The organism is Mesorhizobium denitrificans (genome assembly GCF_003403035.1).
GTDB classification, from domain to species: Bacteria; Pseudomonadota; Alphaproteobacteria; order Rhizobiales; family Rhizobiaceae; genus Mesorhizobium_G; species Mesorhizobium_G denitrificans.
The window spans coordinates 343348-457301 of the sequence record NZ_QURN01000001.1 but is presented as its reverse complement, the minus strand read 5'-3'; the positions used below and the strand labels follow the sequence as shown (position 1 = coordinate 457301).

The 113954-nt window shown below is 59.0% G+C and carries 110 protein-coding genes, 1 tRNA gene and 1 pseudogene (2 of these 112 only partly in view); 44 read left to right on the top strand and 68 right to left on the bottom strand.

Annotated elements, in window-relative coordinates; all coding sequences use genetic code 11:
* Window positions 1-1798: the 3' portion of an ATP-binding cassette domain-containing protein gene (locus DY251_RS02135; protein WP_116622167.1), read on the top strand. Its footprint begins 1082 nt before the window's first position; the window shows 1798 of its 2880 coding nt (coding positions 1083-2880); its start codon lies beyond the left edge, outside the window; the stop codon is at window positions 1796-1798.
* The gene (locus DY251_RS02130; protein ID WP_116622166.1) at window positions 1795-2547 is read left to right on the top strand and encodes a CPBP family intramembrane glutamic endopeptidase; all 753 of its coding nucleotides are present in this window, start codon (window positions 1795-1797) and stop codon (window positions 2545-2547) included. Before DY251_RS02135 ends, DY251_RS02130 begins: the two co-directional genes overlap by 4 nt.
* Here DY251_RS02130 and DY251_RS02125 read toward each other — a convergent pair.
* Window positions 2531-3013 (bottom strand): Lrp/AsnC family transcriptional regulator, encoded by a 483-nt coding sequence (locus tag DY251_RS02125; protein ID WP_116622165.1) that lies wholly within the window; start codon window positions 3011-3013, stop codon window positions 2531-2533. The genes DY251_RS02130 and DY251_RS02125 overlap by 17 nt on opposite strands.
* Before the next feature lie 120 nt (window positions 3014-3133).
* Between DY251_RS02125 and DY251_RS02120 the strand changes: the two genes are divergently transcribed.
* From DY251_RS02120 to lpdA, 6 genes are all read left to right on the top strand, one after another.
* Entirely contained in the window at window positions 3134-4645 is a 1512-nt protein-coding gene (locus DY251_RS02120) for an aminotransferase class V-fold PLP-dependent enzyme (protein ID WP_116622164.1), read from the top strand.
* A 93-nt stretch (window positions 4646-4738) separates the two neighbouring features.
* Entirely contained in the window at window positions 4739-6541 is a 1803-nt protein-coding gene (locus DY251_RS02115; protein WP_116622163.1) for an NAD(P)/FAD-dependent oxidoreductase, read from the top strand.
* A 177-nt stretch (window positions 6542-6718) separates the two neighbouring features.
* Window positions 6719-7951: a 3-methyl-2-oxobutanoate dehydrogenase (2-methylpropanoyl-transferring) subunit alpha gene (locus DY251_RS02110; RefSeq protein WP_116622305.1), complete on the top strand. Its 1233-nt coding sequence runs from the start codon at window positions 6719-6721 to the stop codon at window positions 7949-7951.
* Window positions 7952-7954: 3 nt separating this feature from the next.
* The gene (locus DY251_RS02105; protein ID WP_116622162.1) at window positions 7955-8968 is read left to right on the top strand and encodes an alpha-ketoacid dehydrogenase subunit beta; all 1014 of its coding nucleotides are present in this window, start codon (window positions 7955-7957) and stop codon (window positions 8966-8968) included.
* A gap of 3 nt (window positions 8969-8971) precedes the next feature.
* Window positions 8972-10264, top strand: a complete 1293-nt coding sequence (locus tag DY251_RS02100; protein ID WP_116622161.1) for a dihydrolipoamide acetyltransferase family protein — start codon at window positions 8972-8974, stop codon at window positions 10262-10264.
* A gap of 10 nt (window positions 10265-10274) precedes the next feature.
* A complete protein-coding gene (gene lpdA, locus DY251_RS02095; protein ID WP_116622160.1) occupies window positions 10275-11672 on the top strand; it encodes a dihydrolipoyl dehydrogenase in 1398 nt (465 codons plus the stop codon).
* Between the two features lie 278 nt (window positions 11673-11950).
* On the opposite strand, the gene DY251_RS02090 is transcribed toward lpdA, so the two are convergent.
* The 5 genes from DY251_RS02090 to dut all read right to left on the bottom strand — a co-directional run bounded on the left by DY251_RS02090 (window position 11951) and on the right by dut (window position 15748).
* Window positions 11951-12943, bottom strand: coding sequence for an adenosine kinase (locus tag DY251_RS02090; protein WP_116622159.1), 993 nt, complete (start codon window positions 12941-12943; stop codon window positions 11951-11953).
* 65 nt (window positions 12944-13008) lie between these two features.
* On the bottom strand, window positions 13009-13392 hold the full coding sequence (locus DY251_RS02085) for a hypothetical protein (RefSeq protein WP_116622158.1): 384 nt from the start codon (window positions 13390-13392) through the stop codon (window positions 13009-13011).
* Entirely contained in the window at window positions 13389-14387 is a 999-nt protein-coding gene (locus DY251_RS02080; RefSeq protein ID WP_116622157.1) for a proline racemase family protein, read from the bottom strand. Before DY251_RS02080 ends, DY251_RS02085 begins: the two co-directional genes overlap by 4 nt.
* Window positions 14384-15190: an isocitrate lyase/PEP mutase family protein gene (locus tag DY251_RS02075; RefSeq protein WP_116622156.1), complete on the bottom strand. Its 807-nt coding sequence runs from the start codon at window positions 15188-15190 to the stop codon at window positions 14384-14386. Before DY251_RS02075 ends, DY251_RS02080 begins: the two co-directional genes overlap by 4 nt.
* 84 nt (window positions 15191-15274) lie before the next feature.
* Entirely contained in the window at window positions 15275-15748 is a 474-nt protein-coding gene (gene dut / locus DY251_RS02070) for a dUTP diphosphatase (RefSeq protein ID WP_116622155.1), read from the bottom strand.
* Window positions 15749-15885: 137 nt separating this feature from the next.
* Here dut and DY251_RS02065 point away from each other — a divergent pair, with 137 nt between their 5' ends.
* The 6 genes from DY251_RS02065 (at window position 15886) to DY251_RS02040 (ending at window position 24828) form a co-directional block, all read left to right on the top strand.
* Entirely contained in the window at window positions 15886-17478 is a 1593-nt protein-coding gene (locus tag DY251_RS02065) for a peptide chain release factor 3 (RefSeq protein WP_116622154.1), read from the top strand.
* A gap of 222 nt (window positions 17479-17700) precedes the next feature.
* Complete coding sequence (locus tag DY251_RS02060) at window positions 17701-20496, top strand: [protein-PII] uridylyltransferase (RefSeq protein WP_116622153.1); 2796 nt, start codon at window positions 17701-17703, stop codon at window positions 20494-20496.
* A 189-nt stretch (window positions 20497-20685) separates the two neighbouring features.
* Entirely contained in the window at window positions 20686-22284 is a 1599-nt protein-coding gene (murJ, locus tag DY251_RS02055) for a murein biosynthesis integral membrane protein MurJ (RefSeq protein ID WP_116622152.1), read from the top strand.
* A gap of 79 nt (window positions 22285-22363) precedes the next feature.
* Window positions 22364-23434 (top strand): tryptophan--tRNA ligase, encoded by a 1071-nt coding sequence (gene trpS / locus DY251_RS02050; RefSeq protein ID WP_116622151.1) that lies wholly within the window; start codon window positions 22364-22366, stop codon window positions 23432-23434.
* An 80-nt stretch (window positions 23435-23514) separates the two neighbouring features.
* The gene (locus DY251_RS02045) at window positions 23515-24006 is read left to right on the top strand and encodes a universal stress protein (protein WP_116622150.1); all 492 of its coding nucleotides are present in this window, start codon (window positions 23515-23517) and stop codon (window positions 24004-24006) included.
* 246 nt (window positions 24007-24252) lie between these two features.
* Window positions 24253-24828, top strand: coding sequence for a NifU family protein (locus tag DY251_RS02040; RefSeq protein ID WP_116622149.1), 576 nt, complete (start codon window positions 24253-24255; stop codon window positions 24826-24828).
* Window positions 24829-24912: 84 nt separating this feature from the next.
* On the opposite strand, the gene DY251_RS02035 is transcribed toward DY251_RS02040, so the two are convergent.
* A complete protein-coding gene (locus tag DY251_RS02035) occupies window positions 24913-25527 on the bottom strand; it encodes a L,D-transpeptidase (RefSeq protein ID WP_116622148.1) in 615 nt (204 codons plus the stop codon).
* A 226-nt stretch (window positions 25528-25753) separates the two neighbouring features.
* Here DY251_RS02035 and cueR point away from each other — a divergent pair, with 226 nt between their 5' ends.
* Together cueR and DY251_RS02025 are read left to right on the top strand one after the other, a co-directional pair.
* On the top strand, window positions 25754-26161 hold the full coding sequence (gene cueR / locus DY251_RS02030; RefSeq protein WP_116622147.1) for a Cu(I)-responsive transcriptional regulator: 408 nt from the start codon (window positions 25754-25756) through the stop codon (window positions 26159-26161).
* A gap of 22 nt (window positions 26162-26183) precedes the next feature.
* Window positions 26184-26684 carry an MmcB family DNA repair protein gene (locus DY251_RS02025; RefSeq protein ID WP_116622146.1) on the top strand — a complete coding sequence of 167 codons (501 nt, stop codon included), beginning with the start codon at window positions 26184-26186 and terminating at the stop codon, window positions 26682-26684.
* Between the two features lie 3 nt (window positions 26685-26687).
* On the opposite strand, the gene DY251_RS02020 is transcribed toward DY251_RS02025, so the two are convergent.
* From DY251_RS02020 to hrpB, 3 genes are all read right to left on the bottom strand, one after another.
* The gene (locus DY251_RS02020) at window positions 26688-27248 is read right to left on the bottom strand and encodes an ActR/PrrA/RegA family redox response regulator transcription factor (protein WP_116622145.1); all 561 of its coding nucleotides are present in this window, start codon (window positions 27246-27248) and stop codon (window positions 26688-26690) included.
* Between the two features lie 76 nt (window positions 27249-27324).
* Window positions 27325-28653 (bottom strand): ActS/PrrB/RegB family redox-sensitive histidine kinase, encoded by a 1329-nt coding sequence (locus DY251_RS02015; RefSeq protein WP_116622144.1) that lies wholly within the window; start codon window positions 28651-28653, stop codon window positions 27325-27327.
* A 36-nt stretch (window positions 28654-28689) separates the two neighbouring features.
* Window positions 28690-31167 carry an ATP-dependent helicase HrpB gene (gene hrpB, locus DY251_RS02010; RefSeq protein WP_116622143.1) on the bottom strand — a complete coding sequence of 826 codons (2478 nt, stop codon included), beginning with the start codon at window positions 31165-31167 and terminating at the stop codon, window positions 28690-28692.
* A gap of 80 nt (window positions 31168-31247) precedes the next feature.
* On the opposite strand from hrpB, the gene DY251_RS02005 reads away from it, so the two are divergent.
* The gene (locus tag DY251_RS02005) at window positions 31248-31604 is read left to right on the top strand and encodes a GFA family protein (protein WP_116622142.1); all 357 of its coding nucleotides are present in this window, start codon (window positions 31248-31250) and stop codon (window positions 31602-31604) included.
* Here the strand turns inward: DY251_RS02005 and DY251_RS02000 are convergent.
* Genes DY251_RS02000 through DY251_RS01975 form a run of 6 tightly spaced genes read right to left on the bottom strand, consistent with a single transcriptional unit; the run spans window position 31601 to window position 37548 of the window.
* Entirely contained in the window at window positions 31601-32677 is a 1077-nt protein-coding gene (locus DY251_RS02000) for a DUF1513 domain-containing protein (RefSeq protein ID WP_425373268.1), read from the bottom strand. The genes DY251_RS02005 and DY251_RS02000 overlap by 4 nt on opposite strands.
* A gap of 35 nt (window positions 32678-32712) precedes the next feature.
* Window positions 32713-33801, bottom strand: coding sequence for an imelysin family protein (locus tag DY251_RS01995; protein WP_245415817.1), 1089 nt, complete (start codon window positions 33799-33801; stop codon window positions 32713-32715).
* A complete protein-coding gene (locus DY251_RS01990) occupies window positions 33801-35405 on the bottom strand; it encodes a di-heme oxidoreductase family protein (RefSeq protein WP_116622141.1) in 1605 nt (534 codons plus the stop codon). The genes DY251_RS01995 and DY251_RS01990 overlap by 1 nt, the downstream gene beginning before the upstream one ends.
* Before the next feature lie 9 nt (window positions 35406-35414).
* Complete coding sequence (gene bfr, locus DY251_RS01985; protein ID WP_116622140.1) at window positions 35415-35909, bottom strand: bacterioferritin; 495 nt, start codon at window positions 35907-35909, stop codon at window positions 35415-35417.
* On the bottom strand, window positions 35875-36186 hold the full coding sequence (locus DY251_RS01980) for a (2Fe-2S)-binding protein (RefSeq protein WP_116622139.1): 312 nt from the start codon (window positions 36184-36186) through the stop codon (window positions 35875-35877). Before DY251_RS01980 ends, bfr begins: the two co-directional genes overlap by 35 nt.
* Before the next feature lie 57 nt (window positions 36187-36243).
* Window positions 36244-37548, bottom strand: coding sequence for an imelysin family protein (locus DY251_RS01975; RefSeq protein ID WP_116622302.1), 1305 nt, complete (start codon window positions 37546-37548; stop codon window positions 36244-36246).
* Window positions 37549-38287: 739 nt separating this feature from the next.
* Here DY251_RS01975 and DY251_RS01970 point away from each other — a divergent pair.
* Complete coding sequence (locus tag DY251_RS01970) at window positions 38288-38653, top strand: septal ring lytic transglycosylase RlpA family protein (protein WP_116622138.1); 366 nt, start codon at window positions 38288-38290, stop codon at window positions 38651-38653.
* Window position 38654: 1 nt separating this feature from the next.
* Here the strand turns inward: DY251_RS01970 and DY251_RS01965 are convergent, their stop codons facing one another.
* Genes DY251_RS01965 through DY251_RS01945 form a run of 5 tightly spaced genes read right to left on the bottom strand, consistent with a single transcriptional unit; the run spans window position 38655 to window position 42913 of the window.
* Complete coding sequence (locus tag DY251_RS01965) at window positions 38655-39707, bottom strand: D-alanine--D-alanine ligase family protein (RefSeq protein WP_116622137.1); 1053 nt, start codon at window positions 39705-39707, stop codon at window positions 38655-38657.
* Window positions 39708-39709: 2 nt separating this feature from the next.
* Complete coding sequence (locus DY251_RS01960) at window positions 39710-40579, bottom strand: SMP-30/gluconolactonase/LRE family protein (protein WP_116622136.1); 870 nt, start codon at window positions 40577-40579, stop codon at window positions 39710-39712.
* A 2-nt stretch (window positions 40580-40581) separates the two neighbouring features.
* Window positions 40582-41214: a 2-dehydro-3-deoxy-6-phosphogalactonate aldolase gene (locus DY251_RS01955; protein ID WP_116622135.1), complete on the bottom strand. Its 633-nt coding sequence runs from the start codon at window positions 41212-41214 to the stop codon at window positions 40582-40584.
* A gap of 5 nt (window positions 41215-41219) precedes the next feature.
* The gene (locus DY251_RS01950; RefSeq protein WP_281004430.1) at window positions 41220-42149 is read right to left on the bottom strand and encodes a 2-dehydro-3-deoxygalactonokinase; all 930 of its coding nucleotides are present in this window, start codon (window positions 42147-42149) and stop codon (window positions 41220-41222) included.
* Entirely contained in the window at window positions 42146-42913 is a 768-nt protein-coding gene (locus tag DY251_RS01945; RefSeq protein ID WP_116622134.1) for an SDR family NAD(P)-dependent oxidoreductase, read from the bottom strand. Before DY251_RS01945 ends, DY251_RS01950 begins: the two co-directional genes overlap by 4 nt.
* A 159-nt stretch (window positions 42914-43072) precedes the next feature.
* On the opposite strand from DY251_RS01945, the gene gshB reads away from it, so the two are divergent.
* A complete protein-coding gene (gshB, locus tag DY251_RS01940) occupies window positions 43073-44011 on the top strand; it encodes a glutathione synthase (protein WP_116622133.1) in 939 nt (312 codons plus the stop codon).
* Window positions 44012-44052: 41 nt separating this feature from the next.
* Here the strand turns inward: gshB and DY251_RS01935 are convergent, their stop codons facing one another.
* From DY251_RS01935 to DY251_RS01915, 5 genes are read right to left on the bottom strand one after another with little or no spacing between them, the layout of a single operon-like run.
* Window positions 44053-44865 carry an energy transducer TonB family protein gene (locus DY251_RS01935; RefSeq protein WP_116622132.1) on the bottom strand — a complete coding sequence of 271 codons (813 nt, stop codon included), beginning with the start codon at window positions 44863-44865 and terminating at the stop codon, window positions 44053-44055.
* Window positions 44862-45302: a TonB system transport protein ExbD gene (gene exbD, locus DY251_RS01930; RefSeq protein WP_116622131.1), complete on the bottom strand. Its 441-nt coding sequence runs from the start codon at window positions 45300-45302 to the stop codon at window positions 44862-44864. Before exbD ends, DY251_RS01935 begins: the two co-directional genes overlap by 4 nt.
* 3 nt (window positions 45303-45305) lie before the next feature.
* Complete coding sequence (gene exbB, locus DY251_RS01925; protein ID WP_245415816.1) at window positions 45306-46139, bottom strand: tonB-system energizer ExbB; 834 nt, start codon at window positions 46137-46139, stop codon at window positions 45306-45308.
* A gap of 36 nt (window positions 46140-46175) precedes the next feature.
* The gene (locus DY251_RS01920) at window positions 46176-46619 is read right to left on the bottom strand and encodes a hypothetical protein (protein ID WP_116622130.1); all 444 of its coding nucleotides are present in this window, start codon (window positions 46617-46619) and stop codon (window positions 46176-46178) included.
* A complete protein-coding gene (locus tag DY251_RS01915) occupies window positions 46619-48910 on the bottom strand; it encodes a TonB-dependent hemoglobin/transferrin/lactoferrin family receptor (RefSeq protein WP_116622129.1) in 2292 nt (763 codons plus the stop codon). The genes DY251_RS01920 and DY251_RS01915 overlap by 1 nt, the downstream gene beginning before the upstream one ends.
* A 195-nt stretch (window positions 48911-49105) precedes the next feature.
* Between DY251_RS01915 and DY251_RS01910 the strand changes: the two genes are divergently transcribed.
* Genes DY251_RS01910 through DY251_RS01890 form a run of 5 tightly spaced genes read left to right on the top strand, consistent with a single transcriptional unit; the run spans window position 49106 to window position 54018 of the window.
* Window positions 49106-50158: a hemin-degrading factor gene (locus DY251_RS01910; RefSeq protein ID WP_116622128.1), complete on the top strand. Its 1053-nt coding sequence runs from the start codon at window positions 49106-49108 to the stop codon at window positions 50156-50158.
* Between the two features lie 10 nt (window positions 50159-50168).
* A complete protein-coding gene (locus DY251_RS01905; protein WP_116622127.1) occupies window positions 50169-51041 on the top strand; it encodes a heme/hemin ABC transporter substrate-binding protein in 873 nt (290 codons plus the stop codon).
* 16 nt (window positions 51042-51057) lie between these two features.
* Window positions 51058-52146 (top strand): FecCD family ABC transporter permease, encoded by a 1089-nt coding sequence (locus DY251_RS01900; RefSeq protein ID WP_245415827.1) that lies wholly within the window; start codon window positions 51058-51060, stop codon window positions 52144-52146.
* A 2-nt stretch (window positions 52147-52148) separates the two neighbouring features.
* A complete protein-coding gene (locus tag DY251_RS01895) occupies window positions 52149-52934 on the top strand; it encodes a heme ABC transporter ATP-binding protein (RefSeq protein WP_116622126.1) in 786 nt (261 codons plus the stop codon).
* Between the two features lie 31 nt (window positions 52935-52965).
* Window positions 52966-54018: a succinylglutamate desuccinylase/aspartoacylase domain-containing protein gene (locus tag DY251_RS01890; RefSeq protein WP_116622125.1), complete on the top strand. Its 1053-nt coding sequence runs from the start codon at window positions 52966-52968 to the stop codon at window positions 54016-54018.
* Window positions 54019-54112: 94 nt separating this feature from the next.
* Here DY251_RS01890 and DY251_RS01885 read toward each other — a convergent pair whose 3' ends face one another.
* The 9 genes from DY251_RS01885 to DY251_RS01845 all read right to left on the bottom strand — a co-directional run bounded on the left by DY251_RS01885 (window position 54113) and on the right by DY251_RS01845 (window position 62610).
* Window positions 54113-54841: an SDR family oxidoreductase gene (locus DY251_RS01885; protein WP_116622124.1), complete on the bottom strand. Its 729-nt coding sequence runs from the start codon at window positions 54839-54841 to the stop codon at window positions 54113-54115.
* Between the two features lie 11 nt (window positions 54842-54852).
* A complete protein-coding gene (locus DY251_RS01880) occupies window positions 54853-55890 on the bottom strand; it encodes an NAD(P)-dependent alcohol dehydrogenase (RefSeq protein ID WP_116622123.1) in 1038 nt (345 codons plus the stop codon).
* A 14-nt stretch (window positions 55891-55904) separates the two neighbouring features.
* Window positions 55905-56984 (bottom strand): ABC transporter ATP-binding protein, encoded by a 1080-nt coding sequence (locus DY251_RS01875; RefSeq protein ID WP_116622122.1) that lies wholly within the window; start codon window positions 56982-56984, stop codon window positions 55905-55907.
* Complete coding sequence (locus tag DY251_RS01870; protein ID WP_116622121.1) at window positions 56981-57976, bottom strand: sugar-binding transcriptional regulator; 996 nt, start codon at window positions 57974-57976, stop codon at window positions 56981-56983. Before DY251_RS01870 ends, DY251_RS01875 begins: the two co-directional genes overlap by 4 nt.
* A 3-nt stretch (window positions 57977-57979) precedes the next feature.
* Complete coding sequence (locus DY251_RS01865; protein WP_116622120.1) at window positions 57980-58888, bottom strand: sugar phosphate isomerase/epimerase family protein; 909 nt, start codon at window positions 58886-58888, stop codon at window positions 57980-57982.
* Window positions 58885-59700, bottom strand: a complete 816-nt coding sequence (locus DY251_RS01860; RefSeq protein WP_116622119.1) for a carbohydrate ABC transporter permease — start codon at window positions 59698-59700, stop codon at window positions 58885-58887. The genes DY251_RS01865 and DY251_RS01860 overlap by 4 nt, the downstream gene beginning before the upstream one ends.
* Window positions 59701-60603 (bottom strand): carbohydrate ABC transporter permease, encoded by a 903-nt coding sequence (locus tag DY251_RS01855; RefSeq protein ID WP_116622118.1) that lies wholly within the window; start codon window positions 60601-60603, stop codon window positions 59701-59703. It abuts the gene before it with no gap.
* Window positions 60604-60607: 4 nt separating this feature from the next.
* Window positions 60608-61159, bottom strand: a complete 552-nt coding sequence (locus tag DY251_RS01850; protein WP_116622117.1) for an SIS domain-containing protein — start codon at window positions 61157-61159, stop codon at window positions 60608-60610.
* Between the two features lie 101 nt (window positions 61160-61260).
* Window positions 61261-62610 (bottom strand): ABC transporter substrate-binding protein, encoded by a 1350-nt coding sequence (locus DY251_RS01845; RefSeq protein WP_116622116.1) that lies wholly within the window; start codon window positions 62608-62610, stop codon window positions 61261-61263.
* Between the two features lie 485 nt (window positions 62611-63095).
* On the opposite strand from DY251_RS01845, the gene DY251_RS01840 reads away from it, so the two are divergent.
* Both DY251_RS01840 and DY251_RS01835 read left to right on the top strand, forming a co-directional pair.
* Entirely contained in the window at window positions 63096-65285 is a 2190-nt protein-coding gene (locus DY251_RS01840) for an anthranilate synthase (protein WP_116622115.1), read from the top strand.
* Between the two features lie 45 nt (window positions 65286-65330).
* The gene (locus tag DY251_RS01835) at window positions 65331-66239 is read left to right on the top strand and encodes a cation diffusion facilitator family transporter (RefSeq protein ID WP_170971391.1); all 909 of its coding nucleotides are present in this window, start codon (window positions 65331-65333) and stop codon (window positions 66237-66239) included.
* Window positions 66240-66280: 41 nt separating this feature from the next.
* On the opposite strand, the gene DY251_RS01830 is transcribed toward DY251_RS01835, so the two are convergent.
* Together DY251_RS01830 and DY251_RS01825 are read right to left on the bottom strand one after the other, a co-directional pair.
* Complete coding sequence (locus DY251_RS01830) at window positions 66281-67057, bottom strand: esterase family protein (RefSeq protein ID WP_116622113.1); 777 nt, start codon at window positions 67055-67057, stop codon at window positions 66281-66283.
* Window position 67058: 1 nt separating this feature from the next.
* Entirely contained in the window at window positions 67059-68222 is a 1164-nt protein-coding gene (locus DY251_RS01825; protein ID WP_116622112.1) for an ATP-grasp domain-containing protein, read from the bottom strand.
* 393 nt (window positions 68223-68615) lie between these two features.
* Between DY251_RS01825 and leuA the strand changes: the two genes are divergently transcribed.
* The 3 genes from leuA (at window position 68616) to DY251_RS01810 (ending at window position 71802) form a co-directional block, all read left to right on the top strand.
* Window positions 68616-70286: a 2-isopropylmalate synthase gene (leuA, locus tag DY251_RS01820; protein ID WP_170971394.1), complete on the top strand. Its 1671-nt coding sequence runs from the start codon at window positions 68616-68618 to the stop codon at window positions 70284-70286.
* On the top strand, window positions 70283-71038 hold the full coding sequence (locus DY251_RS01815) for an alpha/beta fold hydrolase (protein WP_116622110.1): 756 nt from the start codon (window positions 70283-70285) through the stop codon (window positions 71036-71038). Before leuA ends, DY251_RS01815 begins: the two co-directional genes overlap by 4 nt.
* 92 nt (window positions 71039-71130) lie before the next feature.
* Entirely contained in the window at window positions 71131-71802 is a 672-nt protein-coding gene (locus DY251_RS01810; protein WP_116622109.1) for a hypothetical protein, read from the top strand.
* 3 nt (window positions 71803-71805) lie between these two features.
* Here the strand turns inward: DY251_RS01810 and DY251_RS01805 are convergent, their stop codons facing one another.
* Window positions 71806-72747: a metallophosphoesterase family protein gene (locus tag DY251_RS01805; protein WP_116622298.1), complete on the bottom strand. Its 942-nt coding sequence runs from the start codon at window positions 72745-72747 to the stop codon at window positions 71806-71808.
* A gap of 53 nt (window positions 72748-72800) precedes the next feature.
* Between DY251_RS01805 and DY251_RS01800 the strand changes: the two genes are divergently transcribed.
* The 6 genes from DY251_RS01800 (at window position 72801) to DY251_RS01775 (ending at window position 76939) form a co-directional block, all read left to right on the top strand.
* On the top strand, window positions 72801-73295 hold the full coding sequence (locus DY251_RS01800) for an NUDIX domain-containing protein (RefSeq protein WP_116622297.1): 495 nt from the start codon (window positions 72801-72803) through the stop codon (window positions 73293-73295).
* 167 nt (window positions 73296-73462) lie between these two features.
* Window positions 73463-73978, top strand: a complete 516-nt coding sequence (locus DY251_RS01795) for a GNAT family N-acetyltransferase (protein ID WP_116622108.1) — start codon at window positions 73463-73465, stop codon at window positions 73976-73978.
* Window positions 73979-74047: 69 nt separating this feature from the next.
* On the top strand, window positions 74048-74809 hold the full coding sequence (locus DY251_RS01790; RefSeq protein WP_116622107.1) for a 3-hydroxyacyl-CoA dehydrogenase: 762 nt from the start codon (window positions 74048-74050) through the stop codon (window positions 74807-74809).
* A gap of 59 nt (window positions 74810-74868) precedes the next feature.
* Window positions 74869-75630 carry a HugZ family pyridoxamine 5'-phosphate oxidase gene (locus DY251_RS01785; protein WP_116622106.1) on the top strand — a complete coding sequence of 254 codons (762 nt, stop codon included), beginning with the start codon at window positions 74869-74871 and terminating at the stop codon, window positions 75628-75630.
* Between the two features lie 160 nt (window positions 75631-75790).
* On the top strand, window positions 75791-76087 hold the full coding sequence (locus tag DY251_RS01780) for an ArsR/SmtB family transcription factor (RefSeq protein ID WP_116622105.1): 297 nt from the start codon (window positions 75791-75793) through the stop codon (window positions 76085-76087).
* A 57-nt stretch (window positions 76088-76144) separates the two neighbouring features.
* Entirely contained in the window at window positions 76145-76939 is a 795-nt protein-coding gene (locus tag DY251_RS01775; RefSeq protein WP_116622104.1) for a TrmH family RNA methyltransferase, read from the top strand.
* On the opposite strand, the gene DY251_RS01770 is transcribed toward DY251_RS01775, so the two are convergent.
* Together DY251_RS01770 and DY251_RS01765 are read right to left on the bottom strand one after the other, a co-directional pair.
* Window positions 76934-77992 carry a coiled-coil domain-containing protein gene (locus DY251_RS01770; protein WP_116622103.1) on the bottom strand — a complete coding sequence of 353 codons (1059 nt, stop codon included), beginning with the start codon at window positions 77990-77992 and terminating at the stop codon, window positions 76934-76936. The two genes, DY251_RS01775 and DY251_RS01770, sit on opposite strands and share 6 nt — an antisense overlap.
* Before the next feature lie 82 nt (window positions 77993-78074).
* A complete protein-coding gene (locus tag DY251_RS01765; protein WP_245415814.1) occupies window positions 78075-78644 on the bottom strand; it encodes a DUF1134 domain-containing protein in 570 nt (189 codons plus the stop codon).
* Between the two features lie 280 nt (window positions 78645-78924).
* Here DY251_RS01765 and chpT point away from each other — a divergent pair, with 280 nt between their 5' ends.
* On the top strand, window positions 78925-79554 hold the full coding sequence (gene chpT, locus DY251_RS01760) for a histidine phosphotransferase ChpT (protein WP_116622101.1): 630 nt from the start codon (window positions 78925-78927) through the stop codon (window positions 79552-79554).
* Window positions 79555-79630: 76 nt separating this feature from the next.
* Here the strand turns inward: chpT and ctrA are convergent, their stop codons facing one another.
* Entirely contained in the window at window positions 79631-80326 is a 696-nt protein-coding gene (gene ctrA / locus DY251_RS01755) for a response regulator transcription factor CtrA (RefSeq protein ID WP_116622100.1), read from the bottom strand.
* A 422-nt stretch (window positions 80327-80748) separates the two neighbouring features.
* Here ctrA and DY251_RS01750 point away from each other — a divergent pair, with 422 nt between their 5' ends.
* Complete coding sequence (locus tag DY251_RS01750; protein ID WP_116622099.1) at window positions 80749-81120, top strand: flagellar export protein FliJ; 372 nt, start codon at window positions 80749-80751, stop codon at window positions 81118-81120.
* 185 nt (window positions 81121-81305) lie between these two features.
* Here DY251_RS01750 and sciP read toward each other — a convergent pair whose 3' ends face one another.
* On the bottom strand, window positions 81306-81581 hold the full coding sequence (gene sciP, locus DY251_RS01745; protein WP_116622098.1) for a CtrA inhibitor SciP: 276 nt from the start codon (window positions 81579-81581) through the stop codon (window positions 81306-81308).
* A 265-nt stretch (window positions 81582-81846) separates the two neighbouring features.
* On the opposite strand from sciP, the gene DY251_RS01740 reads away from it, so the two are divergent.
* Window positions 81847-82800 carry a Gfo/Idh/MocA family protein gene (locus DY251_RS01740; protein ID WP_116622097.1) on the top strand — a complete coding sequence of 318 codons (954 nt, stop codon included), beginning with the start codon at window positions 81847-81849 and terminating at the stop codon, window positions 82798-82800.
* On the opposite strand, the gene mnmA is transcribed toward DY251_RS01740, so the two are convergent.
* From mnmA to ubiE, 4 genes are all read right to left on the bottom strand, one after another.
* Window positions 82801-83997 carry a tRNA 2-thiouridine(34) synthase MnmA gene (mnmA, locus tag DY251_RS01735; protein WP_170971395.1) on the bottom strand — a complete coding sequence of 399 codons (1197 nt, stop codon included), beginning with the start codon at window positions 83995-83997 and terminating at the stop codon, window positions 82801-82803.
* A 118-nt stretch (window positions 83998-84115) separates the two neighbouring features.
* A complete protein-coding gene (gene coaBC / locus DY251_RS01730; RefSeq protein ID WP_116622095.1) occupies window positions 84116-85333 on the bottom strand; it encodes a bifunctional phosphopantothenoylcysteine decarboxylase/phosphopantothenate--cysteine ligase CoaBC in 1218 nt (405 codons plus the stop codon).
* A gap of 36 nt (window positions 85334-85369) precedes the next feature.
* Window positions 85370-86944, bottom strand: coding sequence for a 2-polyprenylphenol 6-hydroxylase (gene ubiB, locus DY251_RS01725; RefSeq protein ID WP_116622094.1), 1575 nt, complete (start codon window positions 86942-86944; stop codon window positions 85370-85372).
* A gap of 13 nt (window positions 86945-86957) precedes the next feature.
* On the bottom strand, window positions 86958-87734 hold the full coding sequence (gene ubiE, locus DY251_RS01720) for a bifunctional demethylmenaquinone methyltransferase/2-methoxy-6-polyprenyl-1,4-benzoquinol methylase UbiE (RefSeq protein WP_116622296.1): 777 nt from the start codon (window positions 87732-87734) through the stop codon (window positions 86958-86960).
* Between the two features lie 143 nt (window positions 87735-87877).
* Here ubiE and upp point away from each other — a divergent pair, with 143 nt between their 5' ends.
* Together upp and DY251_RS01710 are read left to right on the top strand one after the other, a co-directional pair.
* Window positions 87878-88546 carry a uracil phosphoribosyltransferase gene (upp, locus tag DY251_RS01715; protein WP_170971392.1) on the top strand — a complete coding sequence of 223 codons (669 nt, stop codon included), beginning with the start codon at window positions 87878-87880 and terminating at the stop codon, window positions 88544-88546.
* Window positions 88547-88659: 113 nt separating this feature from the next.
* Window positions 88660-89214 carry a TIGR02281 family clan AA aspartic protease gene (locus DY251_RS01710; protein ID WP_116622093.1) on the top strand — a complete coding sequence of 185 codons (555 nt, stop codon included), beginning with the start codon at window positions 88660-88662 and terminating at the stop codon, window positions 89212-89214.
* On the opposite strand, the gene deoA is transcribed toward DY251_RS01710, so the two are convergent.
* The 6 genes from deoA to DY251_RS01680 are packed head-to-tail and all read right to left on the bottom strand — an operon-like array spanning window position 89208 to window position 95365.
* A complete protein-coding gene (deoA, locus tag DY251_RS01705) occupies window positions 89208-90527 on the bottom strand; it encodes a thymidine phosphorylase (RefSeq protein WP_116622092.1) in 1320 nt (439 codons plus the stop codon). The genes DY251_RS01710 and deoA overlap by 7 nt on opposite strands.
* A 5-nt stretch (window positions 90528-90532) precedes the next feature.
* Window positions 90533-91336 carry a purine-nucleoside phosphorylase gene (locus DY251_RS01700; protein WP_116622091.1) on the bottom strand — a complete coding sequence of 268 codons (804 nt, stop codon included), beginning with the start codon at window positions 91334-91336 and terminating at the stop codon, window positions 90533-90535.
* Entirely contained in the window at window positions 91333-91725 is a 393-nt protein-coding gene (gene cdd, locus DY251_RS01695; protein ID WP_116622090.1) for a cytidine deaminase, read from the bottom strand. The genes DY251_RS01700 and cdd overlap by 4 nt, the downstream gene beginning before the upstream one ends.
* A gap of 1 nt (window position 91726) precedes the next feature.
* Window positions 91727-92695 (bottom strand): ABC transporter permease, encoded by a 969-nt coding sequence (locus tag DY251_RS01690; RefSeq protein WP_116622089.1) that lies wholly within the window; start codon window positions 92693-92695, stop codon window positions 91727-91729.
* 1 nt (window position 92696) lies between these two features.
* A complete protein-coding gene (locus tag DY251_RS01685) occupies window positions 92697-93836 on the bottom strand; it encodes an ABC transporter permease (RefSeq protein WP_116622088.1) in 1140 nt (379 codons plus the stop codon).
* Window positions 93833-95365 carry an ABC transporter ATP-binding protein gene (locus tag DY251_RS01680; protein WP_116622087.1) on the bottom strand — a complete coding sequence of 511 codons (1533 nt, stop codon included), beginning with the start codon at window positions 95363-95365 and terminating at the stop codon, window positions 93833-93835. Before DY251_RS01680 ends, DY251_RS01685 begins: the two co-directional genes overlap by 4 nt.
* A gap of 187 nt (window positions 95366-95552) precedes the next feature.
* On the opposite strand from DY251_RS01680, the gene DY251_RS01675 reads away from it, so the two are divergent.
* Window positions 95553-95756: a SlyX family protein gene (locus DY251_RS01675; RefSeq protein WP_116622086.1), complete on the top strand. Its 204-nt coding sequence runs from the start codon at window positions 95553-95555 to the stop codon at window positions 95754-95756.
* 51 nt (window positions 95757-95807) lie between these two features.
* On the opposite strand, the gene DY251_RS01670 is transcribed toward DY251_RS01675, so the two are convergent.
* The 3 genes from DY251_RS01670 to DY251_RS01660 form a co-directional block, all read right to left on the bottom strand.
* Complete coding sequence (locus DY251_RS01670) at window positions 95808-96797, bottom strand: BMP family lipoprotein (protein ID WP_116622085.1); 990 nt, start codon at window positions 96795-96797, stop codon at window positions 95808-95810.
* A 180-nt stretch (window positions 96798-96977) separates the two neighbouring features.
* The gene (gene msrA, locus DY251_RS01665) at window positions 96978-97643 is read right to left on the bottom strand and encodes a peptide-methionine (S)-S-oxide reductase MsrA (RefSeq protein WP_116622084.1); all 666 of its coding nucleotides are present in this window, start codon (window positions 97641-97643) and stop codon (window positions 96978-96980) included.
* A gap of 60 nt (window positions 97644-97703) precedes the next feature.
* The gene (locus tag DY251_RS01660) at window positions 97704-98018 is read right to left on the bottom strand and encodes a hypothetical protein (RefSeq protein WP_116622083.1); all 315 of its coding nucleotides are present in this window, start codon (window positions 98016-98018) and stop codon (window positions 97704-97706) included.
* A 138-nt stretch (window positions 98019-98156) separates the two neighbouring features.
* Between DY251_RS01660 and DY251_RS01655 the strand changes: the two genes are divergently transcribed.
* Window positions 98157-98246 (top strand) — tRNA-Ser (locus DY251_RS01655).
* Here DY251_RS01655 and DY251_RS01650 read toward each other — a convergent pair.
* From DY251_RS01650 to traA, 6 genes are all read right to left on the bottom strand, one after another.
* Window positions 98214-99845, bottom strand: a complete 1632-nt coding sequence (locus tag DY251_RS01650) for a recombinase family protein (protein ID WP_116622082.1) — start codon at window positions 99843-99845, stop codon at window positions 98214-98216. The genes DY251_RS01655 and DY251_RS01650 overlap by 33 nt on opposite strands.
* Window positions 99842-100303 carry a type II toxin-antitoxin system VapC family toxin gene (locus tag DY251_RS01645; RefSeq protein ID WP_116622081.1) on the bottom strand — a complete coding sequence of 154 codons (462 nt, stop codon included), beginning with the start codon at window positions 100301-100303 and terminating at the stop codon, window positions 99842-99844. Before DY251_RS01645 ends, DY251_RS01650 begins: the two co-directional genes overlap by 4 nt.
* Window positions 100300-100548 (bottom strand): type II toxin-antitoxin system Phd/YefM family antitoxin, encoded by a 249-nt coding sequence (locus tag DY251_RS01640; RefSeq protein WP_116622080.1) that lies wholly within the window; start codon window positions 100546-100548, stop codon window positions 100300-100302. The genes DY251_RS01645 and DY251_RS01640 overlap by 4 nt, the downstream gene beginning before the upstream one ends.
* An 86-nt stretch (window positions 100549-100634) precedes the next feature.
* Window positions 100635-100859, bottom strand: coding sequence for a hypothetical protein (locus DY251_RS21555; RefSeq protein WP_245415813.1), 225 nt, complete (start codon window positions 100857-100859; stop codon window positions 100635-100637).
* Window positions 100860-100866: 7 nt separating this feature from the next.
* Entirely contained in the window at window positions 100867-101085 is a 219-nt protein-coding gene (locus DY251_RS01630; RefSeq protein WP_116622079.1) for a helix-turn-helix transcriptional regulator, read from the bottom strand.
* A gap of 129 nt (window positions 101086-101214) precedes the next feature.
* The gene (gene traA / locus DY251_RS01625; protein ID WP_116622078.1) at window positions 101215-104121 is read right to left on the bottom strand and encodes a Ti-type conjugative transfer relaxase TraA; all 2907 of its coding nucleotides are present in this window, start codon (window positions 104119-104121) and stop codon (window positions 101215-101217) included.
* A gap of 171 nt (window positions 104122-104292) precedes the next feature.
* On the opposite strand from traA, the gene DY251_RS01620 reads away from it, so the two are divergent.
* Window positions 104293-104619, top strand: coding sequence for a conjugal transfer protein TraD (locus DY251_RS01620; protein WP_199498753.1), 327 nt, complete (start codon window positions 104293-104295; stop codon window positions 104617-104619).
* Window position 104620: 1 nt separating this feature from the next.
* Entirely contained in the window at window positions 104621-104887 is a 267-nt protein-coding gene (locus tag DY251_RS01615; protein WP_116622076.1) for a conjugal transfer protein TraD, read from the top strand.
* Between the two features lie 85 nt (window positions 104888-104972).
* Here DY251_RS01615 and DY251_RS01610 read toward each other — a convergent pair whose 3' ends face one another.
* The 7 genes and pseudogenes from DY251_RS01610 to DY251_RS01590 form a co-directional block, all read right to left on the bottom strand.
* A complete protein-coding gene (locus DY251_RS01610) occupies window positions 104973-107810 on the bottom strand; it encodes an ATP-binding protein (protein ID WP_116622075.1) in 2838 nt (945 codons plus the stop codon).
* A gap of 15 nt (window positions 107811-107825) precedes the next feature.
* Window positions 107826-110042 carry a DUF1156 domain-containing protein gene (locus DY251_RS01605; protein ID WP_245415830.1) on the bottom strand — a complete coding sequence of 739 codons (2217 nt, stop codon included), beginning with the start codon at window positions 110040-110042 and terminating at the stop codon, window positions 107826-107828.
* A gap of 462 nt (window positions 110043-110504) precedes the next feature.
* Window positions 110505-110723 (bottom strand): annotated as a pseudogene (locus DY251_RS21715) (DUF1156 domain-containing protein); the annotation flags it as partial.
* On the bottom strand, window positions 110720-111214 hold the full coding sequence (locus tag DY251_RS21220; protein WP_147307411.1) for a hypothetical protein: 495 nt from the start codon (window positions 111212-111214) through the stop codon (window positions 110720-110722). The pseudogene DY251_RS21715 and the gene DY251_RS21220, both read right to left, overlap by 4 nt.
* Window positions 111215-111216: 2 nt before the next feature.
* Window positions 111217-111864: an HNH endonuclease gene (locus DY251_RS01600; RefSeq protein ID WP_116622074.1), complete on the bottom strand. Its 648-nt coding sequence runs from the start codon at window positions 111862-111864 to the stop codon at window positions 111217-111219.
* Window position 111865: 1 nt separating this feature from the next.
* Window positions 111866-113197: an AAA family ATPase gene (locus DY251_RS01595; RefSeq protein WP_116622073.1), complete on the bottom strand. Its 1332-nt coding sequence runs from the start codon at window positions 113195-113197 to the stop codon at window positions 111866-111868.
* On the bottom strand, window positions 113194-113954 hold the end of the coding sequence (locus DY251_RS01590) for a helicase-related protein (RefSeq protein ID WP_116622292.1). The gene runs 2752 nt beyond the window's last position; the window shows 761 of its 3513 coding nt (coding positions 2753-3513); its start codon lies off the right edge, out of view; it ends in the stop codon at window positions 113194-113196. The genes DY251_RS01595 and DY251_RS01590 overlap by 4 nt, the downstream gene beginning before the upstream one ends.

Here is a 113954-nt window from a genome sequence, read left to right as displayed (position 1 = left end):
GGCGCCGACCGGACGCGGCACGCTGACGGACCCCTATCTGTGGGCGATCTATGACTCATCGCCCAACCCCGTCGACATTTTCGGCAATGTCAGGCCGGATGGCGTTGGACGAGCCATGAATGATGACAGCAATGGCACGGTCGACTCGATGGTCTTCTTCACGCCGCAGCGCAACGATACTTATTACATTGCTGCTGCCGGCTACAGCTCAAGCACCGGAACATACCAACTCACCGTTTCGACCGACACCAACGGCTATGCGCTTGCCTGGGCAGGGTTGCCGGTTCTCGCGGTGCGATTGGGTCTTCGCCATCTGCAATCGCTACGCCTTGAGAGCCAGTCGCTGGACACCACATTGAAAATAAAGCGGGCGTTTCTTGATCGGCTCTATGCTCGTCCAACGGTGTTTTTCGATGCGCATTTTGCAGGCGAGCTGTTTGGCCGGCTAAAAGATCTTGATCAATGCCTGCGGCTGTCCTTGCGTGCGCATCACTCCGTCGTGCCGCAGGCGATAATCGCCGTTGCGTCCACTGCTGCGCTCTTCTTGATCGCGCCAATTATCGCGATTCTGCTAATCATCCCGCGCGTGGCGATTATTGGCTGGATGTATGTGGTCTCCAAACGAACGCATGAGCTTGAACTCAAGATCAGAGATGAGGGGGATCGCAACCGCGCGCTTCAAGCGCAGAGAGCGGGCGGGTTCCTGCGTTTCTTCGCGGCAGGTCTGCAAGACCACCTGCTGACAACCTGCCTGCCCGGCATCAGCCGCTGGCAGACCGCACGGGCAAATTATGAGCGCCGGTTTATCACGTTCCGCGCCTTCCAACGCGCGATTGACACTTCCTCCCAACCGCTCGCTGCATTTGCCGGAGCTTATCTGATGATTGCCGGTCAACTGACCTATGGCGGTTTCATGCTGGCGACGGCGCTGGGACTGGTCCTGTCAACACAGCTGACCGAATTGTCCGACACATTCCAGAAATACCGTGCCTTGGGGCCGGTGGTGCGTCGCGTGGCCGAAGTAGTGCACGAGGTCGATCGCGACGAAGGGTTAGCTGAAAACCAGATCATTCTGCCAGAGCAGCCGATTGAGCACAGAGGCGCGGATATGCTGATCGCGGACCGGCTGAGCTTCGGCTACAATGGCCTTGATGCTGATCTGTTTGCAAATCTCAACTTCGCTATCAAAAGACGCGAGGTCGTCAACGTTCTCGGTGAGAGCGGCGCAGGCAAAAGCACTTTGCTCGATTTGCTCGCCGGTTTGCGGCGTCCGATCGCAGGTGGCGTCTATTTCGAAGGAATTGCCGTAACTGGCCCCATTTCTGCCGGCTTCGTTGTCGCGGATGACGAGTTTGTAGAAGGCCCGCTCGCGGCGTTCGTTGCCAGCGGACGCGAGATCGACATTCCGCGGCTGGTCTATGTGCTGAAGTTCGTGGAACTTTGGGAGCGGCTCGGCTTCTTTGTCGACGGTGACGGTTCCGAACGCCTTGAAAAGCAAGGGCTTAGCCGCGGCGAAATCCAGCGCCTCATGCTTGCTCAGGCGCTCTATCGCAGTGGTGAATGCCTGATATTCGACGAGGCTTTCACACATCTATCGCTGGAGCAGAGCGTTCGCATTCTTCAACGCCTGCGTGACCTTGGAACGACCGTTATAATGGCGACGCACAGGCCGGAGATTCAGTCGCTATGCGACCGCACTATCTCCCTGTCGCCGCAACAAGGCGGGCAAATGCCGATGGAAACCGCGCCCAACGGCATGACTTCGAGACCACCGATCAACCGTGAGCGCTTCCAATGACACGCAAAAGCATTTCCGTTCTGTTTTTCGTCGCGCTTGCAACACTCGGTACGGTCGCAATTGTGGCGTGGGCAAACGTGCTGGAACCGGGACCGCGCGTTGCGCTGTTGTACTCGTTTTCCATCGTGGAATTAACTGCGGCGCTGTTGGTCTATCGAAAGGTTGCCGGCAGCGCGTTCATGGCTGACCTGCTGCCGCGTGGCGGGTTGCGCGCAGTCAAACGTGAGGTCAGTGCGGTGGCCCTGCTCGCGTGGGTGCTGACCATCGCGACGATGGTCTTTCTGACGGTTCGCGCGGACAGTATTTTTGCCGGAAGCGGGAATATTGCGTGGCAGTTCATATATTTTATCGTCCTCATCGCCCTGCCCGAAGAGTTGATCTATCGCGGAATTGCATTTGAAGCGTTCAAGAAGCGCGTTGGTCTGGCCATTTTCGCCAGCGCGGCGCTTTTCGCTTTCATGCATTTGAACAATGGACTGCCGATGCTTCCCTACTATTTCGCGTTCGGCATTTTATTGGGCACTCTGCGCCGATTTGGGCTGACGATTGCCGAACTCGTTATCTGGCACGGCATGTTCAATTTTGTGAACGACACAGTATGGCCCGCGACCGCGTTCAGATCGGATCAAATTTCATTCTGGGTCGTTGCGCCGCTGGCCCTGCTCGCGATTACCGGCCTTGTCGGCTGGTTGATGACCGAGGGCGGCAAGTGGCTCACGCCACCCGCAGAAACTACTTCAGGCGGTTGAGATCGAGGGGACGATTTTTGACAATCGCCTCCATCGAAAAGAAGCCGGTAACAGCGGCTAGATCGAAGCTCGAAATGAGTTTTTGATAGAACGCGTCATAGCCGGACATGCCTCTGGCTATGACCTTTATCAGATAATCCCAATCGCCTCCGATGCGATAAAAGTCGGTCACTTCCGGCAATTTCATCACATGAGTCTTGAACGCTTCGCTCCATTCGCGCGAATGGGAACGCGTGCGGATCATCACGAACACGGTCAAATCCAGACCCAGAGCGCTCAGGTCGAGTTCCGTGCGCGAACCCTGAATAATGCCGATGGATTGGAGCCGCTGGAGCCTTCGCCAGCAGGCGTTTTGAGACAATCCAACCTTGTCCGCCAACTCGCGCTGTGACTGCGCGGAATCCTTTTGCAAGGCATTCAGCAACTTCAAATCAAACGCATCAATCTTTTCCGATTTTTCGATCATGTGACCCAATGTTCTACTAATATTGCATATATTAGAAGATATTGATTGCGACGGGAATATTAAAATCAGCTCGGCTTAGGGAAATTTGGGGGGCCGATCTTGTCAGTCACAAACGTTCATATGCACGAGAACAGCACGAGTTTGGCGCGGTTTCGCGATACGCTGCTTCAAGGCGATGTGCTTGCAGAACTAAGGGCGGGCTTGATCGGAGCGAATGCGCGTGTGATTGGCCGCTATGGCAGCAAGGACATGGTCTACGCGGATTATGTGGCTTCAGGACGGGCGCTAAGGCAAGTCGAGAACTTTATCCTCGACGAGGTTCTGCCCTACTATGCCAACAGCCACACGGAAGACTCATATTGCGGAGGATTCGTAACGCGCCTGCGTCGCGAGGCGCGCGCAATGGTAGCCGACTATTGCGGGGCAAGCGCAGACCACGCCGTGATATTTACCGGTTCAGGCGCAACCTCCGGCCTCAACCGGCTTGTGTCCTTGTTTGGCACTGCCGAGGCTGTGGCAGCTGGAAAGAACGTACGCGTTATTGTGGGGCCGTATGAGCACCATTCCAACATTCTGCCCTGGAGGGAAAGTGGTGCGCAGGTTGTCGAGATCGATGAGGCCGCCGAAGGTGGTCCCGACCTTGGACAGTTGCAGCAGGCGCTGCGCGATACGTCCTATGATCTGACGGTGTGCACGATGTCTGCGGCGTCGAACATCACCGGCATTCGCAGCGACGTGCTCCACATTACGCGCATGGTGAAAGCTGCCGGCGCAAAGATGGTCTGGGACTATGCGGGCGCAGGTCCATATGTGCCGATCAACATGTCTGCGGGCGTGGACGCGGAGATCGATGCGATAGCGCTTTCGCCGCACAAGTTCATAGGCGGCCCCGGCGCATCCGGGCTGCTGATCGTACGCCGCGACAGTGTTGCTACCGGCAAGCCCTCATGGCCCGGCGGTGGCACGGTGAAGTTCGTTTCCTCGCATTGGCATGACTATCTCGACAATGTCGAGGCGAGAGAGGAAGCAGGCACGCCAAATGTGATTGGCGACATACGTGTCGCGCTGGCCTTTATCGTCAAGCATGCGATCGGGTTGGAAGAAATGCAGGCGAAGAACCGCGAGTTTCGACAACGCGCATTCGCCATCTGGAAGGACATTCCGCAAATGGAAATGCTGGGACTTCCGCTGGCTGAGCGGCTCCCCATATTTTCGTTTCGTATCCGAAACGGCAAAGGCGCCTATGTTCATCAACAGCTCGTCACCAAAATGCTGAGCGACAGGTTCGGCATTCAGGCGCGCGGTGGATGCGCTTGTGCAGGCCCTTATGCGCACAGGCTGCTGGCGATTGGCGAAGAACAGTCTGATGACATTCGTGCGGCCATCCTCGCTGGCGACGACATCAAGAAGCCCGGCTTCACCAGGCTGAATTTCAGCGTGTTGCTTCCTGATGATAAGGTGAATTTCATCATCGAATCCGTGGCACAACTGGCCAAAGATGCACCGCTGTTTGAGGACGAGTATACGCGGTCTGCGCAATGCGTTCCGGGTTCTGTGATGCCCGTGGGCGCAATCGAAAAAGCGCCGCGCAAATCTGGAATTGCTGCCTTTGTGGCCCGGATTTTTGCCTGAACCGGCGATTCCATGAAGATTGTCGGATAGTACAGTTGCCGCCGCGCCCTAGCCGCGCCACCATCGTCTCGCGGGAGGCCCGGAGGAGACGAGATGCTAGAAAAAATGCCCAGCACAAAGGTGTCGGCGTTCCTGGAGAAATTCGGGAAGGCGCTGGCTGAGCAAGACATTGAAGCGGCAGTCGGCTGCTTCCAGACAGATTCTTATTGGCGTGACCTGATCGCGTTTACCTGGAATATCAAAACGCTGGAAGGCCAGGACCAGATACGCGACATGCTGAAAGCGCAGCTCGCGAAAATTGCCCCATCCGGCTGGAAGATTGCCGAGGGCGAAGAGGCAACCGAAGCGAACGGGATTACTGAAAGCTGGATTCAGTTCGAAACTGAAGCCGGTCGCGGCTATGGCCTGCTGCGGCTCAGGGACGGCCGCATCTGGACACTGCTGACCGCGCTGACCGAACTCAAGGGCCACGAAGAAAAATCCGGCTATACGCGCCCGCTCGGCGCGAAACACGGACACGGCAAGGACCGCAAGACGTGGCGCGAAGAGCGCGACGAGGAAATTGCCCAGCTGGGCCACAGCAAGCAGCCCTATGTGCTTATCATCGGTGGCGGTCAGGGCGGCATCGCGCTGGCGGCACGGCTCAAGCAACTCGGCGTGCCGACCATCATCGTGGAGAAAAACGAGCGGGCGGGCGATAGCTGGCGCAAGCGCTACAAGTCGCTCTGCCTGCATGACCCGGTCTGGTACGATCACCTGCCCTACATAGATTTTCCGAAGAACTGGCCGGTGTTTGCTCCGAAGGACAAGATCGGCGACTGGCTGGAAATGTATGCCAAGGTGATGGAGCTGAACTATTGGGCTTCCACCACGGCCAAGAAAGCGACCTACGACGAGAAGACCAAAGAATGGACTGTCGTCGTTGAGCGCGACGGCAAGGAAATTACCCTGAAGCCGAAGCAGCTGGTGCTGGCGACAGGCATGTCTGGCAAAGCCAACTGGCCAAAGATCAAGGGGCAGGATGTTTTCAAGGGAGAGCAACAGCACTCCTCGACGCATCCCGGACCGGACAAATATAAGGGCAAGAAGGTCGTCGTTATCGGGTCCAACAACTCCTCGCACGATATTTGCGCTGCACTGTGGGAGGCGGGTGCTGATGTAACGATGGTGCAGCGTTCGTCCACGCACATCGTAAAGTCCGACACGCTGATGGATATTGGGCTCGGCTCGCTCTATTCCGAAAAGGCTGTAAACAGCGGCGTGACTACGCAAAAGGCAGATATGATCTTTGCGTCCATTCCCTACCGGATACTACATGAGTTCCAGATCCCGCTTTATGAACAGATGAAGGAGCGCGACAAGGACTTCTACGCCAATCTGGAAAAAGCAGGCTTCATGCTGGACTGGGGCGATGATGGCTCCGGCCTTTTCATGAAATATCTGCGGCGCGGCTCCGGCTACTACATCGATGTCGGCGCATGTGACCTCGTGATTGACGGGTCCATCAAGCTCAAGAGCGGGTCTGATGTGCAGGAATTGACCGAAGACGCGGTAATCCTGAAAGACGGGACGCGCCTGCCCGCTGATCTGGTGGTCTATGCCACCGGCTATGGCTCGATGAATGGCTGGGCGGCCGACCTGATATCAAAAGAAGTGGCGGACAAGGTTGGGAAATGCTGGGGCCTTGGCTCCGACACCACCAAAGATCCGGGACCGTGGGAGGGCGAGCAACGCAACATGTGGAAGCCGACCCAGCAGGACGGCCTGTGGTTCCACGGCGGTAATCTGCATCAGTCGCGGCACTATTCGCTCTATCTCGCGCTGCAACTGAAAGCGCGGATGGAAGGCTTGCCAACGCCAGTCTATGGGCTGCAGAAAGTGCATCATAAATCTTAGTTGCGCAGAGACGCGGGCAGCTAGATCGAAAATTGCGCGAGCGGGCCGAAATTCGGTCCGCTCTTGCTATTTTAGCGGGGGCGTAAACTCCCCATTGAAATCACCTTGAAAAGCCATCAGAAGCGTGGCCGACTGGTGTGGTAAGTTCACCTTGTCCGGTCAACCGGGAGGATGATCATGGCCAATAGCGCGCCTCTAAAATTTCACGTGCCGGAGCCTGAAGTCAGGCCGGGCGGCACTCCAGATTTCTCAAATGTCGTTATTCCGGAAGCCGGCTCGGTTGAGCGGCCGCCGGTCGATGCGGAACCTGAATCCATACGCAAGCTGGCGTTCTCGATTATTCGCGTTCTGAACCGCGACGGCGAGGCTGTTGGCCCCTGGGCGGGATCGCTGACGGACGAAGAGTTGACCGCAGGCCTGCGCCACATGATGACGCTGCGCGCCTTCGATGCGCGGATGCAGATGGCGCAGCGGCAGGGCAAGACATCCTTCTACATGCAGCATCTCGGTGAAGAGGCCGTATCGACGGCTTTCCGCAAGGCGCTGGCAAAAGGCGACATGAATTTCCCGACCTATCGGCAGGCTGGCCTGCTGATCGCCGATGGCTATCCGATGGTCGACATGATGAACCAGATATTCTCCAACGAGCGCGACCCGCTGCGCGGGAGACAGCTTCCAGTGATGTATTCATCACGGGAGCATGGGTTCTTTACGATTTCCGGCAATCTCGCGACGCAGTTTGTGCAGGCGGTGGGTTGGGCAATGGCCTCAGCCATCAGCAAGGACACGCGCATTGCGGCGGCGTGGATCGGCGACGGATCGACGGCGGAATCCGATTTCCACTCGGCGCTTGTTTTTGCCTCGACCTATAAGGCGCCGATCATTCTGAACGTCGTCAACAATCAATGGGCGATTTCGACATTCCAGGGCATCGCGCGTGGCGGTTCGGGAACATTCGCGGCGCGCGGCATCGGCTTCGGCATTCCTTCGCTGCGTGTGGACGGGAATGATTTTCTGGCCGTGCATGCGGTGGCCAAATGGGCCGCAGAGCGCGCACGCAGCAATCTCGGCCCCACGCTGATCGAATATGTGACGTACCGCGCGGGCGCGCACTCCACATCCGACGACCCTTCGGCCTATCGTCCGAAGACGGAGTCGGACGCGTGGCCGCTGGGCGACCCGATCCTGCGGCTCAAGAACCATCTTATCCTTCGCGGCATCTGGAGCGATGAGCGCCACAAGCAGGCGGAAGCGGAAGTGATGGACAGCGTGATTGCGGCACAGAAGGAGGCGGAGGGCCACGGCACTTTGCATTCCGGCGGCAAGCCATCCGTCCGCGATATTTTCGAAGGACTTTACGAAGAAATGCCACCGCATTTGCGCCGCCAGCGCCAGCAGGCAGGAGTATAACCCATGCCGCGCAAAACTATGATCGAGGCCATTCGCGATGGTCTGGACGTGATGATGGAGCGCGACAAGCGCGTCGTCGTTTACGGTGAAGATGTCGGCTATTTCGGCGGCGTGTTCCGCTGCACGGCCGGCCTGCAAGCCAAGTATGGAAAAGAGCGCTGCTTCGATGCGCCGATCAATGAATCGGGTATTGTGGGCACGGCTATCGGCATGGCCGCATATGGCCTGCGTCCCTGCGTAGAAATTCAATTCGCCGACTATATGTACCCTGCGTACGACCAGCTAACGCAGGAAGCTTCGCGACTGCGCTATCGCTCGGCGGGCGATTTTACCTGTCCGCTGGTGGTGCGTATGCCAACGGGCGGCGGCATTTTCGGCGGGCAAACGCATAGTCAAAGCCCCGAAGCGCTGTTCACCCATGTTGCGGGCTTGAAAGTTGTCGTTCCCTCCAATCCGGTCGATGCGAAAGGCCTGCTGATCGCGGCGATCGAAGATCCCGATCCGGTGATTATTCTGGAGCCGAAGCGGCTCTATAACGGACCGTTTGACGGGCACCATGACAGGCCAGTCACCTCATGGTCAAAGCACGAATTGGGCGAAGTGCCGGACGGGCATTATGTCGTGCCGCTCGGCAAGGCGTTGATCCGCCGCCCCGGTGCCGCGGTTACGGTGCTGGCGTATGGCACGATGGTGCATGTCGCGCTGGCGGCGGCGGAAGAAACGGGCATCGACGCTGAAGTTATCGACCTGCGCACGCTGGTGCCGCTCGACCTCGATACGATCGTTGAATCCGTGAAGAAAACGGGCCGCTGCGTGGTGATCCACGAAGCGACAATGACTTCAGGCTACGGCGCCGAACTGGTGACGCTGGTTCAGGAAAATTGCTTCTACCATCTCGAAGCGCCGGTCGCGCGCGTAGCCGGTTGGGACACGCCATATCCGCACGCGCAGGAGTGGGATTACTTCCCCGGCCCTGCCCGCGTCGGGCGCGCGCTGATCGAAACGATGGAGGCTTGAGACATGGGTGAATACGTCATCAAGCTGCCCGATGTGGGCGAAGGCGTTGCAGAGGCCGAGCTTGTCGAATGGCAGGTGAAGGTCGGCGATCTGGTGCGCGAAGACGCTGTGCTGGCCGCCGTCATGACTGACAAGGCAACGGTCGAGATTCCCTCACCGGTCGATGGCAAGGTTATCTGGCTCGGCGCTGAAATTGGCGACACTGTTGCCATCGGCTCGCCAATCGTGCGGCTGGAAGTGGCTGGCGAAGGCAATGTCAAGGCAGGCGATGCGCCCGAAGCCAAGCCGGCAAAGCAGGAAGAAAAGCCGAAGGCCGTTGAACCTGTAGAAGCGAAAAAGGACGAGCCTGCGCCAAAGCCAGTGGCTACGGCTCCGAAACCGGCGGCAACGCGTGCGCTTTCGGGCGCTCCGCGTGCCGAGGGCGAGAAGCCTCTTGCATCGCCGGCAATACGCCTGAGGGCACGCGAGGCCGGTGTTGACTTGCGTCAGGTTGCGGGCTCAGGGCCTGCGGGACGCATTACGCACGAGGATATTGATGCGTTTATTGCGCGCGGTCCGCAGCCGGCAGGCAAGAGCAGCGGGCTTGTTCAGAACAATGACGTATCCGAAATCAAGGTTGTCGGGCTTCGCCGCAAGATCGCGGAGAAGATGCGGATTTCAAAGTCGCGCATTCCGCACATTACCTATGTCGAGGAAATAGACGTTACGACTCTCGAAGAACTGCGCGCATCGCTCAACAAGGGCAAGCGCGCGGACAGGCCGAAGCTTACCCTTCTGCCCTTCCTGATGCGAGCGATGGTGAAGGCGATTTCCGAACAGCCGCAGTTGAACGCATTGTTCGACGACGATGCCGGGGTGATCCACCAGCATGGCGGCGTGCATATCGGCATGGCCGCGCAGACACCGACTGGCTTGGTGGTGCCGGTGGTTCGCCACGCCGAGGCGCGCGACCTGTGGGATTGCGCTTCGGAGGTGAACCGGTTGGCCGATGCGGCGAAATCTGGAACGGCGACGCGCGAGGAATTGTCGGGCTCGACCATTACCATTACGTCGCTTGGCGCGATGGGCGGGATCGCCACGACACCGGTTATCAACTACCCGGAAGTCGCGATTGTCGGCGTGAACAAGATGATGGTTCGCCCCATGTGGGACGGCACGCAATTTGTGCCGCGCAAGATGATGAACCTCTCCTCGTCATTCGATCATCGCGTGATCGACGGCTGGGATGCGGCGGTGTTTGTCCAGCGCATCAAGGCGCTGCTCGAAACGCCTGCGCTGATCTTCATGGATAACTAGGATCGGGACCATGAAAGAAATTTCCTGCAAACTTCTGGTTATCGGTGCGGGTCCGGGCGGCTATGTCTGCGCTATTCGCGCGGGCCAGCTTGGTATCGACACGGTTATTGTCGAGGCTAACAAGCCGGGCGGCACCTGCCTCAATATCGGGTGTATCCCTTCCAAGGCGCTGATCCATGCGGCCGAGGAATTCGAGAAGGCGACGCATTTTGCTGATGGCGCGAGCCCGCTCGGTATCAGCGTTTCGGCGCCGAAGCTTGATCTGGCAAAGACAATCGCGTGGAAGGACGGCATTGTCGGCCGCCTGACCGGCGGTGTTTCCGGCCTGCTGAAAAAGGCCAAGGTCAAGGTGGTGAACGGCTGGGCGACATTCCGTGACGGTAAAACCGTTGAGGTCGAGACGGAGACCGGCACGCAGATTATTCGCGCCGAAAATGTCGTGATCGCGACTGGTTCTGTACCGGTTGAACTGCCGTTCCTGCCGTTTGGCGGAAACGTTATTTCCTCCACGGAAGCGCTCTCGCTGACAGAGGTGCCGAAGACGCTCGCGGTTGTTGGCGGCGGTTATATCGGGCTGGAACTCGGCATTGCCTTTGCCAAGATGGGCGCGAAGGTCACGGTGGTGGAAGCTCTGCCGCGCGTGCTGGCGACATATGACGCTGAACTGACGCGACCTGTTACGAAGCGTCTTGCTGCGCTTGGCGTTACGGTGCTGACCGGCGCGAAGGCAAAGGGACTTTCGGCCAAGGCCGACGCGCTGCTGGTGGAAACTGCCGACGGCAAGGATGAGAAAATCGTTGCAGACAAAATTCTCGTGACGGTGGGCCGCAAGCCTCAGACCGCAGGTTGGGGTCTGGAACAGATCGACCTGACCATGTCTGGCCGATTTGTCCGCATCGATGACCAGTGCCGCACATCCATGCGCGGGATTTATGCGATTGGCGACGTGACGGGCGAACCTATGCTGGCGCATCGCGCAATGGCGCAGGGCGAAATGGTTGCCGAGATTATCGCGGGCCATAAGCGCTCGTGGGACAAGCGCTGCATTCCGGCGATTTGCTTTACCGACCCGGAAGTCGTGTCGGCGGGACTTACGCCGGACGAAGCGAAGGCGGCTGGCACCGAGGTCAAGATCGGTATGTTCCCCTTCACCGCCAATGGCCGCGCCATGACCAAGCTGGGCGAAGAAGGATTTGTGCGCGTGGTTGCGCGCGCGGATAACCATGTCGTGCTGGGAATTCAGGCGGTCGGACAAGGCGTTTCGGAGCTATCCGCAGCGTTTGGCCTGGCAATCGAAATGGGCGCAAGGCTCGAGGACATTGCCGGTACGATCCATGCGCACCCGACTCAGGGAGAGGCGTTCCAGGAAGCGGCGCTCAAGGCTCTCGGCCACGCACTGCATATTTGACGGTTGGGATTGTGGCGCTTTTCCTGAAAGGATAGCGCCGCCCCTCGTCTGCCTGCTGGCACCTTCTCCCCGTAAACGGGGAAGGTCGCGGCCACGGGATGCGGGACAGCGCCGACCTTTCCCTGAAAGCAATCCGGCCTTGATCGCTTCGTCTTTCAGACTCATCCGCCCGCCAGTCGAAACCAGTAGATCCTTGGGACAAGCCCAAGGATGACGAACTGAGAAACGTAGCTCCCGTCGACAGTGAGCCTGCTCTCCGCAGAGCTATCAGAGCCGCACTAAAGCAATCCGGCCTTGATCGCTTCGTTTTTCAGGCTTTGGCGGGGGCGCGGGCCTATCTGCTCGATGACCAGTCCTGCAGCGAGTGAACCAAGATCGCCGCAGCGCTTGAGGTCGAACCCCTGCGTGTAACCGTAAAGCACGCCAGCGGCGTAGAGATCGCCAGCGCCGGTCGTATCGACAACTTGGCGCACTGTTTTAGGCGCAATCTCGTAGGTTTCATCGCCGCGCACGATGAGGGAGCCCTTTTCCGAGCGCGTAACGGCAGCGAGCTTGCAGTCCTTACGGATCAAATCCACAGCCGTCTCGAAGGACGAGGTTTCGTAGAGCGATTTGATTTCGTGGCTATTGGCGAAAACGATATCGACGGTTCCAGAGCGCATGAGATCGAGGAATTCGTCGCGATAACGCCCGACGCAGAAAGAATCCGAAAGCGTCATCGACACCTGTCGGCCAGCGGCATGCGCGTATTTAGCGGTCAGGCGGATGGCGTCTTTGGCGCGGGGTGGATCCCACAGATAGCCCTCGAAATAGGTGACCTGAGCAGCACGTGCCTTGTCTTCTTCTACGTCTTCCGGTCCAAGCTCCACGCAGGCGCCAAGATAGGTATTCATGGAGCGCTCGCCATCGGGCGTAACGAAAATCATGGAACGCGCCGTTGGCGGCGGACCGGCCAGCGGCTGCGTATCAAACGCCACGCCCTGCGCGCGAATGTCATGCGTGTAGATTTCGCCAAGCTGGTCAAGCGCGACCTTGCCGAAAAACGCGGCCTTGCCGCCAAGGCTTGCGATGCCCGCCGCCGTATTTCCAGCGCTGCCGCCTGACGCCTCGATCGCAGGACCCATGCGGCTGTAAAGAAGCTCGGCACGCTCGGTGTCTATAAGGTTCATTGCGCCTTTGATGATGCCGTTCTCGACGAGAAATGCTTCGTCGCTGTGCGAGATGATGTCGACAATCGCGTTGCCGATGCAAAGAACGTCAAACTTGCTCATGCGCGCCCCAACTGTGTCACGCGCTGGGGTCTAAATGCTTTGGCTTGCAAAGAAAAGCGCAGAATTCAATTGCCGAGCGGAGCGAAGTTGATGTGCAGTTCCCGCCAATTGTCATAGGCCTTCGGGTGCTGCGCGACACTGTCGAACGGCGCGCATCTTTCAACCGCACGGATCGCACTGGTGGCCAGCGCCTTCGCAGTTTTGTCTTGCGGCAATGCGATGGCTGATGGCTTGCGCGCGAGCGAGCCATCCTTTTTCAGAAGCACCTGTATGGTAACTGGTGCTGGCGCCTTTCCGTCTATCGGCGGCATTGTCCAGCATGGTGCGATTTCTGCCTGAAGCATCATGACAAGCTGCATCTGCACGGCGTCTGGCAGCTTGGCGGCGTACGCAGAAATTGGCGTGAGCGCCGCGATCGCGGGCAGCAAGAGGATGGGCAGGTTCGTCATCGCAGCAAAAATCCTTTGCCGAGCTTGTCTCCCTCCTCCAGCGAGTATTCCGCTCTGCCTGTGTAATACGCCCGTCCGCCCACCCGCGCAACAATCGCTTCATGCGTGCCGACATTGGTGCGGCGAACCATCTCGCCCGAAAAATGCGCACCGGTGATGCTTTCAAACAGTCGCTGTTCACCTTCGCGAAGATCGCTCCTGGCGTGCATGGCCGCAAGCCGCGCCGTGACGCCGGAGCCGGTGGGGGAGCGGTCAACTTCGGCATCGGCAAATATGCAGACGTTTCGGGTTGCGATGCCTCCGCTGCCGTCGCCGCCATCCGTCAGAATGGTTCCATATAGAAAGCCAAGGTCGGCATGTTCGGGATGGATGATTGAATGCGTGCGCTTTACTGCCTCGGTCAACGCGGTTGCGGCATCGACAAAATCACGTATGCGGCTGCGCCCAAATTCCAGCCCCCACTGCGCGCAATCGGCCAGCGCATAAAAAGCTCCGCCATAAGAAATGTCGAATTTTACCGTGCCGACGCCAGCCAGATCCAGTGAGCGGTCACGCTCCAGAAGGAAGGCGGGAACGCTCTCGAACGACACCATGCCGGCCTTGCCGCCACTGACGGCGACGGATGCCCGGACCAGACCGCAGGGGCACTCGATATTGACGGTCGTGACAGGCTCGACAGGCGGCACAAGCCCCTGCTCCACAGCGTAACGGCCTAGCGCGATTACAGCGTGGCCGCACATGGTGGAATAGCCCTCATTGTGCATGAAGAGCACGGCCATATCCGCTTCCGGCAAGCTGGGCGTCACCAGTAATGCGCCGTACATGTCATAGTGGCCGCGTGGCTCGAAGATCAGGAGCTTGCGCAGATCGTCGAGATTGTCCCGCGCATAGGCACGCTTTTCCAGAATGGAATTGCCGAGAACAGCGGGATAGCCTGCGGTGATGATCCGCACCGGCTCACCGCCGGTATGCATGTCTACGACGGAGAGCATCATTTGGATTTGCCGGCCATTATTTGAGAGATACGCGCGGAAGGCATGATTTCAGCGGTGAATCCAAATTTGCCGCTGTCCAGAATTTCACGCGCGGCCCGCTCGATTGCGCCAAAAGCGAGATTGGAGAGGCGCGGCCCTAGCGAGATGCGCTTTACACCAGCTTCGGCAAGCGCCTCGACTGTGAAATGCGGGCTGCCTGCCAGAACGTTTACGGGCCGCGTGACCGCTTTACAGATTTCCCGAATAACACCGATGTCAGAGACGCCGGGCGCAAAAAGCACATCCGCACCCGCTTGCTCGAATGCTTGCAGGCGGCGGATCGTGTCGTCGGCGTTCGGACGGCTCCAAAGAAAGTTTTCGGAGCGAGCTGTCAGGACGAAGTCATGCTTCAGCGATCTGGCCGCTTCGGCAGCGGCGGCGATGCGCTCCACGGCGTGATCGAAGTCGTAAATCGGATTGGCGGGATCACCGCTGTGATCTTCAAGCGAGCAGCCCGCAAGACCGGCAGCCTCTGCAGCGAACACGGTTTCGGCGGCGCTATCGGCGCTGTTGCCCTTGCCCTTTTCGAGATCGGCGGAAAGCGGCAGGTCAGTTGCCGCGACCATTTCCCGGCAATGCTGTATCATGGCTTCGAAGCCAACGTCGCCGTCGTTTAAGCCTCGCGCCCACGCATAGCCAGCGCTGGTTGTCGCCAGAGCCTTGAAGCCGCAGGCTGCGAGCAGCTTTGCGGTTCCGATGTCTGCCGGATTCGGCATGACGAACACGCTGTCGTGCAATTCTCTGAATGCCGCGCCCTTGTCCACGATTCATCCCTCTGCTTCATCGCATAAAGACAGTATTACCGCGCAAGGTTGCAAAAAAGAGGGCAGATACAGCCGATTGGCTGGTCAGGCTGTTCCAGTGGAGCCGAAACCGCCCGACGAACGGTCGGTGGATGCTGCCGTGTTGCGCTCGCTGATGGTGGCGCGCGAGACAGCAGCGAACACGATCTGTGCAATGCGCATGCCGCGCGTGACCGTGAAATCATCCTCGCCCAGATTGACGAGCAGCACCTTCACCTCACCGCGATAATCGCTGTCGATTGTGCCGGGAGTGTTCAGGCAGGTGATGCCGTGTTTGAGTGCGAGGCCCGACCGCGGGCGAATTTGCCCTTCGAAGCCTTCCGGTATCTCCATAACGAGGCCGGTCGGCACGAGGGCGCGCTTTCCGGCCAAAATGACAAGAGGCCGGTCTTCCGGCACGGCGGCGCGCAAATCCATGCCGGCCGCGCCGCTTGTCTCATAAGCGGGCAGAGGCAGCCTCTCGGCATGAGCGAGCCGAACAATGCCGATTTCAGGATGACCGTCGCGGACGATTTTCATGGCCGACGATATTGGCCGGGTGAAGCGCGGGGTCAATTGTAAATGCGCATGTAAGACACGATATCCACGGCTTGCGCGTCTTTCTCGACAGGCAGCGTCTGCACTGCTAGAAGCCCGCCCCGAATGGAATCCAGAAAATGACCGAGCCGATTAAGAAGGCGGTCGCGCGCCGCCGCACATTTGCGATTATCGCGCACCCTGACGCGGGCAAGACCACGCTGACGGAAAAGCTGCTGCTTTTCGGCGGCGCGATCCAGCTTGCGGGCGAGGTGAAGGCCAAAAAGGACCGCATGAACACGCGCTCCGACTGGATGAAGATCGAGCGCGAACGCGGCATTTCGGTCGTGACCTCGGTGATGACCTTCGAATATGGCGACAACGTTTTCAATCTGCTCGATACGCCGGGTCACGAGGATTTCGCGGACGACACCTATCGCACGCTGTCGGCGGTCGACAGCGCAGTGATGGTGATCGACGCCGCAAAGGGCATCGAACCGCGCACGCTGAAACTGTTCGAGGTTTGCCGCATGCGCGACATTCCGATCGTCACTTTCGTCAACAAGATGGATCGCGAAGCCCGCGATACGTTCGAGATTCTGGACGAAATCGAGCATAAGCTGGCACTGGACACCGCGCCGATTACCTGGCCGATCGGTAGCGGCAAGTCGTTTGCCGGCACCTATCATTTGGCAGAAAATGCCGTGCGGCATGGCGATGCCGAGGTCGAGCGGCAAAAGGTTAATGGGCCGGATTCCAACAGGGTTGCCGGATTGCTGCCCGAGAATGACCGCGAAGCGTTTATCGAAGAGCTGGAACTGGCACGCGAAGCGTGCAGGCCGTTTGACCACAAGGCATTTCTTGAGGGACATCTGACGCCGGTGTTCTTCGGCTCGGCGCTGCGCAATTTCGGCGTGCGCGACTTGATCGAAGCGCTTGGCGCATGGGCGCCGCCGCCGCGCGACCAGGAAGCGGATACGCGCATGGTACACGCGACGGAGGACAAGATGACCTCCTTCGTGTTCAAGATTCAGGCCAATATGGACCCCAATCACCGCGACCGTATCGCATTTGTGCGCGTTTGCTCCGGTACGCTGGAGCGCGGCATGAAAGCCAAGCTGGTGCGCACCGGAAAACAAATGAGCCTCAGCGCGCCGCAGTTCTTTTTTGCGCGCAGCCGCGTGACTGCGGACGAAGCCTATGCAGGCGATGTTGTCGGTATTCCCAACCACGGTACGCTGCGCATCGGCGATACGCTGACCGAGGGCGAGGACGTTATTTTCCGAGGCGTTCCCAACTTCGCACCGGAAATTCTGCGCCGCGTTCGACTTGGCGATGCCATGAAGGCAAAGAAGCTGAAAGAAGCGCTGCAGCAGATGGCCGAGGAAGGCGTTGTGCAGCTTTTCCAGCCGGAAGATGGTTCTCCGGCGATTGTCGGCGTGGTCGGCGCGCTACAGCTGGACGTGCTGAAAGAGCGCCTGGCCGCAGAATATAGCCTGCCGGTCGATTTCGAAATGTCGCGGTTCTCGGTGTGTCGCTGGATTGCAGCGGATGATCGCGCCGAAGTGCAGCGCTTTATCGACGCCCATCGTGGCGACATTGCCCGCGATCTGGACAATGATCCGGTGTTTCTAGCGCAGCACAGCTTTTCGCTGAACTATGAGGCGGAGCGGTGGAAGGCAATCCGCTTTACCGATGTGAAGGATTATCAGGTTCGCACCGAAGCGGCGTAGCGATGAAGCCCTTGGGTCGATCGAGCAGCGTCATCATCGGGCTTGTCCCGAGGATCCACAACCGTGTTTTTAGACATTACCGCTCAACGCCGCAGATCCTCGGGACAAGCCCGAGGGTGGCGGAAAGGGTAGTTCAAGGGTCCAAATGGTTGCGGCCCCAAACCCTTTCGACTTCAGTCGAAAGGGTTTATAGCACGCGCCGGTTGAGATTTTCGGATACGAATGGCCACCGCTGATTCCTTTATCGACTCGGATGCGTTGCGCTCCAGACTCACGGCGTTGACGGCGCATTCAGGCGGCGACGGCTCCAGTCCGGCGATCCGGGCGCAAGTGCTGAGCATCATGAAGGAAGAGCTTGCCGCCGGGCGCGCCGAGGCGGAGGCTGCGCTCATCAAAACCGGCGACGGCACACGATGCGCCGAATGGCTCTGCCAGTTGATGGATGAGCTTATTTGCGTTCTCTATGACTTCGCGACCGAGCATGTTTATCGCTCGCAGAATCCTTCCACAGCCGAACGCATGGCAATTGTTGCGGTTGGTGGCTATGGGCGAGGGCTGCTCGCGCCCGGCTCGGACATCGATCTGCTTTTCCTGCTGCCCTACAAGCAGACCCCTTGGGGCGAGCAGATCGTGGAATACATGCTCTATGTGCTATGGGACATGGGGCTGAAGGTGGGCCACGCCACGCGCAATGTGGATGAATGCCTGCGCCAGTCAGAGGCGGATATGACGATCCGCACATCCATTCTGGAGGCGCGTTTCATCTGGGGTGAAAAAGCGCTGTTTGACGATCTGGTGCACCGGTTTGACAATGAGATCGTGCGCAATACGGGACCGGAATTCGTGCAGGCGAAGCTGGCCGAGCGCGACACGCGGCACGCCAAGGGCGGCGAAAGCCGCTATCTGGTCGAACCCAACGTGAAGGACGGCAAAGGCGGCCTGCGCGACCTGCATACGCTGTTCTGGATCGGCAAGTATTTCTACCGCGTGCGCGACGCTGCGGAACTGGTGGAAAAAGAGGTTTTCACCCGACAGGAATATTTGCAGTTCAAGAAGGCCGAAGATTTTCTATGGGCGGTTCGCTGCCACATGCATTTCTTTGCGGGGAAGGCCGAAGAGCGGCTGCATTTCGACCTGCAACGGGAAATCGCCGCACGGCTCGGCTATACCGACCACCCCGGCCTTTCTGCGGTTGAGCGCTTCATGAAAAACTACTTCCTCGTGGCGAAAGATGTGGGCGACCTGACCCGCATTTTCTGTGCCGCGCTTGAGGAAGAGCAGGCCAAACACGTTCCCGGCTTCAACCGCATTTTTGCTACTTTCTCGCGACGCAAGCGCAAGATTGCAGGCACATCCGATTTCATAGTCGATAATCATCGCATTAATGTTTCCGACGATGCGGTGTTCAAGCGCGATCCGGTGAACATGCTGCGGCTGTTCTGGTTTGCGGATCGACATGGGTTCGAGTTTCATCCAGATGCGCTGAAACTGCTGACCCGCTCGCTCAATCTGGTGGACCGGAACCTGCGGCGCGACAAGGAAGCCAACCGGCTTTTCCTCGATATCCTAAGCTCGGACCGGAACCCGGAACTGAACCTTCGGCGCATGAACGAAGCCGGGTTGCTCGGCAAGCTGATACCGGAATTCGGCAAGATCGTCGCGATGATGCAGTTCTCGATGTACCACCACTACACGGTCGACGAGCATCTTATCCGTTGCATCGGCGTGCTGTCTGAAATCGAGCATGGCGAAGGCGCAAAAGTACATCCGCTTTCCCACACGCTGATGCCGGGTCTGCGCCGGTATCGCGAAGTTCTTTACGTCGCCGTGCTTCTACACGATGTCGCCAAGGGACGCCCTGAGGATCATTCTGAAGGTGGCGCACGCATCGTGCGGCATATCTGCCCGCATATGGGGCTGTCGCCCGCCGATACCGAACTTGTGGCGTGGCTTGTGGAAAACCATCTGGCCATGTCCATGACGGCGCAGACTCGCGACCTGAACGACCGCAAGACGATTGATGATTTTGCCTCCATCGTGCAGTCGGTCGATCGGTTGAAGCTGCTGCTCATCCTTACAGTTTGCGATATTCGCGGAGTTGGCCCCGGCGTGTGGAACGGCTGGAAGGGCCAGCTTTTGCGCACACTCTATTACGAGACGGAGCTCTTGCTGACCGGTGGCTTCTCGGAGGTGTCGCGCGCCGAGCGTACACAATCCGCCCGCACCGAGCTTGAGGAAGCGTTGAGTAGCTGGCCGCAAGGGCTGGGCACGAAATATGCGGCCCTGCACTATGATAATTATCTGCTGACTGTCGATCTTGCCGATCAGGTGCGCCATGCGGAGTTCATCCGCGATGCCGACAAGCACGACAGAAAAGTCGCCACCATGGTGAAGGTGCATCGCTTCGAGGCGGTCACGGAGATCACTGTTCTCGCGCAGGACCACCCGCGCCTGCTCTCGGTGATTACGGGATCCTGCGCGGCGGCGGGCGGCAATATTGTCGATGCGCAAGTGTTCACCACGTCTGATGGGCGTGCGCTCGATACAATCCTGATTGCGCGCGAGTTCGAGCGCGACGAAGACGAATTGCGCCGGGGCGAACGCGTGGGACGGCTGATCGAGGATGCGCTGAGCGGCAAGAGCTGGCTGCCCGACATTATTGAAAAGCGCACCAAGCTACGCCGGGGTGCCAAGGCGTTTGTGATCGAACCGCGCGTTGCAATCCGAAATTCCTTGTCCAATCGTTTTTCGGTTATCGAAGTAGAAGGGTTGGATCGTCCCGGTTTGCTGTCCGAAATAACGCGGGCGCTGTCCGATTTGTCGCTCGACATCGCGTCGGCGCATATCACGACTTTTGGGGAAAAGGTGATCGACACGTTCTACGTAACCGACCTGACCGGCCAGAAAATCGAAAACCCCTCCCGGCAAAAAGCCATTCAGACGTGCCTGCTTGAAGCGCTGGCCGGTAGCCGCGAAAAGCCCGCCGAAAAAGAGCGCGCTTCGACGGCAGGGAAATAACGGAATGAGCGTACAGAGCTTAGAATACCCCGCATCCGCCTGCCGGCACCTTCTCCCACAAGGGGAGAAGGAGGGTAATTGTATAGCTTCGCTTGCCTTGCAGCGTCGAAGGTTGAAACCGGGAATGAAAGGTTCTGCCTTCTCCCCATGTGGGAGAAGGTGCCGGCTGGCGGATGAGGGGTTCCTTGCATGAGCCTCGTCAAGAAATTTGCCACGGTTGCGTCGGGCACGCTGATGAGCCGAATCCTCGGCTTCACGCGCGAGATGTTCATGGCGGCGGCGCTGGGCACAGGCCCAATTGCAGACGCTTTCAATGCCGCGTTTCAGTTTCCAAACACATTCCGGCGGCTGTTTGCGGAAGGCGCCTTTAACTCGGCTTTTGTACCGTTGTTTGCCAAGGAGATCGAGGCGAACGGCACGGATGGCGCCAAGCGCTTTTCGGAAGAAGTGTTCGGCGTGCTGTTCACCGCGCTGCTCGCGCTGACGATCATCATGGAATTGTCCATGCCGCTGATCGTGCGATACGGCGTGGCGCCGGGCTTCGCAGAGCAACCGCAGAAGTTCGACATGACCGTACGGCTCGCGACGATCATGTTTCCATATCTGATCTGCATGTCGCTGGCGGCAATGATGAGCGGAATGCTCAATTCACTGCGCCGCTACTTTGCAGCAGCGGTTGCGCCGGTGTTTCTCAATATCATCCTGATCTCTGTGCTGGCCTACGCCTGGTATTACGATTTGACGGATTTCGACATCGGCTATGCGCTGGCATGGGGTGTTTTGGCGGCAGGCATCGTGCAGCTTGCGATTGTATGGGCAGCCGTGCGCCACGCTGGCATTTCAATTGGCTTCCGCCGTCCACACCTGACGCCGAACGTGAAAAGACTGCTGCTGCTTGCGCTGCCGGCGGCCGTGACGGGTGGTATTACGCAGATCAACACGCTGGTTGGAACCGCGATTGCATCGGGTGTCAGCAGCGCGGTTTCCTCGCTGGCCTATGCCGACCGCATCTATCAGCTTCCGCTCGGTGTGGTTGGCATCGCCGTGGCAATCGTACTGCTTCCGGAACTGGCGCGCGCGCTGAAAGCCAACAATATGGCCGAGGCGGAAAACCTGCAGAACCGCTCGGTGGAGTTTACGCTGTTTCTCACACTGCCAGCGGCGGCAGCGCTGGTGGTGATAGCCGAGCCGATTGTGCGCGTGCTTTACGAGCGCGGGCAGTTTGCCGCGACGAACAGCACGCCGACCGTCTCCGCAATTCTCGCGATTTTCGGGTTGGGCTTGCCAGCATTCGTGTTGATCAAGGCCTTCACGCCAGGCTTCTTTGCGCGCGAAGACACGCGCACGCCGATGATCTACGCAGCGATCTCAGTGGCGGTGAACCTTGCGCTGGCGATCACTTTGCTGCCGCGCATGGGTGCGCCGGGTATCGCGGTGGCGTCCGTGGTTTCCGGCTGGCTGAACGCCGCGATGCTGTTCGTGACGCTGCAGCGGCGCGGCCATTGGGGGAAGGATACCGGGCTGCTGAAACGCATTCCGCGCCTATTCCTCGCTTCCGCGATCATGGCAGGCGTGCTGTGGTATGGCAGCGAATGGTTCGCGCCTTATCTTCACAGCGGTGTTCGGCTGCACACGCAGGCACCGGCGCTGCTGATGCTGACGGCTTGCGGCGCGCTGGTTTATTTCGTGGCGGCGTTTGCAATTGGCGGGGCCGACATTGGAATGATCCGGCGCAGCGTGCGGCGCAAGGCTGGCACAGCACCTGCGACCAACAACGAGCTTGATTGAGGGCCGCGCTTGCGCCATAAGCCGCACGCGATTTTCGCCGCGCGCGAAACGGCCCTCCACAAGCCACGAGGAATTTGACATGTCTGCCTTCAAACCGCTCGTTTTCTCGGGCGTCCAGCCTACAGGCAATCTGCATCTCGGAAACTATCTCGGTGCAATCCGGCGCTTCGTTGCGTTGCAGGACAACTACGACTGCATTTACTGCGTCGTCGATCTGCACTCGCTGACAGCCCAGCTCGTTCACGACGATCTGGAAGACCAGACGCGCTCCATTACGGCGGCGTTTCTGGCATCGGGCATCGACCCGCAAAAGCACATTGTTTTCAACCAGAGCCGCGTCATGCAGCACGCCGAGCTGGCCTGGATATTCAATTGTGTCGCGCGCATCGGTTGGATGAACCGCATGACGCAGTTCAAGGACAAGGCAGGCAAGGATCGTGAAAACGCCTCGCTCGGCCTGCTTGCCTATCCGAGCCTGATGGCGGCGGACATCCTGCTCTATCGCGCGACGCATGTGCCGGTTGGCGAAGACCAGAAGCAGCACCTCGAACTGACCCGCGACATTGCGCAGAAGTTCAACAATGACTTTTCGGAGCGCATTGCCGCGCGCAATCTCGGTGTGGAAATGCAGGTTGGCGACGAGACGGTGAATGGTTATTTCCCGATCACCGAGCCGATTATCGGCGGAGCCGCCGCGCGCATCATGTCGCTGCGCGATGGCTCGAAGAAGATGTCCAAGTCCGACCCTTCGGATTTGTCACGCATTAACCTGACGGACGATGCCGACACGATCTCGAAAAAGATCAAGAAGGCAAAGACCGACCCCGATGCATTGCCAAGCGAAGTCGATGGGCTGGCGGGTAGGCCGGAGGCGGAAAACCTCGTCGGCATCTATGCGGGTCTGGCGGACATCAGCAAGGAGCAGGTATTGAAGGAATTCGGAGGAACGCAGTTTTCGATCTTCAAGCCTGCGCTGGCCGAGCTTGCCGTTGTGACGATGGCTCCGATTGCTGAAGAAATGCGCCGCATCAGCGCCGACCGCACATATGTGGACGGCGTTCTGAGCGATGGCGGCGACCGCGCCCGCGCGCTGGCCGAAGCCACCATGCATGATGTGCGTTCGATCATCGGACTGTTGCAGGACCAATAATCCGGATAATCGGCCCGCTTGCGAGCGGGCCGGCCCGGTGGCAGATTGCCGGGAACAGCGACACCGGAAAACCTGATTCCATGGTATCCAAACGACTGAGCCGAGAGGCCGGACACAGACGCAAATTTCTGGCGATTATCGACGACACGCCGGAATGCGAGCGCGCCATTGCCTATGCTTCCAAGCGCGCGCTGAACACCAACGGCGTCGTCGTGCTGCTCTATGTGATCGACCCCACCGATTTCCAGCAATGGCTTGGCGTGGAGCGCATCATGCGCGAGGAAGCGACAGCAACAGCTAATGCGGCGCTGGACAATGCTGCGGCAAAGATCAGGAGCAAGCTCGGCATCGAGCCGGAACTCGTCGTGCGCGAGGGCAAGGCGACCGAGGAAATTCATAAGCTGATAGAAGACGATCAGGACATCGCGATCCTGGTGCTTGCTGCCGGCAGCAACAAGGAAGGCCCCGGCCCGCTGGTTGCCTCAATTGCAGGCAAGGCGGCCGCCTTCCCCATTCCTGTTACCGTCGTGCCAATGAACCTGTCTGACGAAGAGATCGACAGCCTGACGTAGTTATGGGCTGCGTTCACAACGGACTGTTTACCCCTCATCCGCCTGCCGGCACCACCCCGCCCTTCGCTATGGCTCCGGGCGTGGCAAAGCCGAGTTCAAACGCAGGCGCGCGTCTCTTTTCGTCGACGTGTCTGTGATATTGCGCGCGGATGCCATATATAGGCTGGAACAGACTTGAACGCAGAGCCGTTCCAGTCTATTTTAGAACAGTTCTAAGAAAGAAGCGCTACGCGCGCGGAGTTTATCATGTTCATCCAGACCGAAGCCACGCCGAACCCGGCGACATTGAAGTTTCTTCCGGGCCGTGAAGTGATGGTAGACGGCACTGCCGATTTTCGTGATGCCGACAGCGCGGCGGCATCGTCTCCGCTGGCTGGCCGCCTGTTCGCTATCAATGGCGTGAACGGCGTATTTTTCGGCTATGATTTCATCACCGTAACGAAAGCCGATGGCCCCGATTGGCAGCATCTGAAGCCCGCAATTCTCGGCGCGATCATGGAGCATTTCATGACCGGCATGCCGGTGATGGCGAACAGCGCCCCGCGTCAGGCCGATGCTGACGAGGCGGACGAATTCTACGATAAGGCCGACGAAGAGATTGTGCTGACGATCAAGGAATTGCTCGACACGCGCGTGCGCCCCGCGGTGGCGCAGGACGGCGGCGACATCACCTTCCGCGGATATGAAAACGGCACCGTGTTCCTGAACATGAAGGGCGCCTGCGCCGGTTGCCCATCCTCGACCGCCACGTTGAAGCACGGCATTCAGAACCTGCTGCGGCACTTCATTCCCGAAGTGCAAGAGGTCGAGCAAGTCTCCTGAAACCAGCGACAAAGCAGAATCAAAAAAGCCGGGCAATGCCCGGCTTTTTAGTACGCTTTTAGTCCTTGTTGCCGGACGGTTCGCTTACATCACTATTACTTTTGCGCCAACGCTGGCGCGATCATACAAATCGATAATGTCCTGATTCATCAAACGGATGCAGCCGGACGACATGGCCTTGCCAATCGACCACCACTCCGGCGTGCCGTGCAGACGGTAGCCGCTGTCGCCGCCCTTGTTGAAAAGATAAAGGGCGCGGGCACCGAGCGGATTCATTAACCCGCCCGGCTGTCCGCCCGCCCATTTTGCCAATTCCGGCTGGCGCTTGATCATCGCTGCCGGAGGAGTCCAGGTCGGCCACTCGCGCTTCAACGCAACGCGGGCCGTTCCATGCCACTCAAAACCTTCGCGACCTACTCCGATGCCATAACGAACGGCTTTGCCATCGGGCAGAACGTAGTAGAGAAACTTGCGGCCAGTATCGACAATGATCGTGCCCGGCTGCTCGCTGGTGTCATAACGCACGATCTGGCGACGATACTGCGCGGGCACCTTGTAAACGGGAATTGCAGGCAGCGAATAACCGAGATCGCGGGTCGCACCGTAATTGGCGACCATAAGCGTAGGCATGCCATCGAAGCTGCAACCGGCGAGCCCGGTGCTCAATGCCATCGCTACCAATGCCGCTTTCAGCTTCATCCGCTCTCCACCCGCCCGTTTCGATTCGGCCTCATCTTCGCCGCAATTGTTAAGCGGGCGGCCATTTGATTGCCAAGGTCCTCAACCCTATCTTTGGGGTTAGAGAGCGCGTGTCCTGTGCATCTATGGCATTTCGGCAACAACTTTGCGTTGCTACCGCGCTTGACGACGCGTTTGCTATATCGAACGGGCCGAAGTGCCGATCACAGATCAGTGAGGAATTGCAATGAATGTTGGTCAAGCTGCCGAACAATCCGGCCTGCCGTCGAAAACGATTCGCTATTACGAAGAGATTGGCCTGATCTTCCCCGCACGCGCGCAGAACGGCTATCGCGACTATTCGCAGGACGACATCCATCGATTGTCGTTTTTGAGGCGCGCGCGAGGCCTCGGCTTCTCAATCGATGATTGCCGCCAGCTCATGGCACTCTACCGCGACCGCAACCGCGCCAGTCAGGATGTGCGCGCCATCGCGCTTTCGCATGTGGACGAAATCGAGCAGAAGATCGCGGAGTTGAAATCCATGCAGGCGACGTTGCGAAAATTGGTCAGCGCTTGCCACGGCGACAATCGCCCGGATTGCCCGATTCTCGATGATATTGCAGGCGATGCGAAAAACGGGTTCAAAACGTGAACAAAGCGTGGCATGTTGATTCATGCCTATCGTTTCGCCATTCTCCGTGAACCCACTCGTCGACGGACGCCAATCAGATCGCGCGATGCTCGTGCGGCGGGGCGTCCAGCGACTGCTGACCGAAATGGGAATGCACGTGTTGCCGGAGCTTTGCCTCGCGACCGGGCGGCGGGCCGATCTCGTTGCGCTGACACGCCAAGGCGACATATGGATCATCGAAATCAAATCCTCGATCGAGGATTTTCGGGTGGACCGGAAATGGCCGGAATACAGGCTGCATTCCGATCGCTTTTTCTTCGCGACGCATCCGGGCGTGCCGTCTGAGATTTTTCCCGAGGAATGTGGCTTCATTCTCTCCGACGGCTATGGCGCGGAAATAATGCGCGATGCGCCGGAGCACCGGATGGCGGCCGCAACGCGGAAATCGCTCATGCTGCGGCTGGCGCGAGCGGGAGCGGCGCGATTGCTGGCGGCGGAGATTGCCGGTGTGCAGATCGCAGCGCTGGACGGCGAAAGCGAATAGCGGTTAGCGAGGCGCGCGTTTGGCGAGGATGCGCTGGAGCGTGCGGCGATGCATGTTGAGCCGCCGCGCCGTTTCCGAAACGTTGCGGTCGCACATTTCAAACACGCGCTGGATGTGCTCCCAGCGAACCCGGTCAGCGGACATTGGATTTTCCGGTGGGGCCGCGCGTTGCTCGCCGCTGTTGGTGAGCGCGGCGAACACATCATCAGCGTCTGCGGGCTTCGAGAGGTAATCGATTGCACCCAGCTTAACGGCAGTGACGGCGGTCGCGATATTGCCGTAACCCGTCAGGATAACCGCGCGCGCATCGGCGCGTTTTTCGCGGATTGCGGCAATAACATCGAGGCCGTTGCCGTCACCCAAACGCATGTCGACAACGGCATAGGCTGGCGGGTGCGCCTTCGCTTTTGCTACGGCTTCAGCAACGCTCTCGGCGGTGTCGACAACGAAACCACGCGCTTCCATAGCGCGGGCCAGTCTGGTGACGAACGGCTTATCGTCATCCACCAGTAAAAGCGAAGTGTCGTCGCCGGTTACTTGAGGTGCGTTGGCTTCGATGTTCATTTTGGATCAATGCTGCCTTTTTCTTGAAAACATATAGCCACTTTGAGCGACACGTTCCAACAGTGCATATGAATATTCAGGCAATTTCCTTGCGTATTTCGGATTGAGCCTCACTGCCAAGGAAGATTCGGCGTGGCCAAACGATTTCAATGAGTGCGCCCTCGCCTCTTCCGGTAGCGTTGCCGAACTTCAGATCGGCGCCCGAACGCTCAAGCAAAGTCTTTGCGATAAAAAGGCCAAGCCCCAGGCCGCCGCCTCCTGAATCGGGATTGCCCTGCCGTGTCGAGACGTAAGGCTCGCCAATGCGGTCGATGATTTCCGGCGGGAAGCCGGGGCCGTCGTCGAGGATCGAAATACGCACCAACGAGTTGTCCCAGTTCCAGCGGATAGTCACTTTTTCGCGCGCAAAATCGACGGCGTTTTCGACAAGATTGCCCAAGCCGTAGATGACACCCGGATTGCGCTGGCTGACTGGTTCCGGGCCAATCCGTACTTCGGGCACGAGATCAATGCCGATGCCGAAGTCCCGATGTGGGGCAGTGATCTCCTCGATCAGCGAGGTGAGCGGCAGGCGCGCAAGATGTTCCTCGCTTTCGCTGGAAAGGCTGGTGAGACGCTTGAGGATTTCGCGGCAGCGCTCGCCCTGCGTTCGCAGTAGCGTAACGTCTTCGCGGTAGCGGCTGTCATTGCCAAGCGATCGCTCCATCTCGCGCGCGACAAGAGTTATGGTTGCCAGCGGCGTGCCGAGTTCATGTGCCGCCGCAGCGGCAAGGCCATCCAGCGCAGACAGATGTTGCTCGCGCAGCAGGACGAGTTCAGTAGCGGTGAGCGCGTCGGCCAACTGGCGCGCTTCCTCTGCCACCCTGAACGCATAAAGACCGGTGAAGGAGATGCAGGAGAAAACCGCCATCCACATGCCGGCGACATAGACAAAGGGAATGTTGAGGCTTTCGCCATCAACCCACGGAAGCGGCAGATGGAAGAACACCAGAAGCGTTGCCGCCGCCATGACGCAGCCGCCGAGTATTGCGGTTAGCCGCAAAGGCAGCGACGTGGCGGAGATGACGACCGGAACCGTGAGCAGCAGCGCGAACGGGTTTGTCAGCCCGCCGGTCATGTAAAGAAGGCCCGCCAATTGCGCGCTGTCGAAGATCAATATGCCGAAGGCAGCAGATGGACCGAGCCGATGTGCCGCCGGATAACGAAACGCCAGAAACAGATTGAGCCAGGCAGAACACGCGATGAGCGCGAAGCAGAGGCTGACCGGCAAGGGGTAGTGGAGCCAATAGGCGACAGTGAGAACGGTGAGGCTCTGGCCGATGATTGCCAGCCAGCGCAAGCGGATCAGCGTGTTGAGCCGCAGCCGGTTGGATGGCGACGGATTGGAAAAGACGTCTTCTCTCATTGCGCTGTTATGCTCCGGGCAGGCCGCATGGGCAAATCATTTGCCGCGCGGCTTGGCGCGATTGGTTGCCTGCGCGGTCATCGGATCTTCGGGCCAGACATGTTTGGGATAACGGCCTCGCATATCGGCGCGCACATCCGCCCACGAGCCGCGCCAAAAGCCGGGTAGGTCGCTGGTGAGTTGGATTGGACGGTGAGCCGGCGAAAGAAGCTCCAGCGCCAGCGGCACCGTTCCATTGGCGATGGAAGGATGTTGCGAAAGGCCGAACAGTTCCTGCACGCGGATGGAGAGCGTAGGCTTCTCGCCTTCATAGTCGATGGGCGCGTTGCTGCCAGACGGCGCTGCGTAATGCGTGGGGGCGAGTGCATCCAGTTTGCGCTGCAAATCGTGCGGCACAAGCGACAGCAGCCCCATGCGCAAAGCTGCCGGGTCGATGCGCTTCAGGTCAGGCTCGCCGGTGAGGAACGGCAGGAGCCAGTCTTCCAGATGATCGATGAGGAACGCATCCGACATATCCGGCCACGGCTCGCCAAGGCCGCGATGAAGCCAATGCAGGCGGCGGCGCAATTGGATGGCTTCCTTGCTCCAAGGCAGAATGCCGAGGCCATGCGCGCGCACGGCAGCAATGATGGCGTTGTCGGCGTCGGCACCCTTCGGCGATGGCAACATGCGCTCGGCGAAGGTGATCGCGCCGAGCCGGGTGACCTCGCGTACACGGACGGAGCCGCGCTCGGGATCGAACTGTGTCTCAACCTGCCGTTCGATTTTATCGCCAAGTGCCGCGCGGATGTCAGCTTCGGTGAGGGCGGCGGCAGCAGCGATGCGGGACGACTGCGCCTTGCCCTGCAAATCCGCGACGACGAGAAATTGTCCGCCCGCAAGCGAGTCGGTTTCAGGCATGGAAGCGCCGCGCCCGTTTGCGAGAACGAAGGTACCACGCGCACCTCGCGCTTTAGCGACACGGTCTGGCCACGCATGGATCAGCAGCGAGCCGATATGCGCTGGCGCGACGACTTGAGATGGCTTGGCACCGGTCTGCCTTGCCAGCCGCTCGGCAAGCTGGCGCGCGGCGTTGGCTCGCGGCGAACGGTCGGAAGCAAAGCGCGACATGCGGCGTTCAAGATCGACGGCCTCACCACCCAAACCGCGCTCGGTGAGCAACACGGCGAGCAGTGCGGCCTCGTGAGCTTCGCCGTTGCGAGCGGCCTCGGCGACCATATGCGCCAGCCGGACCGGCAGCGCGAGCTTGCGCATGGATGTGCCCGTTTCCGTCAGACGACCGGTGGCATCCAGCGCATCAAGTTCGACCAGCAGAGCGCGCGCTTCAGCCAAGGCGGGAGCGGGCGGCGGATCGAGAAAGGCCAGTTGCGCGGGATCGGAAACGCCAAAAGCGGCACTGTCCAGAAGCAGGCCGGAAAGGTCTGCTTCGCGGATTTCGGGCTGAGTGAAAGCGGGAAGTGCTGCGGTTTGCTCTGCGCGCCAAAGGCGCAAGGCAACGCCGGGTTGCGTACGGCCTGCGCGGCCCGCGCGCTGATCGGCAGAGGCACGCGAAACGCGCACGGTTTCCAGCCGCGTCAGGCCAATGGAAGGTTCGTAGCGCGGTACACGCGCCAGACCGGAATCGATGACGACGCGGACGCCATCAATGGTGATCGACGTTTCCGCGATAGCGGTTGCGAGCACGACCTTGCGGCGACCGGGCGGCGGCGGGCGGATGGCCTGATCCTGCGCTTTACCATCCATCATGCCATAGAGCGGCACAAGGTCGGTGTCGGCAGGAATACGGTCCTGCAAGCGCTCCTTTGTGCGCTCGATCTCGCGCTGCCCAGGCAGGAAGGCGAGGATGCTGCCCTGCTCCGCTGCCAGTGTTTCGCGGATAGCGCGGGCCATCGCATCTTCAACCGGTTCGCCTGCCGGGCGCTCGGCATAGCGAATATCGACCGGGAAGCTTCGCCCCTCGCTTTCGATCACCGGCGCATTGCCGAGCAGCGATGCCACGCGCGCGCCATCAATGGTGGCCGACATGACCAACAGGCGAAGGTCTGGGCGCAACGCGCCCTGAACGTCGAGCGAGAGCGCCAATCCAAAATCGCCATCAAGCGAGCGCTCGTGAAACTCATCGAACAGAACGGCGGCGACGCCGGAGAGTTCGGGATCGTCGAGGATCATGCGCGAGAGCACGCTTTCGGTGACGACCAAAATTCGCGTTGCGGCAGAGGTGCGCGTTTCCATGCGCATCGCGTAGCCAACCGTCTTGCCGACCTCTTCGCCCAGTAGTTCGGCCATGCGGCGAGCGGCAGCGCGGGCTGCGAGACGACGCGGTTCGAGCAGGATAATCTTGCCATGGGCCGCCCAGGGCTGGTCGAACAAAGCCAGCGGCACAAGCGTTGTTTTGCCCGCGCCGGGCGGCGCAACCAAAACCGCACTGTTTCTGTTTGCTAGAGCATCGAGAAGCGGCGGGATTGCTGCACGAACCGGCAGTTCCAATTTTATGCGATCAAGCACCTGCACCATGACGCCCCGTTATCAGCTTGTAAGAATGGATTCCAGCGGCGACGCGTGGGTGCTAGAAAGCGAGATCAATGGAGGAATGTATGAGCGTTGAGACTTACAAAGGCAGCTGCCAGTGTGGCGCAGTGAGCTATGAGGTGGATGCCGACCTCGACAAGACGGTGAGCTGCAACTGTTCGCGCTGCAGGCGCCTCGGCTCGATCCTGACATTCGTGTCACCAGCATCATTCCGCATGAACTCCGGCGAAGGCGCGATGACCGAATATCAGTTCAACAGACATATGATTCATCACATGTTCTGTTCGACTTGCGGGATACAATCCTTCGCGCACGGCAAAGGGCCGGGCGGCGCGGAAATGATTGCAGTGAACGCGCGCTGCCTTGAAGGCGTCGACCCTGACAAACTGCATCCGAAAAAGGTCGACGGGGCCAGCTTCTAAAGCAGCTTGGTGTCGATGCGCAGCAAATGATTGTCCCAGACATAGTCCGGTTCGATCACCGGATTACTGCCGGGGGCTACAATTTCACCCTTACCCGTGCTGACGAGGAAGCCTGAGCCATCCGGTGCGAGGCCGCAGACTTCGGTCAAGCTTTTCGCGGAAAGCACATTGCCGGAAGCAGCGTCGATGATCGCATAGGCGTTGCCCTGCGGCGAGGACACGGCGACTGTTCCCGCATCGCGGTTGGCCGCAACCGAGCCGATATAATTGCGGAAGCCGCCGAGAATTTTCTCCGGCATGTCGATGAGGCCGAACGCTTTGCCGCGCTCGACCTTGCCGACGAGCAGCGGCGTTTCGGTTGCCGGGCCTTCGTGCTGACAGCCGAACCAGACCGTGCCATTTTTGTCGATGTCCATATGCCGGATGGAAAGCTGGTGCAGCTTGGTCGGTAGTTCGTGTTTTTCAAGCAGGCTGCCGGTCAGCCTGTCGATGAAAACGAATGACGGCTTCATGGTTGCGAGGTTGAGCTTGGCCCGACCGAAATCCGGGTGGGTTTCGATGCCGCCATTTGCAACCGCGAGCGTGCGACCGTCGCCAAGCAGGATCAGTTCATGCGGACCGACGCCATAGGTCGGGAATTCGCCGATGCGGCGGAACTTGTCGCGCGCATCGTAAATGCCAACCATGCCAGCCGCGTTGTCGAAATCGTTTTCTGTTGCGTAAAGCAGGCCGCCATCCGGCGAGAACGCGCCGTGACCGTAGAAATGCCGGCCTTCGAGGCTGTCGATTGTGACGGGCGCGGCCTTGCCCGCGGGATCGAACACCACGGCGAAGGTGCCGGGCTGGCGCGCAAAGATGACCGAACGCCGCGAGATTGGATCGAAGGTGATGTCGTGGCCGCGCTCCGGCAGCACCACTGAGTGTACGACACTCCCCTGCTCCGTCATTATCGCTGCACCGTAGCTGCCATCGCGGCGCTGGAACGCCGTTGCAAATACGGCGTCCGTCTCTGCGGCCGCGGCCAGGCCCTTTTGCGAGAGTGCCGCCACAAATCCAAGCCCGGCGGCTTTCATGAAGGCGCGGCGGTCGATCAGATTTCTGACCACGGTCAATCTCCATCCAGCGAGGAAAAGCCCGCGGTGAGCTTGAGCGCGCCGGAAAGACGCGTGCCGAACATTTCAGAAAGGCTGGAGGTCAACACGCGGAAGAAAGACAGCTTTTGTCGCATCTTTTCGTCGGCAAGTATTGCCTCGACGGGCTTGCCCTTGAGACTGCTCAAACTGTCGTGCGCGTTGGCAAACTGGAAGTCTATTGACTTGCCGAGATAGGATTCATCGCCGGTTGCAAGATCAGCGATATGCGATGCTTCGAAGAGCTTCGACAGGCCATCAAAATTAGCGTTGAGCGCGTCGATTGTGCCGTTCGACCTCCAATAGATCGCTTGTTTGACCTTGTCGTCGCTGGCGGATGCGCCAAAAAAGCCGTTCAGCTGGACGTCGCGAACCATTTCCGTTCCCTGCACGAAAACGTCGAGCAGATCGGTCAATGACTCCGCGTCGTCTCGATAGAGCGTGTTGTCAGGCGATGGATTTTCCCACGTGGCGGCGAAGCCATTCGGCGCGTCCCATGCCTTCGAAATGCTTGCGGCCATTGTGGAGAGATTGCCGGCGACCGCCTGCGCGTAGCGGCAACGATAGGTGTCGCCCCATGCGGCCTTGTCGTCTGCGCCGGTGCCGGAAACCAGATACTCCAGCGCGCCGAGGCCCTGCATAGCCACGCTCTTTTGCGCCAGACGGGCAGCGTCCGCTGCGGTGGGGTCTTCGCTAGAAAGCGCGGCCTGAACCTGTTTCAGGCCAATGCCCTTGCGGTCGGGCCAATGCAGGATGCGGTCCTGCCGGTTTTCCTCGGTGACAGGGCCGATGCGAATAATCTCCACCTCGCCCCATGCGATGAGCGCCTGCCTGAAGGCCGCGCGCGCACCCTCAAGCGATTGCTCGCTCGGCGACTGGCAGAGCGTGCTGAGTGCAGGATTGAGCTTTTCGGTAGCGTCCGCAAAGTTTCGGTAGGCGGGACGAATGAAGCCGTCCACCGCGTTGGTGATGGTCTGGTTGGCCGCTTGCGCCGGGCTGAGCCAACACGCGCTTGTCAGCACCGCGACGATCATGACATCCGGTAAACGGCGCCTGATATCCAGCATCACAGAGACTCCAGAAAATCGATCAGATTCTGGCGATCCGCTGCCGATAGCCCGGCAAAGGTGTCGCGAGCGGCTTGCGCCTCGCCTCCGTGCCACAGAATGGCTTCAGTGAGATTGCGCGCGCGCCCATCATGCAGAAAGAAGGTGTGACCGTTGACGCGCTTGGTGAGGCCGACGCCCCAAAGCGGCGGTGTACGCCACTCGCTGCCAGTTGCGACACCCACCTGCTGCCCATCTGCCAAATCCTCGCCCATATCGTGCAGGAGGAAATCGGAATAAGGCCAGATGAGCTGGAAGCTCTGCGCCTTGTTCGGCGCGTCCTTGCGCGTAACGAATTTCGGATGGTGGCAGGAAATGCAGCCGCTTTCGTAGAACAGCTTCTTGCCCGCAAGAACGTTTGGCTTGTCCATATTGCGGCGCGCCGGGACCGCCAGATTCTGCGAATAGAAAGCGACGAGGTCCATGACGGGCGGCGGCGCTTCGACAGGCCCAAGACGCTCTTGCACGCCAACCGGCATCGCGAGGCACGCGGCCTCCGCCTCGGTGCAATCGCCCCAGCTTTTCGGAACCTCCGGCGTGGAAATGCCAATGTCGCCAGCGAACGCATCGGCTGACTGCTCGCGAATGCTCGGCGTCTGCGCCTTCCAGCCAAAGCGGCCAAGCGTCAGTTCTCCGGTAGCGCCGTCACGCACGATGCTGACCTTGCCGGAAATACCGTCGCCATTCTTGTCGTCAGGATCGGCCAGAGCGAGAATATCGGCCGGGTGAATCTGCTCGACGAGGCCGAGTCCGATCATCTGCGGCGTCACACGCGGCGAAAGCGTGGTGCGCGGGTCCAAAGGCCCGTAACCAAGGTTCTCGACAGAATAAGTCGGCTTGCGCAGCGACAGCTTTGTGCCATCACTCAAAGTGACCGGGATTTCCTCATAGGCGATCTTCATGCGCCCTTCGCCAGCAAGGCCGGGAACCGCAAGGTCTTGAAGTTGCGAACCGTAAACGGGATCCGGGAAATTCAGTGCGCGATGATCGGCCACGGCGCGCTTTTCTTCTTCGGTGTCTGCCGCGCGGGCAAGCCGCAAAAACATGGAGGTGCTGTCGGCAGCGCCTTCCGGCGGGTGACCGCGACCGTCCTTCAAATGGCAGCTTTGACAGGCACGCGCATTGAACAGCGGACCAAGGCCATCCGACGCTTGCGTGGAGGACGGCGCGGAAACCCAAACCTTACGGAACAGCCCATTGCCGAGCTTGAAGGTGGCCTCTTCCTCAAAGGTGATGTTGGCTGACGATTGGGAAAAGGCGTCCTGATTGGGTCGCTTCTTCGTTGTGCCGGCACCTCCGGGCATCAGCTCGAAGGCTTCGGACTTGCTGAAATCGCCGGTAGGCTCGGTGACGCCGCGAATGCGCGCCAGATCTTTTGCATTGATGTCGCTGCGGATGCCGGCAAGCCCGGGCGGGTTTTGGTCATCCGAATGAGCGGGATAGACGGCCAGCACAAGGGTGCAGCCAAGGAAGGCGCGCGCAAGGCTTGGCGCACGCGGAAAACGCGTGAATGGCATGGTGACTACACGAGCTGTGCGGCGCAAAACGCTTATTTTGCGCCGCATGGCATTTCCTTAGTGAGCGCCCTCGGCTTCGTTGGCCGGGGCGGCGTTGAGCTGGCCATACTTGGCCTCGCCGATGGTTTCCAAAAGCTGGAGCTGTGTTTCGAGGAAGTCGATATGGCCTTCTTCGTCGATCAGCAGTTCCTCGAAGAGTTTCATGGTGACGTAGTCACCCTTGTCATTGCAGATTTCGCGCGACTTCTTGTAGGAGGTGCGGGCGTCATATTCGCCGGCCAAATCGCTTTCCAGTACTTCCTTCACGGTCTGGCCAATGCGCAGCGGAGCGACCGACTGAAGGTTCGGATGACCTTCGAGGAAGATGATGCGGGCGACGAGCTTGTCAGCGTGCTGCATCTCTTCGATGGACTCTGCTCGCTCTTTCTTTGCCAGATTCATAAAACCCCAGTCTTCCAGTAGTCGGTAGTGAAGCCAATATTGGTTTACGGCGCCAAGTTCGAGAAAAAGCGCCTCATTAAGCCGCTCGATTATTTCTTTGTCGCCCTTCATAGGTTTTGCTCCCAAATTGGACTCGAAGTCCTCTGACCCGGTCCAGGTGTGAAACGACATCCAAACCGCCCGCTTGCGAGCGCGAATGATATGCTTCGGTTATCCGAATGATCGTTTCCACCACATTTGGAAAGCAGCCGCAACAACGACCGCGCTTGTGAAGCCTGTGGTAAACTTTCGCAGGGACGATCAACTGCCAAGCATCCTCGTCAAGCAATTCAAGAATCGTTGCTTCGATCTCTTTTTCAGTGATGAGGTTGCAGTGACAAATCAGCATGATTTACTCTGGTGGCTGACAGGGCACGCGGCGCCCCGTCTGGCTAGCGGATTTTTCTTACTGGAACACCTTGTCGGGCGCATCCAGGCTGTCCGAACCCTCGAATGCGATAGCCTCGAGCTTAAGTGAAGACACGGCACGTTCAATCGACTTGGTCTGGTCAATGAGCGCATCGATTGCGGCCTGCACGGTCGCATTGCCTTCAGTGTTGCCCTCGCCGATCTGCTGGTCGTAAGCCTCACCGCCCTCCGCGCGCGCCTTCATGGCCTCCATCTTGGCAATCGTCGTGTCGAGCTTGCCGGTCAGTTCGGTGTTGATTGCCGGATCGGTCTCCTTGACCAGATCGGACACGGAAGGACCGGAAACAACGGAACCGTCCACACGCTTGTAGGCGCCGAGATAGATGTCTCGGATGCCGGTGGCGTCATAAAGATGCGAATTATAAGTGTTGTCGGAGAAGCAGTCGTGCTCCTCTTCCGGGTCATGCAGCATGAGACCCAGTTTCATGCGCTCACCAGCCAGTTCGCCATAGGAAAGCGAACCCATGCCGGTGAAGATGGTCGAAATGGCAGCATTCGGTTCACCATCTTCGAGCGCCTTACGCGCCTCCCCGCCTTCTTTCCAGTTGTTGACCATATCCTGCAGATCGCTGACCAGCAGCGTGGTCGCGGCCTTCAGATAGTCACCGCGACGGTCGCAATTGCCACCCGTGCAGTTGGCGGTGTCGTAATCCGTATAAGGACGGTTGCCGGCACCGGGACCGGTGCCATTCAAATCCTGCCCCCAGAGCAGAAATTCAATCGCGTGATAGCCGGTAGCGACGTTTGCCTCGATGTCTCCGGCTTCCTGCAGCGTGCCCGACAGAAGGTCCGGCGTTATCTTGGACGTGTCGACCTTCTGGCCGTCGATCTCGATTTCCTTATTGGCAATTACGTTTGCCGTGTAGAGCGCGTTCTCGTCCGACTCGGTGCCATATGACTTGTCGACATAGTCGATCAGGCCCTCATCGAGCGGCCAGCCATTCACCCTGCCTTCCCAATCATCGACGATGGCATTGCCGAAACGATAGACTTCGGTCTGCTGATAGGGAACGCGCGCGGCCTTCCATGCCGTGCGGGCGGCATCGAGCGTTTCCTGCGACGGCTTGGCGATCAACGCATCAACAGCGGTCTGCAGCGCCTGTGCCGTGGTCAGCGAGTCCGTGTACATTGCCAACGCAATGTCCGAATAATTCTTGACGACGGCCTTCGGGTCTGTTGCCGCCTTGGCGGGCAGGACGAAAACGGCAGCAGTCAACGCCGCAGTCGCCGCAATGGCGGCCAACCTGCCACGGCGCGGCGCGATTAGCGATGAAATCCCCATTATATTCTCCTTAGTGAACTGCGGCCCGCTCGGCGCGAGCGAGTAAATTGGCTTGATGTGTGAGCTTTTTCGGTGGGCGCGCGAAATGGTGGCCACTGCGACTAGCAAAGCTTTTCGCGGATTTGGCGCGAAGCCACGAGCGTGCGCTAACAACTGCACCGGGGTGCAGGAAAATGCGCTTTGCGCAGGGATGTTGGCGCGCACTGAAAGGCGCTGAGAAGAAGGCAATCACCATTTCCTCCAATCGAATGGGTTCAAGGCCCACACATCAAAGGTTCAGCGCCATAAAGCCGAATCCGGACCCGCTGTCAACAAACAGTCGAACAAAATCCTTTTATTTCAATACCTTAGAATTATTCTAAACTAAAATTATCCAGTTATTTCCGAACGCTCGGGCGCTTTTGCTACGGTTCGACGCAGATAGCCGAACTAACGGCGCTCATTTGCCCGCGATAGGGCGCACCCGCACCTGATTAACGTATTCCCATGTCCAGTTTACCCGACGGAACTTCAGCGCGACTAAATGTCAGCAAGAGTAAAATGATATTTCATACTATTGAAATTTATAGGAACACATACCCAATTTCTAATCTAAGATATTCTTTGCAATACTAATTCTCAACATGCGGAACCAAGGCGTACGGCTCGGCGTTGCCTTGCAATGGTCACATTGTGGCCCTGACAACTGCAAATTTCATTCTTACGCGGCGCGCAACGTTAATTGCACAGGAAACGCCTGATGAATGGATTAAAGCGGTCGGCGCTCGCCGGCATGGTCGCAGCGGCTTTGGTATCGGTCACTGGAATTTCGGTCGCGAATGCCCAATGCGGCAAGGCTTCCTGGTACGGACCGGGGTTTCACGGTCGTTCCACCGCCAGCGGGGAACGCTTCAATCAATCCAATCTGACGGCAGCGCATAAATATCTGCCCTTTGGCACCAAGCTGAGAGTGACCAACGCGCGCAACGGCAAGAGCGTGGTTGTGCGTATCAATGATCGCGGCCCTTACGTGCGCGGGCGTTTGCTTGATCTTTCCAAGGGCGCCGCAACGCAGATCGGCATGGTGCGGAGTGGCTCCGCTTCGGTCTGCATCGCTAAAGTCTGATTCAGTGCGTCAGGCGAGCGAGAGCAGCCTGCGCCATAGCCTCGGACAAGCTTAGGTTCCAGACGCGATTGCAATAATCGCGGAAATCGAAGCAGGGCAGGCCCGGACAAACTTCAAATTCGATGAGATGGAGCGCACCGTCCGGCTCCACCCTCAGATCCAGCGAAAACACGTCACGCAGACCGAGGGTCTGCATCAAGCGCGCGGCGACAGCGCGGATTGCCTGATCCGCGTGCGGCAGCGAAAGCGCGACATCGAGAAGTTCCGGCTGCGCATAGGTCCCGGATGCCTTGGCTGCCTCGCCTGTTTCTCCGTAAAGGGCGAGACTGTCCCGCATAGTTTGAAAATCGCCGCCGGAATCAACAAAACTGATGCCGAGCTTTTCGACCGTCGCAGTGCGCGCGACCGCGAGGAAGCTGGCCCTGACGTTTCGTCCGCCGACATATGGCTGTACAACCACGTCATCCCTATAAGCGGCATGAACGCGCCGGCTGATTTCGAGCGCGTCTTCAAGTTGCTGAACGTGCGAATCCGAATAAATGCCGATTTTCGCGCCGAGCCTGTTCGGCTTCACAAACCAGCCAAGCGCGGAGGCTGGAGGCTCGACCAGCCACACGCCATCGCGAGCAAGACCGGCGCGCGGACATGGCAAGCCCATTGCGTGAAGAACTGCGCCGGTTCTGAACTTGTCCTGACAAAGAGCGAAGAGAGAATCGTCCGAACCGAATGTGCGAAACCCGCGCAGGCGCGCCAGGGCGGGCGCAACGCTTCCCCGGAAATAGGCGATGCCGTCCGTCAGCGTCCAGACCAGAGTTTTTGAAGTATCGCTTTCGGCGAGAGTGGCATCGAGCCTGTCGAGTTCGACAGGCTGAAACGAGATGCCGAGGCGCGCGAATGCTGCATCGAGGTCGTCAAACTCCGCGGCCAGATCAGTAGATTGCGCGAGATATGAACTGACCTCGAAGGCGTGACGATCCTCGAACCCATCGCGAAGCAATTGAGCGCGGCAAGCGGCTTCGGTTTCGTATGCGAGCAGGAGCGCAGGGCGGGCCAATGTTACAACCGCACCGGCGGATCGAAACGACCTTTGACCTCAACGTCCAGCAGGAAGGTGCACCCGGCCTGCGGGTCGGCCGCGCGCTCTGGCTCGCTCATGCCCTTCCAGGCCGAGGTTACGACCATGTGCGACGCATCCTTGCCGACGAATACCGGACAGGTAACTTGCCGTGCAGGCACAGGCACGCTGCGCACATGCTTGCCATCTTGCGAATAGACATCGACGCACCCAGCCCCCCAGCGCGCATTCCACAACAGGCCAGCAGCATCGGCAACCGACCCATCCAAACCGCCTTCGCCAGTATGTGCGTAGAAGATTTGCGGTTCGCCTGCGGGAAGCCCCGTTACCGGATCGCAGGCAATGCGCATAAGCAGGTTCTGGTGCGTGTCAGTGTAATAAGCGATACGGCCATCCGGCGAGAAGCAGATGGAATTCGGGATGGTGATGGAAGGAAAAAGCAGCTTCACCTCCCCTTCCCTGTACCAGTAAATCGCGCCGGCGCCGGTGCGCTCGTCCTTGGCCATCGTGCTGAACCAGAGCGCTCCGCCGGGATGAACGCGGCAATCGTTCGAGCGCGTGATTTCATTATCGCCCTCGACCGCCTTGTGCAGCGTCAGCTTGCCGGTGGTGACTTCGCGAATGTAAAGCCCGTGTTCCGTGACAAGCATTTGCCGCACAGGATCAATGACCGCCAAGCCGCTTGCCATAAAGGGTAGCTCGTGGATGACGAGTTCGCCGTCCGGCATGCCCTTTTCGAGCAACTTGCAGCCGACAATATCAAACCAATAGAGCGTCCCTGTTGCAGGGTCGTAAGTCGGCCCCTCCCCGAGCTGGCAAACATGATCGGTAATGCGTTTTGTTCCGCTCATGGCTATTCACTATAGACTTCGTCGTAAGCAATGACCGCGGCGCGCGCGCGCAACGCGACATCTTCAACACTGAGCGATGGTGTGAACAGGCTGGAGCCGAGGCCAAAAGCAGTGACGCCGGCTTTTGCGTAGTCGGCAAAGTCATCTTCCGAAACGCCGCCGACCGCGCCGATGATCGTATTGGCAGGAAGCACCGCCTTGATGGCGGCAATGCCTTTCGCGCCCAATACGTTTGCAGGGAAAAACTTCAACGCCGAGGCGCCGAGCGCGATGGCCTGAAAGGCTTCCGTAGGCGTGAATACGCCGGGCATCGTTACCATGCCGTGCTGTGCCGCGCGGCTCATTACGTCCGCATCAATGTTGGGGCTGACGAGCAAGCGCCCGCCCGTATTGTGCAGACGGTCCACATCAGCCGCCGTCAAAACCGTGCCCGCACCGAGCAATGTCGTTTCCGGCAGCGCTTTCACAAGACGCTCGATGGAAACGAATGGATCCGGCGAATTCAACGGCACTTCGATCGCTTCGATTCCGGCCTCGAATATAGCGCGACCATAGTCGAGCGCAGTTTCGGGACGAAGGCCGCGCAGAATGGCGACGAGATTGCGCTTGAGCTTCGGAAATTCGGCTGTTTTCATTGATTTTATCCGATCATTCCACAGCGCTTGGCGGCGTCAAAAAGCCCATAACGTACCGCGTTTTCAGCGTCGGCACGTCGCGCTTCAATGCCCGCAACTTCAAAGGCGCGTTCGTAGAGATTATACATAAGGCCCGAACCGACCAGCACGACAGGCCCGGTGGCCGGATAGCGCCGCTCCGCCGCACCGATTTCAGCCCCGATCAACAGGCCAGACAGGCGCGCCGCCGCATCTTCCGGGCGAAGGCCGAGCAGAAGGCCGCCAGCGCGAATCCCAAACAGATGCGATGTGAGGTCCGCGCGGTCGGTGAGGCCAGTTTCGACGCCAGTCGCGAAGGCTTCGGACGAGACGAGGACCGCGTTCGCACCGCCACCAACCGAGTGTTTCAGAACGGATTGCTGAGTCAGGATCGAATAGAGTTCGCCCGTCATCCACGTGCCGAAGCCGGTGACTGCTCCATCCTTGATCGACACCCACTTGGAATGCGTTCCCGGCATACAGACGACATGACTGCCGGGCTGGCGCAACTCGGCAATACCCGCAAGCTGCGTTTCTTCGCCACGCATGACGTCCGGCGCATCTGCGTCGCGCTGCGCAAGGCCGGGTATGATGCGAACATCGCGGCTGTTTCCGGGAACGGAGATTGCGCCGCCAAGCACGGCGTCGAGCAACGCTGGCGTCTCGACATAGGGCGCTTCGATCCAACCCTGCCGCGCACCAGCCATGCCGCAGATTATGACCGGAAGATTGTCGGGCGCGCCGAGTTCGGCCAGGTGCCGGTCCAGTACATTCTTGAAGCCTATGCCTGCGGCGCAGAGCATACCTTCGTCGCTGCGCCGTTCGCCCAACGGTTCGCCTTTGGCATCCAGAAGCCAAACCCGCATACGCGTGGTGCCCCAATCAACCGCCGCGACGGCGGGTTTGGCGGCGCTCACAGGACGCCCCCGTCAACGATCAAGGTTTGCGCGGTGAGCATTCGCGAGGCGTTTGACGCTAAAAACAAAACCGGCCCAACCATATCATCCGGCACCATAACATCCTTGATGCATTGCTTCGCAACGTGCGCTGCGAGCGACTCTTCCGTAACCCAAAGCTTGCGCTGCCGTTCTGTAATGACCCATCCAGGCGCGATAGCGTTGACCCGAATATTATCTTTGCCAAGCAGGCCTGCGAGCCCTTTGGTGAGCCCCACAATACCGGCCTTGGCCGCCGTATAGGATGGCATGTCGGGGTGATTGATCAGGTAGGAGGTCGACGTGAAATTGATGATCGAACCGCCGCCCGCTCGCCTCATGCCCGGCGCGACAGCCTGCGCACTGAACGCGTGTGGCCGCAGATTGATCGATTGATTGTTTTCCCAGTACTCGACCGTCATTTCTTCGAGGTCGTGGCGCTGGTCCCACGCGGCATTGTTGACCAGAACCGTGATGGTGCCATGCACCTCGGCAGCACGGGCGATGGACGCCTTGAGCGCGGCAACGTCGCGCACATCTGTTTTCAGAAAGAGCGGACGGATGCCGGTTTCGGCCTCAACACGGGTGCACAGTTCGATGCTCGCATCTTCAGCGATGTCAAGAAACGCAACCCTGCTGCCCTGTCTGGCAAAACCTTCAGTAAGCGCGGCGCCGATACCTGACCCGCCGCCGGTTATGAGCACGGATGCTCCGTTGAGTTCGGGATAGCGAACAGCCGACTGCATGCGCCTGAAATTCCTCCGGGAGGCTATGCAACGCTTCTACGCCCTGCAAAGTGCGCCACGCAAGACGCATACTTGGACTAATCCCATCTATCGAGGCCGATTGGCAGCGCAACGCCAAGGCTGTACAGGAGTGCCGTCCAGCGCAATTTCGGAGTCGTCATGTCTTTAAAAGTCGCAGTTCAGATGGATCATGTCTCGACAATCACCATTGCGGGAGACACCAGCTTTGCTCTGTCGCTGGAAGCGCAACGGCGCGGGCATAAGCTCTTTCATTACACGCCGGACCGGCTTTCGATGCAGGATGGCAAGGTTTTCTCCCGCATTGAGGAAATGCAGGTGCGCGACGCGAAGGGCGATCATTTTTCGCTCGGCGAACCGGTGCGGACCGATTTGTCGGAGATGGATGTAATCTTGCTGAGGCAAGACCCGCCGTTCGACATGAATTATATTACGACCACGCATCTATTGGAACGGATTCACCCCAAAACCCTGGTAGTCAACGATCCGGCCTGGGTGCGCAACAGCCCGGAAAAGATTTTCGTTACAGAGTTTCCAGACCTGATGCCGGAGACGCTGATTACCAAAGACCCGCTGGAAGTGGCGGCATTTCGCAAAGAGCATGGCGACATCATCGTGAAGCCGCTCTATGGAAATGGCGGCGCGGGCATTTTCCACATGGCCGAGGCGGACCGGAACCTGGCATCGCTGCTCGAAATGTTCGGGCAATTGTTCCGCGAACCTTACATCGTGCAGCGCTACCTCAAGGATGTGCGCAAGGGCGACAAACGGATTATCCTGATCGACGGCGAGCCTGTTGGCGCGATCAATCGCGTGCCTGCCGATCATGACTCACGGTCGAACATGCATGTGGGCGGACGCGCCGAGAAAACCGAGTTGACAGCGCGCGAACGCGAAATTTGCGAGCGGATCGGGCCATCGCTGCGCGAACGTGGGTTTATTCTCGTAGGCATCGACGTAATCGGCGATTACATGACCGAGATCAACGTGACTTCGCCTACGGGCATTCGCGAGATCAAGCGTTTTGGTGGTGCGGATGTTGCGGCGATTTTCTGGGATGCGGTGGAAGCGAAGCGATAGGCTGCCGGCAGTTTAAAAGAAGCGTTGAAGGGTAAAGAACGCTACTCGAACGTCACGGGAATCGTGAAGGGATGGCTCGTGATGCCTGAACCTTCTGGCGGGGCAGGGACGCGCGCACCGCGAACCATGCTCAGCGCAGCCTGATCGAGCCGTGCGCTTCCCGAAGTCCGAGCAATGCCGGACGAGACAATGTTGCCGGATTGATTGACAACGAAACGGACGCTTACGCGCCCGGATTCGCCCAGACTGCGGGGCTTGCGGCGGGCGATGGCCGATTGCACCTGCACATACCAGCGATTTGGGCTGACCCGAGGCGCGCTTGGCCGTGACGCTCCTGCCGTTGACTTGTGCGATTTGGTAGGGCGCTTTTCGGCTTCAACGACCGGCGTCTTCACCACCTTGCGGGGTTTCGGCTTTTCGACCTCGACAACTTCTTGAACGATTTCGGGCCGAGGCTGAGGCAGCACAACGACTGCCTCCGGCGTTTCCGCTATTGGGTCCGTCTCTTCGGCGGTTTCCAGCGGCTCGACTTTTTCCGGCTCCGCAGTGTCCGGCTCTTCCACCGCGGGCTGTTCGGATGGCAGTTCGGGATTTTCCGCGAGCAGTTCTGGCAATTCTTCGGAAGCGGCGTCTTCAATTACGGGTTCGGCGGTGCTGACCACGAGCGGCGTCAGTTCGACATTCATGGCCTCTTGAACGGCCATCGGCTCCGGCTCCGGGGCAAGGGCGATCACGCCATAGGCGGCCGCACCATGAGTAGCACAAACGACGAGCGTCGCAGCGCCCCAACGCAGCGCTTCACGCGCCCAAGGCGTGCGCTGGATTTCAATCTCGTGATGGTCCTGAACGCTCATTGCCCTGCTGCTGTCACCTGCCCGGCTTCCAGCCCGACAAGCGCCACCTTCAGATAACCGCCAGCGCGCAGAAGATTCATCACCTCGGTGAGATCGCCATACGGAACCGTCTTATCGGCGCGCAGGAAAATGCGCGTTTCCTTATCGCCGTTGGTCAGCGAATTGAGCTTGGCGGCAAATGCTTCGCGCGAAACGGTTTCGTTGCCGAGCGAGATGGTGAGATCCTGTTTGAGCGTGAGGAACACCGGCTTTTCCGGGCGCGGAGCAACGGGCGCAGTCGAGCCGGGTAGATCAACGTTCACATCGACAGTGGCGAGCGGAGCTGCGACCATGAAAATGATGAGCAGCACAAGAATAACGTCGATGAATGGCGTGACGTTGATCTCATGCGTTTCTTCCAGATCGTCGCCGGAGTTTTCCCTGATGTGCGCGGCCATGATCTACTCCGCAGCCAGGCGATGGCGAGGTGCGGCGCGGCGGTCCAGATCACGGCTGACCAGCCGCTCAACGCCTGCCGCCACATCGGCCAGTATCTGCCTGTAGCCCGAAATCGCGCGTGCGAATATGTTGTAGATCACCACAGCGGGAATAGCGGCGACAAGGCCGATTGCAGTGGCCAGAAGCGCTTCGGCAATGCCCGGCGCGACGACAGCAAGATTGGTGGTCTGGGCTTCCGAAATGCCGATAAACGCATTCATGATGCCCCAAACCGTGCCGAACAGGCCGACGAACGGGGCCGTTGCGCCGATAGTGGCGATTAGGCCGGTGCCGCGCGTCATGCGCCGACCGGCGCGAGCCTCAATGCGCGCAAGCCGCGACGACACGCGCTCCTTCAGGCCATCGCCGCCGGTGTGGTCCACTACGAAATCAGACAGTTCCAATTCTTCGCTGGCCGCGCGGACAAGAAGCGCGGAGGGATCGCCACGCTTACCCATGATCTGCGCGGCGTCTTTCAAGCTTTGCGAGTGAACGACATCGACCAGACTGTTTTCAGCGCGACGGCGTGCGCCGAACAGCTCGATCGTTTTGTAGAGCCAGATGGTCCACGTCACCAAAGACGCAAAAGCGAGGCCGACCATGACCGCCTTCACGACGATGTCGGCATTCATGAACATGCCCCAAGGGGACAGGTTGACGGGCAGCAACGCGGCGTGTGAGCTGCCTGCGTCCTGTGCCGACGCGCCGAAGGTCCCCTCGGCGAGAGCGGCGAAAACGGCCAGCGCCTGCCACCTGAAAATGGAGGCGCGCATGTTTTTGCGTAAGGTGTCGGTCAATCTCTTGTCCAATCAGTATGCCGGAAGCCTGTCGCCTCACGTTCCAAATTCGACGCCAGCCTTGGACGTTGCCTTGAGCTGCCGTGAGCATGTTTCCGGAGCAATTCCTTCGCCCTCGCAGCCGGTCACCGCGTTAATGAGGACGCGACCAAGGTTGGTGCAATCCACATCCGACAGATCGAAGCGCGAAACTTTGGTCTTTCCGGCGGGCATGTCCTTAAAAGCTAACGCCGTTATACGGTCGACAACGCCTTCCTTGTTGAACAGGACAAGCTCGAATGACGCGGCCTTGAGAGGCGTGGAAAGACCATTATTAACCACGAATGTTAGCCGACAACCTTTTTCGGAAGGCTGCGCAGCGTTTAATTCGAGGGATAGCGCACCGCCCTGCTGAGCGGTGCCGGTCTGGGCGTGCGCCACCGCAGCGGCTGCGAGATGCAGCGCCGCGGTAGCAATGGCGATCTTGTTCAAATGTTTCATCAGAACTTCTGGGTTATGGCCAGGCGGAAGGTTCTGCCGGGCTCGGAGTAACGATCATAGATGTCCGGGGTGGTGCCATCCGGCACGTCCAGCGCATTCCAGTACTTCTTGTCGAAGATGTTGTAGACGCCGGCCTGGATGCGCAGCCCCTTGACCTGCGCTGGCTCCCAATAGCCGGTGAAATCGACAATGCCATATCCCGGCGCGGCAAAGCCGCCATCACTGACCTTGTCACGCGCAGAAGCCAGAGTGGTCGAGACATCGACGCCCCATGTTTCCTGCTCGTAGCCGAGGCCGAGAATGGCGCGCAGCGGCGGGATCGAGTTCAGATACTCATCCGTTTCGGTGTTCTTGCCGTGAGCATAGGCCAGCGAGCCCCATGCCTTCCAGTTGCTGGCGAAGCGGGCGTAGCCACGCACCTCCGCACCGTAAATCTGAACCTTGGCAAGGTTCTGCGTGGAGAAGATCAGCGGGAAATCCGCTGTCGGAGGCAAGGTCACTTCTTCGATGAAGTTGCGATAGTAGTTGTTGAAGATGTTGGCCGAGATGCCGTAGTCTGGCGTTTCATAAGATGCGCCGATTTCAAAGCCATTGCTGGTTTCCGGCTTCAGGTCGGGGTTACCGATGCGCGCATACTGCCCGGCATTGGCGAAGTTTTCATAAAGCTGCTGCGCACTGGGGGCTTTGAAGCCCTGCGCCCACTGCGCGAACAACTCGATATCCGGGGTCGCCTGCCATGCCGCACGGACCTTCGGCGAGATGCGCGAGTCGCTGTTGTCAACCAGATAGGCTGGATCGTAGTTCGGGCTTCTCTCATATCCCGGCGTAGTTTTCGGGCTGTGCTGATACCAGTCAAAGCGCAGGCCCGGCGTAAGCGTCAGCTGATCGTTGAAGAACTTGATGTCGTCTTCCACGAAAGCGCCGAAGAAGGTGCTGTCAACGTCGGGCATGTCCGATGTGTTGGTGTGCAGGAAGCGGCAGCTCTGCGGTCCGTATGGATCAGGAATGGTCGACCAATCGACATTGGGGCAGTTGTCCTCACCAAACGAATATTGAGAGGTCTTCTGGCCGTAGAGTTCGCCGCCAAAGCGCAACGTGTTGGAATGGCTGCCGAGGTCAAGCTCCTTGGTGCCATCGCCGGTGAAGCCGTAGCTGGTCTGCTTGATCCAGTTGTCGCGGATGTAGGGGCCGGACGGATAGCCATAAAGAAGGTCAGCGCCGCTCGGAAAACCGGGGAAGAACGGCGGAAAGGCCGGAATGGCCGGGATGAAGGAGCGCCCATCCGGCAGGCGAATTGCATCCGTGGTCGCGTCCAGCTTCTGCTCAAGCCAGTAGACAGTGAGGTTGGCCGAATCGACGAAATGCGACTTGTCCGGCGATTCGAACTTGTAGTCTGCGGACACGCGCTTGCGGTCAACCTCATTGCCCGACATGAAACTACCTTCCTGATAGCTCGATGTGGTGCCGCTCCTGTTTTCATAATTGAAATCGCGATTTGTCAGTTCGCCGGTAAGGCCGAAGCGATGACCGCCCTCGACATATTGGTGCAGCTTGACCAGCAGATTGCGCTGATCGTAGTCGCCGGGGTTCGGCTCGGTGCGGGTAGCGCCGTATACGTCGACGTCGCCCATGTTTTCGGTTTCATGGCCTTTGCGATAGCCGCCCTGTACGAGCAGCCATGTGTCATTGGCGCGACCAGCCACGGCAGCATTGCTGCGCCAGCTACGGTCGGCGCTGTCATAGCCGCCCTTGAGGATCGCGCCGAACTTGCGACCGTCTTCGATCAAATCTTCAGGATCGAGTGTGCGCAACTGCACGACGCCACCCAGAGCGCCGGAACCGAAGCGGCTGGAATCAGCGCCACGGACAATGTCGAGCGTGGAAAGCGAATCGAAATCGAATGCGTTCAGACCGCCCTTCGCGCTGTCGCGCGGATCAACCAGCCACGGCACGCGAACGCCATCGATGGTGGTGAGCACGCGATCATCCTGAAGGCCGCGCAAATTGATGCTGTTGCTGTTGTTGTCGAAATTGACGCCGGCATCTACGCGACGGCCAAGATCGTTGAAATCTTCGACCATCCGCTTCTGAATGGCGGGGCGCTTGATTTTGGTTTCAGTTCCCCGCTGAATCGGCTGATCGGTCGGGAGTTGCTGTTGCGCCCCCTCAACCACGACCGGTGCAAGCTCCACCTCTGTCCCGCCCTGTGCAAACGCGGCTTGCGAAAAAATGACGACCCCTGTCGCCACACCACAAGCCAGCAGCAGACTGTTCTGCCGAAAAATCCCCATATCCCACTCCAATTGCGTTGCCTGTGCTGGCTAGCGCAATCGCTTGCTTGCACTCATATTCCGGGTCGCCTTAACTTGACTATCACACTCCGGTAATGCACAGCTATTAAAGCTGATAAATATAGTCAAGATATATGCTTGCCTCGCAACGGCTACGCGTTGCGGTGCGGCGACAGGGCAACAGAGAGGGTGAGAATGAATAAGTCGGTGCGTCCTAGCGCAGCGGAAATCCGTCAGGCGAGGCAGGAAAACCCCAAAACACGGGAGCGCGATCTGGCGCTAAATCTCGGCATTTCGGAAGCCGAACTGGTGGCTGCGCATTGCGGCGACAATGTTACCCGGATTGCCCCGAACGTTGCAGAGATCCTTCGCGGGCTGGAAGCCGTTGGCGAGGTGATGGCACTGACGCGTAATGAAAGCGCCGTGCATGAAAAGATCGGCCTTTACGACAAGGTGATTCCCGGTGAGCACACCGTATTGACGCTTGGTGAACAGATCGACCTGCGCATTTTCCCGCATGTGTGGAAGCATGGCTTCGCGGTTGAAAAGCGAGATGGCGAGGAAATTCGGCGCTCGCTTCAGTTCTTCGATGCGGCTGGCGAAGCAGTGCACAAGGTGCATCTGCGCCCGGCGTCAGATGTGAAAGCCTTTGAGGCGTTGGTTGCTGCCCATACTTCCCCTGACCAGAGCCAGACTCTGACGGTGGAAGAAATCGCAGGCGAAGGTGCAGAGAAATCCTCTGCTACCGTCGACGAGCTTCGCGATAAGTGGAGCAAGATGACTGATGTGCATCAGTTCTTCGGCATCTTGCGCTCGCTGAAGCTTTCGCGCCGTGAAGCGATGCGCATGGTTGGACAGGATTATGCGTGGAGCCTGGACGAGCGTGCAGTTGGTGCGATGATGGAAGGGGCGGCAGCGACCGGCCTTCCGATCATGTGCTTCGTCGGCAATCGCGGCTGCATCCAGATTCACTCCGGGCCGATAGCTTCCATCAAGCCGATGGGGCCTTGGCTTAATGTGCTGGACGATACCTTCCACCTGCATCTTCGCACGGATCACATTCGCGAAGTCTGGGGCGTGCGCAAACCGACCAAGGACGGTCACGTGACTTCCATTGAAGCCTATGATTCCGACGGCCACATGATCATTCAGTTCTTCGGCCAGCGTCACGAAGGTGAAGGCGAACTGAAGGCATGGCGTGAGCTGGTTGACGGCTTGTCCCGCGTCGCAGCGCAAAGCGCAGCATAAGGAAGCGAGCATGAAAAAGCGTGGTTTGGCGGCAGCGTTCCTGCTGGCGGTGAGCTTTGCGGGTATTTCGCAATCCGAAGAGACATCGACGCTGAGCGATACGTCGCGCGTGGTGGCGATTGGCGGCTCGATAACGGAAATCATCTACGCGCTGGGCGCGCAGGACAGGCTGGTCGCGCGCGACTCGACCAGCGTCTATCCAGAAGCAGCGTTCAAGCTTCCCGACGTCGGCTATATGCGCCAACTTTCGCCGGAAGGTGTGCTGTCCGTGAACCCATCCGGGATTATCGCGCTGCAAACCTCCGGGCCGAAGGAGGCCGTGGATGTTCTGAAAAAGGCCAGCGTTCCTTATGTCGAGGTGCCGGAAACCTTCGATCACAAGGGCATCATAGACAAGATTGAGATTGTCGGCGCTGCACTTGGCGAAAAGGAGAAAGCCGACACTCTGGCCAAGCAGGTGGATTCCGAACTGAACGCCGCCGAGGCAATCACCAGGAATGTAACGGAACGCAAGCGCGTGCTATTCGTGCTTTCGCTGCAGGGCGGGAAAATTCTCGCGGCAGGCAGCGACACGGCAGCGGACGGCATGATCCATCTTGCGGGCGCAGAGAACGCAATGCAGGGCCTCTCCGGCTACAAGCAAATGACCGACGAAGCCGTGGTTTCCGCGAAGCCGGACGCAATTCTGGTCATGGATCGAGCGGGACAGTCGATCAGCGACGATCAGGTGCTTCAGCATCCCGCAATCGCGACAACGCCCGCAGGGGAAGCAAAGAAGATCGTGCGAATGGACGGATCATATCTGCTCGGCTTCGGTCCGCGTACGGCAAGCGCGGTGCGTGAACTTGCAACCGCTCTCTACGGCGAAACCGTAGGCAACTGACGGCGAGATCGTGGCTATCAGCACAATATCCGTGGACGAACGGCTGCAGGCATCCGACACAACCGAAGGCGACCGCACGCGTCGCGCGAAGCTGGCGATTGTGCTGCTCGCGTTGCTTCTCGCGGCAACGATGCTGCTGAACCTCGGATCGGGCGCGTCGGACGCTTCCGGGCTCGTTGTGCTGCGTGACCTGTTGGGTGGTGCAGATACATTCACGCTGCGCGACCGCGTCATCATCTACGACATTCGCCTGCCGCGACTGCTGCTTGGCGTGCTGGTGGGCGCGGCGCTGGCCGTGTCCGGCGCGGTGATGCAGGGGCTGTTTCGCAACCCGCTCGCCGATCCGGGCCTTGTCGGTGTTTCGGCAGGCGCGAGCCTCGGCGCGGTCAGCATGATCGTATTGGGACAAACGCTGCTCACCCCTCTAAATGACGCGTTGGGGTCGCTGGCGCTGCCGATGATGGCATTTGTCGGCGGTCTGATAACGACCTTCATTCTCTATCAGATCGCGACGCGACATGGACGCACATCTGTCGCCACCATGCTGCTGGCAGGCATCGCTCTTGCTGCGCTGGCGATGGCCGTGACCGGCATTCTGATTTTCATCGCCGACGACCGGCAGCTTCGCGACCTGACATTCTGGCAACTGGGCTCGCTCGCCGGGGCCACGTGGTCGAAGATTTATGCGGTTGCGCCGATCATCATTTCGGCGCTTGCGGTGAGCCCATTCATTGCCCGCGGGCTGAACGCGCTGGCGCTCGGCGAACCGACCGCGCACCATATGGGCGTGCCGGTGCAGCGGTTGAAATATGCGGCGATCCTTTCGGTTTCGGCAGCGGTGGGGGCGGCGGTCGCGGTGAGCGGCGGCATCGGCTTTGTTGGCATTGTCGTTGCACATATGCTGCGGCTCGCTATCGGGCCGGACAATCGCTATCTGCTGCCGGCTTCCGCGCTGCTTGGCGCCAGCCTGTTGCTGCTGGCAGACGCAGTTTCCAGAACAATCGTTGCTCCGGCGGAATTGCCCATCGGCATCGTTACGGCGCTTGCGGGCGCGCCGTTCTTCCTCTGGATTCTTCTGCGCAAGCGCGGCGTGCTGGATCTCTGACCATGATCAAGTTCGAAAACGTATCAGTCGCAATCGGCAGCAAGACCATCATCAAAGGCATAGGCTTTGAGGCGAGGCCGAGCGAAATCACCGTGATCGTCGGGCCGAACGGTTCGGGCAAAACAACACTAATGAAGGCCATGTCGGGCGAAAGCGCCTATGACGGCTCGGTGAGCATTAACGGACATGAAGTGTCGGCTGCGCGCTCACGCGATCAGGCGCTGATGCGCGCGGTGCTGCCGCAAGCGACCACGCTCTCATTTCCGTTCACCGTGCGCGAAATCGTCAATCTGGGAATTCTTTCGGGCCGCAGCGGCGTATCGCGTATCAACGATCTGGTGGAGCGGGCACTGGCCGCCGTCGATCTGCATGGCTTTGCGGGACGCTTCTATCAGGAACTGTCCGGCGGTGAGCAGCAGAGGGTGCAGCTTGCCCGCGTGCTGTGCCAGGTGTGGGAGCCGGTGCTGGACGGGATCCCGCGCTACCTGTTTCTCGACGAACCTGTGTCGAGTCTCGATATCAAGCATCAGCTCGCGATCATGGAAACAGCGCGGGATTATGTTCGGCGCGGCGGCGGCGTGATTGCGATCCTGCACGATCTGAACCTCGCGGCGATGTATGCCGACCGAATTATCGTGCTGGCGCGTGGGCGTATGGTTGCGGTCGGCACACCGGACCAAGTGATCCGCGACGATGTGATTGCCGCTGCATTCGAGTGCCATTTGAGCGTCGGGAAAACGCCACAGGGCAACGCGCCTTTCATCCTGCCGCAATCATTTTCTCCTTGAGCGGCGTTCCCATTCGGCCCACAAGGCTCGGATGCGCAAAACGGTTGAGCAAATAGCTGGTGACACTCAAGGCATTTCATTTGCCTTTCCCGTCTATGTTTTCGAGGGCAAGGGCGGTGGCCCTACGGCCTATCTCCAAGCCGCGCTGCATGGCGGCGAGTTGCCCGGTGTGGTGGCCATCGATGCGCTGATGCCGATGCTGCGCAAGGCAGAGCTGCAGGGTCGCATTCGAGGCAAGATCACAATCGTTCCATCGGCAAATCCGATCGGCCGGGCGCAATATGCAGCGGGTGATCTGATGGGGCGTTTTCATTTCGGAACGCAGACGAATTTCAACCGCGATTTTCCGCTGCTCTCGTCGCCAGATGACAATCCAGAATATCTGCTCGACCAGTCGACGGTGGACCAACGGCTTAAAGCGCGGCTCGTGGCGCTCTCGATGGGTCACGACATTGTACTTGACCTGCACTGCGACGACGAAAGTCTGGCATATCTTTACGTGCCGACCGTGCTTTGGCCATTCATGCAGGATTGCGCCGCCGCGATGAATATGGATGCGGTGATTTTGTGGGATGGAGACTGCGGCGCGGCCTTCGATCAAGCATCCATCGACCCTTATCTTGGTGCACCAACCGAGCGGGCGCGCTTTGACCGGCGCGTGGTTTCGACGGTTGAATATCGCGGCCTGGCAGATGTGGATGCGGCGCTCGCGCAGCACGATGCGGAGGGGCTTTACCGGCTTCTGGTGATGCGCGGTGTGATCGAAGATGCCGCGGTGGCTCCGTCAAAGCCGTTTCGCGGGCTGACTTCTCCCATCGAGAATGTCGAGATGGTGCGCGCGCCCTGCGCCGGCGCGCTGCTCTATCATGTGAAGCCCGGCGATCGCGTTGAAGAAGGGCAAAAGCTCGTGACCATCGTTCATTCGCCGGGAGAGGTTGACGGACGACTCGATGTACTTGCGCCGCAAGCAGGATTAATCCTGACGCGACGTAACCGGCGCGCGGCCTATTCCGGCGATGATCTGCTCAAACTGGTTGGTAGTCGCCCAAGCGCTACACATCGCCCGGGTGCGCTGGAAGACTAGCGGCGCTTCTTTGCAGCCTTGCTGAATTGGTTCAGTTCGACGGATGATCTTTTTGACCCGTGCCAGCCATCGCCTCTGGGTGCCGGCATTATCCCTATAAATCAACCCTATTTGGCAAAATTACGAGGTCGCGTATCGTGACGTTCCGGGGGCGCGAAAGCATGAAAAGAACGCAGTCAGCGACTTCCTTGGGCTGCATCAAGCTACCGTCGGCGAGCGCCTCTTCCAATTTGGCTTTCGGCCAGTCGTCCAGCAGTGCGGTGACAACAGGACCGGGCAAAACTGCACCAACGCGAACACCATATTTCGAAACCTGCCTGCGGGTGGAATGCACGAACGCCTGAACCGCAAACTTCGACGCCGTATAGATCGGCTCCCATACAACCGGCACGACACCTGCGACCGAGCTGGTGAAAAGAATATCGCCAGAGCCTTGCGCGATCATGTGCGGCAGCACTGCATGTGCCGAGCGGAATGCAGCGTTAACGTTGAGATTGAGCATCCGGTCCCAGGCATCCGGATCACCCTCAGCGACCTGGCCGCCGATATAAGCACCGGCGTTGACATGCAAGATATCCAGCCGTCCGGCGAGCTTCAGTATTTGCGCCAACATGCCGGAAACCTGCTTTGGATTTAGCAGATCCACAGCCAGGGGAATCGCCCGCTCACCAATGGACGCGCAGGCCGCTTCAAGCCTGTCCTGAGCGCGATCAACGAGCACCACGTTCGCGCCTTCTGCGGCTAAGGTTCGGGCACATTCGAGCCCTATGCCGGAAGCCGCACCCGTGATTGCGGCAACCTTGCCCTTCATCAAATCAGCCATTGATTTGCTCCTTACGAGGCCAGACGGATTTGCAGCTTCACGTCCTGCGGCAAGCCTTTTGCCGCGCGGTCAAACGCAGCAATACTGTCCTTGAAATCAAATGTATCTGTGATGAGCGGCTTGAGATCGACCTTGCCCGACGCGATGAGATTGACCGCACGGTCGAAATTATTCGCGTAACGGAAAACGGTTTCGATGCGCGCCTCTTTCACTATTGCGGCGGGAACATCGAAATTTGTCGGCTCGACAGGCAAACCGACAAGCACCAGCGCACCGCCCGGACGAACAAGATCAAAGATGCCCTGATAGGCTCGTGGGCTACCGCTGGCCTCGAACACGACATCCGCGCCCCAGCTTTCAGTGGCTTCAGAAAGAACATCGGCCAGCGATTGCTTGGTGATGTTGACCGGAACGATACCGGCATATTGTGCAGCGATTTCGAGCTTCGGCGCGCTGAGATCGGAAATGAAAACGCGCGAGCAGCCGCCCGCGAGAGCAGCGAGCGCAGTCATGATGCCGATGGGGCCGCAGCCGATGACGACCGCGACATCGCCCGGCGTAATGCGAGCGCGGGTCGCGGCCTGCAACCCGACCGCGAATGGCTCGACCATCGCACCTTCGGCAAAGCTTACATTGTCCGGCAGTTTGAAGGTGAAGGCGGCAGGGTGCACCACCTCCGGCGCGAGAATGCCATGGACGGGCGGGGTCGCCCAAAACTGCACGTCAGGGTCCACATTGTAGATGCCGAGCTTGGTCGCGCGCGACGACAGGTTCGGCACGCCGGGCTCCATGCAGACACGGTCGCCGACTTTCAGGTTTTTCACATTGCTGCCGACTTCGATAATCGTACCTGCTGCCTCATGGCCGAGCACCATCGGCTCGCGGACGACGAAGGGGCCGATTGCGCCATGCGTATAGTAATGCACATCACTGCCGCACACACCAACCGTATGGATCGCTACCTTTACGTCATCTGCGCCGACGGCGGTGGGCAACTCGATTTCGCGTAGCGTCAGTTCGCCTTTGCGTTCTAGTACGAGGGCAAGCATATCCGTCTCCTGTTTTAGAGCGCGAGGCCGGAAGCGTTGAAGAGGTAAATGTTGTGCGGATCGATGCCTGCAGCGATTGTATCGCCAACAGCGATTTCAGGTCTGCCCGGCGCGACCATGATGATTGTTTCACCACCACTGCGCGCATAAAGCTGCGTCGCGCCGCCGAGATTTTCCTGAAGATCGAGCGTGAGCGACAAAAGCGGTTTGGCCGATGAAAGTGCGAGGTGTTCGGGGCGCAGACCGACGGTGACAGTGTCGCCGTTTTTGACCTTTGCTGCCTTGGGCGTCGGCAGGGTCAAAACGCCACCCGTAAACGCTGGGTGGGCCAATTTTAGCACCTTGCCGTCCGACTCCGCCTTCGCTTGCAGGAAGTTCATCTTCGGGGAGCCTATGAAGCCCGCGACAAAGATGTTTGCAGGGTGATCATACAGTTCAGTCGGCGTGCCGATCTGCTCAACCAAACCGGCCCGCAGCACAACGATGCGATCCGCCAGCGTCATGGCTTCGACCTGATCGTGGGTGACATAAACCATCGTCGCGCCGAGATTGTGGTGCAGCTTGGCGATCTCGACGCGCATCTGCGTGCGCAATTCTGCATCGAGGTTCGAAAGCGGCTCGTCAAACAGGAAAATCTTGGGGTTGCGAACGATGGAGCGACCAATGGCGACGCGCTGGCGTTGTCCGCCCGAAAGCGCGCGCGGCTTGCGTTCCAGCAGCGGCTCGATCTGGAGAATGCGGGCGGCCTCCAAAACGCGCGCCTTGATCTGGTCTTCGGGCTGCTTGTTCATGCGCAGGCCAAAAGCCATGTTTTCGAACACACTCATGTGCGGATAGAGCGCATAAGACTGGAACACCATCGAAACCTCGCGCTTGGCAGGCTCCTCATAGGTGACATCTCGGTTTTCGATGGCGAGCTTGCCATCGCTTACGTCTTCCAGCCCCGCAATCATGCGCAAAAGGGTGGACTTGCCGCAGCCCGACGGGCCGACGAAAACGACGAACTCCCCCTTCTCGGCGGCGAAGCTGACACCCTTGATGACTTCGATGTCGCCGAAGGTTTTCTTGATGCCTTCCAGTTTCAAGAAGCTCATTCGTCTTTTACTCCCGCACCGCTTGTTTCGAGGATAGCGGCGGCACACTTCTCGTCAGTGGCCAGCCGCTTCACATATCCCTTGGTAAGAATTGCCCGCACGATGGGCAGTTTGTGCATGCCGCCCGATGCCAGAATGGAGTGCGGCACAGATTTAAGCTCGGTAGGCGTCAAGGAAAGCACGCGCTCATTCAGCGGGTGATCGACCGGCTCGCCATCCAGTCCAAGAAACATGCCGAGCAGGTCGCCAACCGCACCTGCCGCCTTCAACTCTTCCAGATTTTCGGAGACGGTCGGCGTGCGCACAAGCAGCGAGCGCGTCGACGTATCGCCGCAAGACACAAGCACCACATCGACCGAACGCGCACGGCGCATCGTTTCCTTGATGCCGTGATGCGACAGGAGCACTTCGCGGCTCTCTGCAGTGGGGAAATATAGCGGCGCCGTGAGATAGTAGCACTCAGCGGAAATCGCACGCGCATAGCCGGTGGCAACTTCAAATGTGCTGGACCCTGAGCCGCGCGTTAGCCCCCCCATGATAGATGTTACCCAGCTTTCGCTCAAAGGACGCGGAGTGAGGCTTCTCAGGCCGGCCGACAGGGTTTCACCCCAGCCGACGCCCAGGCCCATGCCGTTTGTAAGTATGCGATCCAACATTCGGCAACCGGCATCGCCGATGACGCGCTGTTGCTCGGCCTCATCCTCAAGGCTTGGCACGACGCTGACATCTTCCAGACCGAAACGCTTTTTCAGTCGCTGTTCGAGTTCAGCGCAATTGGCAAGCGGCAGGCGGATGTCCACTACAACGGAACCATCGGAGCGGACCTGTCCAAGGATCTTGTTTACGCGTAGCCGCGTCAGGCCAAGCTGATCGGCTATTTCCTGTTGGGTGAGACCGCCGATGAAATAGAGCCAGGCCACGCGCGCACGCACCTGCTGCGCCTCAACATCGGCGGAGGCAGTCTGGACTGGCGTGCGGCTGCTCGTATCCATTGGTCAGGCATAGCTCCTTTTCAGGAGTGCTGTCGTTGCACGAAGCGCCTGAAGAATGGAACTGTCATCGCGCTCGAATGGATAGAAAACCTCTAGAAATGTCGGCACATGGCGCAGACCTGCCTTGCGCTGAATCGCGGCGGCGTCCGTGGCGTCTACCTTGCCCTTTTCCGTGAAATCCCAATGGCGGTCGAACTGGAAATCCGTCTGCTGGATGTGGATCGCAGTGATGCAATCCGACAGGCCAGTAAGCCAGGGCTCCATGTCGATGGCCTGTGAGCCATAAAGCGGCGCAAATGTGCCGTGGCCCCAATCCACGCAATAGCTCCATGGAACAGCGCTGCCTTTGACGTCGTTCGCCATGCGGCGTGCCTGCTTGACAGTCCACGGCCATTCGCGACGCATCGGGGTCGGTTCGACGTAAAGCTCGGTCAAGCCTTCCAACTTCGCGTGCTCGGCAAGACGCAGCATACGGTCGATGAGGTCGGCGTAATCTGCTTCGGGGATGGCGTCAGGTTCCACTCCATCGATGCGTGATGCGATTGCGCCTAGCGGACCGCCCACACGGGTGATGCCGGCGCGCGCAGCGAACGCGTAGGCGCGACCGAGCCAATCTTCCGCATAGGCACGAACATCAGGATCGGGATGCAGAAGCTGGCTGTATGTGTAATGCGCGAGGCCGATGAAAGCGCTGTGAATGGTGATGCCATGCGAATCCGTCTGGCTGCGGATTGCATCGGCATGGCGGTCAAGCAGCGCGGCGGGCCACATCGGATCGACCAGATCGTAGGAGAACTGCACGAGCTCCAGCCCCAACTGATCGCGCACGATGGGCGCCCACAGATCAGCCGTCACCCAGCGCTTGACGCAGAACGACAGGTTGATCCCCAATGGTATCGGGTTCGCGCTCATTTGGTTGCGCCCATGGTCAGGCCGCGCACCATGTGCCGCGAAACGATCAGCGCAAAGATTGTGACTGGCAGCACAATCACTGTGCCGGTGGCCATGATCTTGCCCCACGGCAGTTCGTAGCCCGACATAAAGCTGGTAGCGACGACCGGCGCGGTCTGCACGTTCTTACGGGTCAGCACCAACGCATAAAGCAGTTCGTTCCACGAGAAGATGAACGAGAAAATGGCTGACACGGCGATTCCCGGTGCGCCCAGTGGCAGGTAGATTTTGCGGAAGATAGTGAACTGATCCGCGCCGTCGAGACGGGCAGCCTGTTCAAGATCGGATGGGATCGATTTGAACTGATCGGTGCATATCCACACCACAATCGGCAGATTGAAGGTGAGATAAATCAGGATCAGCACCAGATGCGTATCCAGCAACCGCGCCTGCATCGCGAGGATATAGACCGGCAGCGCCAGCACGATGGGGCTGATCATGCGGTTTGAGATGAACCAGAACCAGAGATCACCCTTGCCGCGAAATTCAAATCGCGCGAGCGCATAGGCCGCGGGCGCGCCGAGCAAAACGGCGAGCGCTGTGGTGCAGCTCGCGACGATGAGCGAATTGCCAACTGCGCCGATAACTTTGGAATCGGCAAAGATCGCCCGATAGTTATCCAATGTCGGCATGAAGAACCAGAGCGGCGGTGAGGCCAGAATATCGGTCTGTGTTTTGAAGCTGGCTGTAACCATCCAATAGAATGGAAACATCGAAAAGATGATGACCGCGCACAAGCCGAGGGCGTGCAGGATGCTGCTGGAAGGACGCATTCAGTTCACCTCCCGATAGATCAGGCGAATGTAAAGTCGGCTGATAACGATGGTCAGGATCAACAACAGAATGGCTTGCGCCGAGGCGGTGCCTAGATCGAAGACGCGGAAGCCCACACGCTGAATATAGACGGACACAAGGTCGGTGGCCGAACCTGGCCCGCCGCGTGTCATGACAAACACCATGTCGAAAAGCTTCAGCACGTCTGCCGACCGCAGGATCATGACGGCGGTAAGGCCCGGCAGCAGATATGGCAGCTGCACATATCGCAAAAGCGCCAGTTTCGAAGACGTTTCAAGGCGAGCAGCTTCCTCGATCTCGCCCGGAACCATCGACAGACCTGCGAGGAAAAGCAGCGCGCAGAAAGGCGTCCACTGCCATATATCCATGATCGCGATGGCCGCGAATGCACCGCTTTGCGAGCCGAGCCAATCAAAGCCCGGAAAACCGATCCAGTTCAGGAACTGATTGGCAACGCCAAAGTCGCGGTTGAATATCAGGCGACCAATAAGGCCGACGACCGCATATGTGGTAGCTAGCGGAACAACGAGCGTGACACGCGCCAACGACTTGAGGAAACCCATGCCGGGCTTGTGAAGAAGCAACGCAATCGCCACTCCGAGTACGATCTGAATCGGCAACACGGTCACGTAAAAGCGCGCGGTGAGCAGCAGCGACGACCAGAATGTGCTGTCGCTCAAAACATTGATGTAATTCTCAAACCCGATGAATGGAAAACCGTCGCGCGGACGCGTGATGTTGTATTGCCTAAACGACGTGACCAGCGCAAATATGGTCGGATAGATGCCGATCAAGAACAGCGTAAGCACGGCTGGCGCGAGAAACCACAAGGGCGTCCAGCGGCCATATCCCCGATTGGGCGTAGCGGTTGTTTGAGCCATCCTGCTATTCCAGATTCGTATGATTGCCGCGCATGACGGCGGGTGAGATGTTCAGGCGCTGCCGCAGTTCGAGAATGAGGATTTCGAACAGGATGTATTGCGCGCCTTCATACAACGATCCCATTGGCAGCACAGAAGTTGACGCTCCTTGGTCGTTGGCCATGGTCTGTGCGGGAATGGTGAGAACCGTATCCGCCAGCTTTGCCGCGCCGCCATCCGGCACTGCTGTTACCAACAAGGTGCGCGCGCCGCTTTGACGTGCAACGCCCATCAGCCCGGCCACTGTCGAGAAGTTTCCCGGACCAGCCGAAACCACGAGCAGATCACCTTTGCCCACGGGTGGCGTTGTCATGTCGCCAACCACAGAAGCATTCAAGCCAAGATGAAAGAGGCGCATGGCGAAGCCCTTCATCTGCAGCCCCTCGCGACCGACGCCATAGAGCGCGATGCGATTTGCCGACGCAAGTTCATCCAGCGCGGCGTTCATGTCTGGACGCTTTATTTTAGCAAGGCAAACGCCGAGTTCGTCGAGAGCTTGTGCATAGAGTTCGGCCATCTGCACCACCGAATACGCAATCTGTTGCAAGTCGAGTGGTGGGCCCTTGCGGCAGGCCCACCACCGGCCAAGGCTACGCGCCTCAGCCTTGGGAGGTACTCTTACTGGAGAAGTGCCTTCTTCCCATCATAATAGCCTTCCTTGCCGAGAATTTCCTCGGTACGGGTGCCGATTTCCTTCGAGCCACCTTCGACAGTGACTTCACCAAGCATCATCTTGGTGCCCCACTCTGCGATTACTTCCGAAATCGCAGGCCAAGCAGGGAAACGAGGACGGAATTCCGGCACACCCGCCTGCCACGATGCGACCATCGGCTCGACGAACTTGTACTTCGCCTTGATGTCCGGATCGTTGTAGACCGCCATACGGCCAGAAACACCGCCAGCCTCAACATATGGCTTGGCGATTTCTTCCGATGTCGCCCACTGGATGAACAGCCAAGTAGCCTTCTTCTGCGCTTCGCTCGCCTGAGCGGCGACTGCCAGCGAGAAGCCGCCGAGTGCAGGCAGACGGCCAGCAGGACCTGCCGGTTCCGGCGCAACACCAAGGCAATCACCAAGCTTGGAGGTCGATGGATCAACAAGCGTGCCATAGAAGGCAGACCATTCGGTGATCATCGACACCTGACCCTGTGCAAGCGCGTTCACCGCTTCCGCGTGGTCATAGCTGACGATGCCGGGTGGCATGTACTTCATCAAATCCTGGCGGAAGTTGAGGCCGGCCTGGCTCTCCTTGCTCATCAGGTTGGACTTGAACTCCTTGTTCAGCAGCGAGCCGCCGAAGGGCCAGAGGAAACGCATGAAGCTGTCCGCCGACTGCGTTTCGCCACGCAGCGATTGCAGAGCGAACGCATACTGCTTCTTCGACGCATCGGTGAGCTTCGGCGCGTAAACGTCCTTCAGCTCTTCCCAGGTTGCTGGCGGCTTGTCGAAACCGGCATCCTTGAGTTGGCAGGAATTGTAGAAAAGCAGACCCGAATAGTTGTCGAACGGCAGGCCGTAGGTCGTGCCACCCCAAGTGCCGAACGCGTTGAGCAGAAGCGGGAAGAACCCGTCAAGCTTCAGATTGGGGTCGGTGATGGATGCGTCTTTGGAGAAATTCTCGATCGGATCGATCCAGCCGCTTTCCGCGAATTCGCCGATCCAGACGAGGTCGACCAGCGCCATGGTGAGATCACCCTGCGAGGTGAAGTTCAACACCTGCTTCTCGCGGGTGTTTTCGTAAGGCACGATCTCGTAATTGACCTTGATGCCCGTCTTCTTTTCAAATTCCGGAAGCAGCTTGATGATCGCGCGGTAGCCCGGACGATCAAGGAAAATACCGCTGATTTCAGTGCCTTTAAGCGGTGCTGCCGCTGTTTCGAGCCAATCCGCGAAAGCCGCGGTCGGCATGCTCGCAGTTGCCGCGGCGATGGCCGCGAAACTGGCGCAGATTTTCAACATACGCTTCATTTCACTCCTCCTTGTATGACGGTCCCCGCCTGCTCCGGCGGCCGCATGGAAACGGTTCCGGTTGGGCATCGGCCCAAGCTCTTTTTGTTGAGGGACAGCGGTCACCGGCTCTATCGAAGCAGAACGAAATCAATCCATCCACACTGCGGATGCTTCGTCCAAGCCGCGCGAAAAGCGATTTATCGCAATTCGTGAGCTACCTCCTCCCAACACCCTAGCGATACATTTGTATTTTTGTATTTGCAATAGCATTACCGTGCCTATGTTTGGGCCATTTGCAGAAATTGTTGCAGCACAGAAAAATCGCGGCTATGGATGCGGGCATGAAGATCAAGTCGATCGCAAATGCTTGGTGGTGGGCCTGCTAAGAGCGGCCTGATCCTGCGCGCGTGCGTGAAAATGAGGTGGCCGCAACGGAAATTCCGGGCGGCCATTTGTTTTTTGATGAGTTGCCAGGGTTCCTTGCCTGAGTGTTGGAGACGGGAATGACATTGGAAGTTCTGGACAACGGCGCCGAGCGCTTTACGACCGAGGGGGGTGTAGCGATCACCCGAACGCGGCGCGCGACGACCTATGCAGGCGCAATCGAAAGCTATGTCGATGGGCTGAACAGCCGTCGCGGCGCGGTTTTCTCCTCCAACTATGAATATCCGGGCCGCTATACGCGCTGGGACACAGCGATCATCGATCCGCCACTGGTCGTTACCGCGCGCGGCCGCGTCATGCATATCGAGGCGCTGAACCAGCGTGGAAGGGCTCTGCTCGCCATTGTCGGCAAGGCTCTGTCGGGCCTGACCCACGCCAAGGTTTCACGGCGCGGGGACGATTTGATCCGCGTGGACATCGCAGAGCCAGGCCGTGTCTACACTGAAGAAGAGCGCTCGCGTGCGCCCTCCGTATTTACTGTCCTACGAGCGCTGACCGCGATGATGAAGACGCAGGAAGACGCGACGCTCGGCCTCTACGGCGCATTCGGCTACGACCTCGCATTTCAGTTCGACCCGGTCGATCTGCATTTGGAGCGCCCTGAAGATCAGCGCGATCTGGTGCTGTATCTGCCAGATGAGGTGCTTGTGGTCGATCACTATTCGACCAAGGCCTGGATCGAGAGCTATGACTTCGCCTTTGCCGGAATCTCGACGGAAGGCCTGCCGCGCGAACAGAACGAACAGCCATTCAAGACGTCTGACCGCATACCTGCGCGCGGCGACCACGAACCCGGTGAATATGCAGCGCTGGTGCTTGAGGCGATGGACAGCTTCAAACGCGGCGATCTGTTTGAAGTGGTGCCGGGGCAGATGTTTTATGAGCGCTGCGAAACAGAACCTTCGGAAATTTCACGCAAGCTCAAGTCAATCAATCCGTCGCCCTATTCCTTCTTCATCAACCTGGGCGACGGCGAATATCTGATCGGCGCTTCGCCTGAAATGTTTGTGCGAGTAAATGGTCGTCGGGTGGAGACGTGCCCGATTTCCGGCACGATCAAACGCGGCGACGATGCGATTTCGGACTCCGAGCAGATTCTGAAACTGCTCAACTCCAAGAAGGATGAGTCCGAGCTGACCATGTGCTCGGATGTTGACCGCAACGATAAGAGCCGCGTGTGCGAGCCGGGATCGGTGCGCGTTATCGGGCGGCGTCAGATCGAAATGTATTCACGGCTGATCCACACCGTCGACCACATTGAGGGCCGCTTGCGCGAGGGCATGGATGCGTTCGACGCGTTTCTCTCCCACGCATGGGCCGTGACCGTGACCGGCGCACCGAAATTATGGGCGATGCGCTTCATCGAACAGCACGAGAAGAGCCCGCGCGCGTGGTATGGCGGCGCCGTCGGCATGGTTAACTTCAATGGCGACATGAACACCGGCCTTACGCTGCGCACCATCCGCATCAAGGATGGCATTGCAGAAGTCCGCGCTGGCGCCACATTATTGTTCGACTCAGTTCCCGAGGAAGAAGAAGCCGAAACCGAATTGAAGGCCTCTGCCATGCTCTCCGCGATTCGCGATGCCAAGACCGCCAATGCAAGTGGAACCGAGCGCCAGACCGCCCGCGTGGGCGAAGGCGTGAATATTCTGCTGGTGGATCACGAAGATTCATTTGTTCACACGCTGGCGAATTACTTCCGGCAGACCGGTGCGAATGTCTCAACGGTTCGCACGCCCGTGCCGAACGAAATATTCGACCGCTTGCAGCCCGATCTTGTTGTGCTGTCGCCGGGACCCGGTTCGCCGAAGGATTTCGACTGCGCTGCGACCATCAAGAACGCGCGGCAGCGCGACCTGCCGATCTTCGGCGTGTGTCTTGGTTTGCAGGCGCTGGCGGAAGCTTATGGCGGCGAGTTGCGTCATCTGCATGTGCCGATGCATGGCAAGCCGTCACGCATTCGCGTTTCAAAGCCGGGCGTGATTTTCTCCGGCCTGCCGAAAGAAGTGACCGTTGGCCGCTATCACTCGATTTTCGCTGACCCCGTGCGTTTGCCGGATGATTTCCTGGTCACTGCGGAAACAGAGGATGGTGTCATTATGGCTTTTGAACACAAGAAAGAGCCGATTGCCGCCGTGCAATTCCATCCCGAATCAATCATGACGCTCGGTCAGAACGCAGGCATGCGCATGATCGAAAACGTGGTTGCGCATTTGCCGCGTAAAGCAAAAGAAAAGGCCGCCTAGCGCGGTCTTTTGTTTCTCGACGGGATTAGAATGCCAGAACTCGCGATGGCCTCGAAATCAAAGGTTGCCACCCTGGCGATGTGGTCTATCCCCGTCGCCGTAGCGGTGTTCGCGCTGAAACTCGTGGCGTGGTGGCTGACGGGGTCCGTCGCTCTTTATTCAGATGCGCTGGAATCCATCGTGAATGTGATTGCTGCCGGGGCCGCCTTCTGGGCGATACAGCTGAGCCATAAACCACCAGACCACGACCATCAGCACGGGCATCACAAGGCAGAGTATTTTTCCGCCGTGTTGGAGGGCGTGCTGATTGTAGTGGCGGCGCTGCTGATCCTCAGCGAGGTCTGGAAAGCCTGGGAGCACCCTAGCCCGCTGGAAGAACCGGGGGTTGGCCTTGGCGTCAACGCAATCGCCTCGGTGATCAATGCTATCTGGGCAACCATTCTAATTCGCACTGGCAGACGTCAGCGGTCGCCGGCGCTCGTCGCCGATGGCAAACACATAATGTCCGACGTGGTGACTTCGGTTGGCGTTTTGGCGGGCTTGCTGGGCGCATTGGCTACCGGCTGGCTTTGGCTCGATCCCGCGCTGGCGGCAATTGTTGCCGTCAACATCCTTTATCAGGGATGGCAGGTGATCGGCTCATCGCTGAGCGGATTGATGGACAAGGCCGTCGAGCCGACCGAAGCGATGCACATCCGCGCGGTGATTTCAGCCAACTCGAAGGGCGCGCTTGAGGTGCATGATCTCAAGACGCGCATCGCCGGGCGCGCGACCTTCATCGAGTTTCATCTGGTGGTGGATTCGGACATGACCGTTGGCGAGAGCCACGTGATTTGTGATCGCATTGAGGAAGCGCTTAAAGCGGAAATTCCGAGTGTTCGCGTAACGATCCATGTCGAGCCCGACGACGAAGCGAAACTGCCAAAGGGAACTGTAGCCGTTCCGTTTGCGTGAGGGGTGGTTGCGTAAGACTCTAAGGCTTTGTGCAGTTCCGCTCAGTCCATCCGCTCTTTCAAATCCTCGTCGAGCCAGCGCGACATGAAGTAGTCGAGCTGCTTGTGCCACCACGGCCAATCATGGTCGACATCGCCGCCCCAGTAATCCACCCAGGCGGGAATCTGTTTGGCGTGAAGGATTTGCTCCAGGGAGCGCGTGTCTTCCAACATGCGCTCTTCCCAGGCGCCCTGCCCGCAGCAGAAAATCAGCCGCAATGACCGAAGGCGCGCAAGCACGGCCTTATCGTTCAAGCCCGGCAGATAATCCAGCGGCGAGTTGAAATAGATGTCGCCGCCAAGCTCTGATCCGAAGAAATCGCGCGTAGAATAAACCCCGGATAGCGCGATAACTCCGCAGACAAGATCGGGAAAGCGGAAGACGAAATTCGACGAATGGTAGCCGCCCATCGAGCAACCGGAGAACAATGGCTTAAGTATCCGGCCTCCGTTCGATGCGGATGCGATGGCCGTGATTTCCGGCAATGCCTCTTCCCGGATATAGCGGAAATATGCCTCGTGGCGCGCAATGCGGCGTTCATAGCTGGCGCGCTTGGCGAAGAAGCTTTCACTGTCGATGCCGTCGACTGTGAAAAGCTGTATGCGGCCTTCATCAACGAAACGAGCCAGCGCGCCAACGCCGCCGGAATCCTCGAACTGATAGAAGCGACCTTGAGAGGTTGGGAAAATCACAACCGGACGCCCGGCATAGCCGTAGCGCTTGTATTCCATGTCGCGCCCCAACGCTGAACTGTGGGCCTTGTGATAGGAAATATCCAACTCAAACCTCTTGCTGGATGAAAGCGACTGCCTCGCGCAAAGCTTTGGGGTCTTTTGAGCGCAATTGATAGGCGTAATTGCCCATTGCCCTGCTGAAAATCGGCTCAATCGCGTTGTGCCGCACCACCATGCTCTTAAATGCGCCCATCACCTCATCATGGCTGTGGCGATAACGGTAGTGATTTTTGCGGCTGGCATAGGCGGTGAAGTACTTGCCTTTGAAATTGCCGCTGACACGATTGTTTACAACCATATTCGCCCATTCGGCATAAATGTCGATGTCGTAAGTATAGTTGATCGCGTCGGTCATATAGCCACCGGGCGGTCTGATATTGACCTCCAAAGCGACAATGCGGCCATCTTTCGTCTCGAACAGTTCAATGTGAAAGAAGCGCTCTTTCAGGTCGAACGCCTTGACGATCTTGCGTCCCGCCTCTTCGATTTCAGGCGGGATTTCGGGGCGGCACACATAGCTCATGTGCAGGTTCTTATTGACGACGTCCATGATGGAACCGTCATATTTTGTGCTGGCCGCGAATAGAATTTCACCATCGCGATTCACTAGACCGTCATAGGTGACGACCAAGCCGTCAATGAATTCTTCCATCACGAAGCTGACGCCAGCGGGCTTGATACGGAAGAAATCGTCGAGTTCGCCGGCATTGGAGATTTTATAGGTGTGGGCCGCACCGGCACCGGAATCCGGCTTGACCACGACGGGATAGCCGACCTTGCGGATGAACTCCAAAGCCCCCGAACGCTCGGACGTCTTGCGCTGGGCTATCGTGTTGACCCCGCTCTTGCGAAACGATGCCCGCATGCGGCTCTTGCGCTTGATATTCTTGACGTAGTCCAGCTTGATGCCTTCAATATTGAAGTCGGTGCGAATGCCGGCCTCCAGATCGAGCCAATGCTCATTGAGCGATTCAAAGCGGTCGATACGTCCCCATTTGTGAATGAAATAGCCCATCGCGCGATAGGTGAGATCGTAGTTTTCCATGTCGGCGATGCGATAATATTCGGAGAGTGCCGCGCGCAATTTCGGGTCGAGCGCCTCATAGGGCGCATCGCCAATGCCCAGTACCGTTGCGCCTGCCTTCTTGAGGCGGTCGCAGAAATCGGATCCGGTGTTGGGAAAATGCGGCGAGAAGAACACGAAGTTCATGGATACCCCTCCCAAGGCAGAAGGACACTGTGGCCCATTTGATTGCGCCCGAAAAGCCCAACTCGGCCCTTGTGAAGATGGTTTGTCTCGGTTATTAGGCTCGCATGTCTTCGACGGGTGCAAAAACAATCTCGCGTTCAGCCGCTTTCGCGGTTGAGACTGTGCGCGCACTTGCATCCACCCTACTTCTTCTCGGCCTTAGCGGCGATCGCCGGGCTCGTTGAAGGAGCGCCCGGCGGTCGATGATCCGCCCTGTGCGCCCGCTCCTTGTCAGCACCCCATAACAAACCAAGCTTATGTTTGGCGCATTTGGCAGGTCATCGCGAACCACCCGCGCCGGGAGAAGATAAAATGAACGCACCGCAAACTATGAGCGCCTCGGCCGCCAAGGGTATGCCGACGGCATCGCGGAAATACGAGCCCTATCCGATGGTGGGGCTCAAGGACCGCACCTGGCCAGAGAAGCGCATCGACAAAGCACCGATCTGGTGTTCCGTCGATCTGCGCGACGGAAATCAGGCATTGATCGATCCAATGGGCCATGAGCGCAAGGCGCGCATGTTCCAGTTGCTGCTCGATATGGGTTTCCGTGAAATTGAAATTGGCTTCCCCTCCGCATCGCAGACGGATTTCGATTTCGCGCGCTGGTGCATCGAAGAAGGCAATGTGCCCGATAATGTCGATTTGCAGGTGCTGGTGCAGTGCCGTCCCGAATTGATCACGCGCACTTTTGAATCCTTGGAAGGTGCAAAGACGCCAATCGTGCATTTCTACAACTCGACCAGCGAATTGCAGCGGCGCGTGGTGTTTGAAAAAGACGTGCGCGGCATCAAGTCGATTGCAACAGACGCGGCCAAGATGATTACCGACATGGCGGCCAAGGCTGGTGGTGGCTATCGCTTCCAATATTCGCCCGAGAGCTTTACAGGCACCGAGCTGGAAGTGGCGCTGGAGATCTGCAACGCGGTTGCCGAGATCGTACAGCCGACCGCCGAGAACAGGTTGATCATCAATCTGCCGGCAACCGTCGAGATGGCTACGCCCAACATTTATGCCGACCAGATCGAATGGATGTGCCGCCAGATCGACAATCGCGACAAGATCATTATTTCACTGCATCCGCACAACGACCGCGGAACGGGTGTTGCCGCGACAGAATTGGGATTGATGGCGGGCGCCGACCGCGTGGAAGGCACATTGTTCGGAAATGGCGAGCGCACAGGCAATGTCGACATCGTCAATCTGGCGCTGAACATGTTCACGCAGGGCGTTGATCCCGAGCTGGATTGCTCGGATATTCCGCGCATGAAGGCGGTCTATGAATATTCCAACCAGTTGGCGATTGCAGAGCGCCATCCCTACGTGGGCGAATTGGTTTACACGGCCTTCTCCGGCTCTCATCAGGACGCCATCAACAAGGGCATGAAGGCGCTAACCAAGGCCAACAAGGAATTGTGGGAAGTGCCCTATCTGCCGATCGATCCGCAGGATGTTGGGCGCTCTTATGAGGCGATCATTCGCATCAACTCCCAGTCCGGCAAGGGCGGCATCGCCTATGTCTTGCAGGCAGATTATGGGCTGAACCTGCCGCGCAACCTTCAGATCGAGTTTTCGAAAGAAATTCAGTCGATTACGGATGCCGAGGGCAAGGAAGTTTCCTCCAAGCGCATTCACGAACGCTTCATGGAGGTTTATGTCGACCAACCCGGCGAACGGCTGAAATTCCTCGATCACGCCACCTTTACCGATTCGTCGAACAAGGGCAGGCGGAATCTCGAAGCGACTATCATCGACAATGGCAAGGAAGTGAGCATCACCGGTTCTGGTACGGGCCCGATTGATGGCTTTGTGGATGCATTGTCGCGCCATATCGGCGTGCCGATGTCGGTGTTCGATTATTCGGAGCATTCCATGCATCATGGCTCGAACGCTGCGGCGATCAGCTATGTCGAGATTGAGCATGATGGGAAGCGTACATTCGGGGCGGGCGTGAACACGAACATCGTTGCGGCTTCGCTCGAAGCAATCGTGTCGGCCGCCAACAGGATCCTCGCGAAATCATGACCGAGCTTTACGCCGAAGTTCAACCAGGCAGCGGGATGCCGATCGTCCTGCTGCATGGCTTCGGCGCAACCAGCGCGATCTGGCGGGCTGTGATTGAAAAGCTGCCCGGCCGCACAATCTTCGCATACGACCTGCCGGGGCACGGCAGGTCGCTTCATTATCCGAATGCCGGATCGCCGGGAACGGCAGCAAAGGCGATTGCTGCCGACCTTGCGGAGCGCAAAATCGAGCACGCGCATATTGTCGGGCATTCGATGGGCGGGGCAATCGCCACACTCATTTCAATGATGAACCCCGATTTGCCCGCGAGCCTTACCCTTCTTTCACCGGGTGGTTATGGACCCGAGATCAACGCGCCCCTGCTGCGCCGCTATGGTAGCGCGAGTGATGCCGACACGATTGCGGCTTGCCTGAAAGAAATGTCTGGGCCGGATGCCACGGCTACGAATGAAGATGCCGCGAAGCGAGCAAAGGGCCGTGAGGCGGTCGGCCAGATCGCGATGCTCGAAAAGATCGCGGCCTTGATTACCCGTGATGGGCGGCAGGGTGTAATTCCCGCAGAGGGTATTCAAGCGTTGAAGATGCCCGTTGCCGTTCTTTGGGGGGCGCTCGATAACGTGCTGCCAATCTCGCAGATGGACGCGATGCCAGCGCACTGGACCAAAATCACGCTGACGCGCGCAGGGCATATGCTGGCCGAAGAATGCCCCGATGAGGTGGCGGAACTGATCGCCAAACAGGCCGTTATCTAGCTCCCGAACCTAGCTCTTTTGACTCTGGTGCAATTCACAATTCGCTATGTTAACGCTTTGTTCACCATAGCAAAGCCGTTGAGTGCCATTGTATGAGTGACCCAAACGACAATGTGAGAGTGCTGGACCCCTCACGCAAACTCGCCGAGGCTGTGCGTTCGGTCAAGAACGCCGAGGCCGATCGCGACGATGTCGTGATTGAAATGCGCGACGCCGAGCGGATGCGGCTGGAAATACTCGCCAATGAGCTGGGTCCGATCATTCAGGAAGTGCCTACCGATCTCGACCTGTTTGATTTTGCGCTTTCGTCAGGACTGAAGCCGCGTTTCTGGATCGATGGCGTTAGCCATGTGAGCATGAGCCGCGACAAGCGGACCTATCGCTTTCTGAAAGACACGCGCAATGGCAGGGTAATATTGGCGGAATCCACCGATCCGAAGCCAGTTGCCGATCAGGTTACGCGTTATATTGCCGAGCGCATGGTTGAGCGCGAGCGGATGCTGGAAGGCGGCACGCCTCTCTCCTATCGCGCAAGTGTCAGCCCCAAGCCGATTTCTCGTTATGACGAGCCTAAGCCCTTGCGGGAGACCAGCGCGCCGGTTGCCACCACAACGTCTGAGCCACTGAAAGCTGAGCCTGTTATCGAACCGACGCAGAGCGGCTGGAAATCGTTCGTCTGGGGGCTGATGATCTTTATTCTGGGCGGTCTTTTCGGGCTCGCGATGCTGGCAAACTATCTGTGGGACCGCATCGCCCATCAATAGGCTTTAGCTTTCGACCGTTACAGTCTCCACCACCGGAGCGGGCGCGTGCACCAGGTCGATGCTCTGCAACTCAACCGGCGGCATGGACAGCCCCGTGAGGCCGCGGCGTATCAGCTTTAAAGACCAATGGTTCTTCCGACCACCAATCTCGAACATGTTCCACTGAGCGGCAGGCTTGGCGCCACCCGGCGCTTGCCCCGTGGCGGCAACGCCAATGACAGGGATTGGCCCGGACGGCCCTTGCACGTGAAAGAGCGAGGGGAGATGGGAATGACCGTGAATGACAAGTTCAGCACCGTGACGGAGCATGACGCGCTGAAAGCGACCAATGCCTAGCAAGCGCTTGTGCTGCGGGACCGCCGCTCGAATCGGCGGGTGGTGGATCATGACCACTCGGAAAAGTCCGGCCTCGCGAGTTTTGTCCAGAATTGCACGCAGGCGCGCTGCCTGACCACTTTTGAAATAGCCGCTTGCCATAAATGGAGCAGAGGCGCGCGCGGAGGTTACGCCTATGAGTGCCACATTACCGCGCACACGCAGATACGGAAAAGTTTCCCGGCTAACAGGCGTCGTCTGATCGTCGCCCGTCATCCATCGCTGCCAGGCGCGGCAGCACTTGCCGAATGCGCCCGGCACATAGGCATCGTGATTGCCGGGTACGACTGACACATCGTTGGGATCTCCGAGTGTTTCCAGCCAGAGGCGAGCCATCTCAAGCTCGGCGTCAAGCGCGAGATTCACCAGATCGCCCGTCACCGCGAGGTGATCCGCATTGTGCGCCTTGATGTCGTTCGTGATGGAGGCGACGATTCCATCGTGCAGCGAATGCCGACGATTGCGATGCCAGTTGACGTAGCCGACCATGCGCTTGGAAGCGAGTTCTCGATAGGATATGTCCGGCAACGGACCGAGATGGACATCCGAAATATGGGCGAGCCTGAACATTCCATGCATTTAGGACAGCGCGAGCGTTCTTGTCACCTTTGGATTTTCTGCTGATGGACGATGAAGAAGCACGATTTCGTCAGACCGGCTGGCCTGGGCTGCGCGCCCGGCTCTTTCACACCTACTTTCTGCTGCGCCGACCGATGACACTAGGCGTGCGCGGGCTTGTGCTGAACCGCGAAGCGGGAACAGTTTTTCTCATTCGCCACACCTATGTTCCCGGCTGGCAAATGCCCGGCGGTGGCGTCGAGACGGGCGAGACAATGCAATATTCGTTGGAGCGCGAATTGGTTGAGGAGGGCAATATCGAGATAACCGCGCCGCCCACGCTGGCCAGTCTGCATTTCAACCGGCAGGCCAGCCGCAGGGATCATGTTGCGCTCTTTCTGGTCGAGTCGTTCCGGCAAACCTCGCCAAAGAAGCCTGACCGCGAGATTGCCGAAGCAGGTTTTTTTCCTGTCGGGGATTTGCCCGCTGAAACGACACCCGCGACGCGGCGCAGAATCAACGAGATTGTGTTCGGAGCGCCCGCATCATCCTACTGGTAGGACCATCTCTCTTCTGGACGGAACGTAATTTTGGTGATAGCGGGTTCGCCCAATGAAAATCGTGTCAAAGCAGATCAGAATCGCACGACGACGACCGGCCATCGCCTAAGCGATCGCCCTTCGTGCCGCCATGCGTGCGGCCTTCCTTCTGCTCAATGAGTGACACAATGCTCCCTCTGGACGTTCTCTACCTGCCGGAAGAACCGGCCCACGACGCTGAAATCGAAGCCATTAACGCCGAAGCTTTCGGGCCGGGCCGCTTCGCAAAGGCTGCCTACAAGATCCGCGAGGGCGGGCCGCACGACCGCAACCTTTCGTTCGTTGGTATGCGCAATGACGTCGTTGTAGCGTCGGTGCGGCTGACTCCTGTCACCATCGGCAACGGACGCGCATTGCTGCTGGGCCCGCTGGCTGTTCGGCCCGCGCATAAAAATCTCGGCATCGGGCGCAAACTCATAGCGATTGCGCTGAAAGCGGCAGCAGACGACGGGCATAGCGCAGTTATTCTGGTTGGGGACGAGCCGTATTACGGACCGGTTGGGTTCAAGATGGTTCCGTTGGGACAGATCACCATGCCGCGCCCGGTCGATCCGCGCAGGCTGCTGGTGCATGAGATAACGCCGGGCGCACTCGCCGATCTGAAAGGCGAGATTAAGCATCTCGATCTCGCCTCAAACCTATAGTGTCGCGTTGCATCCAGCGCCGAGGCACCCTAGAGCTAGATTGAAATTTGAACTGTCGGGAGGAACCGCATGATAGCGGAAGGTCAAGTTGCAATCGTTACCGGCGCAGGTTCCGGTCTTGGTGAAGCCACCGCACGGGCGCTTGCTGCCAAAGGCGTTAAAGTCGCCGTGCTGGACTTGGGTCTAGAGCGTGCGGAGAAGGTTGCTGCGTCCATCGGTGGCCTCGCGATCAAATGCGATGTTTCTGACGCAAGCAAGGCAGAAAGTGCGATTGCGCAAGCAATCGCGAAGCTTGGCGCGCCGCGCATTCTCGTCAACTGCGCTGGCATCGTTGTCGGCGCACGCACCGTTAGCAAGGATGGACCGCACCCGCTGGATTCCTTCCGAAAGGTCATTGAGGTTAACCTCATCGGCACCTTCAATATGATCCGTCTGTTCGCCGATCAGGCTTCGAAGCTGGAGCCGCTTGAAGGCGGCGAACGCGGCGTGATTGTCAACACTGCATCGGTTGCGGCCTATGATGGACAAGTTGGGCAAGCCGCCTATTCCGCATCCAAGGGTGGCGTCGTTGGGATGACCCTGCCAATAGCGCGCGACCTTTCCCGCGTGGGTATCCGCGTCATGACCATTGCACCTGGAATTTTCAAAACACCGATGATGGCAGGGATGCCGCAGGAGGTTCAGGATTCGCTTGGTGCCGCAGTGCCCTTCCCTCCACGTCTCGGCGAACCATCAGAATATGCGGCTCTTGCGCTGCACATAGTTGAGAACCAGATGCTCAACGGCGAAACGATCCGCCTGGACGGCGCTATCCGCCTCGCGCCAAAATAAGCAGCGAATGGCCTGACATTTCAGGCGGTGGAGCGAAATCCTTTCGTTTGGAGAACCCGATGAGCGAAAAGAAGGATGTCATCCGCCCAACCGACGCTGAGGCGATAGGCCTTGCCAAGCAATTGCTGCGTACCGCTCAATTCGGTGCGCTGGCGGTTTTGGATCGCGATGATGGCTCACCCTTCGTCAGCCGGGCGGGTGTCGCGACTGCGATGGATGGCACGCCGATTATTCTGGTTTCGCTCCTGTCGCAGCATACGCAAGCCATTCTCGCGGACCCGCGATCCTCGCTCCTGCTTGGCGAACCGGGTAAGGGCGACCCGCTGGCCTATCCGCGCATTTCGCTTATCTGCCGCGCTGAAAAGATAGAGTGCGAGAGCGTGGCCTATGAGCAGGCGCGCCGCCGCTATCTCAATAGGCACCCCAAGGCCAAGCTTTATGTCGGGCTCGGCGATTTCAACTTTTTCGCACTTCGCGTGGAGCGCGCCAGTCTTAACGGTGGGTTCGGCAAAGCTTACCGATTGAGCGGAAACGAATTGCGAACTTCAGGCCCGAACGATGAACTCGAGGAAATAGAACAGTCGACAATCGACCACATGAACAGCGATCATGCCGATGCGGTGGAGCGCTATGCGCAAATCGCCGGAGCTAAAGAAGGACGTTGGCGAGTGACAGGAATCGACGCTGAAGGGGTCGATCTCTCGTCAGAATCGACCATCAAGCGACTCAATTTTCCTCTTCCGCTTGAAAAAATTGACGATCTGCGCGGAACTTTAGCAAAACTTGCGCGTATAGGGGTTGCTAATGATACGTCCTGCTAATACTCCTATAGTTGCATTAGCGGAATTGTAAGTTCCATTTTGTCGTTGCGGTGTGGCGTGCTAGTATTAGCAATTGTGCGGAGTAACATTTCGACGGGTACATGACTGCAATAGCAGGGGCTGTGCGGACGGCTCGTGCAAAACTAATTGGCGGATTAGAATGCTAAACAAACAGAAACCTGACGTGACCGGTGATGCTGCCAAATTTTTGACGGCATTGGGAAACCGCAAGAGGCTAGCAATCGTTGGACACCTTCTCGACGAAGAGATGTCGGTCAATGAAATTGCGGAACAGGTCTCGTTGAGCCAGTCGGCGCTCTCTCAGCATCTCGCGAAACTTCGCGGATTGAATCTCGTGCAGACGCGTCGTGACCGGCAGATGATCTATTACTCCTGCAAGTCGGAAGAAGTGCGCAAGCTTTACAACACGCTGAACGATATTTTCGGCGAAATGTAATTACGCTTCTCGCAGGCGAGATGGACCGGTCTTCGCGGCCGGTCTATTTGCTTGCGTATGAACCAGATAAGAATTGAAGAGCCAAACGACGCGCGCGTAACCGCCTATCGCGATATTAAAGAGCGCGATCTGGTTGGTCGGCAAGAACGATTTGTCGCTGAAGGCAAGGTCGTTCTGGAAATCCTGCTGCGCTCTGAACGCTTTATAGCCGAATCCATCCTGCTTCTGGAACGACGACTGCCGTTGCTGGCGGGTGCGCTTGCGGAGCGACCCGACGTGCCAGCCTACATCGTCAACGATGAGGTGATGAACCAGATCGCGGGCTTTGACGTGCATCGCGGTATTCTGGCAATCGGCAGGCGCAACACTCTGACGACGCCCGAGGACCTGGTTGCGGCGCAGCCGGAGAAGGCAACGCTCGTAGTGTGCGCCGGGATTTCAAATCACGACAATATCGGCTCGATATTTCGCAATGCCGCGGCCTTCGGTGCAGGCGGCGTTCTGCTCGATCAAACCTGTTGCGACCCGCTTTATCGAAAAGCTCTCAGAGTTTCCGTAGGCGCGGTTCTGAAAGTTCCGTTTGCGCGCTTCGACGCTTTGGACGATTTACCGGACATGTTGGATCGGCTCGGTTTCAGGCAGTTTGCGCTGTCGCCCGGCGGCAGCACAGATATTGGCGCAGTCGCGCCCGGTGGGAAGGTGGCGCTCTATGTTGGGGCGGAAGGACCGGGCCTACCCGCTGCGATACTGCAACGCATCCACAGCGTGCGCATACCGATCAGCAAAGAGTTCGATAGTTTGAATGCGGCGGCAGCGACAGCAATCGCGCTGCATCATTTCCCGGTGCTATGATTTCGCACGCTCGCGGCTGACACGCCGAATGCGATCTTCGAGACTGGGCGGCGGCTCCACCGCGCGATCCGGGAATTTGGGGGCCTGCTTGTCCAATGCGCGCATTATCGGCTCGCGCTGGCCTTCGCGGGCGGCCGTCAGCACCACCACACGCGCGGCCAGATCATGCATCGCTTCGCGCATACGCTCGTCGTCCTGCTCCAATTTGGTTTGCAGGTCTTCAATTTCGGCGGTGAGTTGCAGATTTTCCTTTTGCAGTTCGATGACCTTCAAATCTTCGGACACAATTTCCTTCGTGCGGGCCTTGAGCCGCTCGATCTCCCGTTCGCGCCGCGCAATCTTGTCATCGCGATCGCTGAGATCGGCAATCGACTTATCCAGCTTTTCCTGAAGCTCTCGGATGCGTTTACGCTCATATTCGATGCTGTCGGTAACTGACTTGTCCGTCAACTCAACGGTCTCCAGCTTTTTGACGGCGCGTGTGCGCTCACGGCGAAGCTTCGCCATTTCTCGGCCAAGCCGATCCATCTCGGTTTCATTTGCGAGCAACTCCACATGCCGCGCAGTAGAGGTCAACTTCGCTTCTTCATAGAGTTCGCCGAGTTTTCCGAGATCTTCAATCCGGGCGGCCAAGGCGTTTTCGACTTCTTCGGCCTTTGCCGCAAACTGCTTGACGATCTCTTCGCGCACCTGAATCTCGCGCTGGAAATTGTCTTTCAGCGCTTCGAGTTCAATCACACGCGCGCGCAACTGTTCCTTATCGGTCTGCAGCCGGTCGAGTTTGCGCCGTTGGCGGCTGGCCTCAGCAGTTTGCGAGGAGGATTTGGTTCTGGTTTCTGCGAGTTGCATTTCCACACGGCGCAACGCCATAGCATATTCCGCGCGCTGCTGGTCCCGCGACGCGAGCAGTTCTTCCCTTGTCAGCGGAAGTGAAGCTTCGATGCCGCGCCTTGTGAGGCGCACCGCGCGCCGCCAGACAGGCGGCAGCGCAAGCAGCGCCACAAAGGTGGCACACAAGAAGCCGAGCAGAAAAATAATTACGGATTGGATCACTTAAAGGTCAGTGCCTCACTCCAGGATGGCTGTATGTGCCATCAATGGCAGGCGATTCCAATCCTTGGGCCTGCCTTGATGCTCAGAACGGGTTCCAGGTGGGTCGATCCGTAACCTTCAGATAGCCGACATTTACGCCAAGCCGAGCGCCGACGCCGGTGCGAATCGGCACCAGCAGAACGTTGCCATTCTTCATGACGTTAAAACCTACGCCGGCAACCACATAGGCAGAGCCAGCAACGCCACCAAAGCGGTTATAGAGGTTGCTCGTATCGGTCATGTTATAGACCAACATCATCGTGCGCGAACCTTCGCCACCGAAATCCAGCCCGATTGACGGCCCCTGCCAGAACAGGTGGTGATCGCCCGCATTTTTAGTGTAGAGCGTGCCCTCGCCGTAGGTTAGTCCCCCGATCCACGCGCCGGAACCTTCTTCACCCAGCACATAGCCGTTTGGCAGCCCGTAAGAGGCAAAGGCCTTCTCAACGACGCTGGCGAGGCCGCCAGATGTTGCGCCAAAGAACCGATGGCCGGAATCCACGATCTCCTGCATGCTGTATTCGTTCGCGGCGAGTGCAGGCGTTGCCAGTGATATAAGACCGGCGGCCGACAGGATCAGCGCCGAACGGCGGGTTAAATTGCTGCGGTCCATGTTCCTATCTCCGATGCGGAGCATCCTTGAATATGAATGCCGGGCTTTCTCAGCCTATGCTCCCATTACAGGGAAAATTAATCGGAAAATCTTTTCTAATTGTTAACCCTGACAATAAGGACACAACTGATTGTTGCCCATCAGTACCAGTCTAAGTTTAGCCACGTTTCTTGAATGGAAACTGAACGCTGTGTAACCAGAAAATGCTCGAAATAATTTGATTCGGTTCATTGCTGCGATTTTATGGCGGGCAGTATCGCGGGTAAGGAAAAGATAGCGGATGGCTGACCTGTTCACTTTGTCTGCGGCAGATCTTGCTGCGCTCCTTTGCAGCCGAGTTTGCCACGATATCATATCGCCCGTGGGCGCGATTAATAACGGCCTTGAATTGCTCGACGAAGGTGGCGCGGACGAAGACGCGATGAACCTCATCCGGGCCAGCGCGCGCAACGCATCAGCGCGATTGCAGTTTGCGCGCATCGCATTTGGGGCGGCCGGTTCAGCGGGAATGCTGATCGACACCGGCGATGCCGAATCGGTCGCATTGTCTTTCATGAAGGGCGAAAAGCCGGACCTGATCTGGAATGGTGCTCGTGCGCTTCTACCCAAAAACAAGGTCAAGCTGCTGCTGAACCTCATTCTCGTTGCAAATGCTGCCATTCCACGCGGCGGCAAGATCGTCGTTACGCTGGAGGGGCTGGAGACACATCCCAAGTTCCGGCTCGCATCAAGCGGTCCGATGCTGCGTGTGCCTGCAAAGTTTTTGGAGTTGCATTCAGGCGGAAAGCCGGACGAGCCAATCGATGCGCATTCAGTGCAGCCCTATTATACGCTGCTACTCGCCAAGGAAGCCGGCATGACCATTTCGATCCATGCGACTGCTGAAGAAGTGGCATTCAGCGCCGAATAGGCGCTTTTGCCGCAAGCATCTGATTTACAAATAAAAAAGCCGCCCAAAAGGCGGCTTTTTTGTTATTCGACGCGCATCAGGCGCTTTCGCGCAGATCGTCCGGCTCGCGCAACACGTAGCCACGACCCCAGACCGTTTCGATATAGTTCTGGCCGTCCGAAGCCGCATCCAGCTTCTTGCGCAGTTTGCAGATGAAAACGTCGATGATCTTGAGTTCCGGCTCGTCCATGCCACCATAGAGATGGTTGAGGAACATCTCCTTGGTGAGCGTCGTGCCCTTGCGGAGCGATAGCAGCTCCAGCATCTGATATTCTTTGCCTGTCAGATGCACGCGCTGTCCGCCGACCTCTACAGTCTTGGCGTCGAGGTTCACAATCAGATCGCCGGTAGCGATAACAGACTGTGCGTGGCCTTTCGAGCGGCGCACAATGGCGTGAATACGAGCAACCAGCTCATCCTTGTGGAAAGGCTTGGTCATATAGTCGTCTGCGCCGAAGCCCAGACCGCGCACCTTATCTTCGATGCCGGCCATGCCAGAGAGAATGAGAATCGGCGTTTTGACCTTGGAAAGGCGCAGGGTGCGAAGCACCTCATAGCCAGACATGTCAGGCAGATTCAAATCCAGCAGAATAATATCGTAGTCATACAGCTTGCCGAGATCGACGCCTTCCTCACCCAGATCGGTGGTGTAGACGTTGAAGCTCTCCGACTTCAGCATCAGTTCGATGCTCTGTGCGGTTGCACTGTCATCTTCAATCAGCAGAACGCGCATCTAGATCCCCTTCTTCCGCTCAATGCCCCGCCGTTTAATCCCTCGGGGAGAGCAGCTATTGCCAAAACCGAAGCTGCCACGAAATGGTTAACAAAACCTAATTACTTACGCAACGATCAGATTCAATTCTGAAAAAATTAAACCATCTCATTGATTTAGATGGTTAAAGTTTGTTCAGAAATTCACCCGACTACATCAAGAACGCCGCCTAAGCGATTCAATTGACTCTTCACTTTGCCCTTGATGGTAACCATTTCTTTTACGGTGCCTTAAGGGCTTTCCTCTAAGATTAACCATGCCTGTAAACGAATGGTTACCGGCAGAGCGATTGTGAAAGATTTTGTTTGTAAACTGCCTTTGGCCCCAATGGAGGCTCGACTGCTGTCAAAAAGGCGGAACCGGCGTATTTCGGAGTTCGAGACATGAAGTCCTCACGTGAAAATCTGGTCAGGCTGAAGCGCTTTCAGGTTGAAGAAAAGCGTCGCCAGCTTCTGCAATTGGATCAGATGATCGCTGAGTTCGACCGCATGGCCACAGAACTGGAAATGCAGGTGGTGGCTGAAGAAAAAAAGGCGGGAATCACAGATGTGAACCACTTCGCCTATCCAACCTTTGCAAAAGCCGCCCGGCTTCGCCGTGATAATCTCAAGACATCGCAATCGGGTTTGATCGAACAGCGTAAATCCGCAGAATCATTGCTTTCGGAAGCGGAAGCCGATCTGGCAAAAGCTGAATTGCTCGAATCGCGTGATGGGCGCGGTCGCGACGATCACGACATTCGCAACGCCGTCTAACAGTTAACAGCGAATCAAACGGAATTTGAATCGACCGGCTATCGCCGGTCGATTTTTTGCATTCCGCGCATGTTTATGGAACGCGCAGTGTTATCGGTCGCGCAAGATTATGCGCAACAAACCTCAATATAGGGAGCGGTCGCCTGCGCGCCGCTACCCAAAATCTCGGTGCTGATAATTGCGGATTAATGTCGGTATTGCTGGATGCGCGTGGTGCGCAAACCGGCCAGTCCGAATTCTTCGATGGAAGCTTGCCAGGAAAGAAACTCTTCAGTCGTCAGCTTATAACGCTGACACGCTTCTTCGAGGCTGAGCAAACCTCCTCGAACAGCCGCAACGACTTCCGCTTTTCGACGAATCACCCAGCGGCGGGTGTTGGATGGTGGCAAATCCGCAATGGTTAGCGGGCTTCCATCCGGTCCAATAACATACTTGACACGCGGTCTAATCAGATCGGTCATGCTACTCTCAATACAAAACACAAAGGAACCAATCAGGTATCAAGCTAAACAAACAGCTTTAAAAATTGCCTAAGTCGTTGGTAATCGACTGATAAGCTTCGTAAAGGAACTGTTAGTACGTGTGGTTGCCATTTGACGGCACCGTGGCAGATCTCTTCCTCACGCAATATGACTGTGTGCTGCACCTTATTGACAGGTCAGGCCGCTTGAGTTCGACGAATTGGCTGGTTATGTGTCCGCCAGAATTCTTTCTGATAGGGCTTTTATGAAGCCGCGTATTGCTGTTCTTGGTTGTGGGTATTGGGGTTCGAATCACATTCGCACCCTCGCGTCTCTTGGCGCGCTGCAGGCCGTCTCCGATCAAAATATGGCGCGAGCCGAAGGCTTCGCCAGCGATCAGGACGTCGAGGCCATCGCGCCAGCCGAATTATTCACCCGCAAGGATATAGATGCGATCGTCATGGCGCTGCCGCCGCAGTTCCACGCCGAATCAGCAATACTGGCTGTCGAGAACGGCAAGGACGTGCTGGTTGAAAAGCCGATAGCGCTGACAGTTGCCGATGCCGAACGCACGGTCGCGGCGGCTCATGCAGCCGGGCGCATATTAATGGTCGGCCACGTTCTGCGGTTTCACCCCGCCTTTGAAAAGCTGAAAGCGCTCATCGACTCGGGCGAGCTTGGCGAGGTGCGCTACATCCATTCGCACCGCCTGGGGTTAGGCAAATTCCACACCGAGAACGATGCGCTGTGGGATCTCGCCCCGCATGACCTCTCGATGATTCTGGCCATCACCGGTCAGGCGCCGATTGAGATACGCGGTGAAGGTGCAGCGCTGCTCGACCATCTGAGCGATTTTGCGCATTTGCACATGCGTTTTCCGAACGGATTGCGCAGCCATCTGTTTACCTCACGCCTAAACCCTTATCGCGAGCGCAGGCTAACCGTGGTCGGCAACAAAGCGATGGCGGTGTTTGACGATGTTGAACCGTGGGAGCGCAAGCTGGCCGTTTATCGCCACGCGGTTTGGCAGGACAGTGGCCACTGGGCCTTTACGCACAACGAACCAGCCTATGTTCCCGTTGAGCAAGGCATGCCGCTGACGCGCGAGTTGGAACATTTCATCCACTGTATCCGCACGCGCGAAGCTCCGCGCACGAGCGGCGAGGAAGCCGTGGAAGTGCTAAAAATCCTGACGGCGGGTACCGTTAGTCACGACTAATCAGGCCGCGTTACCCTGAACAGGCGTGGCGCGAAGACGCGAAAGCATGGTTTCTGCTTCGCTGCTGCGCTCCGAGCGCTCAATGAAACCACCGCCAAAAACGCGCGCTTCATTGCTGTCGTCGCTGTAAAGCACGCACGCCTGACCGGGCGCGACACCTGCCTCGCCTACGTTCAAATCAACCCATGTGTCACCATTAGCATGGTGCAACTGAGCGGGACGCGGCGGACGCGTCGAGCGCACCTTCGCGAAAATCTCGATGCCTTCTGGCGGCAAGTTTTCGAGCGGAATGTCGCCTAGCCAATTCACATTGCGCATATAGATGCGGTGCGTTTCCAGCGCATCCTTCGGGCCAACGATCACACGCGCGCGCTCTGCATCCAGATGCACGACATAGAGCGGTTCGCCCGATGCAATACCAAGGCCGCGGCGCTGGCCAATTGTGTAGTGCAAAATGCCTTCGTGCCGGCCAAGTGTGCGTCCGTCGATATGCACCACGTCGCCCGGCGTTGCGGCAGTCGGTCGCAGCTTGGCGATGATGTCGTAATACTTGCCTTGCGGGACGAAGCAGATGTCCTGACTGTCGGGCTTTGCCGCAACAACCAATCCCATTTCTTCGGCCATCTCGCGCACTGCCGACTTCGGCAGACCGCCAAGCGGGAAACGCAGATAGTCGATCTGGTCCTGCGTGGTCGCAAACAGGAAATAGCTCTGGTCGCGATCCGTATCGACAGGGCGATACAGCGAGCGATGCGCGCCATTCGCCTTGCTGCGAATGTAATGACCGGTGGCCAGCGCATCAGCGCCAAGGTCGCGTGCGGTCTGTAGCAAGTCAGCAAACTTCACAGTCTGGTTGCACGACACGCAAGGGATCGGCGTTTCGCCCGAAACGTAGCTTTCCGCGAAAGGATCGATCACCGCCTCACGAAAACGGGCTTCATAATTCAGCACATAATGCGGGATGCCGAGAGTCTCTGCCACGCGTTGCGCGTCGGCAATGTCCTGACCGGCACAGCACGAACCGGTGCGGTGTACGGCAGCGCCATGATCGTAAAGCTGCAGCGTGACACCCACCACGTCATAGCCTTCGCGGTGCAACAAGCCCGCAACCACGGACGAATCTACGCCGCCCGACATCGCCACCACGATGCGGGTATCCTGTGGACGCCCTGGGAGATCGAGACTGTTCATAGCTATATTTTCCGCTCGTCGGCGGCTTTCTTGCAATGAAAGCAATGTAGGTCAACCCCTTCGGAATTGCCACCCTTGGGTTTTCCAGCCACCACACGATGAACCAAGGATGCCCCTCAAAAGCTCAGACGGTAACGGTGCGCAAACGCTCGGCGATCAAGTTTGCCAGACGCTCGGCGGTTTCTTCCTTGGTAAGATCGGGCCAACGGTCAATACCGTCTTTCGAGACGATCGCGACACGGTTGCGATCACCACCCATGACGCCGCCCTCGTGGCTTACATCATTGGCAACGATGAAATCTGCGCCCTTCTTCTTCAGCTTAAATGTAGCGTTCTGCTCGACTTCGCGTGTTTCCGCAGCAAAGCCGACAACCAGATATGGCCGTTTTTTATGATGACCCACGCCCGCGAGAATGTCAGGATTTTCGACCATCTGGAGCGCGGGTGGCCCTTCCCCCGCAATCTTTTTGATCTTCTGACCGGCTTCGCTTTCGGTTCGCCAATCCGCAACAGCAGCGACGAAAATCGCTGCATCAGCCGGAAGCAGGCTTTCGACCGCAGCTTGCATTTCCCGCGCGGTCTCGACGTGCAGCGTTTTCACGCCTTGCGGGTCAGGAATGGTGACGGGGCCGGACACGAGATGTACGTCTGCTCCAAGCCTCGCCAGCGCACCCGCAAGGGCGTGACCCTGCTTGCCCGACGAGCGGTTAGCGATGTACCGCACCGGATCAATTGGTTCATGCGTCGGTCCTGAGGTGACGATGATGCGGCGGCCCGTCAGCGGCCCGGCCTTCGGGGCAAGCAAAGCCTCAATAGCCGCGACGATTTCCAGCGGCTCGGACATCCGCCCTTCGCCGGACTCGCCGCTTTCGGCCATTTCGCCGCGCGCAGGACCGACAAAGTGCATGCCATCCTGTTCGAGCGCCTTGCGGTTGCGACGGGTGGCGGGATGTGCCCACATTTTCGGGTTCATGGCAGGCGCGAAAAGCACCGGCCTGTTCGTCGCCAAAAGCACCGTGGAAGCCAGATCATTGGCATGGCCGTTTGCGAGCTTCGCCATGAGGTCCGCAGTCGCAGGCGCGACGACGATCAGGTCGCATTCCCGCGCGAGACGGATATGGCCGACATCCTGCTCATCCTGCCGTTCAAATAGGTTTGTGAATACGTGGTCGGCGGAAAGCGCGCCGACAGAAAGTGGCGTGATAAATTCCTGCGCAGCGGTGGTCATCACGCAGCGAACAGCCGCGCCGCGTTCACGCAGGCGGCGAATGAGATCAAGCGTTTTGTAGGCCGCGATGCCGCCGCCGATAATGAGTAAAATGCGCTTGCTCGAAAGGGTCATGCGTTACCTGTTACCCGATCCTTTACGCCCATTCTATCAGCTTACAATCCACGCAAGGTAAACGGCGGCAGCCGCGATGATCCAAAGCGCGATGCGCCCGGATCGCGTGCTGCGCGCTTCCGCTTTGCCGATTGCGCGCGCGGTTGCCTCATCGAAGCGCAGGCCGTGTTCGGCCATCTGGTCGATTTCCCGCGACAGCCGCTCAGTGCGGGCGGCAAGGTCCGGCGCCTGACGCATCAGCGAAACGAGCGCTGACACGCCCTCTCGCGCATCTTCCATCATGCCACGAGGGCCGAGATTATTCCTGATCCAGTCGCCAACGACGGGCTCCGAGGTCTTCCACATGTTGAAATGCGGATCGAGCGTGCGCGCCACCCCTTCGACCACAACCATCGTTTTTTGCAACATCAACAGTTCGGGCCGCGTTTCCATGTCGAAAAGTTCGGTCACCTCGAACAGCAATGTGAGCAGGCGAGCCATGGAGATTGTCTCAGCGGACTGGCCGTGGATCGGCTCCCCGATAGCCCGGATAGCCTGAGCAAACGCGTCGACGCTGTGGGTGCGCGGCACATATCCCGCTTCGTAATGGACTTCGGCGGTGCGGCGATAGTCGCGCGTGATAAAGCCGTAGAGAATTTCGGCCAGAAAGCGCCGTTCCTTTTTGCCGAGTCGCCCGGTTATACCGAGGTCGACCGCGACAATGGTGCCATCAGCCTCAACGAACAAATTGCCCGGATGCATGTCGGCATGGAAAAAGCCGTCGCGCAGAGTGTGGCGCAGGAATGACTGAACGAGATTGGCCGCCAGCTTTTCAAGGTCGAGTCCGGTGGCGCGCAGCGCTTCGATGTCGTTCAGCTTGATGCCGTCGATCCACTGCATGGTGAGCACATCACGGCCCGTGCGTTCCCAATCGACCTTCGGAACACGAAAGCCCGGATCGCCGGCAGTGTTTTCCGCGAGTTCGGACAGTGCCGCAGCCTCAAGCCGCAGATCCATTTCGACGCGTGTCGTCTGCGCCAATATGCGCGTGACCTCGACAGGGCGCAGGCGGCGCGTTGCCGGAATGAACCGCTCCTGCAAGCGCGCAGCGAGGAAATAGCTTTCCAGATCGCGGTGAAACAACCTGCGAACGCCGGGACGGATCACCTTAACGGCCATGCGCTCGGAAACATTTTCATATTGCACGCGGGCGGGGTGCACCTGTGCGATTGAAGCCGCCGCAACCGGCGCGCCAAATTCCTCATAAAGCTCATCGATGGGCCGCCCCAGCGAAGCCTCGATTGCCGCGACAGCTTCCGATGTCGGGAAAGTCGCCATGCGGTCCTGCAATTTGGAAAGATCGCGGGCGATTTCCGCGCCAACGACATCAGGCCGGGTGGCTAGAAACTGGCCAAGCTTCACATATGACGGGCCAAGCCGGGCAACAGCATCCGCAAGGCGCTGGCCACGATCACGGCCACGAACACGCCAACGGGTGAGCAAACGCGCCATGCGCCAGCCGAGCTTTGGCAGGCCGCTGAGCTCATCGCCAGGCAGCGCTGCGATTACGCCTTCGCGGGCCATGATCCAGCCAGCACGAACGAGCCGAAAGGCAGCTCCAACACTGCTCATTGCGCGTGCCCCGTCACAACTTCCAGCCGGAATGCAGCGCGGCAATGCCGCCGGAATAATTGCGGAAGGTTACGCGCTCGAACCCGGCGCGACCTATCATGGCGGCGAAATTCGGCTGATTGGGAAATTTGCGGATCGACTCGACCAGATAGGCGTATGAGTCACGATCGCCCGTTACCACCTTGCCAATTTCGGGAATGGCCTTGAACGACCATGCCTCATACGCCTTGTCGAGCAGGGGCATGTCGACTTCCGAGAACTCAAGGCAAAGGAAGCGTCCGCCCGGCTTCAAAACACGGTGTGCTTCGCGCAAAGCGAGATTGATGTCCGGCACGTTGCGAATGCCGAAAGCAATGGTGTAGGCGTCAAAGGTGCCATCGTCGAATGGTAGCTCTTCCGCGCTTGCCTCCACGAAATCCACATTGGCGGAAAGACCCTTCTTTGCCGCGCGCGCCTTGCCGACTTCCAGCATCGAGCCATTAATGTCCAGAACAGTGGCATGTGCCTGACGGCGCGAAGCCTCCACGATGCGGAAAGCGATGTCGCCTGTGCCACCTGCAACATCCAGCGAGCGCCAGATTGGATTCGGACGCGGATTGAGCCACGCGACCATCGCATCCTTCCACAAGCGATGCAGGCCAGCCGACATCAAGTCGTTCATCAAGTCGTAGCGTTTCGCTACACGGTGAAACACCTCGTTGACGAGCGGCTGCTTTTCGCCCGGTTCTACATTGCGGAACCCAAAGGATGTTTCCATCCCGCCGCTTGCAGTTGTTCTTTGATCAGTCATGTCGATCCAATTAATATTGGCCACGCAAATTTTGGCGGGACCATACCCGATCGTCCCCAACCACACCATTACCTAAGACGCGGTGAACAGACGCGGGGATAAAATTGTGGCCACGCCATCGCAAGGCCTTACATGCGCTGCGCATGCAGTTAGTATGTTCGCCGGATTTGTTGGAGATTGCCGTGAAAAACGTGACCGTTGTCGATCATCCGCTGGTGCAGCACAAGCTCAGCATCATGCGGAACAAGGATACCTCGACGGCGGGTTTCCGTCGTCTGCTACGGGAAATTTCCCTGCTGCTGGGCTATGAGGTGACGCGCAATCTCGAACTCACCACCATGAAGATTGAAACGCCCATGGAATCGATGGAAGCGCCGACGCTGGAAGGCAAGAAGCTGGTGTTTGCCTCGGTTCTGCGCGCGGGCAACGGCTTGCTGGAGGGCTTGCTCGACCTCGTGCCTGCCGCACGCGTCGCGCATATCGGTCTTTATCGCGACCATGAAACGCTGGAAGCAATCGAGTATTTCTTCAAGGCGCCAAGCGATCTCGCTGATCGGCTGATCATCGTGGTTGACCCGATGCTCGCGACGGCGAATTCCGCCATTTCGGCAATCGACAAGCTCAAGGAACGTGGCGCGACGAATATCCGTTTCCTCTGCCTGCTGGCCGCGCCTGAAGGAATTGAGCGCTTTACGACCGCGCACCCCGACGTGCCGGTTTTCACCGCATCTATCGACCGGCAGTTGAACGATAGGGGCTATATATTGCCTGGCCTCGGGGATGCTGGCGACCGCATGTACGGCACGAAATAGGCGAGAGCGCGCTGACGTAAAGGATTGGTAACCGGGAACGCGAAAAACCTCTGGTTCCCATTAGCCTCTTTGCCACGACTTTCGTGTAGAAAGGCGTGGGTTTCGGAGGGGTCATGCTTCGTCTTGCAATTATATTTGCGTGTATCGTACTTTCTGTCTCGTGGTTTTCGACAAGCCGTGGCGATGGCGCGGGCCTGCATCAATTTGCTCGCAGGGCCACAACGCCATCTTCTGACGGCGTGACGGTTGCTGCGGTCAATACCGCCGAAATCGAACGCGCAACGGCTCAGCCGCTTGGTCGCAAAGTGATTATTCCCGCGGATTCCAAAGGCCAATTCGAAAGCCAGTTTCGTGTCAATGATCGCAACGTGAAGGCGTTGGTCGATACGGGCGCCACGCTTGTTGCCATCAATGTCAGCACAGCGGTAAAGGCTGGCATCAAGCTCAAGCCGAGCGACTTCCAGCACGAGGTGCAGACCGCTAACGGCAAAACACTCGCTGCTGCCGTTATGATCGATTCAATGGAAATTGGCCGTATCCGCGTGAAGGATGTCGAAGCGCTGATCCTTCAGGACTCCGCCCTGCACATATCGCTTGTGGGCATGAGTTTTCTGCGCCGTCTGGATCGCTTTCAGGTGCAAGACCACACCCTGTTGCTTGTTCAATAACGAACGCTGATCCTGCGCTGGACGCTTTTGGCGGGAGCTGGTCGCGGTTCACCGATTGTATATGCCGCGCGCACATTTGCGGCGGCGCGCTCAAAATCATCTTCGGAACGCGCGTGAATAATAGCCAGCGCGTCACCGTTTTGAACCTCCGTCCCCACTTGCAGTAGTTCAGTCAGGCCAACCGCGTGGTCCACACTGTCTTGCGGTCTGGTGCGCCCGCCTCCGAGATCGACAACGGCAATGCCGATTTCACGGGTCGATATTTCGCGAACGAAGCCGCTTTGCGCTGCCTTAACAGCCCGCTGGACAGGAGCCGTCGGCAAGTGCTTGTGCATCTTTTCCATGAAGTCCGCAGGGCCACCCAGCAAACTGACCATGCGCGCAAAAGATTCGGCAGCGCTGCCGCTTTCCAGTGCATCGCGCGCGAGCCGCATTGCCTGCTGATTGGTGGAAGCGATGCCAGCAGAGATGAGCATCTCTGTGGCAAGCGCGATTGTGATCGTAAGTAAGCGTGGATCGCGGCGGCGACCAGTGAGAAAATCAACTGCGTTCGCCACCTCAACCGCATTGCCTGCCGCGGACGCAAGGGGCTCATTCATGTTCGTGATAAGAGCCGTCGTTTTGAGGCCTGCGCCATTTGCGACCTCGACAAGACTTGTCGCCAAGGCATTGGCGTCGCGGGCGCGCTGCATGAACGCGCCGCTGCCCACCTTAACGTCAAGCACAAGCGATTGCAGACCAGCGGCAAGCTTTTTCGAAAGGATCGAGGCGGTGATAAGCGGCACGGATTCGACCGTCGCCGTCACATCGCGGATCGCGTAAAAGCGCTTGTCGGCGGGAGCCAGATCGGCAGTCTGGCCGATGATTGCGCACCCCGCCTCCATAACGGTTTGCCGAAACAATTTGTTCGGCGGCTGGCTCATATAGCCGGGGATCGAATCCATCTTGTCCAGCGTACCGCCGGTATGGCCAAGGCCACGACCGGAGATCATCGGAACGTAAGCGCCGCAACTCGCGACGATGGGCGCGAGCATCAACGAAACATTGTCGCCGACGCCACCGGTCGAATGTTTGTCTGTGACCGGGCCGGGCAAGTCCGTCCAGTCAAGCACCTCGCCCGAATCGCGCATGGCAAGCGTCAGCGACACCGCCTCGTCCCGGCTCATTCCGTTGAAAAATATCGCCATGGCCAGCGCAGCGACCTGACCTTCGCTGACAGCACCAGAGGTCAGACCCGCGACGAACTCCGCAATTTCTTCTTGCGAAAGCGATTTGCCATCGCGCTTTTTGCGTATGATTTCCTGCGGCAACATCTCGGTCAGGAATCCAGATTGCCGGATGCGAACAAGTATTGCAGCAGTCGGCCTAGCTTTGCCCCACCACGCGGCGCGACTTCGCGCGTTTCATCATGCGAAAGTTCTGCTCCGGTTATTCCCGCCGCAAAGTTCGTGATCACGGAACAGGCCGCAACGCGGATGCCGAAAAAGCGCGCCAGAATAACCTCCGGCACGGTGGACATGCCGACCGCGTTTGCGCCCATCATTCGCGCAACGCGTATTTCCGCAGGCGTCTCAAAAGATGGCCCGGAGAACCACATGTATATGCCCTGATGCAGCGGCGTGTGACTGGCCGCTGCCGCTTGCTCCAGAGCGATGCGCAGCTTGCGATCATATGCTTCCGTCATGCTGACGAAGCGCTGATCCGTCGGCTCGTCGAACAATGGGTTCGAGCCGGAAAAATTGATGTGATCCGTGATCATCATCAATGAACCGGGCGGCATGTCCGTGTCGACCGACCCGGCTGCATTGGTGAGAAAGAGCTTGGTGATGCCAACGCCGGCGAGAGCTTCTATGACCGGCCGCATGACTGCTGCATTGCCATGCTCGTAATAGTGAGCGCGGCCCGCCAGCACCAGAACCGGAGTGTCTGACAGATAACCGGCAACTACCTCGCCGCTATGACCGGAGACGCCACCAACTGGAAATCCCGGCAAGACGCGATAGGCCACGCGAATCGGCTTTTTTATGGATTCCACCAGATCGCCCAAGCCAGAGCCGAGCACGATCGCCGTTGTCGGCACGAGGCCGCCTAGCCGTTCAACAAGGACATCGACCGCGCTCATTTAAGAATGTCGCCACGAAAACCGAATGGCAGGATTTCGCCCATGGTCACCGTTTGCACCACGCCCGTCTCGTCGCACAAATGCAGCTTGGTGTCGGCGGTCGTGAATTCTGCAAGACGCTGGCGACAGCCGCCACAAGGCGTGACGCGCGCCATGCGTTCGGCTACCACCGCAACCTCAGTGATCTTGCCGCCGCCACCCATAATGTAATGTCCGAGCGCAGTGGTCTCCGCGCACCAACCCTCCGGATAGGATGCGACCTCGATATTCGCGCCGGAGAAAACGCGACCATCCTCCGTGCGAAGTGCTGCGCCCACAGGAAACTTCGAGTAAGGCGCATAGGCTTTTGCCATCGCCTGCGTTGCGGCTTCAAACAGATCACGGCTCATCTCAACGCTCCTTTACATAAGGCACGCCGCCCGCACGCGGCGGGATTGCCTTGCCGATAAAGCCTGCCAGCAAGATCACGGTGAGGATGTAAGGCAGAGCCTGCATCAACTGCACCGGCACGCGCACGCCCATGATCGGGGTTCCCTGCAAGCGGATCGAAGCTGCATCGAGAAAGCCGAACAGCAGACATGCAAACATCGCATTGACGGGCTTCCACTTGGCGAAGATCAGCGCCGCAAGCGCAATGAAGCCCTTGCCTGCGGTCATGTCTTTCACGAAGCCTGCATTCTGAACCATCGACAGATAGCATCCCGCGATGCCTGTAAGAATGCCGGTGCAGATGACCGCACGATAACGCAGCCAAGCGACCGATACGCCAGCCGTATCCACAGCGGCGGGATTTTCGCCCACGGCGCGAAGGCGCAGACCGAAGCGCGTGCGGTAAAGCACCCACCATGTAAACGGCACCATCAGAAACGCAAAGTAAGTGAGCAGCGAGTGGCCCGAAATAAGCTCGGAATAGATCTGGCCGATCAGGGGCACATCGCGCAACGCCGCTGCGCCCGGTAGCTCGATAGCTTCAAAGCGCTGCGCCGCACCGAGTGCAGGCGTACGCCCACCCTGTTGAAACCAAGCCTGCCCCAGAATGATTGTCGAACCGGCGGCGATGAAGTTGATCGCCACACCGGAAACGATCTGGTTGCCGCGATGGGTGATCGACGCAAAGCCGTGCACCAACGCCATGCCAACCGAGACGAGAATGCCGCACAGCAGGCCGAGCCATGCCGAGCCCGTTACTGCGGCCCCCGCTGCTCCGGCAAAAGCGCCCGCCAGCATCTTGCCTTCAAGGCCGATGTCGAACACGCCTGCGCGTTCGGAATATAGGCCGGCAAGGCAGGCTAAGAGCAGTGGAACGCTGAGCCTGATGGTCGAGTCCAGAATAAGGACGAGCGCGTTGAGGAAGTCCATCTCACGCCCCCTCTTTCTTCGCGGCGGCGAGGCCGACCGATCTTGGACTGAGGCTCGCGAACAATGTCTGGATCGTTGGCCTGAACATGTGTTCGAGCGCGCCTGCGAACAGGATCACCAGACCTTGAATAATCACGATCATGTCGCGCGAGATGTTCGGCATTTCGAATGCGAGTTCCGCGCCGCCCTGATAGAGCGCGCCAAACAGGATCGCCGCCGGAATGATGCCCGCCGGATGCGAGCGGCCCATAAGGGCGACAGCAATGCCGACGAACCCCGCCTGCGATACGAAATCCAGCGAGACGTTGTGCTGGTCGCCCATTGTCGGGTTAAGCGCCATCATGCCTGCCAGCGCACCGGAAATGAGCATGGTAATTATGATGATGCGTGATTCCGAAATGCCTGCATAGCGCGCGGCCTTGGAGCTGAAGCCCAGCGTGCGAATTTCATATCCGAGCTTGGTGCGCCAGATTAGCAGCCAGACTAGATAGGCCATGATAAGCGCGAGGATGAAGGACAGGTTCAGCGGCGCTGACCTGATTTTCGCACCGAACAATTCAATGATCCAGTTCAGCTTGGGCAGTTGCGCACCAGCCTCAAAAGGCCGTGTTTGCGGGGCCATCGAACCTAACGGCTTGATAACATCGACAAGCATGTAAACCATCAGGCTGCCCGCGATGTAGTTGAACATGATCGTCGTGATTACGACGTGGGAGTCACGCTTAGCCTGCAAATACGCAGGGATCAGCGCCCACAAGGCTCCGAAACCCGCCGCCGCTACAATGGCGATGGGGAATGTCAGATACCAGGGCAGAACTGTGTCCAGAGACAGCGCGACAAACGCAACGCCGAGCCCGGCAATGTAGGCTTGTCCCTCACCGCCAATATTGAACAATCCCGCATGGAATGCGACGGCCACGGCAAGCCCGGTGAAGATGAAGTTCGTTGCATAGTAGAGCGTGTAGGCGATGTTCTGCCCGCGCCCGAAAGCGCCTTCGACCAATATCATCGCAGCGCGGAACGGATTTTCGCCAACGAGCATGACGACCAGTCCGGCAACGATGAAAGCGACGAAAAGGTTGATGAGCGGGATCAACCCATAATCCGCCCAACGCGGCAGTTTTGCGAACGGGGCGCTCATTCAGCAGCTTCCTTGTGCTCGACGCCAGCCATAAGCAGGCCCAACTCGCCTTCAGTGGCCTCCGGCCCGCGTTCGCCAACGATGCGGCCTGCGAACATCACCAAAATGCGGTCCGATAGCGAGCGGATTTCATCCAGTTCCACGGAGATCACCAGCACAGCCTTGCCCGCATCGCGCATGGCGATAAGACGCTTATGGATGAACTCGATTGCGCCGACATCGACGCCGCGCGTCGGCTGGCCCACAACGAGAACGCCGGGGTCTTGCTCGATCTCGCGCGCCAGCACGATCTTTTGCTGATTGCCGCCGGAGAAGTTGGCCGTCCTGAGATGCGGATTGGTCGGCCGAATGTCGTAGGCTTGAATCTTGGCCCTGGCGTCATCCTCAATGGCTTTCAAATTGAGAAATGGCCCGTTCAGATATTGCGGCTTGTCTTGATAGCCGAGGATTGAATTTTCTGCTTCCTCAAAGGCGAGCACGAGGCCGACATGGTGTCTGTCTTCCGGCACATGTGCCAGACCGCGATCCCGCAATTCACCGGGGTCGGCAGTGCCCGTCACGTCAATCGGCTTGCCATCGAGCATCACCGTGCCCGACACGGCGCGCCGCGTTCCTGCAATGGCCTCGATCAACTCCGACTGGCCGTTGCCCGCAACGCCCGCAATGCCGACAATTTCGCCCGCGCGAATGTCGAAGGACACGTCATCGACCATCGTCACCTTGCGCGAATCCCGAACGGTGAGATTGCGCACAGACAGCTTCACCTCGCCTGGATTGGCCTCTCCCTTCTGGACGCGCAGAAGCACGCGCCTGCCAACCATGAGTTCGGCCAACTCCTCGACGGTCGTTCCCTTGGTTTCGCGCGTGGCAACCATCGTGCCTTGCCGCATCACCGAAACATTGTCGGTGATAGCCATAATCTCCCGTAGCTTGTGGGTGATCAGGATGACCGTTTTGCCCTGCTCCTTGAGTTGCTTCAAAATGCGGAACAAATGATCTGCCTCGGCGGGCGTCAGCACGCCGGTAGGCTCATCCAGAATGAGAATATCCGCACCGCGATAGAGCGCTTTCAGGATTTCGACGCGCTGCTGCAGGCCAACGGGAAGCTCTTCGATCAGCGCATCTGGATCGACTTCCAGCCCATATTCGCGTTCAAGTCGCGCGAGTTCCGAGCGCGCCTTGGCGATCGATTTGTTCAGCAGCGGTTCGCCTTCCGCACCGAGAATAATGTTCTCCAGAACGGTGAAATTCTCCACCAGCATGAAGTGCTGGTGCACCATGCCGATGCCCGCAGCGATGGCATCATTCGGCGTCTTGATGCTCACGGGCTTGCCGTTAACGCGGATTTCGCCACTGTCGGCCTGATAGAAACCGTACAGGATAGACATAAGCGTGGACTTACCAGCGCCGTTCTCGCCAATAATTCCATGGATCGTACCGCGCTGCACTTCGAGATTAATATCGCGATTGGCGTGGACGGGGCCAAAGCTCTTGTTTATGCCGCTGAGCGCAATTGCGAGTTCGGCCATGTTTTCCCCTATTATAGCCGCCGCCTCGTTGATCGGACGGTGACGGAGCGAGCAGGTTCCCGTTGCCCGCAATCGCAGTTTCGACAATTCCTTGTGGGCTTGTCAATTTCCGTAGGAGCAGGTGCGTGATTGCCTTGGCAAAAACTCACAGGCAACATGAGACCAGCGATGCAGAGGAGCGCAAATCATGGAAAGCAGCCGGGTTGTGCTTCTGGAGGTTCGCGCCGCCGAACAGGAGCGCGTCATCGAGCAATTGTCCGATCAGATAGCTGAGCAATGGAAAGTTATCGATCGCATGCAGAAGAAGCTGGATACGCTGACCGAGCGATTTCTGGCTCTCGAGGAACAGGCGACGCCCGGACATGAGGCGACCAAGCCGCCCCACTGGTAAAACAAAAAGGCCGCCAAGCGGCGGCCTTTCCGTTCAGTTCTCAGCCAACAATCAATATGGGCACTGATTGTCGCTCATGTAGTCGTGCACCTTGATCGTGCCCGCGATAATGTCGGCCTTCGCCTTATCCACCGCAGCGGTCATTTCAGGCGTTACGAGCGGCTTGTTGTTATCGTCCATGGCGACGCCAACGCCGTCTTCCTTAAGGCCAAGCACGTTGATGCCCGGCTTGAACGAACCGTCCTTCGCCGTGGTGAAAGCATCATAGACGGCGACATCGACCCGCTTGATCATCGAGGTCAGGATTTTGCCCGGCAGAAGACCGTTCTGGTTTGAATCGACGCCAATGCCAAGCTTTCCGGCATCAGCAGCAGCCTGCAAAACGCCCACGCCTGTGCCACCCGCAGCGGCGTAAATAACGTCAGCGCCCTGATCGATCTGCGATTTGGCGATCTCGCCGCCCTTTGTCGGATCATTCCAGGCGGCAGGCGTATCGCCCGTCATGTTCTGGATCACGTCGGTTGCGCCGGCAGCCTTAGCACCGCCAACATAGCCGCAGCCAAACTTGCGGATGAGCGGAATGTCCATGCCGCCGACGAAGCCCACTTTCTTGGACTTGGAAGCCATGCCTGCCATCACACCAGCAAGATAGGAGCCTTCTTCTTCCTTGAAAACAACGGAGCGCACATTCGGCTTGTCGACCACCATGTCGATGATAGCAAACTTGGTTTCAGGGAATTCGTCGGCGATCTTGGTGAGCGCATCCGACCACGAGAAGCCGACCATGACCACGGGGTTGCGGCCGTCTTCTGCGAAGCGGCGCAGGGCCTGTTCGCGCTGCGAAGCGTTGGAGACTTCAAACTCCACGTATGGAATGCCGCTTTCGGTCTTGAACTTCTCGGCGCCATTATAGGCTGCTTCGTTGAACGACTTGTCGAACTTGCCGCCGAGATCGAAAAGCAGTGCGGGCTGAATGTCCTCAGCAAAAGCAGAGGTAGCCATAGCGGTAGCGGCCAGAAGGCCGAGTACAAAACGTTTCATGTGATCCACACCCTGTCGGTTGTTCTTATTTGCCCATCGTGCAAGGCACGACCAAGCCTCGCGGATAGCACTTAGCCACCGCTTGGCCGCACCTTGGCACGGACATTGGCAAATTTCACGCGGAATTTTGACCCTCTGGAAAAATCCAGAGATGGGCGCAGAAAACGCCCAGCCATGAACTCATACCTCGACTTTTTGCGGAATGGCGCAGGAAACGCCCGTTCCCTTCAATCCACAATAGCCGTACGGATTCTTCGCGAGGTATTGCTGATGCTCTGCCTCGGCGAAATAGAACTCCGGGGCGGGAGCGATTTCCGTTGTGATCTTGCTCATCCCCGCTTTTTGCAGCGAGGCTTGATAGGCATCGCGAGAAGCGATTGCCGCGTCATACTGCGCTTCGCCAAATGTATAGATCGCGGAGCGGTAGGTCGTGCCAACGTCATTTCCTTGCCGCATGCCCTGCGTGGGATCATGCGCTTCCCAGAAGATTTTGAGCAGCGTGTCGTAGGAAACAACCGCAGGATCAAAAACGACCAGCACGACCTCGGCGTGACCGGTCAAGCCAGTGCAGGTTTCCTGATAGGTGGGGTTTGGCGTCATGCCGCCCGCATACCCCACCGCAGTGACCCAAACGCCGTCCGTCTGCCAGAAAAGGCGCTCAGCGCCCCAAAAGCAGCCCAGACCGAACATGGCGGTCTCCAGACCTTCCGGATATGGACCCTTCAAGGTCCGCTTCGACACATGGTGCTTGGCGGCTGTGGGGATTGGCTGTGAGCGGCCCGGCAGCGCTTCATTTGACTTCGGCAGTTGCAGTTTCTTGTTCAGCATATCGCTTAGAAAGAACATATCTTCGTCCTTCTCTTGTTTCTGAACAGCAATTCGCTGGATGTGTGCATATTGTTACGTCTATGCCCATTCGTCACGCAAATGTTCGGGCTTATGGCCGATCGCATAAAGCAAAAAGGCCAGCGTGCCCAACATCGCGAATCCCGGCAATTCCAAAACGGTTGTCAGGACCGGATCCCAAAGCCAGTTTGCTTTTGCCTGCATAAACGCCTGCAGTGACGCAAGCGATGCGGGGAACGTAGCGCTCCAGCTCTCGCCCAGAGGCGTCATAACCAGTGCGCCGGCGGCAACGGTGCGAGTCGCGTCCAGAACGCCCATTATAACAGCCCCGGCGAGTACAAGAGTCGCGAGCAGGCGAAAGAAAAATCGGATCATCGGCGCAATTCCATTGCGGAATAGATAAGGTTTTACGCCTCACACCGCAATCATGCACTTAATTGCTTAGGAAGGCTTGGCATTCCCGTTTGGATCGACTAGATGAGCCGCGCGCCGCTGATTTACTGCAGCGCAGACGGACAGGTGGCCGAGTGGTTGAAGGCGCACGCCTGGAACGCGTGTATAGGGGCAACTCTATCGAGGGTTCGAATCCCTCTCTGTCCGCCACTTCAGTCCCTGAGTGGGCACTGAGTTTACGCCGCTTTTTCCGGTAAGCGCCTGAAGCAGCCGGGTCTTCGATCCCATGATCCGAACCTCGCCGTCCGCGACCTCGACACGCTGGGCGAGCGCGCGCAGGTGGTCGCGGCGGTAGCCGCCGCCTTCGAGGCGGATGCGCTGGCGGGCTGTCTTGGCGAAGGTGAGGACCATTTGCGGTGTGATGGCCTTGGAGCCGGAGTTGTCGAGCATGGCCTGGGCGCGCTCGGCATCGGCCTTCGCCTGATCGCGGATAGCCTTCAGGCCGTCGATGCGGTCTTTCAGGGCCGGATCGTCGATGTCGGCCACGCCCGCCTCAATGGCGTCGTAGAGGCGTTTCAGGCGTAGTTCCGACTCGGACGCACGCTTGTTCAGTTCGGCGATGTGCTCGAGGCGGCGCTCGGATTGCTCCTGCCGCCGGTCGAGAACGCTGGCGAGGATGGTTTCCAGCCGCTCGGGCTGGAGAAGCTGGTCTTCGAGGTGACTGGCGACAAGATCGTCCAACTTCTCCATCGGCACCGCCATGCCCTCGCAGGCGGTCGGTCCCTGCCGGGCTTTCATCGAGCAGGCATAATAACGATAGCGCCCGCCCTTGCCGGTGCGGATGGTCATGGCCCCACCGCACTTGGCGCAATGGATCAGGCCGGTGAGCATGGTCGGGCCGCTGATGATGGCGGATGGCATGACCTTGGGATTGCGGGCCTTGAGCAACGCCTGCACCGCATCGAACATTTGCCGCTCGATGATCGGCGGCACCGGAACCGTCACGATCTCGCTGACGGGTTTCAGTTCCTTGGTCTTGCTGCGCTTGTTGAACTCGTGCTCGCCCATATAGGTGCGGCGGGTCAGGATGCGGTGAACCTGGCCGATGCCCCAGCGCCCGCCGTCGCGGGTGAAGATGCGGCGGCTGTTGAGGTAGGAGACGATGTTCTTGACGCCCATCTGGCCGGTCGTGCCGTCGCCTTCCAGCGCTAGCCGATAGATCAGCCGCACCGTGTCGGCGTGGAGCGGGTCGATCTCCAGCTTCTTCTTGGTCTTGGCCCCGCGCTGCTCGGCCGCGACGACGCGGTAGCCGATAGGGGGAAGCGAGCCGTTCCAGAAGCCTTGGCGGGCGTTCTCCTTCAAGGCCCGCATGACGTGCTTGGCGTTTTCCTTGGACTGGTATTCGTCGAACAGCGCCATGATCTGCCGCATCATGACGTGCATGGGGTCGTCCCCCATTTCCTGTGTGATCGAGACAAGCTTGACGCCGTTCTTCGCCAGCTTGCGGACGTAGAACTCAAGCTCGAAATGGTCGCGGAAGAAGCGGCTGAACGAATGAACCACGACGACATCGAAGGGTGCGGGCTTCGACGTGCCCGCCTCGATCATGCGCTGGAACTCGGGGCGGCGGTCGTTGGTGGCCGATGCGCCCGGCTCCACATAGGTCTCGACAAGCTGATAGCCGCGCGAGGCGCAATAGGCTTCGCCCTGCCGCTTCTGGTCAGGGATGGAGACATCATGCTCGGCCTGCCGCGCTGTCGAGACGCGCAGGTAAAGGGCGGCGCGCAGGGGGATTGTGGAGGCGGTCATGCCGGGTCTCCTTCGCCAGCCGCCTCGTCAGGCGACAACACGGCGACACCGAACGGCAGGAAATGCCTCGTGTTGCAGGTGACGACGACGAGTTCATGTGCTGCGGCGATGCCGGCGATCACGGCATCAGCCATGCCGGGGTCGTGGCCAGCTGCGAGCGCCTTAGCTTCCAGCCGTCCGCCGATTGCGGCGGCCTGCGCGTCGAAGCCAATGATCTTGTCATCGTATGTGGCGACGAGACCACCCAGCCATGCTTTCAGGCTCGCGGCCTTCGTCGTTGCCCCCTTGTGGTCGAGGAGCGCGATCCCCTTCTCGATCTCATGAATGGAGACAACCGACAGGAATAGCCGACCGTCGCCGTCCATGCGATCCAGCCAGGTGAGGAAGTCGGCTGACGCTTCCGCCTTCGACGGCGCCAGCATGGAGACGACGTTGGTGTCGAGAAGAAAGCCGCTCAAAGCTCGACATCTCGCGATGGCCGGCGATTACGCGGGAACTCTCCGCCTGGGAACGTTCTGAGATAGCTGACAAGGCCCGCCCGTTTGCGTTCGAGCGCCTTGCGCGCGATCTCCGCCGCCTCGACCGAAACCAGGGCCGCAACGGGCTTGCCATGACGGGTGATGGTCACGATCTCTCCTTTGACGGCCTCATCAACAAGCCTGGAAAATCCAGCCTTGGCGTCTCTAAGGTTGATGGTCAGCATGTTGCGCCTCCATATGTGGCCATACGTGACTACATGTAATCTATTGGAGGTCGCATTTCAACGCCGATTTCAAATCCCCGAGGCGGTCAGCCCTCGGGGCCGAACAGTTCATCGAACAGGTCGCCGAACCATTGCTCGAACACCTCGATCTCGGCCTCTGTGACCGGAACGGGGCGCGGCCAATCGTCGGTGACGATCCAGGTGGACAGGTCGTGCCTGGGCGGTCTGCCGGGAAACGGCCACGGATAGCCCAACAGCGTCTCAAGCTGCTCCGACGCCGTGGGCGGCCTGACGCACCGGGAGCGGGACAAAGCGCGATCAGACGCCATCGAGGCCACGCCCGCTTCCCGGTCGCCACGCCACGGGGTTGGCGACCCATCGGTCGATGTCGGATTCCCGCCAGCCCGCGCCGTTGACGCTGATCTTGATCTGGAGCGGGAACGTGCCCTCGGCGATCTTGCGGTAGATGGTGGACCGGGACAGGCCGGTGCGGTCGCGGACGGTGTTCATGCGGATGATACGGTCTGGTTGGCGCATGGCCGGATTGCCTCCTGCTGGCTATTCGTGGGACTGCCAGGACAGGCAAAGGCAAGGATTTATTGTTGTGCAATAGATAGTTAGTGGTCGTAGGGCTGTGGCGAAGAAGCGGCGGTAAATAGGATGGTTCTACAGCCCGAGACCCCGGCCCCGGCCAAGCCCGAACGTGAGGGTGAGGTCGCGGCCGACGCCCATCCCCGAATCGAATGAGATGCCGAGTTCGCGCTTGCGGCCCGCCAGAAGGGACTCCATCTGCGGGTCGCGTTCCAGGCTCATCGCCATGTTCCCCATCTCCGCGCGCGCGGCCCTGTGACCGGCATAGTCGCCCGCCGCATACCGTTCGTCGCTGGCCCTGTGGAGGCTCTGCCAGCGTTCCACGAAACGGTCGGCGCGGCGGGCCGGTTCGGTGCGCAGCTCGGTTTCCAGTTGCAGGGCGCGGATTGCGCGTCGGGCGTCCCCGGACGCCGCCTCCGCCGCAAGCTCCGGGTTTTTCCTATAGGCGGCTTCTGCATCGTGCGAGCCATACGGGCGTACCTCCTCGAACCGCTGGCGCGCCTCCTGCAATTCCCTGATCTGATCGGGGCTGGCCTTGTCGCCCTGGTCCTGCGCCGCGAAGATCGCATCCACGGCGCGGGCATGACGGACAAGCGCCCGGCCACGGGCGCGGCGCAATGCTGCCTCGGGGTCTTCCGCCGCCTTCCTTTCCGGCCTTTGCCCGCCCTCGGCGGCCGGGCGCAGACCGTCGAACATGCCGCGCACCTTCTCGGGAACCTGCTTGACGATCTCGACCACCCGCTCCACCCGTTCGCGGAAGGTGATGCCGCGCCGCTCGGCGTAGCTCTGTGCCGGCTCGTAATCTGACGCCATGTCCTTGGCGCGGTCGCGCGACAGGACGCCGACAAGCCGGTCCTGACTGGCGAAGTCGTCGCAGCCGTAATGCAGGTCCATACCGTCGCGGTGGCGCGACAGGGCGACATAGCTGCCGTGGGCGTCCATACCCGGTGTCGCCAGCACATGGGCGCGGTCCACGGTCATGCCCTGCGCCTTGTGGATCGTCGCCGCATAACCGTGGTCGATCTTGTTGTAGTCCTTCAGGTCGAACGCGACATCGCGGCCGTCATCGGTGCGCACGATCATGCTCTGGACGCTGACCTGCTCGACGGTTCCGAGCGTGCCGTTCTTCACGCCAAGGCCGCGCTCGTTTTGCAGGAACATGATGCGGTCGCCGGGTGCAAAGGTCCGCGCGCCCCGTTCGGCGGCGACATGCACGTCCGCGCCAAGTTCGCCTGCCTCGCGCATCCGTTGGCGGGCAGCTTCGTTCAACTCCCGCACCTCGGCATTGGTGTGGGTGAGGATCATGCGGGAGGCGTCCGGGCTGGCCTGCCGGTCACGGTCCCAACGGTCGATCAACTCGCCGCGCGCCTGTTCGCGTGACGCAGCCTCATGCACCATGCCATGTGTGTCATAGGCATGAATCGCGTCGCCGGTTCGGCGGGTCGCCAGGTCGCGCGTGGCGTCGCGCTGCCAGTCCTCACGCTGGCGTCGCACCTCGCCGATCTCTGCGCCGCCGTGGCGCTCGTGGATCGAGCGGAACGCCGCCCCCGCCTCGATGGATTGCAACTGCTGCGGATCGCCGACCAGCACCACCTTCGCGCCGGCGTCGGCGGCATGGGACAGCACCCGCTCCAACTGCCGCGTGCCGACCATGCCCGCCTCGTCGATTACCAGCACATCGCGAGACGCGAGCATGTCGCGGCCCTGCGACCAGCCATGTTCCATGCTGGCGATGGTGCGCGACGCAATGCCCGATCCGCCTTCCAGATTCTCGGCGGCGATACCGGACACGGCCGCGCCGCGCACGGTGTAACCGGCATCCTCCCAAGCCTCGCGCGCCACGCCGAGCATGGCGCTCTTTCCCGTCCCGGCATAGCCGACGACAATGCCGAGACCGCGCCCGTCCGTGACATGCGCCAGCGCCTCGGCCTGCTCGCCGGACAGGACGAGGCCGCGTGCTTCCGCGCGCGCCAACGCGGCTTCGCGGTCCCTGTCGTTCACCTCATGACGTTCCCGTTCCGCCACCATCGCGGCGGCGCGATGCAGGCGCTGTTCCGCTTCGATCATGTCGCTTGTGGTGAAGCGATCTTGCCCGGCATCGTCCTTGCCGAGTTCGACCAGATCGGGCGCGTTGCGCATCGCGCCCATCACCGCGTTGAACTGGTCGATCCCGTCGCTGTGCCGGTGCGCGAACATCGCCATGTCACGCCGGGTGAAGGTCGATTGCTGCTGCGTGATCGCGTCGAGAGCGGTGGAGGGATCGGCGACGATCCGCGCGCCATTCTCGCGAGCAATGCGCCGGTGATCCTCGGCGCGGTCAGCCTCGATCCCGGCAGCCTCGATGCGCTGCGCCGGTGCGCCGATCTTGGTCTGCGGCTCAAGACCGATGCCCTGCGCCTCAAGGCTGCGATGGTCGATCCGCGCGTCAATGTCGAGTTCGGCCAGGCGCTCGTTGACATGATCGGCCCAACGCTCGCGCCATTGCTCGACCAGCTCGGTGCGGTTCCAGTCCCGCGCCTTCGGGCCGAAACCGTTTTTGTCAACCGACCGCATGGTGAGCATGACATGGGCGTGGGGCTTCGGCATTCCGTCTTCGCCGATATCCCAATGCACGTTCACATCGGCGATCATGCCCTGATCGACAAATTCGGCTTGGGCAAAATCGCGGGCCAGTTCGACGCCCTGTGCCTGGGTCATTTCGCGCGGCAGGGCAAACTCCACCTCGCGGCAAAGCTGGGCGTCCTTTCGTTTCTCGAACGCCTCGACATCGTTCCAAAGCTTTTCGCGGTCGCGCCATTCCTCGGGCGCGTTCTCCGGCAGCATGACCTCGGAATGGACGACGCCCGGCTTGTTCGAGAAATCGTGGTCACGGTCCAGTCGATCATCGCGCAACCGCGCCCCTGATCGGTAGGCTGCGGCAGCGACCGCGCTGCGGCCCGCCGCGCGTCCGATGACCTGAACGGAGAAATGGTAGATCGCCATGGCGACCGACCAGATACTGCCCTCAAGCGTACGTCGGAACGACGTATAAGCGCGCCCTCGAAATGAATTTCTCGGGACGGTCCGCGACGTTCCACCCCGTCCCGGCAACCTTACAGCATTCCGGCCGACACGAAACTATCATCGCTCCATCGACTGCTTATGGAGGACATGATGCGGAAACCGAGAGACTTTGATGCGGAACTGAAGGCGCTGGAGGACAAGGCCAAAGACCTCAAGAACCGCAAGGTGCAGCAACTCGGCGAACTGGTGATCTCGACCGGAGCCGACGCGCTCACCGCCGATGAATTGGCTGGTGCGCTGATCGTGCTGGCCGAGACGAAGGACATTGCCAAACGGGAGGCGTGGGCGAAACGTGGGGCCGCGTTCTTTCAGAACCGGGCGCGGCGATCTGCGCCAGCGCCTGATCGCGACGCTGGCGGCGCTCAACCGCAACCGGACAGCACGCAATCGCCATCAGGCACAGCAGGCGCGGCATGACATGCGGACGTGGCAGGTCGAGCGCCGCAAGCGCACGCGCCATCTGATCGAACTCGGCGGTCTCGTCGTCAAAGCCGGGGTCGTTGACCTGGCCGGCGATGATCGCGCAACCATCTACGGCGCGCTGCTCTGGGCGGCCGAAAAGCTCCAGAGCGATGAGCGCGAGAAGGCGTTGGCGCTGTGGACCGCGAAGGGGAAGCAGGCGTTCGAGGCGGAACGCGCCAGCACGAATCTCACCGCCACGCAGGACCATCCCGATGAGGCGTGACCGATGGCGGGCGGATTATTGCGCAAATCTGCGTCTGGCAGCCTTCGTTGGGCGTGGGCGTACATGCCCGATAGGCTGCGTGCCCTCATTCCCAATCGGCCGATTTCAGACCAAGGCTGCGAGCGTTCTCCGAAACCGCGCGCCGCACGTTGTCGCCGACTCCATCTGGAAACTCGGCCGAGATTTCGACCACAAGGCGGACGGTCGCATTCGGATCGGATGTGAGCACCGACACGATTTCTTCGGCGATCTGCACTAGGCGCATTTTCGCGGTCGCGGGCGGAACCTCGGCTGAGCCGTAGAAGGTTTTCAGCTTTGCGGCGGCCGGTGCGGGCGGGATCGTCACCACCGCCGGCGATGCGCTCCCGCCATTGGAGATATAGCCACCAGGCCCCTCGGCTACGCCACTCGGTGTCGTGGCGGTGGTCGGCTCAACAGCAGGAGTCGCCGTTGGCCGGATTGCATCCTCATAGGCTTGAGCCGCTTGTGGCTCGATCAAAAGCAAGGTGTCGTCGAAGACGGCGTTGCCGCCACCGAGTGAAAATCCCTCAAACTTGCCGTCGGCCTCACCATAGGCGGTGCCGAAAAAGTCCTTGCTGGCAGCACCGGCACGGATCGCCTGCGCCAGAACATCCTTCGTCTTGAGGCGCGGCATGTAGAGATAGCGCAAGGTATCCTCGAAGAAGCTGGCCGCGTTCGCCGCGCAATGCCCGCTCTTCCAATAAAGCTCCTTGAGCTTGGTGCGCAGATGGATTGGCGACCAGGTAGCGATCACCAGTTCGTTGTCGCTGCAAACCCGCTCGATCTCGCCACCAAATGAGCCGCCGGTCGTGTTCAGGGCAAACGCCTCGATGCCCGGCTTGGGATCGGTCGGCGTATCCATCATCGGGCAGAGCAGCCATTTGTAGCATTCGCGGACCACGCGCGGCAGCGCATCCTCGGCACTCTTCAGTTCCTTCTCGGCCTGATTCTTCTGCAAGAGGTCGATGTTCAGGCGGCCTTCCTTCACATCCTCGACGATCGATCCCCACGCGAGCGCGGCGCGCGTTGCGTCGTTGAGCCGGGAAAGCGCGCCGTGATCGGGGGCGAGGAAGAGCAGCCGGTTGCTGCGATAGCGTGGCTTCGCACCGTTCTTGCCGATAGTCTCAAGCACCGCCTCAAAGGCGAGCCGGTGCTCTTCGCGGGCATACCAAGCCTCCGGCGGCAACACGACAAGCCGCAGGGCGCTATCGTCCGGCACGTCGCTATGCGGCGTGAAGGTATGCACGCCGTCGAAGGACGTGACATTGCCCACCGTCTTCTTCAAAGCGTCGGCGATCTTGCCGCGCACTTCCGTCCGGTCATCGAATCGGCGCTTCCTGTCCTCCATCTCCCGGCGCAGATTGGCGCGGGTGTCGAACCAGAAGCGGGTCGCATCCTGGCTCTTGTCGCCGGAGGCGTTGAGATAGTGCAGCCGGTCAGCGAGTCGGCCGAGCGCATCGGCATAGATGGACGCGGCCTGTCCCGGCTGAAGGCAGCCAAGAACGATGTGCGCCCGGTCGAGGCCGCGCGCAGCGACCTTGGACGCAACCGACGACGGGGCGCTGCCGAGAAAGATCGTGCGGGCAATACGCCGCGCGGCCGCCACCTGACCGAAGCGCGGCTCCTTGCTTTCCAGGGCCGTCGTCTCGGCACGGTCGCTGTCGATGTCCCGCTCGATCACCGCATCCCAGCCTGCCGGCAGATAGTAGGTCAGCTCGTTGCGGCTGCTGCTGTCATGGAGCGGCAGGCTGCCGGGCATGATGAGCAGGTCTTTGTTGTCGTCCTTCCACAGCCGGTAGATGACCTTCGCCATGAGCTTCAGGACGCCGCGCGTGCGCTGGAAGCCGTCGATGGTCGTCCAGTCCTCATAGAGGCGATCGAACACCTCCGGGTGGATCGGATAGGCGTGCAGCAGCCGCTCGAAATAGCGGCGCTCCTGCGTATCGGCCGGGAGCTTCACGCCCTCGGCGATATAGGCGTCGGCGAAGGCGCGGCACACGGCTTCGCGGGTCTTTTCGTCGCGCACCGGCTCAAACAGGCGGCGGCGAACAATCTCGAACGCCTCCTCGGTCGCCACCGGCTTCCAAAGCGCCTGCACGCGCCCGAAGGTCTTTTCGAGAGCCCGCAACGACGCCACGCCGCGCTGACTGCCCGCTTCAAGATCGGATTCCGGCAAGGAAGCGAGCACGAAGGCGCGCGGCACCAGCTTCACCGCTTCGGTGAGAGCCTGCACGAAGGACAGGTTGGAATCATAGCTGCCGCCGCTGATCGCCTGCGATTCCGGGAACTGGCGGATATAGGCGACCAACTCGTCGATCAACACGACGCATGGGGCGTGGCGCTCCAAAAGGTCGCGCAGCACGTCCTTGCCGGGGGACGTGCCGGTGGCATCCGCCTCGGCGACGAGCGCGAACGCTTCCGCGCCTCCGAGTTGCCATGCCATCTCGCCCCACAGGGTCTTGATCGTCTGGCTCCCGCGCTTCCACGGCTGGCCCGGGGCGTGCGCGGTGCCGTCCAGCACCGCGACGCGGGCCTGCGGCACATCCATCAAGCCCGCACGGTCGACTAGCGCGGGAATGCCGGCGAGATCCGACAAGGCGCATTTGCGGCTGGCCAGGTGATAGACGGCGAGCATGGTGTGCGTCTTGCCGCCGCCGAATGCGGTCTGAAGCTGCACGACCGGCTCGCCGCCTCGGCCGGCGAGGCGCTGCGCCACCTGCGTCAGCAGCATGGCCATGCCCTCGGTGATGAAGGTGCGGTCGAAGAACGCGCCCGCATCCTGATATTCGCGGCTGGCCCTTCCGGTGCTAACTGCCGTGATGTCGGCCGCGAACTCCGATTGCTGAAACGTGCCTTCCAGCACGTCCCGATGGGGTACAGCCACTTCTCTCCAGGGTTTCATCGCCGGCTCCCCCCTTCAACCAAACAGATCGCTTTGATGCGCCTTCGGCGCCGCAGTAGCGGCGGCCTCGATGGCGCTCCAGCTTGTTATGATTTCGTTGTATGCGCGGGCGTCCTCGGCCCAGCCCGCCCGTTCGCACAGCGTATAGAGACGATAAGCGAGCTGGCGCGTTGCCTCGGCTTTAGCCGCGACAACGGAAAGCACCTTGCCCGCTCCGGTTTCGCCATCCGCTTTGAAAACACGGATCAGATGATGCAGCACTTCCCAGACCGGCAGGCGGTCATCGGCAGCCGGGTTCCATTCGGACGGGTATTCACCCCACTTCAGCAGCCGAACAATGCCGCCTGCGGCAGAGATCACCCCGGCATGTTTAACACCGTCAACGCTAGTGCCTTTGGCACGCGCGAGCGTGTCGGCCTCACCGAAACGGCCTTCCTTCCAGCCATATTGCTCAAACCAGTGCAGGCAGAATTGCGTGTCGTGGTCGAAATCATCCTCAGCGAGGAAGCGATTGATCAACTCCAAGGCACTGCCAACTTTCATTGGCGTGCCATCCGCTTCCAGCACAGCGGCATATTTGGAGAAGACGGCCATGCCAGGACCAATGATAGCTTGTGATAAGTCCACCGGCGCAACTGGCGAGCGATCATCACCCGAGCCGCGCGTCATCTCATCGAGCGCCTCCGGCAGAATTTGATTCAACTCTCTGAGAAAGACTCTACGAGAAACGGACGGAGCCTCCTCCGGTCGCCTCTGGCAAACAAGGATAATGCTCGACGCTAGGACGTTCGTGCCAGACTTTAGCCCCTGGTCGCGCTCCGTCCGCATCGGCCATGTTCCGGTGACAGCAAGGCCAGACCGCAAAACGGCTTCTAAGAATGTTTCCCACCCAGTGCTGATGGTGCCGCCATCCGTTCGGGTCTCGGCCTGCTTGAACGCATAGTAAATTGTGATGGGAACAGCAGGATGAGAGCGACCTACGAGTCGCCGCATAGCTGTAGTCATTCCTTCCAAGAAAAAATTTTCAGCAGCTTTTTTCGTTCCATGCCTTGAAGAGCTTGCAACTAATTCATCCGCTTTTGGTGTTTCGCGAGTCGCAAATAGAGATGGAAAAACTTCTCTTAGAGAGGGTCGCAGCCAGACATAGAAAAAATCAGATAGATCGGCGTAGTTTATATTGTCGTAATATGGCGGATCTGTCGAAATCACCACAGGGCCATCAATAGGTGCCTGGCGCTGCGCGTCTGCCACAGCAGCAACACCTTGAGTTTTTGCAGAAAGGCTTGTTTGAATAACGCGGACAATCCAATCAATTGCGCCGCCCCAGTTACCTGTCGAACTGGAAAAGGGATTCGCCTCGGCATGGTCCCACACCATACGGATTGCTTGCCGCCCAAATGTTTGGACTATGAAATCTCCAGCCCACGGGGTAAACGACGACCAATAATTCGCACTCCTCCCGACCGCGAGCGCTATATAAGTGGCAATTGAATCGGCATAAGCGCATGATCCAGACCCACCACGTTCTAGCGATAGATAATCTTGCGGGATATTGGTCTTTGTAACGTCTCGAAGAACAATAGACCTGACTTCTTTCACAAGATCAGCAAAAGTCGTGAGAGCCACCAACTGGCGCTGGTCAAAAGCGTCACCCCAAGTCGGCATGCCGTACATCGGCAGTCGATCAACATCATGATTGGGCGTGGGTACCTTGAGATCCGGCTTCCAATTCGGGAACATGGAATTGGCCAGGTGTTCCATCTCCGCCGTAGGCTGGATATGTGTGCGGCCTGCGCTAGTCTCGGCTATCACGGCGAGAAGGCGGGTTCCCATGCGTCCAGCTTGCGCTTCGGCGCGAATATACTTTGCTTCGATTGGAACACCGGACATCAGGCAACGAAAATTCGAGCCGCCTAGCTTCGTCCCATCTGCGACCTCTCTCGGTATTTTTCCGAGTTTGACTGTGAAGTAATATTTATCTTCGATAATAACGGGCTGGATATAAGCCTCCTTCCCAGCCTTGCTCGATAGCACGAAGCTTGAGGTAAGAGGCACATCAACATGACTAAAGGCCGGGTTCGGGCTCTTTACAGTCCGGGCCCAAATCCACGCGATAACGGTCAGCTTCTGGCCAACAAACGGCTTTAGGTCCGCCCGTCCCGTCGTCATGTCCACCGTGATTTCGACCGGCGGATAAAGATGGCCGATGCGCTTCTGCGCTTCCTCACGCATCCATTGGCCATAATAGCGCACATCCTCCGCAAGGCCCTGCGCGCCCTTCCATTGCCGCCCGACAAGATCGCGACTGCTGGACGCTTCAGGATTCACCGGCGGCCGATCAGCAAATTTCGGCGGGATCTCGATCATAGCCTTGTTGATAAGCACAGCGACCGGATTGAGGTCGGAGGCATAGGATTCGAGGCCGAGCCGTTGCGCCTCCAAGGGCAACGCCCCGCCGCCCGCGAAGGGATCATGAAATGCGGGCAGTTTATCGGGATTGAACAGTTCAGTCGCCTGCGGGTGATCCCTGTTGAGGTCGCAGGTCTCGCGCCAAGACTTGCGAATTTCCGCGCGGGCCCTTTCCAGCACAGCTTCGTTGGTGGTGCTTTCCCACTTCACCAAATCCTTGATGATGGCGAAGAGTCGGTTGCGGCCGGCAGCCCAACTCGCCTTGATGTTGTTCGGCGGAATCTCGCCCGGATGCTCAAGCTCCCATTTCCACGACGGATCGTTGACCATTTGCGCGAAGATGACGGCGCGCGCGGCGGCCAGCGGTCGCCGCGCCCACCACAGATGCAGCGTGCTCGGATGCCCGTGCCGGATCGACTTCTCGCGCGCAGCAGCCTCGTTGATAGCATCCAACGGCAGCGCGACTTCGATCAGTTTGCGGGGTGACTTAATCTCGAATGTCACGATTCTGCTCCTTCCGCAGGAATTCTGCAAAATTCGGACATCTCGTCGATGATCTGTTTTGCTGGCTTTGATAAAATCAAAAAACTTTGAGGCGGGTTGTAATTTACAAGCTTATTTATTTCCCCCGTCTTCTTTGGATTCATCGCCAATTCAAATGACCCAATCCTATAACATCCTATAGAATTGCCATTTCCTACATAGGAAGAAATCTCTTTTTCTGAAAGTCCGATTTCATCGGCCAAATTAACAGCTTCGATCAGAGTAATACCGCAAGCACTGTTAATTTTTGCTCGCCCGCATATCGCTCCGATTGGGCTGTTCACATGGACATAAAGCCATTCGTAGGCGTCTTTGGGAATCCGCTTCCGAATAATGCAGCTTATCCGTCCGCTATTGAGGGCATCATGCCAACGAGAGTCGAAGGACACAATTATTGCACCCGATCTATCTTCGGCACTCGATGCCTTGGCGTCAGTAATAGTTCCACCCATACTCATTGTCTTTCCGTCAACACATGGCGGATGGCCGTGTAAAATGGCAGGCTCTGCGCGATCTGAAGCTCTTCGGCAAAATACGCGCGAATATCGTCTGGCGGCCAACCTGCGTTGAAAGCCGTATCGGCGTCGTTGACGTATCCCGACACTGCGATCTTGCGCATGGCGCGCAATCGACCCCACTCGGCATCAAGCGAGAAGACCCGCAGCGTCTCGCTGGCGCGATGCTGGTCCGCTGCTGAAAGGCCATGCCGGATGCTGATCGTTCCGTCCGACTGGAAGATGAAGAAGGCGTCGGGGTCGTCGGCACACGGGTTAACCAGGTCGTTGACATTGTACGGACCTGCACCGTGATCCTTGAAGTGACCGCAGGAGTCCGTTTGATCGCAAGACCAGAAGAGATTACTCCAGTCGAAGGTGAGGTGACGATAGGCTGGATCACCCTTACGACGGAAGTGCTCAATATGCTGCCCAAGCGTGTCGATGTCGCCTTCACAATAGGCGCAGCGGCGGCGCTGTATCGCTTCCAGATGCGTCCTGATCTCCGCCTTGTGGGCAGGCGTCACATCGTCCCATGAATGCGCTCCATGTTGATACCCGCCCAAGCAGGGCGGCGCGGCGCAGGTCGTCCGATCGAGTTTCCGCATGTCATGCGCCCTCCGGTCGGCTCTTGGTGAGCCGGAACCGTTGGAAGCGGGCCAGACGGTCGACCTCCAGCATGACCGGATGGCTTTCGCCGTAATGTTCGATCAGGCGTTGCCGCAGGGCCGCTGCTTCCTGCCCTTCGGCTTCGCCTGCCTCGATGAGCTTGCGATAGGCGCTAAGGGCCTCCGTTTCGGCAAGCTGCGGAACCGGGTCCACGTCCATCACGCTCGCCAGGACATCCGCGCTCTCGACGCCGCGGGTTTGAATCAGGGGCGTTTCGATCACCACGTCGCCATCCTTGATGTGAAGGACGCGGATCGACGACTTATCGACCGTCGAAAGCACATGCGGGCTGTGCGTGCTGACGATGATCTGAAGCGCGGGAAACGCGCTTTGCAGTAGGCCGAGCACCTGCTGCTGCCAGCGGGGATGCAGGTGCATGTCCACTTCATCGACGATCAGCACGCCGGGAGTCTCGATCGCGGCCCGGTCACTCAGTTGCGGATTGAGGCTGGCGCAGCGGCGCGCGACATCGGCGACAAGGGCCAGCATGGTGCGCACGCCATCGCTCAGCATGGACAAGGGCAGTTCGCCCCGCGTCTCGTGCTTGGCTGTCAGGGTGTGAAGCTCGTCATCCCAGCGAAGACTTGACCAGCCGGTCGGCCGAAGAACCGTGTCCGTGGCAGTCTTCACGCCTTCGATCATCGCAAGATTGGCTTGCAGGCTCTCGCGGAAGGAAGGCGATGCCGTCTGCCTGAAGCGGTGCTCGAACCAGGCCGAAATGCCTTTGAAGGACGAAGACGAGGTGAGGCAATCGGCATAGCCGGCGACGCGCTCCCCGACATTGGTGATGGAGGAGCGGCGATATTCGGTCTGTCGCTGCTCGCTCCAGAGGCGGCCTGTTCCATAGTAGGCGATGAGCGGCAGAAGCGCCGAGTCCGACAGGAAGGGCTGCGCGGCCGCTTTCATCGAACCAAAGTGCCGCGTGCTCGGCCGCACCTTGTCGCCATAGGTTCTGACCGCGCTCTTCCACGTCACGGCCGCGTCCTGGACGATGGCCTGCGCTTCGTATTCGGTCGGCAGGCAAGGTGACATCCTGCGTTCCTGATCGAGGACCAGGCGCACATCGCTCCGCTCGATCCGCCGTACCTTTTCCGGCGGATCGAGCGTGTTGACGAACACGGACAGCGCCGCAGCGGCAGCGTCCAGCACGGCGGTCTTGCCACTGCCGTTCTCCGCCACCAGCACGGTGAGGCGATCATGGAAAGCGACTTCGCAATGGGCGAAGCAGCGGAAATTGGTCAGCGATAGCTTGTCGAGGCGCAGCGCGGTCATCGGGCCTCCGCCTTGGCGAGCAGGTCGTCCAGATTGAAGTTGATGGACGCGACACCCCAGCCCGGTTCACGGTCGAATGGGCTAGGAATGTAGTGGGGGCCGTCGATGGCGTCGTTGTCCCCGACGATGGCAATCGCCAGAACGAACTTCTCCCCCTGATTGAAGGCGTAGAGCATTTCGTTGCGCGTGATGGTGACGGTGCTCGCGCCCTTCACCCGCCCCTTCACTTCAATGTGCCTGGGATCGGGTTGCCGACCCTCAACGGCTGGCGGATAAGAGGTTAGATCCCAGCCGCATTTTGCGGCGGAGACATCGACGACACGGCAGCCGCGCGCTTCCTCGGCCTGCCGAACGGCCGTCATGGCAAGCTGTTCAATGCGCGAACGCGCCGCTGCATCGGCTGCGAAGGTCGTCGCCACCGGATCGACCGGCTCGTCGCCACGAAGCTTGTTCATCAAGCCGGCCGGCACGATCAGCGCCGCGCCCAGCACGACCGGCGTGCCGTTCACGACATGACGCATGGCCTGAAGCTCCTTCTTGCGGCCGTCGAGGCGGCCTTGAAGATCGCCAAGCGTGCGTTCGACATTCTGAAGGTTGAGCCGCACGTCCTTGCCGACCTCGGCGTCGTCCTTGAGCTTCAGCCAACGATCCTGCCAGAAGGCGATTTCCTTGCTCAGCCGCTCATGGACGGCGTTCAGCGTCTTCTCCACATGGTCGATGCGCCGCTGAGCAACGTCGCCATAATGCTCCGGCACCA

Bases quoted from the DNA above. Each gene is read 5' to 3' on its own strand.
- DY251_RS02130 (WP_116622166.1), top strand. From the start codon at position 1,795: ATGACACGCAAAAGCATTTCCGTTCTGTTTTTCGTCGCGCTTGCAACA.
- DY251_RS02125 (WP_116622165.1), bottom strand. From the start codon at position 3,013: ATGATCGAAAAATCGGAAAAGATTGATGCGTTTGATTTGAAGTTGCTG.
- DY251_RS02120 (WP_116622164.1), top strand. From the start codon at position 3,134: ATGCACGAGAACAGCACGAGTTTGGCGCGGTTTCGCGATACGCTGCTT.
- DY251_RS02115 (WP_116622163.1), top strand. From the start codon at position 4,739: ATGCTAGAAAAAATGCCCAGCACAAAGGTGTCGGCGTTCCTGGAGAAA.
- DY251_RS02110 (WP_116622305.1), top strand. From the start codon at position 6,719: ATGGCCAATAGCGCGCCTCTAAAATTTCACGTGCCGGAGCCTGAAGTC.
- DY251_RS02105 (WP_116622162.1), top strand. From the start codon at position 7,955: ATGCCGCGCAAAACTATGATCGAGGCCATTCGCGATGGTCTGGACGTG.
- DY251_RS02100 (WP_116622161.1), top strand. From the start codon at position 8,972: ATGGGTGAATACGTCATCAAGCTGCCCGATGTGGGCGAAGGCGTTGCA.
- lpdA (WP_116622160.1), top strand. From the start codon at position 10,275: ATGAAAGAAATTTCCTGCAAACTTCTGGTTATCGGTGCGGGTCCGGGC.
- DY251_RS02090 (WP_116622159.1), bottom strand. From the start codon at position 12,943: ATGAGCAAGTTTGACGTTCTTTGCATCGGCAACGCGATTGTCGACATC.
- DY251_RS02085 (WP_116622158.1), bottom strand. From the start codon at position 13,392: ATGACGAACCTGCCCATCCTCTTGCTGCCCGCGATCGCGGCGCTCACG.
- DY251_RS02080 (WP_116622157.1), bottom strand. From the start codon at position 14,387: ATGATGCTCTCCGTCGTAGACATGCATACCGGCGGTGAGCCGGTGCGG.
- dut (WP_116622155.1), bottom strand. From the start codon at position 15,748: ATGAAAATCGTCCGCGACGGTCATCCTGAAATCGGCATTGTTCGGCTC.
- DY251_RS02065 (WP_116622154.1), top strand. From the start codon at position 15,886: ATGACCGAGCCGATTAAGAAGGCGGTCGCGCGCCGCCGCACATTTGCG.
- DY251_RS02060 (WP_116622153.1), top strand. From the start codon at position 17,701: ATGGCCACCGCTGATTCCTTTATCGACTCGGATGCGTTGCGCTCCAGA.
- murJ (WP_116622152.1), top strand. From the start codon at position 20,686: ATGAGCCTCGTCAAGAAATTTGCCACGGTTGCGTCGGGCACGCTGATG.
- trpS (WP_116622151.1), top strand. From the start codon at position 22,364: ATGTCTGCCTTCAAACCGCTCGTTTTCTCGGGCGTCCAGCCTACAGGC.
- DY251_RS02045 (WP_116622150.1), top strand. From the start codon at position 23,515: ATGGTATCCAAACGACTGAGCCGAGAGGCCGGACACAGACGCAAATTT.
- DY251_RS02040 (WP_116622149.1), top strand. From the start codon at position 24,253: ATGTTCATCCAGACCGAAGCCACGCCGAACCCGGCGACATTGAAGTTT.
- DY251_RS02035 (WP_116622148.1), bottom strand. From the start codon at position 25,527: ATGAAGCTGAAAGCGGCATTGGTAGCGATGGCATTGAGCACCGGGCTC.
- cueR (WP_116622147.1), top strand. From the start codon at position 25,754: ATGAATGTTGGTCAAGCTGCCGAACAATCCGGCCTGCCGTCGAAAACG.
- DY251_RS02025 (WP_116622146.1), top strand. From the start codon at position 26,184: ATGCCTATCGTTTCGCCATTCTCCGTGAACCCACTCGTCGACGGACGC.
- DY251_RS02020 (WP_116622145.1), bottom strand. From the start codon at position 27,248: ATGAACATCGAAGCCAACGCACCTCAAGTAACCGGCGACGACACTTCG.
- DY251_RS02015 (WP_116622144.1), bottom strand. From the start codon at position 28,653: ATGAGAGAAGACGTCTTTTCCAATCCGTCGCCATCCAACCGGCTGCGG.
- hrpB (WP_116622143.1), bottom strand. From the start codon at position 31,167: ATGGTGCAGGTGCTTGATCGCATAAAATTGGAACTGCCGGTTCGTGCA.
- DY251_RS02005 (WP_116622142.1), top strand. From the start codon at position 31,248: ATGAGCGTTGAGACTTACAAAGGCAGCTGCCAGTGTGGCGCAGTGAGC.
- DY251_RS02000 (WP_425373268.1), bottom strand. From the start codon at position 32,677: ATGAAAGCCGCCGGGCTTGGATTTGTGGCGGCACTCTCGCAAAAGGGC.
- DY251_RS01995 (WP_245415817.1), bottom strand. From the start codon at position 33,801: ATGCTGGATATCAGGCGCCGTTTACCGGATGTCATGATCGTCGCGGTG.
- DY251_RS01990 (WP_116622141.1), bottom strand. From the start codon at position 35,405: ATGCGGCGCAAAATAAGCGTTTTGCGCCGCACAGCTCGTGTAGTCACC.
- bfr (WP_116622140.1), bottom strand. From the start codon at position 35,909: ATGAAGGGCGACAAAGAAATAATCGAGCGGCTTAATGAGGCGCTTTTT.
- DY251_RS01980 (WP_116622139.1), bottom strand. From the start codon at position 36,186: ATGCTGATTTGTCACTGCAACCTCATCACTGAAAAAGAGATCGAAGCA.
- DY251_RS01975 (WP_116622302.1), bottom strand. From the start codon at position 37,548: ATGGGGATTTCATCGCTAATCGCGCCGCGCCGTGGCAGGTTGGCCGCC.
- DY251_RS01970 (WP_116622138.1), top strand. From the start codon at position 38,288: ATGAATGGATTAAAGCGGTCGGCGCTCGCCGGCATGGTCGCAGCGGCT.
- DY251_RS01960 (WP_116622136.1), bottom strand. From the start codon at position 40,579: ATGAGCGGAACAAAACGCATTACCGATCATGTTTGCCAGCTCGGGGAG.
- DY251_RS01955 (WP_116622135.1), bottom strand. From the start codon at position 41,214: ATGAAAACAGCCGAATTTCCGAAGCTCAAGCGCAATCTCGTCGCCATT.
- DY251_RS01945 (WP_116622134.1), bottom strand. From the start codon at position 42,913: ATGCAGTCGGCTGTTCGCTATCCCGAACTCAACGGAGCATCCGTGCTC.
- gshB (WP_116622133.1), top strand. From the start codon at position 43,073: ATGTCTTTAAAAGTCGCAGTTCAGATGGATCATGTCTCGACAATCACC.
- DY251_RS01935 (WP_116622132.1), bottom strand. From the start codon at position 44,865: ATGAGCGTTCAGGACCATCACGAGATTGAAATCCAGCGCACGCCTTGG.
- exbD (WP_116622131.1), bottom strand. From the start codon at position 45,302: ATGGCCGCGCACATCAGGGAAAACTCCGGCGACGATCTGGAAGAAACG.
- DY251_RS01920 (WP_116622130.1), bottom strand. From the start codon at position 46,619: ATGAAACATTTGAACAAGATCGCCATTGCTACCGCGGCGCTGCATCTC.
- DY251_RS01915 (WP_116622129.1), bottom strand. From the start codon at position 48,910: ATGGGGATTTTTCGGCAGAACAGTCTGCTGCTGGCTTGTGGTGTGGCG.
- DY251_RS01910 (WP_116622128.1), top strand. From the start codon at position 49,106: ATGAATAAGTCGGTGCGTCCTAGCGCAGCGGAAATCCGTCAGGCGAGG.
- DY251_RS01905 (WP_116622127.1), top strand. From the start codon at position 50,169: ATGAAAAAGCGTGGTTTGGCGGCAGCGTTCCTGCTGGCGGTGAGCTTT.
- DY251_RS01895 (WP_116622126.1), top strand. From the start codon at position 52,149: ATGATCAAGTTCGAAAACGTATCAGTCGCAATCGGCAGCAAGACCATC.
- DY251_RS01890 (WP_116622125.1), top strand. From the start codon at position 52,966: ATGCGCAAAACGGTTGAGCAAATAGCTGGTGACACTCAAGGCATTTCA.
- DY251_RS01885 (WP_116622124.1), bottom strand. From the start codon at position 54,841: ATGGCTGATTTGATGAAGGGCAAGGTTGCCGCAATCACGGGTGCGGCT.
- DY251_RS01880 (WP_116622123.1), bottom strand. From the start codon at position 55,890: ATGCTTGCCCTCGTACTAGAACGCAAAGGCGAACTGACGCTACGCGAA.
- DY251_RS01875 (WP_116622122.1), bottom strand. From the start codon at position 56,984: ATGAGCTTCTTGAAACTGGAAGGCATCAAGAAAACCTTCGGCGACATC.
- DY251_RS01870 (WP_116622121.1), bottom strand. From the start codon at position 57,976: ATGGATACGAGCAGCCGCACGCCAGTCCAGACTGCCTCCGCCGATGTT.
- DY251_RS01865 (WP_116622120.1), bottom strand. From the start codon at position 58,888: ATGAGCGCGAACCCGATACCATTGGGGATCAACCTGTCGTTCTGCGTC.
- DY251_RS01860 (WP_116622119.1), bottom strand. From the start codon at position 59,700: ATGCGTCCTTCCAGCAGCATCCTGCACGCCCTCGGCTTGTGCGCGGTC.
- DY251_RS01855 (WP_116622118.1), bottom strand. From the start codon at position 60,603: ATGGCTCAAACAACCGCTACGCCCAATCGGGGATATGGCCGCTGGACG.
- DY251_RS01850 (WP_116622117.1), bottom strand. From the start codon at position 61,159: ATGGCCGAACTCTATGCACAAGCTCTCGACGAACTCGGCGTTTGCCTT.
- DY251_RS01845 (WP_116622116.1), bottom strand. From the start codon at position 62,610: ATGAAGCGTATGTTGAAAATCTGCGCCAGTTTCGCGGCCATCGCCGCG.
- DY251_RS01840 (WP_116622115.1), top strand. From the start codon at position 63,096: ATGACATTGGAAGTTCTGGACAACGGCGCCGAGCGCTTTACGACCGAG.
- DY251_RS01835 (WP_170971391.1), top strand. From the start codon at position 65,331: ATGGCCTCGAAATCAAAGGTTGCCACCCTGGCGATGTGGTCTATCCCC.
- DY251_RS01825 (WP_116622112.1), bottom strand. From the start codon at position 68,222: ATGAACTTCGTGTTCTTCTCGCCGCATTTTCCCAACACCGGATCCGAT.
- leuA (WP_170971394.1), top strand. From the start codon at position 68,616: ATGCCGACGGCATCGCGGAAATACGAGCCCTATCCGATGGTGGGGCTC.
- DY251_RS01815 (WP_116622110.1), top strand. From the start codon at position 70,283: ATGACCGAGCTTTACGCCGAAGTTCAACCAGGCAGCGGGATGCCGATC.
- DY251_RS01810 (WP_116622109.1), top strand. From the start codon at position 71,131: ATGAGTGACCCAAACGACAATGTGAGAGTGCTGGACCCCTCACGCAAA.
- DY251_RS01805 (WP_116622298.1), bottom strand. From the start codon at position 72,747: ATGTTCAGGCTCGCCCATATTTCGGATGTCCATCTCGGTCCGTTGCCG.
- DY251_RS01800 (WP_116622297.1), top strand. From the start codon at position 72,801: ATGGACGATGAAGAAGCACGATTTCGTCAGACCGGCTGGCCTGGGCTG.
- DY251_RS01795 (WP_116622108.1), top strand. From the start codon at position 73,463: ATGCTCCCTCTGGACGTTCTCTACCTGCCGGAAGAACCGGCCCACGAC.
- DY251_RS01790 (WP_116622107.1), top strand. From the start codon at position 74,048: ATGATAGCGGAAGGTCAAGTTGCAATCGTTACCGGCGCAGGTTCCGGT.
- DY251_RS01785 (WP_116622106.1), top strand. From the start codon at position 74,869: ATGAGCGAAAAGAAGGATGTCATCCGCCCAACCGACGCTGAGGCGATA.
- DY251_RS01780 (WP_116622105.1), top strand. From the start codon at position 75,791: ATGCTAAACAAACAGAAACCTGACGTGACCGGTGATGCTGCCAAATTT.
- DY251_RS01775 (WP_116622104.1), top strand. From the start codon at position 76,145: ATGAACCAGATAAGAATTGAAGAGCCAAACGACGCGCGCGTAACCGCC.
- DY251_RS01765 (WP_245415814.1), bottom strand. From the start codon at position 78,644: ATGGACCGCAGCAATTTAACCCGCCGTTCGGCGCTGATCCTGTCGGCC.
- chpT (WP_116622101.1), top strand. From the start codon at position 78,925: ATGGCTGACCTGTTCACTTTGTCTGCGGCAGATCTTGCTGCGCTCCTT.
- ctrA (WP_116622100.1), bottom strand. From the start codon at position 80,326: ATGCGCGTTCTGCTGATTGAAGATGACAGTGCAACCGCACAGAGCATC.
- DY251_RS01750 (WP_116622099.1), top strand. From the start codon at position 80,749: ATGAAGTCCTCACGTGAAAATCTGGTCAGGCTGAAGCGCTTTCAGGTT.
- sciP (WP_116622098.1), bottom strand. From the start codon at position 81,581: ATGACCGATCTGATTAGACCGCGTGTCAAGTATGTTATTGGACCGGAT.
- DY251_RS01740 (WP_116622097.1), top strand. From the start codon at position 81,847: ATGAAGCCGCGTATTGCTGTTCTTGGTTGTGGGTATTGGGGTTCGAAT.
- coaBC (WP_116622095.1), bottom strand. From the start codon at position 85,333: ATGACCCTTTCGAGCAAGCGCATTTTACTCATTATCGGCGGCGGCATC.
- ubiB (WP_116622094.1), bottom strand. From the start codon at position 86,944: ATGAGCAGTGTTGGAGCTGCCTTTCGGCTCGTTCGTGCTGGCTGGATC.
- ubiE (WP_116622296.1), bottom strand. From the start codon at position 87,734: ATGACTGATCAAAGAACAACTGCAAGCGGCGGGATGGAAACATCCTTT.
- upp (WP_170971392.1), top strand. From the start codon at position 87,878: ATGCAGTTAGTATGTTCGCCGGATTTGTTGGAGATTGCCGTGAAAAAC.
- DY251_RS01710 (WP_116622093.1), top strand. From the start codon at position 88,660: ATGCTTCGTCTTGCAATTATATTTGCGTGTATCGTACTTTCTGTCTCG.
- deoA (WP_116622092.1), bottom strand. From the start codon at position 90,527: ATGTTGCCGCAGGAAATCATACGCAAAAAGCGCGATGGCAAATCGCTT.
- DY251_RS01700 (WP_116622091.1), bottom strand. From the start codon at position 91,336: ATGAGCGCGGTCGATGTCCTTGTTGAACGGCTAGGCGGCCTCGTGCCG.
- cdd (WP_116622090.1), bottom strand. From the start codon at position 91,725: ATGAGCCGTGATCTGTTTGAAGCCGCAACGCAGGCGATGGCAAAAGCC.
- DY251_RS01690 (WP_116622089.1), bottom strand. From the start codon at position 92,695: ATGGACTTCCTCAACGCGCTCGTCCTTATTCTGGACTCGACCATCAGG.
- DY251_RS01685 (WP_116622088.1), bottom strand. From the start codon at position 93,836: ATGAGCGCCCCGTTCGCAAAACTGCCGCGTTGGGCGGATTATGGGTTG.
- DY251_RS01680 (WP_116622087.1), bottom strand. From the start codon at position 95,365: ATGGCCGAACTCGCAATTGCGCTCAGCGGCATAAACAAGAGCTTTGGC.
- DY251_RS01675 (WP_116622086.1), top strand. From the start codon at position 95,553: ATGGAAAGCAGCCGGGTTGTGCTTCTGGAGGTTCGCGCCGCCGAACAG.
- DY251_RS01670 (WP_116622085.1), bottom strand. From the start codon at position 96,797: ATGAAACGTTTTGTACTCGGCCTTCTGGCCGCTACCGCTATGGCTACC.
- msrA (WP_116622084.1), bottom strand. From the start codon at position 97,643: ATGTTCTTTCTAAGCGATATGCTGAACAAGAAACTGCAACTGCCGAAG.
- DY251_RS01660 (WP_116622083.1), bottom strand. From the start codon at position 98,018: ATGATCCGATTTTTCTTTCGCCTGCTCGCGACTCTTGTACTCGCCGGG.
- DY251_RS01650 (WP_116622082.1), bottom strand. From the start codon at position 99,845: ATGACCGCCTCCACAATCCCCCTGCGCGCCGCCCTTTACCTGCGCGTC.
- DY251_RS01640 (WP_116622080.1), bottom strand. From the start codon at position 100,548: ATGCTGACCATCAACCTTAGAGACGCCAAGGCTGGATTTTCCAGGCTT.
- DY251_RS01630 (WP_116622079.1), bottom strand. From the start codon at position 101,085: ATGCGCCAACCAGACCGTATCATCCGCATGAACACCGTCCGCGACCGC.
- traA (WP_116622078.1), bottom strand. From the start codon at position 104,121: ATGGCGATCTACCATTTCTCCGTTCAGGTCATCGGACGCGCGGCGGGC.
- DY251_RS01620 (WP_199498753.1), top strand. From the start codon at position 104,293: ATGCGGAAACCGAGAGACTTTGATGCGGAACTGAAGGCGCTGGAGGAC.
- DY251_RS01615 (WP_116622076.1), top strand. From the start codon at position 104,621: ATGCGGACGTGGCAGGTCGAGCGCCGCAAGCGCACGCGCCATCTGATC.
- DY251_RS01610 (WP_116622075.1), bottom strand. From the start codon at position 107,810: ATGAAACCCTGGAGAGAAGTGGCTGTACCCCATCGGGACGTGCTGGAA.
- DY251_RS01605 (WP_245415830.1), bottom strand. From the start codon at position 110,042: ATGCGTGAGGAAGCGCAGAAGCGCATCGGCCATCTTTATCCGCCGGTC.
- DY251_RS21220 (WP_147307411.1), bottom strand. From the start codon at position 111,214: ATGGGTGGAACTATTACTGACGCCAAGGCATCGAGTGCCGAAGATAGA.
- DY251_RS01600 (WP_116622074.1), bottom strand. From the start codon at position 111,864: ATGCGGAAACTCGATCGGACGACCTGCGCCGCGCCGCCCTGCTTGGGC.
- DY251_RS01595 (WP_116622073.1), bottom strand. From the start codon at position 113,197: ATGACCGCGCTGCGCCTCGACAAGCTATCGCTGACCAATTTCCGCTGC.